Source organism: Serratia sp. CY38905 (assembly GCF_052168875.1).
GTDB lineage: Bacteria > Pseudomonadota > Gammaproteobacteria > Enterobacterales > Enterobacteriaceae > Serratia > Serratia sarumanii.
Map to the genome: position 1 here is coordinate 504,605 of NZ_JBJNLV010000002.1, position 97,346 is coordinate 601,950.

General features: G+C 59.7%; 92 protein-coding genes, 1 pseudogene and 1 riboswitch (1 of these 94 cut by a window edge). Of the genes and pseudogenes, 41 read left to right on the forward strand and 52 right to left on the reverse strand.

The annotated features are described in order from the left end of the window. The 11 genes and pseudogenes from nirB to ACJ8MK_RS09130 all read right to left on the reverse strand — a co-directional run. Positions 1 to 2,276 carry the 5' portion of a nitrite reductase large subunit NirB gene (gene nirB / locus ACJ8MK_RS09080; protein ID WP_442517668.1) on the reverse strand. 1,924 nt of this gene lie to the left of the window's left edge, so 2,276 of the gene's 4,200 nt are visible here — the first part of the coding sequence; the start codon lies at positions 2,274 to 2,276; its stop codon lies beyond the left edge, outside the window. 21 nt (positions 2,277 to 2,297) lie between these two features. Beyond that, positions 2,298 to 3,095 carry an ABC transporter ATP-binding protein gene (locus tag ACJ8MK_RS09085; RefSeq protein WP_442517669.1) on the reverse strand — a complete coding sequence of 266 codons (798 nt, stop codon included), beginning with the start codon at positions 3,093 to 3,095 and terminating at the stop codon, positions 2,298 to 2,300. Positions 3,096 to 3,104: 9 nt separating this feature from the next. Then, the gene (ntrB, locus tag ACJ8MK_RS09090) at positions 3,105 to 4,025 is read right to left on the reverse strand and encodes a nitrate ABC transporter permease (RefSeq protein WP_052133434.1); all 921 of its coding nucleotides are present in this window, start codon (positions 4,023 to 4,025) and stop codon (positions 3,105 to 3,107) included. A 12-nt stretch (positions 4,026 to 4,037) separates the two neighbouring features. Further along, positions 4,038 to 5,300, reverse strand: a complete 1,263-nt coding sequence (locus ACJ8MK_RS09095; protein ID WP_442517670.1) for a CmpA/NrtA family ABC transporter substrate-binding protein — start codon at positions 5,298 to 5,300, stop codon at positions 4,038 to 4,040. Positions 5,301 to 5,568: 268 nt separating this feature from the next. Then, on the reverse strand, positions 5,569 to 6,798 hold the full coding sequence (locus ACJ8MK_RS09100) for a nitrate regulatory protein (protein WP_033653155.1): 1,230 nt from the start codon (positions 6,796 to 6,798) through the stop codon (positions 5,569 to 5,571). Positions 6,799 to 6,883: 85 nt separating this feature from the next. Next, positions 6,884 to 8,419 carry a phospholipase D family protein gene (locus ACJ8MK_RS09105; protein ID WP_101426921.1) on the reverse strand — a complete coding sequence of 512 codons (1,536 nt, stop codon included), beginning with the start codon at positions 8,417 to 8,419 and terminating at the stop codon, positions 6,884 to 6,886. Positions 8,420 to 8,505: 86 nt separating this feature from the next. Next, complete coding sequence (locus ACJ8MK_RS09110) at positions 8,506 to 9,297, reverse strand: AraC family transcriptional regulator (RefSeq protein WP_442517671.1); 792 nt, start codon at positions 9,295 to 9,297, stop codon at positions 8,506 to 8,508. Between the two features lie 351 nt (positions 9,298 to 9,648). Then, complete coding sequence (locus tag ACJ8MK_RS09115; RefSeq protein ID WP_015377878.1) at positions 9,649 to 9,966, reverse strand: cupin domain-containing protein; 318 nt, start codon at positions 9,964 to 9,966, stop codon at positions 9,649 to 9,651. Between the two features lie 342 nt (positions 9,967 to 10,308). Beyond that, the gene (locus tag ACJ8MK_RS09120) at positions 10,309 to 10,716 is read right to left on the reverse strand and encodes a DUF2000 domain-containing protein (protein WP_033653160.1); all 408 of its coding nucleotides are present in this window, start codon (positions 10,714 to 10,716) and stop codon (positions 10,309 to 10,311) included. A gap of 52 nt (positions 10,717 to 10,768) precedes the next feature. Then, a complete protein-coding gene (locus tag ACJ8MK_RS09125; protein ID WP_047567479.1) occupies positions 10,769 to 11,617 on the reverse strand; it encodes an AraC family transcriptional regulator in 849 nt (282 codons plus the stop codon). Between the two features lie 71 nt (positions 11,618 to 11,688). Next, positions 11,689 to 13,570, reverse strand: a pseudogene (locus ACJ8MK_RS09130) (diguanylate cyclase domain-containing protein). A gap of 181 nt (positions 13,571 to 13,751) precedes the next feature. After that, positions 13,752 to 13,827, forward strand: a riboswitch (Fluoride riboswitch). 40 nt (positions 13,828 to 13,867) lie between these two features. Between ACJ8MK_RS09130 and ACJ8MK_RS09135 the strand changes: the two are divergent. The 3 genes from ACJ8MK_RS09135 to eno are packed head-to-tail and all read left to right on the forward strand — an operon-like array spanning position 13,868 to position 16,565. After that, positions 13,868 to 14,833, forward strand: a complete 966-nt coding sequence (locus tag ACJ8MK_RS09135) for a DHHA2 domain-containing protein (RefSeq protein WP_101426919.1) — start codon at positions 13,868 to 13,870, stop codon at positions 14,831 to 14,833. A 3-nt stretch (positions 14,834 to 14,836) separates the two neighbouring features. Continuing rightward, the gene (locus tag ACJ8MK_RS09140; RefSeq protein ID WP_033648314.1) at positions 14,837 to 15,265 is read left to right on the forward strand and encodes a universal stress protein; all 429 of its coding nucleotides are present in this window, start codon (positions 14,837 to 14,839) and stop codon (positions 15,263 to 15,265) included. A gap of 16 nt (positions 15,266 to 15,281) precedes the next feature. After that, complete coding sequence (gene eno / locus ACJ8MK_RS09145; RefSeq protein WP_060436315.1) at positions 15,282 to 16,565, forward strand: phosphopyruvate hydratase; 1,284 nt, start codon at positions 15,282 to 15,284, stop codon at positions 16,563 to 16,565. Here the strand turns inward: eno and ACJ8MK_RS09150 are convergent. Further along, entirely contained in the window at positions 16,552 to 16,974 is a 423-nt protein-coding gene (locus ACJ8MK_RS09150) for a MerR family transcriptional regulator (RefSeq protein ID WP_101426918.1), read from the reverse strand. The genes eno and ACJ8MK_RS09150 overlap by 14 nt on opposite strands. Positions 16,975 to 17,045: 71 nt before the next feature. Between ACJ8MK_RS09150 and ACJ8MK_RS09155 the strand changes: the two genes are divergently transcribed. The 3 genes from ACJ8MK_RS09155 to ACJ8MK_RS09165 all read left to right on the forward strand — a co-directional run bounded on the left by ACJ8MK_RS09155 (position 17,046) and on the right by ACJ8MK_RS09165 (position 21,643). Next, positions 17,046 to 18,266, forward strand: coding sequence for an NADH:flavin oxidoreductase/NADH oxidase family protein (locus tag ACJ8MK_RS09155; RefSeq protein ID WP_101426917.1), 1,221 nt, complete (start codon positions 17,046 to 17,048; stop codon positions 18,264 to 18,266). Positions 18,267 to 18,772: 506 nt separating this feature from the next. Further along, the gene (locus tag ACJ8MK_RS09160; protein ID WP_072010260.1) at positions 18,773 to 20,155 is read left to right on the forward strand and encodes a diaminobutyrate--2-oxoglutarate transaminase; all 1,383 of its coding nucleotides are present in this window, start codon (positions 18,773 to 18,775) and stop codon (positions 20,153 to 20,155) included. Between the two features lie 18 nt (positions 20,156 to 20,173). Next, positions 20,174 to 21,643 carry a pyridoxal phosphate-dependent decarboxylase family protein gene (locus tag ACJ8MK_RS09165; protein ID WP_033638493.1) on the forward strand — a complete coding sequence of 490 codons (1,470 nt, stop codon included), beginning with the start codon at positions 20,174 to 20,176 and terminating at the stop codon, positions 21,641 to 21,643. Between the two features lie 56 nt (positions 21,644 to 21,699). On the opposite strand, the gene ACJ8MK_RS09170 is transcribed toward ACJ8MK_RS09165, so the two are convergent. Genes ACJ8MK_RS09170 through ACJ8MK_RS09190 form a run of 5 tightly spaced genes read right to left on the reverse strand, consistent with a single transcriptional unit; the run spans position 21,700 to position 26,659 of the window. Beyond that, complete coding sequence (locus ACJ8MK_RS09170; RefSeq protein WP_442517672.1) at positions 21,700 to 22,701, reverse strand: VOC family protein; 1,002 nt, start codon at positions 22,699 to 22,701, stop codon at positions 21,700 to 21,702. 40 nt (positions 22,702 to 22,741) lie between these two features. Further along, positions 22,742 to 24,229, reverse strand: a complete 1,488-nt coding sequence (locus ACJ8MK_RS09175; protein ID WP_033653165.1) for an aldehyde dehydrogenase family protein — start codon at positions 24,227 to 24,229, stop codon at positions 22,742 to 22,744. Between the two features lie 38 nt (positions 24,230 to 24,267). Beyond that, a complete protein-coding gene (locus ACJ8MK_RS09180) occupies positions 24,268 to 25,119 on the reverse strand; it encodes a fumarylacetoacetate hydrolase family protein (RefSeq protein WP_308414142.1) in 852 nt (283 codons plus the stop codon). An 8-nt stretch (positions 25,120 to 25,127) separates the two neighbouring features. Further along, positions 25,128 to 25,856 carry a GntR family transcriptional regulator gene (locus ACJ8MK_RS09185; protein ID WP_101455603.1) on the reverse strand — a complete coding sequence of 243 codons (729 nt, stop codon included), beginning with the start codon at positions 25,854 to 25,856 and terminating at the stop codon, positions 25,128 to 25,130. A gap of 23 nt (positions 25,857 to 25,879) precedes the next feature. Continuing rightward, complete coding sequence (locus tag ACJ8MK_RS09190) at positions 25,880 to 26,659, reverse strand: SDR family oxidoreductase (RefSeq protein ID WP_033653167.1); 780 nt, start codon at positions 26,657 to 26,659, stop codon at positions 25,880 to 25,882. Positions 26,660 to 26,831: 172 nt separating this feature from the next. Between ACJ8MK_RS09190 and ACJ8MK_RS09195 the strand changes: the two genes are divergently transcribed. Genes ACJ8MK_RS09195 through ACJ8MK_RS09210 form a run of 4 tightly spaced genes read left to right on the forward strand, consistent with a single transcriptional unit; the run spans position 26,832 to position 31,061 of the window. After that, the gene (locus ACJ8MK_RS09195; RefSeq protein WP_033653168.1) at positions 26,832 to 28,454 is read left to right on the forward strand and encodes a GMC family oxidoreductase; all 1,623 of its coding nucleotides are present in this window, start codon (positions 26,832 to 26,834) and stop codon (positions 28,452 to 28,454) included. Further along, positions 28,447 to 29,103 (forward strand): polysaccharide deacetylase family protein, encoded by a 657-nt coding sequence (locus ACJ8MK_RS09200; RefSeq protein WP_033653169.1) that lies wholly within the window; start codon positions 28,447 to 28,449, stop codon positions 29,101 to 29,103. Before ACJ8MK_RS09195 ends, ACJ8MK_RS09200 begins: the two co-directional genes overlap by 8 nt. Positions 29,104 to 29,122: 19 nt before the next feature. Then, positions 29,123 to 30,847, forward strand: a complete 1,725-nt coding sequence (locus tag ACJ8MK_RS09205) for an FAD-dependent monooxygenase (RefSeq protein WP_207766358.1) — start codon at positions 29,123 to 29,125, stop codon at positions 30,845 to 30,847. Further along, on the forward strand, positions 30,837 to 31,061 hold the full coding sequence (locus tag ACJ8MK_RS09210) for a hypothetical protein (RefSeq protein ID WP_033653170.1): 225 nt from the start codon (positions 30,837 to 30,839) through the stop codon (positions 31,059 to 31,061). Before ACJ8MK_RS09205 ends, ACJ8MK_RS09210 begins: the two co-directional genes overlap by 11 nt. On the opposite strand, the gene ACJ8MK_RS09215 is transcribed toward ACJ8MK_RS09210, so the two are convergent. Next, positions 31,031 to 31,936: a LysR family transcriptional regulator gene (locus tag ACJ8MK_RS09215; protein WP_033653171.1), complete on the reverse strand. Its 906-nt coding sequence runs from the start codon at positions 31,934 to 31,936 to the stop codon at positions 31,031 to 31,033. The two genes, ACJ8MK_RS09210 and ACJ8MK_RS09215, sit on opposite strands and share 31 nt — an antisense overlap. Before the next feature lie 159 nt (positions 31,937 to 32,095). Here ACJ8MK_RS09215 and ACJ8MK_RS09220 point away from each other — a divergent pair, with 159 nt between their 5' ends. From ACJ8MK_RS09220 to pqqF, 10 genes are all read left to right on the forward strand, one after another. Continuing rightward, positions 32,096 to 33,613 (forward strand): aldehyde dehydrogenase family protein, encoded by a 1,518-nt coding sequence (locus tag ACJ8MK_RS09220; RefSeq protein WP_033653172.1) that lies wholly within the window; start codon positions 32,096 to 32,098, stop codon positions 33,611 to 33,613. Between the two features lie 19 nt (positions 33,614 to 33,632). Beyond that, entirely contained in the window at positions 33,633 to 35,258 is a 1,626-nt protein-coding gene (locus ACJ8MK_RS09225; RefSeq protein WP_442517673.1) for a GMC family oxidoreductase, read from the forward strand. A 166-nt stretch (positions 35,259 to 35,424) separates the two neighbouring features. After that, entirely contained in the window at positions 35,425 to 36,348 is a 924-nt protein-coding gene (locus ACJ8MK_RS09230; protein WP_442517674.1) for a LysR family transcriptional regulator, read from the forward strand. 136 nt (positions 36,349 to 36,484) lie between these two features. After that, positions 36,485 to 37,534 carry a dipeptidase gene (locus ACJ8MK_RS09235; protein ID WP_033653175.1) on the forward strand — a complete coding sequence of 350 codons (1,050 nt, stop codon included), beginning with the start codon at positions 36,485 to 36,487 and terminating at the stop codon, positions 37,532 to 37,534. A gap of 117 nt (positions 37,535 to 37,651) precedes the next feature. Next, the gene (gene pqqA, locus ACJ8MK_RS09240; protein WP_004937827.1) at positions 37,652 to 37,729 is read left to right on the forward strand and encodes a pyrroloquinoline quinone precursor peptide PqqA; all 78 of its coding nucleotides are present in this window, start codon (positions 37,652 to 37,654) and stop codon (positions 37,727 to 37,729) included. Positions 37,730 to 37,786: 57 nt separating this feature from the next. Further along, positions 37,787 to 38,698, forward strand: a complete 912-nt coding sequence (pqqB, locus tag ACJ8MK_RS09245) for a pyrroloquinoline quinone biosynthesis protein PqqB (protein WP_033653177.1) — start codon at positions 37,787 to 37,789, stop codon at positions 38,696 to 38,698. A 9-nt stretch (positions 38,699 to 38,707) separates the two neighbouring features. Then, positions 38,708 to 39,463: a pyrroloquinoline-quinone synthase PqqC gene (gene pqqC / locus ACJ8MK_RS09250; RefSeq protein WP_033634535.1), complete on the forward strand. Its 756-nt coding sequence runs from the start codon at positions 38,708 to 38,710 to the stop codon at positions 39,461 to 39,463. After that, on the forward strand, positions 39,463 to 39,741 hold the full coding sequence (pqqD, locus tag ACJ8MK_RS09255) for a pyrroloquinoline quinone biosynthesis peptide chaperone PqqD (RefSeq protein ID WP_039566152.1): 279 nt from the start codon (positions 39,463 to 39,465) through the stop codon (positions 39,739 to 39,741). The genes pqqC and pqqD overlap by 1 nt, the downstream gene beginning before the upstream one ends. Continuing rightward, positions 39,734 to 40,870 carry a pyrroloquinoline quinone biosynthesis protein PqqE gene (pqqE, locus tag ACJ8MK_RS09260; RefSeq protein ID WP_041035091.1) on the forward strand — a complete coding sequence of 379 codons (1,137 nt, stop codon included), beginning with the start codon at positions 39,734 to 39,736 and terminating at the stop codon, positions 40,868 to 40,870. The genes pqqD and pqqE overlap by 8 nt, the downstream gene beginning before the upstream one ends. 2 nt (positions 40,871 to 40,872) lie before the next feature. Further along, the gene (gene pqqF / locus ACJ8MK_RS09265) at positions 40,873 to 43,188 is read left to right on the forward strand and encodes a pyrroloquinoline quinone biosynthesis protein PqqF (protein ID WP_442517675.1); all 2,316 of its coding nucleotides are present in this window, start codon (positions 40,873 to 40,875) and stop codon (positions 43,186 to 43,188) included. 405 nt (positions 43,189 to 43,593) lie between these two features. Here the strand turns inward: pqqF and ACJ8MK_RS09270 are convergent, their stop codons facing one another. The 6 genes from ACJ8MK_RS09270 to ACJ8MK_RS09295 all read right to left on the reverse strand — a co-directional run bounded on the left by ACJ8MK_RS09270 (position 43,594) and on the right by ACJ8MK_RS09295 (position 49,994). Beyond that, entirely contained in the window at positions 43,594 to 44,979 is a 1,386-nt protein-coding gene (locus tag ACJ8MK_RS09270) for a purine-cytosine permease family protein (RefSeq protein WP_047567500.1), read from the reverse strand. A gap of 162 nt (positions 44,980 to 45,141) precedes the next feature. After that, entirely contained in the window at positions 45,142 to 46,608 is a 1,467-nt protein-coding gene (locus ACJ8MK_RS09275) for an aldehyde dehydrogenase (protein WP_033655043.1), read from the reverse strand. An 11-nt stretch (positions 46,609 to 46,619) separates the two neighbouring features. Continuing rightward, a complete protein-coding gene (locus ACJ8MK_RS09280; protein WP_442517676.1) occupies positions 46,620 to 47,657 on the reverse strand; it encodes an LLM class flavin-dependent oxidoreductase in 1,038 nt (345 codons plus the stop codon). Between the two features lie 19 nt (positions 47,658 to 47,676). Beyond that, positions 47,677 to 48,606 (reverse strand): flavin reductase family protein, encoded by a 930-nt coding sequence (locus ACJ8MK_RS09285; RefSeq protein WP_033655042.1) that lies wholly within the window; start codon positions 48,604 to 48,606, stop codon positions 47,677 to 47,679. Further along, positions 48,593 to 49,420, reverse strand: coding sequence for an alpha/beta fold hydrolase (locus ACJ8MK_RS09290; protein WP_442517677.1), 828 nt, complete (start codon positions 49,418 to 49,420; stop codon positions 48,593 to 48,595). Before ACJ8MK_RS09290 ends, ACJ8MK_RS09285 begins: the two co-directional genes overlap by 14 nt. Beyond that, on the reverse strand, positions 49,392 to 49,994 hold the full coding sequence (locus tag ACJ8MK_RS09295; RefSeq protein WP_442517678.1) for an amino acid synthesis family protein: 603 nt from the start codon (positions 49,992 to 49,994) through the stop codon (positions 49,392 to 49,394). The genes ACJ8MK_RS09290 and ACJ8MK_RS09295 overlap by 29 nt, the downstream gene beginning before the upstream one ends. Positions 49,995 to 50,452: 458 nt before the next feature. On the opposite strand from ACJ8MK_RS09295, the gene ACJ8MK_RS09300 reads away from it, so the two are divergent. Both ACJ8MK_RS09300 and ACJ8MK_RS09305 read left to right on the forward strand, forming a co-directional pair. Further along, positions 50,453 to 51,127, forward strand: coding sequence for a GntR family transcriptional regulator (locus ACJ8MK_RS09300; protein WP_033648296.1), 675 nt, complete (start codon positions 50,453 to 50,455; stop codon positions 51,125 to 51,127). A 1-nt stretch (position 51,128) separates the two neighbouring features. Further along, on the forward strand, positions 51,129 to 51,425 hold the full coding sequence (locus ACJ8MK_RS09305) for a DUF1330 domain-containing protein (RefSeq protein ID WP_049212328.1): 297 nt from the start codon (positions 51,129 to 51,131) through the stop codon (positions 51,423 to 51,425). Between the two features lie 85 nt (positions 51,426 to 51,510). Here the strand turns inward: ACJ8MK_RS09305 and ACJ8MK_RS09310 are convergent, their stop codons facing one another. Both ACJ8MK_RS09310 and ACJ8MK_RS09315 read right to left on the reverse strand, forming a co-directional pair. Continuing rightward, a complete protein-coding gene (locus tag ACJ8MK_RS09310) occupies positions 51,511 to 51,825 on the reverse strand; it encodes a protease inhibitor Inh/omp19 family protein (RefSeq protein WP_193146275.1) in 315 nt (104 codons plus the stop codon). A gap of 98 nt (positions 51,826 to 51,923) precedes the next feature. Continuing rightward, a complete protein-coding gene (locus tag ACJ8MK_RS09315) occupies positions 51,924 to 53,363 on the reverse strand; it encodes a serralysin family metalloprotease (RefSeq protein WP_060387747.1) in 1,440 nt (479 codons plus the stop codon). A gap of 933 nt (positions 53,364 to 54,296) precedes the next feature. Here ACJ8MK_RS09315 and ACJ8MK_RS09320 point away from each other — a divergent pair. After that, complete coding sequence (locus ACJ8MK_RS09320) at positions 54,297 to 56,390, forward strand: putative bifunctional diguanylate cyclase/phosphodiesterase (protein ID WP_442517679.1); 2,094 nt, start codon at positions 54,297 to 54,299, stop codon at positions 56,388 to 56,390. On the opposite strand, the gene ACJ8MK_RS09325 is transcribed toward ACJ8MK_RS09320, so the two are convergent. Then, positions 56,387 to 57,583 (reverse strand): MFS transporter, encoded by a 1,197-nt coding sequence (locus tag ACJ8MK_RS09325; protein ID WP_103829515.1) that lies wholly within the window; start codon positions 57,581 to 57,583, stop codon positions 56,387 to 56,389. The genes ACJ8MK_RS09320 and ACJ8MK_RS09325 overlap by 4 nt on opposite strands. A 149-nt stretch (positions 57,584 to 57,732) precedes the next feature. Between ACJ8MK_RS09325 and ACJ8MK_RS09330 the strand changes: the two genes are divergently transcribed. Beyond that, positions 57,733 to 58,650, forward strand: a complete 918-nt coding sequence (locus ACJ8MK_RS09330; RefSeq protein WP_094860074.1) for an ABC transporter substrate-binding protein — start codon at positions 57,733 to 57,735, stop codon at positions 58,648 to 58,650. 53 nt (positions 58,651 to 58,703) lie between these two features. Here the strand turns inward: ACJ8MK_RS09330 and ACJ8MK_RS09335 are convergent, their stop codons facing one another. After that, on the reverse strand, positions 58,704 to 60,467 hold the full coding sequence (locus ACJ8MK_RS09335; protein WP_060421019.1) for a sigma-54-dependent Fis family transcriptional regulator: 1,764 nt from the start codon (positions 60,465 to 60,467) through the stop codon (positions 58,704 to 58,706). Positions 60,468 to 60,742: 275 nt separating this feature from the next. On the opposite strand from ACJ8MK_RS09335, the gene exaC reads away from it, so the two are divergent. Continuing rightward, complete coding sequence (gene exaC, locus ACJ8MK_RS09340; protein ID WP_041035074.1) at positions 60,743 to 62,263, forward strand: acetaldehyde dehydrogenase ExaC; 1,521 nt, start codon at positions 60,743 to 60,745, stop codon at positions 62,261 to 62,263. A 67-nt stretch (positions 62,264 to 62,330) separates the two neighbouring features. Here exaC and adhP read toward each other — a convergent pair whose 3' ends face one another. The 3 genes from adhP to ACJ8MK_RS09355 form a co-directional block, all read right to left on the reverse strand. Then, complete coding sequence (adhP, locus tag ACJ8MK_RS09345; protein ID WP_033634519.1) at positions 62,331 to 63,347, reverse strand: alcohol dehydrogenase AdhP; 1,017 nt, start codon at positions 63,345 to 63,347, stop codon at positions 62,331 to 62,333. Between the two features lie 203 nt (positions 63,348 to 63,550). Next, a complete protein-coding gene (gene blh / locus ACJ8MK_RS09350) occupies positions 63,551 to 64,840 on the reverse strand; it encodes a bifunctional sulfur transferase/dioxygenase Blh (protein ID WP_101426904.1) in 1,290 nt (429 codons plus the stop codon). A gap of 17 nt (positions 64,841 to 64,857) precedes the next feature. Next, entirely contained in the window at positions 64,858 to 65,643 is a 786-nt protein-coding gene (locus ACJ8MK_RS09355; RefSeq protein WP_101426903.1) for a sulfite exporter TauE/SafE family protein, read from the reverse strand. Between the two features lie 191 nt (positions 65,644 to 65,834). Here ACJ8MK_RS09355 and ACJ8MK_RS09360 point away from each other — a divergent pair, with 191 nt between their 5' ends. Further along, on the forward strand, positions 65,835 to 67,073 hold the full coding sequence (locus ACJ8MK_RS09360) for an NAD(P)/FAD-dependent oxidoreductase (RefSeq protein WP_101426902.1): 1,239 nt from the start codon (positions 65,835 to 65,837) through the stop codon (positions 67,071 to 67,073). A 126-nt stretch (positions 67,074 to 67,199) separates the two neighbouring features. After that, the gene (locus ACJ8MK_RS09365; RefSeq protein ID WP_060421012.1) at positions 67,200 to 67,493 is read left to right on the forward strand and encodes a SelT/SelW/SelH family protein; all 294 of its coding nucleotides are present in this window, start codon (positions 67,200 to 67,202) and stop codon (positions 67,491 to 67,493) included. 22 nt (positions 67,494 to 67,515) lie between these two features. On the opposite strand, the gene ACJ8MK_RS09370 is transcribed toward ACJ8MK_RS09365, so the two are convergent. Next, positions 67,516 to 68,178 carry a CPBP family intramembrane glutamic endopeptidase gene (locus tag ACJ8MK_RS09370; RefSeq protein WP_442517680.1) on the reverse strand — a complete coding sequence of 221 codons (663 nt, stop codon included), beginning with the start codon at positions 68,176 to 68,178 and terminating at the stop codon, positions 67,516 to 67,518. A gap of 215 nt (positions 68,179 to 68,393) precedes the next feature. On the opposite strand from ACJ8MK_RS09370, the gene ACJ8MK_RS09375 reads away from it, so the two are divergent. From ACJ8MK_RS09375 to ACJ8MK_RS09400, 6 genes are all read left to right on the forward strand, one after another. Further along, positions 68,394 to 68,888 carry a TIGR00645 family protein gene (locus ACJ8MK_RS09375; RefSeq protein ID WP_060438817.1) on the forward strand — a complete coding sequence of 165 codons (495 nt, stop codon included), beginning with the start codon at positions 68,394 to 68,396 and terminating at the stop codon, positions 68,886 to 68,888. A 186-nt stretch (positions 68,889 to 69,074) separates the two neighbouring features. Further along, positions 69,075 to 69,530 carry a 3-hydroxyacyl-ACP dehydratase FabZ gene (fabZ, locus tag ACJ8MK_RS09380; RefSeq protein WP_442517681.1) on the forward strand — a complete coding sequence of 152 codons (456 nt, stop codon included), beginning with the start codon at positions 69,075 to 69,077 and terminating at the stop codon, positions 69,528 to 69,530. A gap of 30 nt (positions 69,531 to 69,560) precedes the next feature. Beyond that, a complete protein-coding gene (locus ACJ8MK_RS09385; protein WP_442517682.1) occupies positions 69,561 to 70,349 on the forward strand; it encodes a spermidine synthase in 789 nt (262 codons plus the stop codon). Between the two features lie 80 nt (positions 70,350 to 70,429). Then, a complete protein-coding gene (locus ACJ8MK_RS09390; RefSeq protein ID WP_004928567.1) occupies positions 70,430 to 70,624 on the forward strand; it encodes a ribbon-helix-helix protein, CopG family in 195 nt (64 codons plus the stop codon). Between the two features lie 144 nt (positions 70,625 to 70,768). Beyond that, a complete protein-coding gene (locus ACJ8MK_RS09395) occupies positions 70,769 to 71,170 on the forward strand; it encodes a VOC family protein (protein ID WP_033634513.1) in 402 nt (133 codons plus the stop codon). Further along, positions 71,170 to 71,337 (forward strand): hypothetical protein, encoded by a 168-nt coding sequence (locus tag ACJ8MK_RS09400; protein ID WP_432501593.1) that lies wholly within the window; start codon positions 71,170 to 71,172, stop codon positions 71,335 to 71,337. Before ACJ8MK_RS09395 ends, ACJ8MK_RS09400 begins: the two co-directional genes overlap by 1 nt. Here ACJ8MK_RS09400 and ACJ8MK_RS09405 read toward each other — a convergent pair. The 3 genes from ACJ8MK_RS09405 to ACJ8MK_RS09415 all read right to left on the reverse strand — a co-directional run bounded on the left by ACJ8MK_RS09405 (position 71,322) and on the right by ACJ8MK_RS09415 (position 74,659). Next, positions 71,322 to 72,716 (reverse strand): MFS transporter, encoded by a 1,395-nt coding sequence (locus ACJ8MK_RS09405; protein WP_197838797.1) that lies wholly within the window; start codon positions 72,714 to 72,716, stop codon positions 71,322 to 71,324. The two genes, ACJ8MK_RS09400 and ACJ8MK_RS09405, sit on opposite strands and share 16 nt — an antisense overlap. Before the next feature lie 113 nt (positions 72,717 to 72,829). Beyond that, complete coding sequence (locus tag ACJ8MK_RS09410; protein WP_033655029.1) at positions 72,830 to 73,897, reverse strand: oxidoreductase; 1,068 nt, start codon at positions 73,895 to 73,897, stop codon at positions 72,830 to 72,832. 12 nt (positions 73,898 to 73,909) lie between these two features. After that, a complete protein-coding gene (locus tag ACJ8MK_RS09415) occupies positions 73,910 to 74,659 on the reverse strand; it encodes a DeoR family transcriptional regulator (RefSeq protein WP_197838801.1) in 750 nt (249 codons plus the stop codon). A gap of 148 nt (positions 74,660 to 74,807) precedes the next feature. Here ACJ8MK_RS09415 and ACJ8MK_RS09420 point away from each other — a divergent pair, with 148 nt between their 5' ends. After that, entirely contained in the window at positions 74,808 to 75,683 is an 876-nt protein-coding gene (locus ACJ8MK_RS09420) for an alpha/beta hydrolase (RefSeq protein WP_442517684.1), read from the forward strand. Here ACJ8MK_RS09420 and ACJ8MK_RS09425 read toward each other — a convergent pair. Both ACJ8MK_RS09425 and ACJ8MK_RS09430 read right to left on the reverse strand, forming a co-directional pair. Continuing rightward, positions 75,610 to 76,827 carry an MFS transporter gene (locus ACJ8MK_RS09425; protein WP_033655026.1) on the reverse strand — a complete coding sequence of 406 codons (1,218 nt, stop codon included), beginning with the start codon at positions 76,825 to 76,827 and terminating at the stop codon, positions 75,610 to 75,612. The two genes, ACJ8MK_RS09420 and ACJ8MK_RS09425, sit on opposite strands and share 74 nt — an antisense overlap. After that, complete coding sequence (locus ACJ8MK_RS09430; protein ID WP_103829506.1) at positions 76,827 to 77,984, reverse strand: serine hydrolase domain-containing protein; 1,158 nt, start codon at positions 77,982 to 77,984, stop codon at positions 76,827 to 76,829. The genes ACJ8MK_RS09425 and ACJ8MK_RS09430 overlap by 1 nt, the downstream gene beginning before the upstream one ends. Positions 77,985 to 78,105: 121 nt before the next feature. On the opposite strand from ACJ8MK_RS09430, the gene ACJ8MK_RS09435 reads away from it, so the two are divergent. Further along, positions 78,106 to 78,993, forward strand: coding sequence for a LysR family transcriptional regulator (locus ACJ8MK_RS09435; RefSeq protein ID WP_060420991.1), 888 nt, complete (start codon positions 78,106 to 78,108; stop codon positions 78,991 to 78,993). A gap of 79 nt (positions 78,994 to 79,072) precedes the next feature. Here the strand turns inward: ACJ8MK_RS09435 and ACJ8MK_RS09440 are convergent, their stop codons facing one another. The 3 genes from ACJ8MK_RS09440 to ACJ8MK_RS09450 form a co-directional block, all read right to left on the reverse strand. Then, positions 79,073 to 79,207: an AcrZ family multidrug efflux pump-associated protein gene (locus ACJ8MK_RS09440; protein ID WP_033634505.1), complete on the reverse strand. Its 135-nt coding sequence runs from the start codon at positions 79,205 to 79,207 to the stop codon at positions 79,073 to 79,075. Between the two features lie 193 nt (positions 79,208 to 79,400). Next, the gene (locus tag ACJ8MK_RS09445) at positions 79,401 to 79,871 is read right to left on the reverse strand and encodes an Rrf2 family transcriptional regulator (protein ID WP_033648278.1); all 471 of its coding nucleotides are present in this window, start codon (positions 79,869 to 79,871) and stop codon (positions 79,401 to 79,403) included. A 130-nt stretch (positions 79,872 to 80,001) separates the two neighbouring features. Beyond that, positions 80,002 to 80,397, reverse strand: a complete 396-nt coding sequence (locus ACJ8MK_RS09450; RefSeq protein WP_103829504.1) for a DUF427 domain-containing protein — start codon at positions 80,395 to 80,397, stop codon at positions 80,002 to 80,004. 227 nt (positions 80,398 to 80,624) lie between these two features. On the opposite strand from ACJ8MK_RS09450, the gene osmB reads away from it, so the two are divergent. Further along, complete coding sequence (gene osmB, locus ACJ8MK_RS09455; protein WP_004940700.1) at positions 80,625 to 80,837, forward strand: osmotically-inducible lipoprotein OsmB; 213 nt, start codon at positions 80,625 to 80,627, stop codon at positions 80,835 to 80,837. 154 nt (positions 80,838 to 80,991) lie between these two features. Here osmB and ACJ8MK_RS09460 read toward each other — a convergent pair whose 3' ends face one another. Beyond that, entirely contained in the window at positions 80,992 to 82,614 is a 1,623-nt protein-coding gene (locus tag ACJ8MK_RS09460; protein ID WP_442517685.1) for a methyl-accepting chemotaxis protein, read from the reverse strand. A 335-nt stretch (positions 82,615 to 82,949) separates the two neighbouring features. Here ACJ8MK_RS09460 and ACJ8MK_RS09465 point away from each other — a divergent pair, with 335 nt between their 5' ends. Then, complete coding sequence (locus ACJ8MK_RS09465; protein ID WP_033655022.1) at positions 82,950 to 84,188, forward strand: hypothetical protein; 1,239 nt, start codon at positions 82,950 to 82,952, stop codon at positions 84,186 to 84,188. 118 nt (positions 84,189 to 84,306) lie between these two features. Here the strand turns inward: ACJ8MK_RS09465 and ACJ8MK_RS09470 are convergent, their stop codons facing one another. Further along, positions 84,307 to 86,025: a penicillin-binding transpeptidase domain-containing protein gene (locus ACJ8MK_RS09470; RefSeq protein WP_103829503.1), complete on the reverse strand. Its 1,719-nt coding sequence runs from the start codon at positions 86,023 to 86,025 to the stop codon at positions 84,307 to 84,309. A 107-nt stretch (positions 86,026 to 86,132) separates the two neighbouring features. After that, positions 86,133 to 88,058: a penicillin-binding protein 2 gene (mrdA, locus tag ACJ8MK_RS09475; protein ID WP_060446034.1), complete on the reverse strand. Its 1,926-nt coding sequence runs from the start codon at positions 88,056 to 88,058 to the stop codon at positions 86,133 to 86,135. A 294-nt stretch (positions 88,059 to 88,352) separates the two neighbouring features. Here mrdA and ACJ8MK_RS09480 point away from each other — a divergent pair, with 294 nt between their 5' ends. After that, positions 88,353 to 88,634 carry a YjcB family protein gene (locus ACJ8MK_RS09480; RefSeq protein WP_033634498.1) on the forward strand — a complete coding sequence of 94 codons (282 nt, stop codon included), beginning with the start codon at positions 88,353 to 88,355 and terminating at the stop codon, positions 88,632 to 88,634. Between the two features lie 37 nt (positions 88,635 to 88,671). Here the strand turns inward: ACJ8MK_RS09480 and ACJ8MK_RS09485 are convergent, their stop codons facing one another. After that, on the reverse strand, positions 88,672 to 89,121 hold the full coding sequence (locus tag ACJ8MK_RS09485; protein ID WP_033634497.1) for a MarR family winged helix-turn-helix transcriptional regulator: 450 nt from the start codon (positions 89,119 to 89,121) through the stop codon (positions 88,672 to 88,674). A 225-nt stretch (positions 89,122 to 89,346) separates the two neighbouring features. Between ACJ8MK_RS09485 and ACJ8MK_RS09490 the strand changes: the two genes are divergently transcribed. After that, the gene (locus ACJ8MK_RS09490; RefSeq protein WP_039566203.1) at positions 89,347 to 90,546 is read left to right on the forward strand and encodes a multidrug efflux MFS transporter; all 1,200 of its coding nucleotides are present in this window, start codon (positions 89,347 to 89,349) and stop codon (positions 90,544 to 90,546) included. Between the two features lie 171 nt (positions 90,547 to 90,717). Here the strand turns inward: ACJ8MK_RS09490 and ACJ8MK_RS09495 are convergent, their stop codons facing one another. From ACJ8MK_RS09495 to ACJ8MK_RS09510, 4 genes are all read right to left on the reverse strand, one after another. Then, complete coding sequence (locus ACJ8MK_RS09495) at positions 90,718 to 91,209, reverse strand: nuclear transport factor 2 family protein (RefSeq protein WP_033648272.1); 492 nt, start codon at positions 91,207 to 91,209, stop codon at positions 90,718 to 90,720. A 9-nt stretch (positions 91,210 to 91,218) separates the two neighbouring features. Beyond that, positions 91,219 to 91,671 carry a MoaF-related domain-containing protein gene (locus tag ACJ8MK_RS09500; protein WP_204275775.1) on the reverse strand — a complete coding sequence of 151 codons (453 nt, stop codon included), beginning with the start codon at positions 91,669 to 91,671 and terminating at the stop codon, positions 91,219 to 91,221. Positions 91,672 to 91,981: 310 nt separating this feature from the next. Then, a complete protein-coding gene (locus tag ACJ8MK_RS09505; protein WP_060420630.1) occupies positions 91,982 to 92,416 on the reverse strand; it encodes a glyoxalase/bleomycin resistance/dioxygenase family protein in 435 nt (144 codons plus the stop codon). A 17-nt stretch (positions 92,417 to 92,433) separates the two neighbouring features. Further along, positions 92,434 to 93,285: an AraC family transcriptional regulator gene (locus tag ACJ8MK_RS09510; RefSeq protein WP_442517686.1), complete on the reverse strand. Its 852-nt coding sequence runs from the start codon at positions 93,283 to 93,285 to the stop codon at positions 92,434 to 92,436. A gap of 181 nt (positions 93,286 to 93,466) precedes the next feature. Between ACJ8MK_RS09510 and ACJ8MK_RS09515 the strand changes: the two genes are divergently transcribed. Both ACJ8MK_RS09515 and ACJ8MK_RS09520 read left to right on the forward strand, forming a co-directional pair. Beyond that, entirely contained in the window at positions 93,467 to 94,384 is a 918-nt protein-coding gene (locus ACJ8MK_RS09515; RefSeq protein WP_440481620.1) for a DMT family transporter, read from the forward strand. Between the two features lie 54 nt (positions 94,385 to 94,438). Beyond that, entirely contained in the window at positions 94,439 to 95,335 is an 897-nt protein-coding gene (locus tag ACJ8MK_RS09520; RefSeq protein WP_440481621.1) for a PhzF family phenazine biosynthesis protein, read from the forward strand. Between the two features lie 66 nt (positions 95,336 to 95,401). Here the strand turns inward: ACJ8MK_RS09520 and ACJ8MK_RS09525 are convergent, their stop codons facing one another. The 4 genes from ACJ8MK_RS09525 to ACJ8MK_RS09540 form a co-directional block, all read right to left on the reverse strand. Beyond that, positions 95,402 to 95,782, reverse strand: a complete 381-nt coding sequence (locus ACJ8MK_RS09525) for a hypothetical protein (protein WP_033655011.1) — start codon at positions 95,780 to 95,782, stop codon at positions 95,402 to 95,404. Between the two features lie 91 nt (positions 95,783 to 95,873). Then, entirely contained in the window at positions 95,874 to 96,284 is a 411-nt protein-coding gene (locus ACJ8MK_RS09530) for a hypothetical protein (protein WP_033655010.1), read from the reverse strand. 3 nt (positions 96,285 to 96,287) lie between these two features. Beyond that, entirely contained in the window at positions 96,288 to 96,746 is a 459-nt protein-coding gene (locus ACJ8MK_RS09535; RefSeq protein ID WP_072008444.1) for a hypothetical protein, read from the reverse strand. 141 nt (positions 96,747 to 96,887) lie between these two features. After that, positions 96,888 to 97,226, reverse strand: a complete 339-nt coding sequence (locus ACJ8MK_RS09540; protein WP_442517687.1) for a hypothetical protein — start codon at positions 97,224 to 97,226, stop codon at positions 96,888 to 96,890. Between the last annotated feature and the right edge of the window lie 120 nt (positions 97,227 to 97,346).

Below are 97,346 nucleotides of genomic sequence, written 5' to 3' on the forward strand. Positions count from 1 at the left end.
GCGTCACCAATCGATGCCACCTCAACACCAAGAAGCTTAAGTTTGGTGCTCATGTCCGCGCCCTTAAAGACGGCGTCGCCGCCCGTCAGGGTATCCGCCAGCGCGCGGGCCATCTGATAACCCGGCGCCACCAGGCCGAAGATCTGCCCGTTCCACAGCGCACATTCGCCGATCGCATAAATAGCCGGGTCGGACGTCTGGCAGCGATCGTCAATCACAATGCCGCCGCGCGGCCCCACTTCAAGCCCGCACGCTCTCGCAAGCTGATCGCGTGGGCGGATCCCTGCGGAAAATAGCACCAGATCGGTTTCCAGATAGCTGCCATCGGCAAACACCATCCGGTAGTGGCTCTCCTCGCCAGCAGTAATGGCCTGGGTTTCTTTCCCGGTATGCACCTTCACGTCCAGCGCTTCAATTTTACGGCGCAGCATCGCGGCACCGCCGTCGTCGAGCTGAACCCCCATCAGCCGCGGGGCAAACTCCACCACGTGCGTATCCAGCCCGAGCTGTTTCAGCGCGTTGGCCGCCTCCAGCCCCAGTAATCCCCCGCCGACAACCACGCCCGTTTTGCCGTTTGCCGCGCAGGCCTGAATGGCCGCAAGATCGTCAAGCGTGCGGTAAACCAGGCAGCCCGGCGCATCATTGCCAGGGATCGGCGGCACAAACGGATAGGATCCTGTTGCCAGCACCAGTACATCGTAAGCCGTCTGCCGCCCCTGGTGATCGACCACAAAACGGTGTTTTGTATCAACGAGCCCGATGCTGTGCCCCAGACGCAGTTCAATCCCGGTCGATTCGAAAAATCCCTTTTCAACCATTGAGAGGGATTCCGCCGTGCGGCCAGAGAAGTATTCGGACAAATGCACACGGTCGTAGGCGGGCGAGGCCTCTTCGGCAAACACAATCACCTGGTATTGCAGATGCAGCTCACGCGCAACCAACTGCTCTAAAAAATGATGGCCCACCATGCCGTGTCCGGCCATAACCAATACGGGTTTCGACATTGAATGACTCCTCGCCACCTCGACGGGTAACGGTTCTGATTTAACAGGCTGTAAGCCAGAGGCATCCGGCTCATTACCGGGACTGAAGACGCTGAAGGGCAACGGTTGACCAGCGGGCGTGCCGATCCGCTGGAGGTATTGCGGGCCATCGCTGATATCGCCCCACAGCAACACCCCTTGCAGTTGGTTGTCGCAGAGCACCAGCCTTCGATAATGCCCGTCAAACGGGTCAAAGGTGGTATGGGTCTGAGCGCCATCGCGGCTGTGTAATTCACCGGCGCAGAACAAATTCAGGCCTGTGACCTTGAGGCGCAGCGGGACATTCTGCACCTCGAATGAAGTGGCTTTGTCGCCCCCCGCCAGCCGCGAGGCCAGCGTTTCAGCCTGCTGCCAGCACGGGGCCACCAGGCCAAAAGTGAGTTCGCCCCACTGGCAACATTCTCCAATTGCCGAGATGTGCGGGTCAGCGGTTTGCAGCTGCGGGTTCACCAGAATACCGCGATCGCACGGCAAGCCGGACCGTTGTGCCAGCGCGATGTTCGGCCGCACGCCCACAGAGAGCACGACCCGCTCCGCCGCTATTCCGCGCCCATCATTAAGATTCACCCTGCTGACGTTGCCAGCGGCATCAGCGCTGAATGACACCGTTTCAGCCTGCAAAATGACGTTGATGCCGCGTAATGAGAGCCCCTCGTGCAACAGTTTTCCGGCGTGTTCATCCAGCTGCTGATCCATCAGATGTGTGCCGCGATGTAGCAGGCTCACCCGCATTCCACGCCGCGCCAGGGCCGCCGCCGCCTCCACGCCCAGCACGCCGCCGCCGATCACCGCAACCGGTTGGCCTGCGTAGGTTCCCTGCAGAATATTTTCGACATCCTGCTGAGTGCGGAACCCGTAGATACCCGGCAATTCGACCCCAGGCAGGGGGGGCAGAAATGGCCGTGAGCCAGTGGCCAGAACCAAATGATCGTATGAATAGATCTGCCCGGCGGCCGTGACGGTGCAAGCGTGACGGTCGATTGCCGTCGCCGCCGTGCCTGCGATCAATGTGATGTTGTGATGCTCATACCACTGCGCGTCATGCGTGACTATCTGGCCAAAATCTTTCTCACCGGAAAGCACCGGCGTCAGCTGGATACGGTTGTACGCACTGTGCTTTTCATCGCCAATGATCATGATACGGTAACGATCTGGTGCGAGCTCACAGAGATGTTCCACCAGCCGCACGCCTGCCATACCATTGCCGATAACGATTAGAGTCGGTTTAGCCATTGCACAACTCCCCTCATGGAATCAGGCCGCTGCCCGGTGTTTTGCATAGAGAAAATGCAGCACCTGCTGGCGATACTGGTGGAACAGAGGATCGTTCGACAAAGCCAGTCGACTGCGGGGGCGTGACAGCTCAACCTGTAACACTTCACCGACTTTCGCCGCCGGACCATTAGTCATCATCATCACGCGGTCAGACAGCAGCACCGCTTCATCAACGTCGTGGGTGATCAGCAAAATGGTGGTTTTCAGACGCGCCTGAATGTCCATAACGGCGTCCTGAAGATGCGCCCGCGTCAGCGCATCCAGCGCCCCGAAAGGTTCATCCATCAGCAAAACTTTCGGTTTCATCGCCAAGGCACGGGCGATACCGACACGCTGCTTCATGCCGCCTGAAATGGCGCCCGGGCGCTTATCGGCCGCATGCTCCATGTGCACCAGTTCGAGATTGTGCAAAATCCAGTCGTGCATTTCGCTTTTGTTCATCTGGTCTTTAAAGACCTGCCGCACCGCCAGTTCGACATTCTCAAAAGCGGTTAACCATGGCAGCAGCGAATGGTTCTGGAAGACGACCCCGCGCTCTGGTCCCGGCCCGGTAATCTCTTTGTTGTCGCACAGCAGCACGCCTTCCGTCGGGCGACTCAGCCCGGCAATCAAATTCAGCAGGGTCGACTTTCCGCAACCTGAGTGGCCAATCAGGCTGACCGTTTCGCCTTCTGCGATATCAAAGCTGACGTTATCGAGCGCCAGAAAAGTGGTTTTCGCTGAAGGAAAACGTTGAGTGACGCTCTGGACGCTGATAATCGATTTTTCTTTTTTCATCGCGGGCTCCTAGTGATTGTCGTAACTTAAGCGACGGGCAACGGCCATCAGCCCCTGCTCCAGTAACATCCCCACGGCACCAATCAGCAGAATGGCGACGATAATGTTTTCCACGTTGAGGTTGTTCCATTCGTTCCAGATCCAAAAACCGATGCCCACGCCGCCGGTCAGCATTTCAGCCGCAACAATCACCAGCCAGGCGATACCGATGGACAACCGCACCCCGGTCAGAATGTACGGCAGCACGGCAGGAAACAGGATCTTGCGCATTACGGTGAATTCGCTGAGTTTCAGCACCCGCGCAACGTTGAGATAGTCCTGCGGAATGCGCATCACCCCTTCTGCGGTATTGAGGATCATCGGCCAGATAGAACAGATGAAAATGGTCCAGGACGAGGCGGGCTCCGCGCGCTGGAACAACAGCAATCCAATCGGCAACCACGCCAGCGGGCTGACCGGGCGCAGCAGCGAGATAATGGCGTTGAACATGCTGGCGATGAAGCTGAAGCGGCCAATCAGAAACCCGGCCGGGATGCCGACCAGCGCGGCAAGCCCGAAACCAATCGCAACTCGCTGTAGCGAGGCCAGGACATTCCAGCCAATGCCCATATCGTTTGGCCCGTTGATATAGAACGGATCGGCAAAAATCACCTTCGCCGCCTCCCAGGTCTGAGCGGGCGTCGGGAAGCCTTTACTGCTACTGGCGGCGATTTGCCACAGGAGCAGCAGCACGACGGCCCCGAGAATGGCGGGGATCATTTTCTGCATGAAGCGGCGAACGCTCGCGCGAAGCCGGACAATAAAGGTATCCGTTCTGGCTACCGGAGCGGCTCTCTCGATCGTGATCACTTCTGCGCTGGCGGGCGATTCAACGCTGACCGCGGCAGGCTCCGTCAACGTGACGACATTGGTTTTCAAATTTACGGACATCTGTGGCCTCACTTAGCGTTTCATTGCAAAACTGTTGGCGTAGTCAGCAGGGTTGCTGCCGTCCCAGACTTTGCCGTCAATCAACGTGCTGCTTCGCATGTCGCTGGATGGCAAATTGATCCCGCCAACCGCGGCGGCAGCTTGTTTGTAGACGTCAATACGGTTAATTTTTTGGGCGATACCGAGGTAGTCAGGCTCGCTGTCCAGCAATCCCCAGCGCTTCTGCTGAGTCAGGAACCACATGCCATCGGAGAGATACGGATAATTGACCGCGCCATCGTTGAAGAAGCGCATGCGGTGGGCATCTTTCCACGTTTTCCCCAGCCCATTTTCGTAGTCGCCGAGCATCCGCCCCTGAATCGTCTTGAGTGGCGTGTTGATGTACGCCCGCGCCGCAACGACCTGAGCGGTTTCACTACGATTGGCATCAGAGGTGTCTATCCAGCGGGAGGCATCCAGCACCGCGGCGGTCAGCGCGCGAGCCGCATTCGGGTTTTCAGTCACCCAGGCAGAGGTTGTGCCGAGCACTTTTTCCGGATGATCCGGCCAGATTTCCTGTGAGGTGACAGCAGTGAAACCAATGCCGTCCTGAATCGCGCGCTGGTTCCAGGGTTCCCCCACGCAAAAACCGCTCATATTGCCGATTTTCATGTTCATGACCATTTGCGGCGGAGGCACCACGACATTGCGCACGTCGTTAAAGGGATGGATACCGGCGTTTGCCAGCCAGTAGTAAAGCCACATCGCGTGCGTGCCGGTCGGGAACGTCTGCGCAAAGGTATAGGTCCCCTTCGCACTGGCCTGGACCACTTTTTGTAGCGATGCAGCATCCGTCACGCCCGCCTGCTTTAACTGCTCAGAGAGCGTAATGGCCTGCCCGTTCTGGTTGAGAGACATCAGCATCGCCATCTCATGCTGCGGGCCGGACACGCCAAGCTGCAGGCCATAGAGCATCCCATACAGAACATGCGCCGCATCCAGCTCACCAGACACCAGTTTGTCGCGTACTGACGCCCAGCTCGACTCCTTGCTCGGGATGATTTTAATGCCGTACTTCTCATCAAATTTCTTTACCGCCGCCATCACCACTGAGGAGCAGTCGGTCAGGGGAATGAACCCGACGCGAATCTCTTTCTTCTCTGGCGTGTCGGAACCGGCAGCCCAGACCCGGTTCATGAATCCTGACATCAACATGCTGCCGCCGAGCACCGCACTCCCCGCAAGAAAGCAGCGGCGGGAGAGTTGTCCCGGAGTCTTTTTGTCGTCTTGTGTCATCAGGGCTTCCCGTTAGGTTGAAAAATGGAAAAAAAAAGCGTCCAGTTAGCGCTCAGTTCCCTGAACGCTAACGGACGCCTTTATCCGTAATGCTGACTAAACCGCCATTGGTTTAGTGCTGTTGCTATTAAAAAGAATGCAGCTTGTGTGCCAACCTGCGGTATCAAAAAAAAATCAGAGGGTTAGCCTTATTCTGTCGCTTTGACGCCCTTTCTGGTGCACCGGAACTGCACATCCTGCACAGCGTAATTGCACACAGAAGGTGCAGTTATTGGCCTGGTTTGTGCCCGTTTTTGCCTAACAGCGCAGACACGGCAAGCATCGCGTCAGCAATTTCCGAAAGTTTCTTATTCTGATTCATTGCCATCTCAAGCAGTGCCTTATGCGCCTGGGGTTCCGTTAAGCCCTGATGCTGCATCAGCAGGCCCTTTGCCCGCTCAACCAGTTTGCGCTCGGTCAGCGTGACGCGAAGTTGAGAAAGTTCGGCATCGAGCGCCTGCAGCTGGCGGGACTGCTGTTCAACAAGCTCAAGAACCGAACGACTAAGCTGCGGCGAGAGTAGCGCGGAGTAATGGCTTTCAGACTGTGGGATTTGGTCAATATTCTGCTGCTGAAGCGCAAGGGCGGCCTGTGCTTCACGGATACGCTGGCGGCAGGAGGCCATCAGAGCAGCTTGCAGCTCATCCTCCACCACTTTCATTCCATCGATTCGCGCCGTCGCAACGTCAAACCAGCGTAATGCGGTATCCGTCGTCTCACCGCCAGGCCTGACGCGCGTGCAGGCAATTCGCCTGAAACGTTCAAATTCACTGCTGTCCTGGTTCATCTGCTGCCGCCACATTGCCAGACAGCGGGGAGCCGCGAATTCCATGAAGGTCTGAAAGCAGCGCTCCTGGCTCTCGATTAAGCCTGTGAATTGCTGTTGCGCGATGACATCAAAATGCCCTGCCGCAAAACCGGCGGCGGCCGTGGCCCGCTCTTGTGCGGCCAGCTCTTTTCCCTGCATAAAACTGAACATCGCCAGCAATGCCCGTGAAATTGACGGATCGCCGGAGATATCCGCCGTTTCGAAGACCAGTGACAAATGCGAGCGAATCACCTCGTTGTAGGCATTCATGGCATCAGGCTGACTGATAGACAGTCCAAGAACCTGCTGACGCAGTTGCGGTAACGTACTGAGGCTATGCAACACCGAGGCAATGCGGCTGAGTAATCGCGGTGCATTCGCCAGGTTGGGGCCGGTAAGATCCTGAGACGCAAGCCACTGACTGACGGCCTCCTCTGCCTTCCGGACCTCCAGTGCCCGCTCACTCAGTTGCTTTCCCCAGGTGTTCCCATGAGAACATAAGAAGATGTTCGAGGTGCCTCGTTCCCGTTGCAGTGCGTGGATCATCAGGCTGACCGCACCAACCAGTTCACCCAGCTGCAACAGCTGTTGCAAACCCGCGATTTCGCTTTTTTTCGACGCCTGTACAAAGCTCAGAGCAGAAAGGGCCATGGAGTAACCTGCTGATAAGAGGAGACTCCTGGATAAAGCAAGAAACGTGCCTGAGACAGGGGCGCTTTTCCCTACCGCCGCGCCGTTACAGCATCCATTCGATCGGCAGCCAGCCGGCCACGATGAGAACGATGCGTTTTACCCAGCCGGCGCCGGGCTCTTGCTGATGCACCTCGATGTGGCCGTCTTCGAAGGCTTCGTTCCAGACCATTTTGCCCGCGGGCGTCAGCGCCGGGCGGTAGGCGGCGTACTCGAGCGGGCCATCAAACAGCTGGCGGGTGTCGGCCGCCAGCGTCGGGCTGTCGATCAAGAAGCCCATTTCGCAGTTCAGGTGCGCCGATCGCGGATCGAAATTGAACGAGCCGATAAATACCCGTTTATCGTCGATGGCGAAGGTTTTCGCGTGCAGCGCCGCGCCGGACAGTCCCAGCGGTTTGAGTTCCTGCCGCCCCGTCGGCTGGCCGGCGCGCAGCTTCAGCTCAAACAGCTCGACGCCCGCCTGCAGTAGTTCACGCCGGTATTTGGCGTAGCCGGCATGCACCACCAGCACGTCGGTGGTGTTCATCGCGTTGGTCAGCACGCGAATGGATTTTCCCTGTTTGGCGAGCGATTCAAAAAAGCTCGCCCCTTCCCGGCCCGGCACGAAATAGGCGGAAACCAGATCCAGTTGCCGGCCGACGCCGCCGATAATCTTGCTCAGCTGCGTCACCATCAAACGATCGCGCGAAGCCTTGCCCAGCCCTTTCGCCGGATCGTCGGCCACCAGCTCTACCTGGGTGAATTCCGGCTGGACGACGCCATCGCGAAAGCGCACCGCGCTGGTTTCCAGCTGCACCGCCAGTTTGCGGGCCCGTTCGCTGCTTTCGGTCGCGGTGGCCTGTGCCAGGAAGGCGGAAAGGTCGCCTTTGCCCCGGATAATCTGCTCAACGCCAAACACCGACGCGCTGTTCCAGTAGCGATCGAAGACCTCGGCGGTCTCCGCCACCACGTTGCCGACGCTCAGCACGTCGAGATCGAGGAAATAGTTTTCGTCGCCGACCTGGAAATACTCGTCGCCGATATTGCGGCCGCCGATGATCGCCACGGCGCCGTCGACGATGTAAGACTTGTTATGCATGCGCCGGTTCATGCGCATAAAGTCAAAGGCGTAGCCGGACAGCTTCGGCGTGCGCACGGTTGACGGGTTAAACAGGCGGATCTCGACGTTTTCCTGGGCGTTCAGCGCCGCCAGGGTCTCGTCCATGGCGACGCCGTTATCGTCCAGCAACAGCCGCACGCGCACGCCGCGTTGAGCCGCGTCATACAGGGTTTTCAGCAGGATCTGCCCGGAGGTGTCGTTATGCCAGATGTAGTACTGGGCGTCGATCGACCTTTCCGCCATCCGCGCCAGCGCCAGGCGGCTGGCGAAGGCATCGTGACCGCTGGCCAGCGGTACCACGCCGCTCAGGCCCGGATGCGCCGCCATCAGTTCGGCGGCGCGCGCCGGCAGCTGGGCGGCAGGATCCGCCGGCAATGCCGCCTGCGGCAGACGCTGGGAGATATTCGGCAAACGAAAGATGACTCTGGCCGCAATAATGGCGATCGTCACGGCGAGAATCAGATACACGACAATTTTTATCACAGGAAGCGGCCTCGGAGGTTGACTGCTTTGCTTTATACGTCATTAGGTTGCTTCAATCTATAGGAGAAGCGCGCTATGCCATAAGGCTATAGCGTAAAGCGCGAAGGCGAAACACCAAACAGTTTTTTGAACGCCACCGAATAGGCGCTGTGGCTCTCGTAACCGCTTTCGAAGGCGGCGTGGATGATCGAGTGGCCGGCCAACAGCAGCGGAATGGACGACAGCAGCCGCAGGCGCTGTTTCCACTGGCCGAAGGTGATGCCGGTTTGTTGGCTGAAATGGCGTTGAAAGGTCTTTGCGCTGATCGACAGTGAATCGGCCCAGGCCTCAATGCCGCGATCGTCGGCCGGCGTGATGACCAACTGCCGGCAAATTTCGGCCATTCTCGCCTCTGCCGGCCAAGGCAGGTGCAGCGCCAGCTGCGGCTGCAGGCTCAACTCCTCAAGGAACAACGCTCTGAGCAGCGCATTGCGTTGGGTCTCCGCCCCTTCGGGCGCCAGCGTCGCCAGCTGAGCGATCAGCTCTCGCAGCAGCGGTGAGACCTGCAAGACGCCGTCGCGCAGCGGCAAACGCGCGGCGGTGATTTCATCGACCAAAATCCCGTAAACGCAGATGTTGCTCTGCATGACGATCTGATGCTCTACCCCCGGCCGCAGCCAGACTGCGGTGGTGGGCGGCACGATCCAGCGCCCGCTGCTCGCCTCGACCGCCATAACGCCCTGCTGCGAATAGAGCAAGTGGCAGCGCCTATGCGAGTGGTAAGGAATGACAAAGCCCGCCGGATAGTGTTTCACCAGCCCCGTCACCTCGAACGAGGAGTTTTCGTGGCTGCTGAGGTCGATGTGTTTCGTTTCGGCGTTGTCGACTTCGAATCCCATGGTCGTTTGTCCCTTTTGATAACGCGAATGTCTTTTATTTGATAGAGAGGCCGCATGATCCTCCATATAGTGACGCTGTCGCAAGCCACACCAGGGGCCTTATGCGAAGAAACTCACTATTTACACCAAAATTTCATCGTTCTGCGTAAAACGCAGGCGTTGCGCATGCGCTGCGCAATGGCGGCTCGTTGCGGGGGCGACGTGGCCGAAAGTGATGGATAGGGAAAGCGCGGTGGCATAATCAGGAGGTATACGCATCAATCAGCAGGCAGCTCAGCCCGGGGGGGCGGCTTAATGCTGAAGGGATAGGGAGAGCGCCTAGGCTCTCCTCCATCCAGAGTTGTTATTTCATCAACGGGCCAACTCGGCGCCGTCCAGCTCGGAAATCGCCAGACAAATCACTTCCGTAATGGCCTGTACCGTATAGGCGGTATTGGCAGGAATGATTAACATCTCATGGGGTTGCAACGTCTGATCGTCAACCTTCAGTTCACCGCTCAGCACCATCAGTTTCACCCAGCCCGGATGAAAACGCGCCGGTTGTCGGCTGCCCGCATCCAGCTTCAGCAACGCCGTATGGCCAGGCGTTTCCCGTTTCAAAATATGAAAGTGTACCCCATCGTAAGGCATGTTTTCGTAATGCAGTGACGCCAGTGTTCTCTTATGCATGGTAAGTGTCCTCGTGACCTGTGAGTAGCTGCTCCGCCTTCGGTCGCCGTAAAAACGATTGGCGGCTGTCCCTACCGAAAGCACAGGCTCGCAGCCTCTTGGCGAACGGATTAACTGTCGTACTTGCAGCGGCCCGACCGACCGCCGTTTCATGCCTAACCTGCCTCAGGCATGCTACTAAATATATAAGAGCCTCGCCGACGGCGCAAAAAACCGCGGTTCTTATCATTTAATGATGCCCGAACCTCATTTCAAGTGTTGCCGCCAAAGCCCCCATGCCGCCATTCAGACGGCATGGGACGGGCCCCCTGCTTTCGCCGCCGGGCTGCGCACTTTCCAGCCCTAGCCGTGGAGCGCCAGGCCTTTTATCGCCTTATCCACCGCTTTCTTCGGCCCGCGCAGCGCCAGGCCGACCAAATCCAGATTGTCCGCGTCTTCAGCGCGAAAAACCTGGCGGTTGGCTTCATCGTGCCCGGTCGCGAACATGGCGTGCACATAGGGGATCAGCGTTAATTCCCGCTCCAATCCTTTGCGATGCACATTTTGCAGGCCCGGCAGATCCGCGGCGAAAATCAGCATCGGCTGCCCGGAAATGGCGCCGTAGCGTCTGCCCTGCGCATCCACGTAACGCTCGCCGATGATTTCCGGGGCCGCGGCGGCGATGCCCGTCGCCAGAAAGGCCACCACGTTCAGCCGCTGCCAGGTTGGCAGATCGTCACGCACGATAAACGCTATCTTGGTATCAAACATATTTCGCTCTACTCCGTTGTGCTGTTAAACGCGCATCATCGGAGATGGCAAGTCAACGGTATAGAACGTTTGTGCACTGGCGTTGATAGGCCGCCGGCGATAATCGGTAGGCGCGCTGGAACCAGCGGCCCAAATGGCTCTGATCGGCAAAACCCACCTGCATGGCGACCTGCGCCGGTTCTTCCCCCTGCGCCAACAGCAAGCGTGCAGCCCGCAGCCTCAACCGAACCAAATAAGCGTGCGGCGACTGGCCGAAAGCCCGGGTGAACTGGCGAGTCAGGCGGAAACGATCCAGGCCGCACTGAAGAGCAAGTTCATCCAGGCTGGGATTATCCGCCATATGTGCATGCAAGTAGTCCCGCAAGCGATTCATCTCAATTAAAGCGTCATCGCTTTGGGAAGTTGGCCGAACGCGAATATGCCGTGCCAAAAGCGTCAGCAGTTGATCCAGGCTTTGATCGCGCGCCAGCCGGCCTTCCCCCTGATGCAACGCAAAAAACGCCTGGTGGATCGCGGTCGCCAGCATCGGATCGTCGGTCAACGTGCTGTGGAAGGCGCCTTCCAGCACCGAAGCGTCCCCCAATCCGCGGCGGCTCATCGCGTCGGAGACCCAGCGCTGCGGCAGATAAAGCATCGCATAGGTAAACCCCTCGGCCTGCGGCGCATGGCCATCGTGCACCGCGCCCGGCTCGATCAGCATGGCGCGCCCCGGCCGGCTGGTATGCAGCGAGCGGTGGCAATGGAAACGCTGCAAGCCCTGCTGCGTGACGCCCACCAGCATTTCATCATGATCGTGAGGATCGTAGGCATGCCCCTGAAAGTGAGCGTTGACGCTCTCAATACCGGTTTCGTCATCGCGTCGCAATTCGAGCCAGTCTTTATGTTGATGATTTGACGCCATGCAATCAGTCCGGAGTTCTGCTCACAGGAAAAGAAAAAACAGCTTACCCTGACACTGCCGCGGTTGCACGCTCACAGCTCGCAGATGGCGTAAGTGCCCTTTCCGGCCGATTTCGCCTGATACATCGCACCGTCGGCGCGGGTCAGCAGCATCTCCTCCGTCACATCGCCGCGTGGGGAAATGGCCGCGCCGATGCTGGCGGAAAGCCGTACCTTCTGCGGCCCGATCTGCGTAATTGTGGCCAGTTGCGCCAACACGTTTTCGCAAAACTCGCTGACCTCGCGCCGCGGATCCGTCAACGGCCACAGGATCACCGTGAACTCGTCACCGGCCAGACGCGAGACGCTGTGGCGCTCGCCGGCGCAGGCGCTGAGCAACGTGGCGAAGGTTTTCAGGATCGCGTCGCCGAAATCATGGCCATAGCTGTCGTTAAGGGTTTTTGAAGCCGTCGAGATCGATAAACAGCAGCGCCATCTGCCGCTGATGGCAACAGGCCTGCAGCGTGCCCGACAACCGGCACAGAAACGCGCGGCGGTTGGTCAATCCGGTCAGCATGTCGTGGGTCGCGTCATATTCCAGCCGCTGCTGCAGCCGCTTCAGTTCGGTGATGTCCATGGCGAGAATGTAAAAGCCCTGCGCTTCGCACGGCACCAGCGTGGTGTGGATCATCAGCAGCCCCTGCCGGGTCTGCAGCTCATTCTCAAAACTCACCATTTCGCCCGCGAGGGCCCGTTCGATCATCGGTTTTGCTATCCGATAAACGCTTTCCCCCATGAAATCGCGCACCGTCATCCCCCTGAGGCTGGACTCCTCCAGACCGAACCAGGTTTTGTAGGCGCTGTTGGCGAACAGGTAGCGTTCATTGCCGTCGATCTGGCTGATTAAGGCCGGCATGTTGTCGGTAATGGCGCGCAGACGCTCCTTCTCCGCACTGAGCTGATATTCGGCGAGCACGCGGGTTTCAATCTCTTCGTTGAGTTTTTTGACCACCACATTCAGCTCCCGCGTGCGGGTTTCGACGCGTTCCTCCAGCTCATGCTGCAACGCGAACAGATCGGCCTCGGCCGCCTTGCGCTCGCTGATATCGACGATAACCGAGATGAAATGGTCCGGTTTGCCGTTCGGCAAGCGATTGAGCGCCACCGTCAGCTGCACCCAAACGATCGAGCCGTCGGCGCGGAAATAGCGTTTTTCCATCGAGTAGGTGCTGATTTCATTTTTCAACAGCTGCTGCAGCTTTTCCAGGTCGGTATTGAGATCGAGCGGATAGGTAATGTCCTGGAAGGTGCGATCCATCAGTTCGCGCTCGGAATAGTGCAGCATTTCGCAGATGCGCGGGTTCACCCGCAGCCAATACCCCTGCAGCGAAACCAGCGCCATCCCTACCGCCGCCTGGGCGAAGGTCTGTTCGAACAGGGCCTCCGTGCGCTGCAGGTCGGACTTCAGGTTTTCGGTATAGACGTGGCGCTCAATACTTTGCAGATACTCCTCCACCACGGCGGCGAAATCATGCAGATCGGCCAGTTGTTCCGGGGAAAACGGCTGCGGGTGGCTGTCGATAATGCACAGGGTGCCGAGCGGCAGCCCGTCGAGCGACAGCAGCGGCTGCCCGACGTAGAAACCGATCCTCGGCCCGCCGATCACCAGCGGATTATCGAAAAAGCGCGGGTCGTTGGCGGTATCGGGCACCACCAGCGCTTCGCGTTGCAAGATCGCATGGCCGCAAAACGAGATATTGCGCGGCGTTTCCCGGGCATCCAGACCGTAGCGCGATAAAAACCATTGGCGATCCCGGTCGATCAGCGACACCAGCGCAATGGTCACGCCGAAGTATTTCGCCGCCAGCCGCGTGATGCGATCCAGTTTTTCCACCGAGTTTGAATCCAGCACGTTCAGCGAATTCAATACCGACAGGCGTTCGGCTTCGTTTTCGGGGAAGCAGGGTTCGAGCATGTTGTCTCCCATTGTGTCACCCACGGTTCCGGCGCAGCCAGCCGGCGTGAGTCCGTTCGCCCTATCCGTCGGTAGCGACAAATATCCTTGTCCATCATAGACTCACTCTCAGTATCAATCCGATTATGTATTCTCGCCAACTTTGCCGGACGTTGCGTTTACCCCCGCGCTGCGCTACAGTCGTTCACAAGGTGATGGTGTTCCACCTTTCCCAACCGCCGCGTTCACTCGAACCGGATGATGACGCCTGATATACAACTTCGCTTTATTTTTTAGGCAGGTATGTCAGGAGTCGCTATGAATGAAATCTCACGTCTTACCCCTTTTCCGTTCCAGCCCGATGCCGTCGCGCGGGAAATGCCCCTGTACGTTTTCGGCCATAAAAATCCCGACAGCGACAGCATCTGCAGCGCGCTGGTGGTCGCGGACTGGCTCAATCACCTCGGCAAACCGGCCGTGGCTTTCCGCCTCGGCGACCTGACGCCGGAAACCCGCTACATACTGGCCGCCGCCGGCGTGCAAGCGCCTGCACTCCTGAAAGGCGATCTTCGTGACCGTAAAGTCTGGCTGGTCGATTTTACCGATATCGAACAAGGGCCGGCATCATTGCCCGACAGCGACGTGGTCGGCGTTATCGACCATCACCGGCTGGGCACGTTAGTCACCCGCAACCCGCCCGATGTCTGGGTGCGCGCCGTCGGCTGTTGCGCCACCGTGATCCTGCAGATCCTGACGGCAGAAAGGCCGATGCCACTTAGCGCCGCGCAGGCCACTCTGCTGCTGGGAGCTATCCTGAGCGACACCGTCGCGCTCAGTGCGCCGACCACCACGGAACAGGATCGGCTGGCGGTCACCCGGTTGCGCGCAATCTCTCACGTCGACTATGACGCTTTCATCGCCGGGCTGCTGGCCGCCAAAACCGATCTCTCCGGGCAATCCGCCCCGCAGTTGCTGCAGCGCGACGCCAAGAATTACCGCATCCATACCGTTTCGCTGCTGCTGTCGCAGATAGAAGTGCGGGCCATGAGCGACATCGATCCGCTGTTGCCCGCACTGCAACAGGCGCTTGAACAAGCGAAGCAGGAAGCCGGGCTGGAGATGGCTGCACTATTGGTCACCGATATCACCCGCCGCCGCTCCACCCTGTATTTCTCGTCGAACCGGGTGCTCGGCATTCGTCAGGTATCGCTGCCCGATATGACGAGCCGAAAAAAAGAGGTTTTACCGTGGTTAACCCTCCAGATCGCTAACGCAGGGAGATAAGTCATGCCGCTCTATCAACACGCTTTACTGCTGGTACAGGATGAACGCGACGGCCGGCTGCTGTTGCGCCATGCCGAACGCCTCAATCAGCAGATGAATACGCGCATTACCGTGGCGCACATCAGCGCCGACTATGCCGAGTTGGACTACCTCAGCGATGCGCAAACCAAAGATCGCCAGTCCAGCGAGGTGATCGCCGCCAAAGCCATGCTCAGCCGCCTGGTGGAAGACTGCTCAATCCCCCTGGAGGTGCGCGCAATCGTCAGCATCCATCGCTTCAAAGACGTCGAAGCCCTGATTGCCCGTGAAGGTGTCGATCTTTTGTTGCTCGGCCATCAGAACCGTCCGTTTGGCGTCTTTGCCTCCTTCGGTTTCGAATTCATCAACCATTTATCCATCGACGTGCTGATAAAACACGTTCCCACTCCCTAGAACGAGGTGACTACCCATGAGCTATGAGATTGAAAGCGTAACCGCCAGAGAGATCCTGGATTCGCGCGGCAACCCGACCGTCGAAGTCGACATGAGCGCGGCGGGCGTCGTGGCCCGGGCTTCGGTGCCTTCGGGAGCCAGCACCGGGTCGCGCGAGGCGGTGGAGCACCGCGACGGCGATCCGCACCGTTTCGGCGGCAAAGGCGTACTGGAGGCGGTGCACAGCGTCAAAACGGCGATCAATGAGGCGCTACTCGGGGTGGATGTGCGCCAACAGGCGGAGATTGACCGCCGGCTGATCGCGCTGGACGGCAGCGAGAACAAGAGCCGATTGGGGGCCAACGCCCTGCTCGGCGTTTCTCTGGCCGCCGCCCGCCTCGCGGCGCAATTGTCGCAGCTGCCGCTGTATCGTTATCTGGGCGGCATCGGCGCCAACCTGCTGCCGGTGCCCTGCATGAATATCATCAACGGCGGCGTGCACGCCCGGTGGCAAGGGGCGGACTTTCAGGAGTTTATGATAGCTCCCCTGGGCGCGCCGTCGCTGCGCGAGGCCGTGCGCTGGGGTAGTGAAGTTTATCAGGCGCTACGCCAAATCCTGTTGGAAAAAGGCCTGTCGGTCGGCGTCGGTGACGAAGGCGGTTTCGCGCCGGCGGTCGCCTCAAATCGCCAGCCGCTCGAGCTGATCGTGCAGGCGATAGAAAAAGCCGGCTACCGGCCGGGAGAAGATATCGCGATCTGCATGGATCCGGCCTCGAGCGAATTCTACGCCGACGGCAAGTACCGTCTGCGCAGCGAGAACCTCGAGTTGGACGCAGCCCAGATGACGGCCTATTACCAACGGCTGGTGCAGGACTTCCCCATCGTGCTGATTGAAGACGGCTTGGCCGAAGACGATTGGGCCGGCTGGCGTATTCTGAGCGATGCCCTGGGCGACCAGGTGGAGCTGGTCGGCGACGATCTGTTCGTCACCAACGTGAAATACATCCAGCGCGGGATTGATGAACGGTTGGCCAATGCGGCGCTGATCAAGCTGAACCAGATCGGCACGCTGAGCGAAACCTTCGCCGCCGTACAGCTCTGCCAGGCGAACGGCTGGGGCACCTTTATCTCGCACCGCAGCGGTGAAACCGTCGACAGCTTTATCGCCGACATGACGATCGCGATGCGAGCCGGCCATCTGAAAACCGGCGCGCCGAGCCGCGGCGAGCGCATCGAAAAATACAATCAGCTGATGCGCATCGAAGACCAATTGGGCGCCGCGGCGGTGTATGCCGGGCGTTCCGCCTTTAAACGCCGCTAAGCTTTGCCGGCCGGGCCGGCGATGCGTCGGCCTGTTTTTCGCCCTTGGTTTGGCACAGCCCTGCCACACCGGACGCCAATAAGGTCAGCCGGGTCGTCAACAAGGTTTCTCGTTGTTCATTCAGCGTGGCCATCATCAGCTCGATCTCCGCCAGCCGTTCATCGACGCCACGTATCAACCCATCCTCATAAGCGCTGCCCTGCAGCGCCAGCACGCGTTGGATCGCCTGCAGCGAAAAACCCAGATTCTGGCCGATTTGGATCAGGTGCAAACGCTCCAGCGCGCTGTCGCCGTACACCCGATAGCCGTTGACGCCGCGCACCGGTTTCGGCAACAACCCCAACTGCTCGTAGTAGCGTATCGCCGAGGCGGCCATGCCGGCGCGCTGCGCCAATTCTCCGATCTTCATGCCCTATTGACCTTAAAGTTAACTTTAAACCTAGTATAGCGCCATTCCCCGTACGACAGGAGCGCAAACCGATGTTTACCCCACTGACACTGCCCAACGGCAGCCGTTTATCCAACCGTCTGGCCAAGGCGGCGATGGAAGAAAATCTGGCCGCCCCGGGCCAATTGCCCGGCCCGGCGCTGTGGCGCTTATACCGCTACTGGGCCGAAGGCGGCGCCGGCTTGATCATCACCGGCAACGTGATGATCGACGGCCGCGCCATGACCGGCCCCGGCGGCGTGGTGCTGGAACAGGACACGCCGCTCGCCCCGTTCGAAACCTGGGCCAAGGCCGCGCGCCAGGGCGGCGCGCAGGTGTGGATGCAGCTTAACCACCCGGGCCGGCAGGTGATGGCGAACATGGGCGGTAACGCGTGGGCGCCCTCCGCCATCCCGCTGGCTATGGGCAAGCACAGCAAGCTGTTCGCCCAGCCGCAGGCGATGGATGAAACGCAGATCGCCGAGGTGATCGCGCGCTTCGCCGCCAGCGCGCACGCCGCCGAACAGGCCGGTTTTACCGGCGTGGAGATCCACGCGGCGCACGGCTATCTGATTTCCCAGTTTCTCTCGCCGCTGACCAACCAGCGCAACGATCGCTGGGGCGGCGAGTTGGCGAACCGCGCCCGGTTGCTGCTGGAGGTAGTGCGTGCGGTGCGCGAGCGCGTCTCGCCGGAATTTTGCGTGGCGGTCAAACTGAACTCCGCCGATTTCCAGCGCGGCGGTTTTTCATCGGACGATGCCCGCCAGGTGGTGCTGATGTTGAACGAGTTGCCGGTCGATCTGATCGAACTGTCCGGCGGCAGCTACGAAAGCCCGGCGATGCAAGGCGACACGGCGGACGGCCGCACTCTGGCGCGCGAAGCCTATTTTCTGACCTTCGCCCGCGATCTTGCCGCCGTCGCGCGCATGCCGGTGATGACCACCGGCGGCATCGCCCGCCCGTCGGTGGCGCAGCGGGTGCTGGACAGCGGCGTCGCGGTCGTCGGCATCGCTACCGCCATGGCGGAAATGCCCGATCTGCCGCGGCGCTGGCAAACCGGCGCGGCCCCCCATGCGCTGCCTGCCCCGATCACCTGGCGCAGCAAGGTGATGGCGTCGCTCGCCCGCATGGCGTTGGTCAAGCGCCGGATGCGCGCGTTGAGTGACGATCGGCCGCGCAATGTGCGCTACTCGCCGCTGTTCACGCTGGTCGTCGATCAGTGGCGTACCCGCCGTATCCTGCAGCGTTACCACGCCTGGTTACGGCAACGTTAATGACCGCGGCGCCGGCAGACACGCCGGCGGCCGCACAAAAATCCCGCTTTTTTGATCGCGCTACGTAAAATCTGCAAGAAATCACCGCTCTGGATACTGCGCTTTTAACGCTCGGCTGCTTATATTCATCACAAATTTTGTGTATATAACCGCTTTAGGACTTAAGGTGGTGAATAGATGAAAATAAGCCGCTATTTTCTATTTATGTTATTAATCGGAAATTCACCTTAATAATAAATGCATTAAAGAAGCAGCTAAAGGAAAGCAGAAAAGCATTTTTACGCAATGTTAAAGAAATGTTGTTTTTTGCCGGCAAAACCAACGGTCAACAAATCAACAACATATTGATGAGCCTAAGAAAAAACTAAACAATTCAAAACAAAATCGGCTATTGAGTCCCAGGCGAAAAAGCCATATATTGGTCGCGCTTTTCACAAGGCAGTTACTTTTCTAATTCATTAATTCAATCGTTGCGTCTTGAGACCTTCGGTTGTAGGAGAGATATGATGACGGATAAAGTCCGTATTGATACTTTAGTTGCAAACTCATTAAACGGAAACAATGAAACCTATTTGGCGCGCCAAGCCGAATTTGAGTCGAATGTTAGGAGTTATCCGCGCAAATTGCCGTTGGCAATTGCGAAAGCCCAGGGCGTTTGGATCACTGATGTTGAGAATAATCAATATCTTGATTGCCTGGCCGGGGCGGGAACGTTGGCTCTTGGACATAATCACCCCGACGTCCTGCAAAGCATCCAAAATGTCATTACCAGCGGCTTGCCGTTACATACTCTCGATCTCACGACCCCGTTAAAAGATCGTTTCTCCGATTACCTGCTCTCTCTGTTGCCGGGCGAAGGCAAAGAATATTGCCTGCAGTTCTGCGGCCCGTCCGGCGCCGATGCGGTGGAAGCCGCGCTGAAGCTGGCGAAAAAGCACACCGGCCGTTCCGGCGTGATCAGCTTCTCCGGCGGCTATCACGGCATGACCCACGGCGCGCTGTCGGTCACCGGCAACCTGTCGCCGAAGGCGGCGATCAACGGCATGATGCCGGAAGTGCAGTTCATGCCTTACCCGCATGAATACCGCTGCCCGCTGGGCATCGGCGGCGAAGCCGGCGTCAAGGCGCTGACCTACTACTTCGACAACCTGATCAACGACGTGGAAAGCGGCGTGCGCAAACCGGCGGCGGTGATCCTGGAAGCCGTTCAGGGCGAAGGCGGCGTTAACCCGGCGCCGGCCGAGTGGCTGCAGCGCATCCGCAAAGTGACGCAGGAGCATGGCATTCTGCTGATCATCGACGAAGTTCAGGCCGGTTTCGCCCGTACGGGCAAGCTGTTCGCCTTCGAACACGCGGGCATCGAGCCGGACATCATCGTTATGTCGAAAGCGGTCGGCGGCGGCTTGCCGCTCGCGGTGCTGGGCATCAAGAAAGAGTTCGACGCCTGGGAACCGGGTCACCACACCGGCACCTTCCGCGGCAACCAGCTGGCGATGGCCACCGGCCTGACCACCCTGCAATACCTGAAAGAGCACCAGGTCGCCGACAAAGTGGCCGCGCAGGGCGAATGGCTGAAAGGCAAACTGGCCGAGCTGCAGAAACGGTATCCGGTGATCGGTCACGTCCGCGGTCTGGGCCTGATGATCGGCATCGAGATCGTCAAGCCGAACGAAGCGCAGGATCACATGGGCTGCTACCCGGCCGATGGCGAGCTGTCCGCGTTGCTGCAGAAAAAGTGCTTCGAATCCGGTTTGATCCTGGAGCGCGGCGGGCGCAATGGCTGCGTGCTGCGTCTGTTGCCTTCCCTGCTGATCACCAACGATGAGCTGGGTATTTTCCTGGATAAATTTGAGCAGGCGCTGTTGGCCGCCGGCGTCAAGCCAGTCTGATTGGAGCGAATGACCGCGATGTCCAAGTTAAACCCGATTCTGGCTTCCTCGGCGCACAGCGCCGAGGCTTACCGCCAGGCGATCGCGCAGAGCAGTGAAGCCGTCGTGCAGTGGCTGCAACAGCCCGAGATGTATCAGGGCAAAAGCGTGGCCGAACTGCGCGAGCGCATCAAGCTCGACTTCACCCCGCAAGGCCTGGGCAACCAGGCGGCGATCGATCGCGCCATCGAGTACTTTTTGAAAGACAGCCTGTCGGTGCACCACCCGCAGTGCGTGGCGCACCTGCACTGCCCGAGCCTGGTGATAAGCCAGGCCGCCGAAGTGCTGATCAACGCCACCAACCAGAGCATGGATTCCTGGGATCAGAGCCCGTCGGCCACGCTGATCGAAATGAAGCTGATCGAATGGCTGCGCGCCCAGGTTGGTTACCAGCCCGGCGACGCCGGGGTGTTCACCAGCGGCGGCACCCAGAGCAACCTGATGGGGCTGATGCTGGCGCGCGATGCATTCTTCGCGCGTCAGGGCCACTCCGTGCAGCAGGACGGCCTGGTGGGCGATCTGCGCAAGCTGAAGGTGTTCTGTTCTGAAAATGCCCACTTCTCGGTGCAGAAGAACATGGCGCTGATGGGCCTCGGCTATCAATCCGTCACCCTGGTGAAAACCGATCGCTTCGCCCGTATGGACGTGAACGATCTGGCGGAAAAACTGGCGCAGGCCAAGGCCAACGGCGAGCAGGTGATGGCGATTGTCGCCACCGCCGGCACCACCGACGCCGGCGCCATTGACCCGCTGCGCGACATCGCGCGGCTGGCGGCGCAGCAGCAGATTTGGGTGCACGTGGATGCGGCCTGGGGCGGCGCGCTGCTGCTTTCCGAGCAGTACCGCGACTACCTCGACGGCCTGGAACTGGTGGACTCCATTACCCTGGACTTCCACAAGCAGTTCTTCCAGACCATCAGCTGCGGCGCCTTCTTGCTGAAAGACGAGCGCCACTATGAGCTGATGCGCTATCAGGCGGCCTACCTGAACTCCGAGTTCGACGAAGCGCAAGGCGTGCCGAACCTGGTGTCCAAGTCGCTGCAGACCACCCGCCGCTTCGATGCGTTGAAGCTGTGGATGGGGCTGGAGGCGCTGGGGCAGAAGCAATACGCCGAGATCATCGATCATGGCGTGACGCTGGCGCAACAGGTAGCGCGTTACATCGCCGATCAGGAATCGCTGGAACTGGTGATGCAGCCGCAGCTGGCCAGCGTGCTGTTCCGCTACCGTCCGGCGCAGCTGGCGGCGAACGGCGACGCGGCCGTCGCCTTGTTCAACCAGCGCATCGGCGACGCCCTGCTGGAATCGGGCCGCGCCAACGTCGGCGTGACCGAGTTCGATGGCGTAACCTGCCTGAAGATGACGTTGCTGAACCCGATCGTGACGCTGGAAGACATCAAGCTGTTGCTGGCGCTGGTCGAGAAAACCGCGCAGCAGCTGCCGGCGTAACGTCGCGCAGTGTGCCACTCAAGCCGATAACTTGCGTTATCGGCTTTTTTATTCCCTCAAATACGCGACAGGTACTCTTCCAGCACCAGCGGATAGCCGCCGCCTGAAGGATGCTCGATCGCCGCGCCGGCAAACGTGCTGGCTTCCGCTACCCATTTGCGCTGCGGCGGCAGCCCCCAGGGCAACAGTTGCTGGCGTTGATCCGCCTCAAGCAGATTAGTCCCCAGCTCGATATCGATCATCTGATACGGCGTGTTATGCAGCTCGAGGCGGTGCCCGTCAGGATCGCGCAGATAGACGAACAGCACGTGCCCCATACCGTGTCGGCCCGGCCCACGCTCCACCGCGTCACCGAACCCCAGGTTGCCGGCGGTATCGCAGGCGCGCAGGATCTCCTGCGAATCGGGAATGGTATAGCCGAAGTGATGCAAACGCGGCCCCGGCCCATGCAGATACACCAAATCCTGCGTATTGCCCTTGCGTTGCAAAAAGGCGGCACCCATCCCTTGCTCGTTCATATAAATGTCCGAGGCGCGAAATCCCAACTGCGTCATATAAAATTCGGCCGCCCGCTGCACATAGGGTGTATGCAGCTGGAAATGGTCCAGCCGTTGGGCGCTGCCGCCGCGGTACAAATGCACCTGATGGTGCAAGCGCGGCATCACCGGCATACTGGCGCAAAGTTCAATCGGTGTGCCTACCGGATCGGTGAAATGCAGGGTGAGCCCCTGAAACGGCACCTCCGCCCAGTGATTATCAAGGCCTTGCTGATCCAAAAACCGCTTGGCCGCAGCCAGATCCTTTTCCTGAAACACCCGTAGGCCAATGCGCTCGCAGTGCGGCTCCGCTTTGCTGTAGGCGATCACCAAACTGTGATGACAGGCCTCTTCCAAACCGCGCAGATACAGATGGCGATCGTCCTTGTGAGTCAACACCATGCCTGCTACCTGGGTGTAAAACCGCTCGCTGGCGGCCAGGTCTTGCGAGGTCAACACCAGATGGCTTGCGCGTGTGATGGCGAATGGCGGATCATACTGGGTAACCGGTATTCGGCTCATTACCGTTCCTTAGGGGCACACGGCCCCGGTTCCGAGGAGCTCAGTAGCACATGATGACGGATTTCAGCTCGGTGTAGGACTCAATGAACGCGCTGCCGAATTCACGACCGATGCCGGAAGCCTTCCAGCCACCGAACGGTACGGCCGGATCCATGATGGTGTGCGAGTTGATCCACACCATGCCCGCCTCAATGCGCCGCATCAGGCGCAGTGCTTTGCTGAAATCATTGGTCCAGAGACTGGCGGACAGACCGTAGGCGCTGTCATTCATCCACTGCAGCAGTTGTTCTTCATCATCGAACGGCATGAAACTCAGCACGCCGGCAAAGGCCTCTTCTCGCATCAGCGGATCGTCATGCCCGTTGGCGCGGATCACCGTCGGCGTGACGTAAAACCCGTCCCCCACCAGCGCCTGCCCACCGCTCAACACCTGGCCGCCCTGCCGTGCCCGTTCGAACAGCGCCTGCATGCGGGCAAAATGCGGTTGGTTGGCCAGCGGCCCGTACTGCGTCGCTTCATCCAGCGGCGAACCGATGCGCAGCGTTTCGACGCGTGCGATTACCCGCTCGACGATTTCGTCGAAGCGCGATGCGTGGATATAAAAGCGCTCGGCGGACGAGCAAACCTGCCCCTGATGCACCAGCCCGGCGAGCATGATGCCGTCTACTGCCCGCTCGGCATCGACGTCGGCGAGAAATGCCGCCGGATTTTTGCCGCCCAGTTCCAGCGTCACGCGGGTCAGATCGGCTTTGAGCGCCGCCTGACCGATAGCGATACCGGCAGGCACGGAACCGGTGAAACTGACTTTGTTGACGCGCGGATGTTCTATCAGCCACTGCCCGACCTGACGTCCGCCGTTGACCACATTAAATACCCCTGCGGGCACGCCGGCCTGATGAGCCAGCTCAGCGAGACGCAGCAGCGTCAATGGTGCGAACTCACTCGGTTTGACCACAATGCAGCAGCCGGTGCAAAGCGCGGCGGCGATTTTCCAGATGGCGATCATCAACGGGAAGTTCCAGGGCACGATCGCCGCCACCACCCCGACTGGCTCCCGGTAGGTCATGGCGGTGTACTGCTCGCCAGCGAACGAAGGGATGGACGGCGCCAGCGTCTCGCCATGCAGCTTAGTGGCCCAGCCTGCGTAATAGCGGATAAAAACGCAGGTATGGTCAACCTCGAAGCGACGCGCGTCGCCGATCAGTTTGCCATTGGTTAAGGTCTCCAGTTGAGCAAACTCCTCGCGATGCGCCTCGAGTAGATCGGCAAGGCGCAGTAAAATTTGCTGGCGTTGCGCGGGAAGACAGCGGCCCCAGTCTCCCTGCAACGCACGCCCGGCGCTCTCCAGTGCCCGATCCACGTCGTCGGCAGAAGCCGCAGCCACATCGGCTATCGTCCTGCCGTTAGCCGGATTCACCACCGGCAAACGCTCTACGTTGGGCGTCGCTCGATACTGCCCATCAATAAATTGTCCATGATCCTGCGCCAAAAAGGCGGAAACCTGCGGCAGAATGTTAATATCAGCCATCGTACTCCTCCTGTTTCATCGGGGGCTAGCAAGCGCCGTCAGGCGCCGGTATCGTGCATGACCGGATTGCTGAGCGTGCCCAGGCCGGCGATCGCCACCTCGACCCGATCGCCGGCCTGTAGCCAGACAGGCGGCTGACGGAAAGCGCCTACGCCACCGGGCGTGCCGGTTACCAGAACGTCGCCTGGCGCCAGCGTGGTAAAGGTCGAACAGTATGCGATCAACGCCGGAATAGAGAAGATCAGTTCCGCCAGCGATGCCTGCTGCATAACCTCGCCGTTGACGCGGGTTTCCAACTGCAGCGCGCTCGGTTCAGGAATGCGATCGGCGCTCAGCAACCATGGGCCGAAGGCGCCGGTGCCGCTGAAGTTCTTGCCGGCGGTAAACTGCGAACTGTGGCGCTGCCAGTCGCGCACGCTGCCGTCGTTATAACAGGCATAACCGGCGACATGGCGCATGGCGTCGCGTTCGGCTATGCGGCGCCCGCCCTGGCCGATCACCACCGCCAACTCGCCTTCATAATCAAGCTGCGCCGATTCCGTCGGGATTAGCAGCGGCTGCCCCTGACCGACCTGCGAGGCGGGCAACCGCAGAAACAGCGTCGGATGGCCGGGTGCTTCGCGGCCCGTTTCCCGCAGATGTGGGCGATAGTTGAGGCCGACGCACAAGATCTTCTCCGGATTGACGATCGGCGGCAGCCAGCTCACCTCATCGGCCTTCAGGCTGGCCGGCGCGTCGCGCAGCGGTGCAAACGCCTCAATGCCACCGGCGGCCAGCGCATTGCGAACATCGGGGTAAGGCAGTATGGCGCTGCCGTCCACAATCTCATTTTCTCCGCGCAGCAGGCCGTAACCGGTGCGCCCATTGGCAATAAAACTGACGATTCGCATGGGATCTCCTAACGTGGGGAGCCACCGGTGAGAGCGGGGTTGTCCGTCTGTTCAATAATTCGCTGCGCGGTATCTTGATAGTGCCGGGCCAACAGTTCGATCGCTCGATCCGTGTCGCGCGCCAGCGTGGCGTCCATAATCGCCTGATGCTCGCCGTCCACATCCCGCTCCGGCACTGCGCCGGCCAGTTCATAGCCAAAACGCAAGCGGCGATAACGTTCAGACTGATCGAACAACAGATCGGAAAAACGCAGCATCCACGGTGAACCGCAGGCCATCAGCAGGCTGCGATGAAACGCATAGTGAAGCTGGCTCCAGGCGTGCGTTTGCCCCTCATTTTCCAGACGCGGGCTGCGTTTGAGGCGGTGAAACGCGGCGACGATCCCTGCCTCCCATTCGGCGTCGCCGTTGGCGATAGATAGCCGCAGCGCGTGAGTTTCGATCATTTGCCGGTTGGCGGTAATGTCCTGCAGCTCCTTCAACGACACCTCGCTGGCCCGGAATCCCCGCTGTTCATGGGCGATCACCAAGCCTTCGGTCACCAACCGCGACAGCGCTTCGCGCACCAGGCCGGGGCTGATGTCCAGTTCGGCGGAAATATTGCCGATCACCAGCTTGCTGCCGGGTTGATACTGCCCATCGATAATGCGGCGACGGATCAATGCCACCGCAGCGCCGCTCAGGCTCTTGAACTCCCCCTGTTGCTGCAGCGGGCTTTCCGTGGATTTCATGTTCATTGCCCTCTCTTTTGGTTGCTTCGCTATAACAGGGCGGGATAGGCACCGCCATCCAGGTGCATGTTTTGTCCGGTCATGTACCCGCTCATCTCGCTGCACAGGTAGACGCAGGCGGCGCCGAACTCCTGCGGCAATCCCATGCGCCCGGCAGGAATGGAGTCTATCTGGCTCTGCCGCGCCTGTTGAAAGGTGATACCGCGTTGTTCCATGGCGATATGCGCCATCTGCTGTTGACGCGGCGTATCGAAACGCTCGGGCAACAGATTGTTGATCGTGACATTATCGGCGACGAACTCGCGCGACAACCCCTTGCAGGCCGCCGTCAGGCCGGCGCGCGAGGCGGCAGACAGCGTCATGTGGGCACGCGGCGTGCTGACCATCGCCGACGTAATATTGATGATGCGGCCGAATTTACGCGCCCGCATTCCCGGCGCCAGCGCGCGGATCAACATCAGCGCAGCAAGCAGATTTCCTTGCAGCGCGTCAAGCCACGCGTGTTCATCGAAATCGAAGAAGTTGCCCGGCTCTGGACCAGCATTGTTATTGACCAGAATATCGGCGTCCGGACAGGCGGCCAGCAGGGCCGCACGGCCTTCTTGCGTGGTGATATCGGCGACCACCGCCTGCACTTGCCCGCCGATTTCGGCCTGGAGTCGTTGCCGTGCCGCCTCCAGCCGCTGCGCATTGCGCCCATTGATCCAGACGCTCGCCCCTTCTTTTAACAGCGCGGCGGCGCAAGCATACCCCAAACCGCTGCTGGACGCGCAAACCAGAGCGTGTTTATCCGCCAGCTTCATATCCATAACCGCTCTCTCCTGTCGCCAGATAAGCCCATCGCTGAGCATGGTGATGTTGCTTAAATGTCATGCTAGCGATAAAAAATATAGACATCAACAAAAAATATTCTTTATTATAAAAAATATATTTTTTCGTATTTCTGGCATTTTCACTATCACCCCACTTCAGGGAGAGCGCATGCAAGAGAACGAACGATATGACTATATTGTGGTGGGCGGCGGTTCCGCCGGTTGCGTAATCGCCGGTTTGCTGGCGGAAAAAACCTCCGCGCGCATTCTGCTGCTAGAGGCCGGGCAGGAAGACAAAAACCTGTTCATCCGAATGCCGGCCGGTTTTCCGGAGATCGTCGGCAAGCTGATTTGGCCCTACCAAAGCGACGATGAACCCTATATGAACCATCGGGCAATGGGCATACCGCAAGGGCGCGTATTAGGCGGCGGCAGCTCGGTGAACGGACAGCTGTATGTGCGCGGCCATGCGCAGGACTACGATGACTGGGAGCAGCTCGATGGCTGCACCGGCTGGGGGTACCGCGATGTACTGCCCTATTTTATCAAAGCGGAGTGCAACCAGAGCCTGCACGATGAATACCACGGCGATCGCGGCCATCTCAAAGTCAGCGACTCCGGTTACCGCCACCCGCTGAGCTATGCCATCGTCAAAGCAGGACAAGAGCTGGGCTATCCCTATTCCCTGGATTTCAACGGTAAGCAGCAACAGGGCATCGGTTTTTATCAAACGACCACCTTTCAGGGGCAACGCTGCAGCACCGCCACGGCCTATCTGACGCCGATGCGCCGCCGGCCCCATCTTCACGTAATGACCGGCGTTCAGGTGGAGCGCCTGCTGTTAGAGCGCGATCGCGCCGTGGGCGTTGCCTACGTCGATGCTGACGGCAAACACCGGCAGGCAATGGCGGCTCGCGAGATCGTGCTGTGCGCCGGCGCCATCGGCACGCCAAAGCTGTTGATGCAGTCCGGCATCGGCCCGGCAGAGCATTTGCGCGAGGTCGGCATAAAACCCACACTCGACAGCCCCCTGGTCGGCCAACGCTTGCAGGATCACCTGCACTTCTCCGTCATCGCCACCTTGAAACAGCCCATCAGCCTGCTCGGACAAGACAAGGGCGTCAAAGCGCTGGCGAACGGCCTGGAATGGCTGCTGTTCAAACGCGGCATTTGCGCCTCCAATCTGCTGGAGTGCGGTGGCTTTTTCGCCACCGGCGATGATGAACGTCCTGACGTGCAACTCATGGGGCTGGCGGCGGCAGACAACGTGGACGACAAAGGCCGACAGGCTCAGTGCCAGCATGCAGTCTCGCTGAAGCTGGCCCACCTGCGGCCACTCGCACGTGGTGAAGTACGGCTGCGGGACAGCAACCCGCGTTCGTTGCCGGATATTCGTCTTAATTATCTGGCCGAGGAAGCGGACGTCGCCGCGCAAATCAGGGCGGTGCATTTGGGATTACGGCTCTTTCAGGCGCCTGCATTAGCCAATGTGATCGACCGTGTGCTGCTGCCGACGCCGGATCAGCGCAGCGATGAACAGTTGGCAGAGTTCGTGCGCCAACACGGGAAAACCGAGTACCACCCCATCGGCACGTGTCGTATGGGTGCCGAACCGGCGGATTCAGTCGTGGATTTAAAACTGTGTTTGCGCGGCATTAGCGGCGTTCGCATCGCGGATGCCTCGGTGTTCCCACGCATTCCGGCAGGCAATACCAATGCGCCAACCATCATGGTGGCGGAACGCGCGGTCGATATGATGCTGGCAAGCCTCGAGGAGCGAAATAATGCATAAAAAACTGACGCTGACGTTTGACAACGGCCCCCATCCGGTGGGCACCCCGCTGGTACTGAAAACGCTGGCAGAACGTCGAATTCTGGCTAACTTCTTCCCCATCGGCGAGAAGATCGCCGCAGAAGGCGGCGAGGCGCTAGTCGCCGCCGTCAAACAGGCCGGACACCGCGTCGGCATTCATACCCTGACTCACTCGCTGCCTTTGGGGTTGGGCGCCCCGGGCTTCGCTCGCTATGAGATTGTCGAAGGACAAGCCCGGCTCGGCGCCTACGGCGAATCGCCCCCGCTGTTTCGCCCCTATGCCGGCAAAGGCATTCTCGGGCCTCACGTGCTGAACCAAGAAGCCATCGAGGTTCTGCAGCAGCAGGGTTTTACCCTGGTACTGTGGAATTCAGTGCCGCGCGACTGGGAACTGCCGACCCACGCCTGGGTAGCGCGTGCGCTGGAGGACGTCGCCAGCCAAGCCTGGACGGTGATGGTGTTGCACGACGCGCGTCCGGAGGCGATGGAGCATCTCGGCGATTTCCTCGATCAACTGGTGCTGAGAGACGTAGAGATCACCCAACAATTACCCGACTGGGTGATGCCGATCCAGGCCGGCGTAGCGCGCCATTCTTTCAGCTCGCTGGTAGCGCCGGCAAACGAGTGACAGTGCGATAAGGAGACAGATGATGCAACCCGATAACGTGATTGGCGAATTTCATTATCAACAATACCCGGCTCGGTTACCGCCGCGGGAGGGCGATCGCGAGACGCATCGCCATCAGGTAACGATTGTCGGCGGTGGGCCGGTCGGTCTGGCCACCGCATTGGCGCTGGCGCGGCAAGGCGTCGCCTCGCTGATCCTGGAAAACGACACTCAGGTATGCATCGGCAGCCGGGCGGCCTGTATCTCACGGCGCAGCCTCGAGATCCTCGATAAACTTGGCGTGGCCGACGCCTTTATCGACAAAGGGTTAGCCTGGACGCGCGGCCGCAGCTTTTATCAGGGTGAACAGGTGATGCAGTTCGACATGCTGCTGGATGACAACCAGCAATTTCCGGCAATGATCAATTTGCAGCAGTACTACATCGAGCAGTTCCTGCTGGATGAAGCGATGCGCAATGACGATTTGATCGAAATTCGCTGGGGCTCGGAGGTGCAACGCATCGTCTCGTCACACGATGGGGTCAGCGTGTCGGTGCAGGCGGCGGGCGTTGATTATCGACTCGAAACCGAATGGCTGCTCGCCTGCGATGGCGGCCGCAGCCGTATGCGGGAACAACTGGGATTGCATATGCAAGGCCGGGCGCACAAAGGCCGTTTCGCCATCATTGATATCGAACTGGAAAGCGAAACGCCGGCAGAGCGCCGGGTCTGGTTCGAAACGCCGCTCCGCCCCGGACCGATGTGGATGCATCGCCAGCCCGACAACATTTGGCGCATCGACTACCTGCTGGAGGACAACGTCAGCGACGAAGAGGGGCTGAAACCGGAAAACGTGCTGCCGGTCGTGGAAGACTTTCTGAAGATGGTCGGCGAAACGGGAAAATGGCGACCGATCTGGATCAGCATGTACAACGCCAAGGCGCTGTCGTTGGATGAGTACCGCCACGGTCGGGTGTTATTCGTTGGCGATGCGGCACACGTTGTGCCGATCTTCGGCGTGCGCGGTCTCAACGGCGGCCTGGACGACGCCTACAACCTGGGGTGGAAGTTGGCCTATGTTCTGCAAGGGCGTGCGCCGGAACATCTTCTGGACAGCTACTCCCACGAACGCCGCGGCGCCTGGCGCGAAAATGCCGATAGCGCAAGCCGCAGCGCGGAGTTCATGTGCCCCTCTACGCCCGGCGGCGCCACGCTACGCAACGCAGTGCTGTCGCTGGCGGCCCGTCATCCGCAATTTTCGTCGCTGATCAATCCGCGCCAGACCCACAGCATCCGTTATGCGGACTCATCGCTAAATACCCCGACGAACGGTGATTTGCCTGGGCCGGCAGTGGGTGCGGTGCTGACCGAGTATCCGCTGTTACGGGATGAGCGCCCTCAGGCCTTGACTGGGCTACTCGATGCGCGCTGCTTCACCCTGCTGCGCTTCCCGGCGCAAGAGGAATATGGTGAAACAACACCACCGGCACAGGCGTTGCAGGCGCGTTATCCACTGCGCATCGTCACCGTCGGTTTGCCGGGGCATCCACGTCACGGCGATGCCGGTGACGTGGAGGATCCACACGGGCGGCTGCATACCGCTTACAGCACGGCGCAAGGCGCCCTGTATTTGATTCGGCCGGATGGCCACGTGTGTTGGCGTTGGGGGCGAGACGAAACGGCCATGACCCAACAGATTGAGCAGGCATTGCTGCGCGCCTGTGGTAACCCAAGTGGCTACGAGGAGAATACCGATGAACGCTGAGCTGAACGACCGTCAACGCGATGAGATCTATCGCCATTTCGAACAGACTGCCGGTCGTTTCACCGGTGAAGCGCTGGCGCTGTTTCTGGCGCGGCTCAATCTGTTGCTGTTGGAGATGCTCGCGGATGAACATGCGGCTCGGGCTTTGATTACCGAGGCCGCTCAGTGTTCCCCCGAAAGCGATCAGCCTCCGGGGGAGAACGCCGCACGCTGATAATATTCTGCCAGGAAGTCCACGAAACTGCGTATGTTAACCGGCAGGTAGCGCCGGTTAACATACAGCACATACAGTGAACGACTGGTCCAGACGTATTCTGCCATCACCCTGACCAGCGCGCCGGCGGCCAGCGCTTCCCTGACCACGAACTCCGGTTCAAGGATAATGCCCCGGCCTTCAAGCGCGCTGGCTAGCAGCGCATCGCCGCTGTTGGCGCGCAGCGTGCCGAACACCGGTACTTCTACCGCTCGGCCCTGCGCATCTAGATATTCCCATTGTTCCGTACGCGGCAACAATGAATACATCAGGCAGTTGTGGTCGCGCAACGTTTGCGGTGAGGTGGGTGCGCCATGTTTCGCCAAATAGTCGGGCGAGGCGCAGAGAATCCGCGGAATGTCGCACAACCGGCGCGCCACCAGAGTGGAGTCTGACAAATTGGCCACGCGGATCGCCACGTCGATGCCCTGCTCAATGAGGTTGACCAACTGATCGCTGAGGCAAAACTCAACCGCGACACGCGGATAGCGACGTTGATAAGCCGCCACGATGGTCGCCAGCTCGGCGCGGCAGTATGGGTGCGGCGCGCTGATACGCAACGTGCCGCCCGGTTGCCCTTGATTACCCATATACTCCTCCAGCGCCTGGCATTCGGCGGTGATGCGCTGACTGAAGGCATAGCATTCACGCCCTGCCTCGGTCAGCGTCATCGAGCGCGTCGTGCGCTGCAGCAAGCGCACGCCGAAATGCTGTTCCAGTTCGGCGATGTGTTTGCTAACCCGCGGGCGTGAGAGATCGAGCATCTCAGCAGCGGTGGTGAAACTGCCACCGCTCACGACGGCGTTAAACACGCGCAATGCGCTGATCATATCCATTTTGCTTCCCGTTAATTCAGCGCGTTATTAGCACACTATAAGCCATCTATTGGTGCTTGTCCGTTACCAGTGTGGTGCCGTTTGCCCACTCGTCGCAATGCCGTCGTCCCGCTAGTTTAATGGCTCACCCGCTAAGCGGTGTCCACTAAGGGAACCGAGATGAGTAGCCAAAACAAAACTTTCGCCCAATGGCGGCAACAGGCCGCCGGGCTGCAAATTGAAGGCCGAGCCTATATCGCCGGTCAGTATCAGGATTCAGCCGATGGCATGACCTTCGTCGATGCCAGCCCAATCGACGGGCGCCCGCTGGCCAACATCGCCGATTGTGATGAAGCCACGGTCAATCACGCGGTGGCTGCCGCGGAACAGGCTTTCCAAGCCGGTGACTGGGCGCGGCGCACGCCAGCGCAACGTAAGGCAACACTGCTGCGACTGGCCGATCTGGTAGCCCAGCATCAGGAAGAGTTGGCACTCTTGGAAAGCCTGGATACCGGTAAAACCATCCACGAATCGCTGGATATGGACATGCAGGATGTACAGACCGCCATCCGTTATTACGCCGAAGCGATCGACAAGATCGCCGGTGAAATCGCCCCGACTGGCGACGCGTTCCATGGCATGATCACGCTGGCGCCGCTCGGCGTGGTGGCGGTGATGACGCCCTGGAATAACCCGCTGATGATCGCATGCTGGAAGATAGCTCCGGCGCTGGCGATGGGCAACTCGGTGGTATTCAAACCGTCGGAGAAAGCGCCGTTGACCGGTATCCGCTTCGCCGAGCTGACCCGTCAGGCCGGTATCCCCGACGGAGTATTCAACGTGGTAACCGGAGGCGCGCAGGTAGGCAAAACGCTGGCGCTGCACCCCCGGGTGCGCGCAATGGCGTTTACCGGCTCCACGCAAGTCGCCAAACAGCTGCTGATTTACGCCGGGCAGTCAAACATGAAACGCACCTTCCTTGAAGGCGGCGGTAAAAATGCGCACATCATTTTTGCCGACACGCCGGATCTGGCACGCGCGGCGCGCTTCGCCGCGCTGGGGTTCTGCGCCAATCAGGGGGCTGTGTGCGCTTCCGGCACTCGACTGCTGGTGCAATCTTCCATCAAAGCTCAGTTCCTGGCCTTGCTGTTGGAAGAGTTGAAGAAATGGCAGCCGGGCCATCCGCTGGATCCGGCCACCGCAATGGGGCCGTTGATCGATGTTCAACATCAGGCCAACGTGTTGCGCTATATCGAATCGGCACGCGCTGAAGGCGCAAGCATCCTCAGCGGCGGCCAGGCCGACAATACCCTGCTGCCGGGAGGGTATGTACTGCCGCCTACGCTGATCGACAACGCCACGCCGGAGATGACCGCCTCACAAAACGAGATCTTCGGACCGGTCGCCTCGTTGATGACTTTTGAAGACGAGGAGCAAGCCATTCAACTGGCGAATGACAGCGAATACGGCCTGACCGTCGGCTTCTGGACGCCAGACATCGCCAAGGTGCACCGCGTCGCGCGGCAACTCGAGGCCGGTACCGTGTGGGTCAACCATTTCCTGACGCGCGACATTCTTTCGCCGTTCGGCGGTTTCAAGCAATCCGGCATCGGTCGCGATCTGTCGCTGCACGCCTTGCCGCAGTACGGCGAAATGAAGGCCACATGGATTGCGCTGCAAGATATCGCCGCCCATTGATCGGCCGCGAGGAGACATCATGAAACAAGATAAAATCACCGCTAACGTCGGGCGCCGCAAGTTCATTGCCGCCAGCCTGGCGATGGGGGCAGCGGCGGCGCTGCCGTTTTCCGGCTATACGCGTACCACCACTCGCGCCAACGATCCCAAATACGATTTTATCGTGATCGGCGCCGGCTCCGCCGGCTCGGTCGTGACTCGTCGGCTGGTGGACGCCGGCCTGCGCGTGCTGCTGCTCGAGGCGGGCCCGCGCGACGACATGCCGGCGATCCATAATCCGCCGGAAGCGATGGCGCTGTGGCACTCCGCCGTTGACTGGGGTTTTTCAACTCAGCCGCAGACCTTCGCAGGTAAACAGGAAATCTATTGGCCACGCGGAAAAACGCTGGGCGGATCCAGCGCCATCAACGGCATGATGTACGTGCGCGGCCTGCCAGAGGATTATGACAATTGGGCCGCGCTGGGCGCCGCCGGTTGGGCCTGGCGGGATGTACTGCCTTATTTCCGCAAAGCGGAAAATTGCAATATCGCCGGCCTTTCCGCACAGCACGCCACCGGTGGCCTACTGCAGGTTTCTCGTCCGGCGATGACCCCGCTGGCCCATGCTTTTGTCGAAGCGGGTCAACAGGCAGGCTTGCGCTGGGTAGGGGATTACAACGACGGCAACGATCCCAGCGGCGTCAGCTTCCCGCAATACACCATGACGCCGGACGGCAAACGGGCCAGCGCCTGGGTATGCTATTGCGATGCCATTAGCCAGGCACCGAACCTGTCGGTCATGACGGAAGCCCGGGTACTTAAATTGTTGAACCAGGGCGATCGCATTACCGGGGTGCACTTCCTGCATCGCGGTATCGATTATCGCATCGAAGCCAAACATGAAGTGCTGCTGTGCGCCGGGTCGCTCATGAGCCCTTCCATTCTGCTGCACTCCGGCATCGGCCCGGCGGAACAGTTGGAAAAACTGGGCATGACTGCGTTGGTCAACCTGCCCGGCGTTGGCGAAAACCTTCACGACCACCTGGTCTGCCCGATGGTGTGGTCTTCTCCGCAGCCGGTCGCGGTCGGCTTGGCCTCCGGTATCGAAGCGCAGATCTTCCATAAATCGGCACCGCAGTTAAGCGGGCCGGATACCCAGTCGCTGTTGTTCACCATGCCGTTCCTGCCCGGCGTCAACCAGGGGTATACCGTTACGCCGGGTTTGGTGCGGCCGAAAAGCCGCGGGCGTCTGTGGCTTGGTTCGAACGATCCCCTCCAACCTCCGTTGATGGATCCGCAGGTGTATGCCGAGAACGAGGATTTGGAGATCATGACCGACAAAGCGCTGTTGATGCGCGACGTGATGCACCAGAGCGCCATGGCGCCGTGGCGCGGTCGAGAGCAAGGCATGGATGGCGTGAACAGCCGCGCGCAAATGCGCGACTATATTCGCCGCACTACCGGCTCCTATCACCATCAGGTAGGCACTGCACGCATGGGTGTCGATGACATGGCGGTGGTCGATCCGCAGCTGCAGGTGCGCGGCTTATCGGGGCTGCGAGTGATCGACGCCTCGGTGATGCCGGTCATTCCCAGCGGCAACACCAATGCGCCCAGCATCATGATCGGTGAAAAAGCCGCCGATATGATCCTCTCCAGCCGTTAAAATCTTTGCCGCCCGCTCGCGGGTGGCACTCTTCACATTCTCAACCGGATAAATCATAGCGTGCGAAAAAGATAACCATGCATAATGGCAGACAACGGATGTACATGGGCGGTTTTCACCTGCACCAAATGCTTCCTTTCCTTGCCAGCCCACAGGATACGCACGCATGACCGACCCTGATTTCAACCTGTTGATCGCGCTCGATGCGCTGATGACGGCGGGCAGCGTCGTCGGCGCGGCGCGGCGTCTCGGTTTAAGCGCTTCGGCGATGAGCCGCACCCTCAACCGGCTGCGCGCGGCCACCGGCGATCCCCTGCTCGTGCGCGCCGGCCGTCATATGGTGCTTACGCCCTATGCCGAAACGCTGCGCGAGCGGACGCGAAATACGGCATTCGAAGCCCGTGCGCTGCTGCGCCCGGCGCAGGGAGCATTAGATCCCGCCGAGCTGGATCGTACCTTCACGCTGCGCGCCAACGACGGCTTCGTCGAAGCCTTCGGCCCGGCGCTGATCGCCGCCGCTGCCGAACAGGCGCCGCGGGTGCGGCTGCGCTTTGCGCCCAAGCCGGAGAAAAGCGACCGCCCGCTGCGTGAAGGGCTGGTCGATCTGGAGATAGGCGTGCTGGGTGACATGGGCCCGGAAATCCGCCTGCAGGCGCTGTTTCGCGATCGCTTCGTCGGGGTGATGAGAAGCGCGCATCCCTTGGCGCCGCAGCGGGAAATCGGCGCCGCCGACTACGCCGCCTGCGGCCACGTGGTGGCCTCGCGCAGCGGGCGCATTCTCGGGCCGGTAGACGCCGCGCTGGCGGAGCTGGGGCTGACGCGCCAGATTGCCGCCGTGGTGCCGAGTTTTCCGGCCGCGCTGGCGGTGGCGCAAGCCTCGAACCTGCTGGCGCTGTTGCCCGCCTCCTTCCTGCACGCTCAACCGGCCGACGGCCCGCTGCGCGTCTTTGAGCTGCCGGTGAAAACGCCGCCCATTACCGTGTCGCAAATGTGGCACCCGCGCCTGGACGCCGAGGCGGATCACCGCTGGCTGCGGCAATTGGTGCTGTCGGTCTGTCGCCAGCGCGTGCAGGAACCGTTTCGCGAATAGTGACAATGTCACTATATTTTGCATTACTGACGTCGAGTGATCCAGCCAACGGCAAAGCCCCCATACCCTGAGGGTTGTTCCCCCTCGCGCGATGGGAGAACATAGCGTTCACGATGCCTGACTCAGTGAAACGCTCATGACGCTTCCCCCTCTCTGGCCGGTATTCGACGGCCATAACGACCTGCTGCTCAACCTGTGGCTGCAGCACGACGACGATCCGGCCGCCGCCTTCTATTCCCGCGTCACGCCGGGCCACCTCGATTTCTCCCGCATGCGGCGCGGCGGATTTTTCGGCGGACTGTTCGCGGTATTTATTCCCCCGGTCAGCTATATCGCCCAGATGCGCAACCAAACGCAGGACGAGGCGCAGGCCGCCTTCGATCCGCTGGCGATCGCCGAACGGCAGATCGCCATCCTGCAGCAGTTGGAGCAGGCTTCTCAGGGGCGGCTGCGCATCTGCCGCACCGCCACCGAGATAGAACAGTGCCGCCTCAACCGGCAAATTGCCGCGGTGCTGCATATCGAAGGTGCCGGCATGATCGACGCGGAGCTGACGCAGCTGGAGGCCTTCTACCGGCTGGGCGTGCGCAGCATCGGGCCATTCTGGAATCTGCCGAACGCCTTCGGCACCGGCGTCAGCGGGCCGTTCCCGGGCTCACCCGATACCGGCCCCGGCCTGACGCCGGCCGGCGAGGCGCTGATCCGCGCCTGCAACCGCCGCCGCATCATGATCGACGTCTCGCACATGAACGAGAAAACCTTCTGGCAAACCGCCGCGCTGAGCAACGCGCCGCTGGTCGCCACCCACTCCAACGCCCACGCCCTCTGCCCCCAGCCGCGCAACCTGACCGACGCACAGCTGGGCGCCATCGCCCAGAGCGGCGGGATGGTCGGCGTCAATTTCGGCACCGCCTTCCTGCGTGCGGACGGTAAACGTGACAGTGCAACAACCGGCTTAACAGAAATTGTTAAACACGTTGAGTATTTGATCGCTAAACTTGGTGAAGATCGCGTGGGATTTGGCTCTGATTTTGACGGGGTCAACGTACCGCAACCGCTGGAGGACGCCGCTGGCCTGCCGCGCCTGACGCAAGCGCTGGCGCAGGCCGGGTTCGATAACCGGTTGCTGGAGAAGCTGACCTGGCGCAACTGGCTGAACGCGCTCACCGCCGCCTGGGGTGAATAACCCGGTTACGCTTTAAAGGTTGCGATCTCCGTCACATTTCGCCAACATTGGGCCGGCCGAATGCGAACGTTTCTCATTGGGTTCGACTTATTACGATGCATGCAAAGGAGCACCGCTATGACTACCTGGACTAAACCTGAGTTTGTTGATCTGCGTCTGGGGCTGGAAGTGACGCTGTACATTTCCAACCGTTAATCGCCCGTCTGCCCGCCTTTCGCGCGGGCATTTCTTTCCTTCTTTTCTGGTTTAGACATGCAGATAAAAGTTCTCGGCTCGGCGGCGGGCGGCGGCTTTCCCCAGTGGAATTGCAACTGCGACAACTGTCGGGGCGTTCGCGACCACAGCATCAGCGCCACGCGCCGCACGCAGTCCTCCATCGCCGTCAGCGACGACGGTAAAAACTGGGTGCTGTGCAACGTTTCCCCGGACATTTGCCATCAGCTGCTGGCCTCGCCCGAATTGAATAATCCCGAGGTGCTGCGCGGCACCGGCATCGGCGCGATCGTGTTGACCGACAGCCAGATCGATCACAGCGCGGGCTTGCTCAATTTGCGCGAGGGCTGCCCGCATCACGTCTGGTGCACCCCTGAAGTGCATGACGATCTCAGCACCGGTTTCCCGGTATTTCCCATGCTCTCACACTGGAACGGCGGCCTGATTCACCACCCGGTGACGCCCGGCGAGCCGTTCCGCACGATGGTCTGCCCGAACGTGCGCTTTACCGCCATTCCGCTGCTCAGCAACGCGCCGCCCTATTCGCCGTTCCGCGATCGCCCGATGCCGGGCCACAACGTGGCGCTGTTTATCGAAGATACCGCGCGCGGGGTGGCGCTGCTGTACGCGCCGGGCCTGGGTGAGCCGGACGAGGCGCTGCTGCCGTGGCTGCGCCGCGCGGACTGCCTGCTGATCGACGGCACGCTGTGGCGCGACAACGAGCTGGCCAACGCCGGCGTGGGCCGCAATACCGGCAAGGACATGGGGCATCTGGCGCTGGCGGAAGAACACGGGCTGGCGGCCCTGCTCGCCACCTTGCCCGCCAGGCGTAAGATCCTGATCCACATAAACAATACCAACCCTATCCTCAATGAAGACTCGGTAGAGCGGCAAAGCCTGACCGCCGCCGGCATTGAAGTGAGCTGGGACGGCATGAATATCGAACTGTAGGGAACCGCCATGACGCAACCACTGCCCCTGACTCCGCCGGCATTTGAAGCGGCGCTGCGCGCCAAAGGCGCTTATTACCATATTCACCACCCGTACCACATCGCGATGCACAACGGCGAAGCGACCCGCGAACAGATCCAGGGCTGGGTGGCCAACCGGTTCTACTACCAGACCAGCATTCCGATCAAAGACGCGGCGATCATGGCCAACTGCCCACAGCCGGAAACCCGTCGCAAATGGGTGCAGCGCATCCTGGATCACGATGGCTACGGCGGCAGCGAAGGCGGCATCGAAGCCTGGCTGCGCCTGGGCGAAGCCGTCGGGCTGCAGCGCGACGCCCTGCTCTCTGAAGAATTGGTGCTGCCGGGCGTGCGCTTCGCGGTGGACGCCTACGTCAATTTCGCGCGCCGCGCCTGCTGGCAGGAAGCGGCCTGCAGCTCGCTGACCGAACTGTTCGCGCCGCAAATCCACCAATCGCGCCTCGACAGCTGGCCGCAGCACTACCCGTGGATCGACGCCGCCGGCTACGACTATTTCCGCAGCCGCCTCGGCCAGGCCAACCGCGATGTGGAACACGGCCTGGCGCTGGCGCTGGACTATTGCGACACCGTAGAAAAACAGCAGCGCATGCTGGAGATCCTGCAGTTCAAGCTGGACATTCTGTGGAGCATGCTGGACGCCATGAGCATGGCCTATACCCTGAACCGCCCGCCTTACCACAGCGTGACCGCCGCGCGGGTATGGCACAACCAGAGGCTGGTGTAATGACGCTGAACCCTGAACATACCCCCGTCTTCCGTCGCGGCTACCGCCTGCAATGGGAGCAAGTGCAAAACAGCCACGTGATCCTCTACCCGGAAGGCATGGCCAAGCTGAATGACAGCGCCGCCGCCATCTTGCAACTGGTCGACGGCCACACCACGCTGAACGGCATCATCGCCCAGTTGAACGCCCGCTTCCCCGGCGCCGAAGGGCTGGCGGAAGACGTGCTGGAGTTTTTCCAGCGCGCCTACGAACAAAAATGGGTGACCTTCCGTGACTGAAGCGCGCGCGCCGGCGGTGAACCCGCCGCTCTGGCTGCTGGCGGAGCTGACCTACCGCTGCCCGCTGCAGTGTCCGTATTGCTCCAACCCGCTCGATTTCGCCGCGCAGGAAAAAGAGCTGACCACCGCGCAGTGGATCGAGGTGTTTCGCCAGGCGCGGGCGATGGGCAGCGTGCAGCTCGGTTTTTCCGGCGGCGAGCCGCTGGTGCGTAAAGACCTGCCCGAGCTGATCGCCGCCGCGCGCGAGCTCGGCTTTTACACCAACCTGATCACCTCCGGCATCGGCCTGACCGAGAAGAAGCTGCAGACCTTCGCCGACGCCGGGCTGGATCATATCCAGATCAGTTTTCAGGCCAGCGATGAAACGCTGAACGCCGCGCTGGCGGGCTCCGCCAAGGCGTTTCAGCAGAAGCTGGCCATGGCCAGGGCGGTCAAGGCGCTCGGCTATCCGATGGTGCTCAACTTCGTGCTGCATCGCCATAATATCGGCCAGATCGACCGCATTATCGAACTGGCTATCCAGCTGGACGCCGACGACGTCGAGCTGGCGACCTGCCAGTTCTACGGCTGGGCGCACCTCAACCGCGAGGGCCTGCTGCCGACCCGCGAGCAGATCGCCGACGCGGAAGCGGTGGTGAAACGCTACCGCGAACGCATGGCCACCGACGGCAAGCTGGCCAACCTGCTGTTCGTCACGCCGGACTACTACGAGGAGCGCCCCAAAGGCTGCATGGGCGGCTGGGGCGCCATCTTCATGAGCGTAACGCCGGAAGGCATGGCGTTACCCTGTCACAGCGCCCGTCAGTTACCGATCGCCTTCCCGTCGGTGCTGGAGCACGATCTGCAGCATATCTGGTACCACTCGTTCGGGTTTAACCGCTATCGCGGCTATGACTGGATGCCGGAGCCGTGCCGTTCCTGCTCGGAGAAAGAGCAAGACTACGGCGGCTGCCGCTGCCAGGCGTTCATGCTGACCGGCAACGCCGACAACGCCGATCCGGTGTGCGGCAAATCGCCCCACCACGGCACCATTCTGGCGGCGCGGGAAGCGGCGAATCGCTCGCAGATCGGTATCGATCAGCTGCGTTTTCGCAATCAGGCCAACTCTCGTCTGATTTTCAAGGGTTGACGATGACACCCGCCGCCGCCTCGTGGCAGCTCGACAACGGTTTGGCCGTCAAGGCGATAAGCGATCCTGCCGCCGCGGGCGCCGCCGCGCTGGTGCGCATTGAAGCGGGCAGTTTTCAGGCGCCCGTCGCCTGGCCGGGCCTGGCGCATCTGCTGGAGCATATGTTGTTTCGCGGCAGCGCGAACTACGGCGTGCAAGATGGTCTGATGGCCTGGGTCGCCTCGGTGGGAGGCCGGCTGAACGCCACCACCCAGGCCTCGCAAACCGCCTTCTTCTTCGAGGTGAGCGCAGACCATTTGGCGCCGGGGCTGGCGCGGCTGAGCGATATGCTCGCCGCCCCGCAGCTGGCGGCCGAGGCGATCGCTCAGGAGATTGAGGTCATCGACGCTGAATATCGCCTGCTGCGCGCCGATGTGGAAACCCGCTGCGAAGCCGCGCAGCGACAGATGTTCAGCGGCCTTGACGCAATGCATCGCTTTCATATCGGCAGCCGCGCCGCCTTCGGCAGCGATATTTCCGCGTTGCAGCTGGCGCTGCGGCAGTTTTATCAGCGCTATTTTCGCGCGCCAAACCTGACGCTGTGGCTGCAAGGCCCGCAATCGCTGGCGCAGCTGCATGCGCTGGCCCAGCGCTACGGCAGCCGGCTGCCGGCGGGCAACGGCTCACCGCACGAGAGCTCACCGCCGCTGACCGCTGCGGAAGATTACACCCTGACGCTGCCCGGCACGCCGCAGCTGAGACTGGTGTTTGCCCTGCCGCGCTCCCATTCGCGCGGCTGGCTGCGGCGGCTGGAGCGCCTGCTGCTGGACGAAGCCCCCGGCGGGCTGCTGGCCCGGCTGCGCGCTCAGGCGTGGTGCGATGCCGTTCGGCTCGATTATTCGCGCTGCAGCGAGAACAACGCGCTGCTGAGTTTTACCTTTACCGTCAATCACGGTTCAGCCGCTGAGGCTGCCTGCATCGAAAGCGCCCTGCTGGCGTGGCTGCAGGCGCTGCAGGTGCTGACACCGGCCCAGCTTGCGCATTACGAGCGGCTGGCAAATCGCGATTTCCACCGTTTGGCGCCGCTCGACCAGCTGCGTGCCAGAGCGTTTGGGCTGCCGCCAGCGGAGCCGAACGACGATTGGCCACGGCATATTGCGGCGTTGATTAGCGCGCCGCGCCGTCGCCTGGCCGTGCGACCCGAAGGCGGCGGTGAAACCCGTGAAATTCAAGGGCTGCCGCTGGCGCTTGGCCTCTTCGCCGGCGCCGCGCTGACGGCTACGACTGAACCCTTCCGCTTTTTCTCCTCCTCGGCGGCGCTGCCGCCCCCGACATTGCCTGCCGGCCTGGCGCCGGTGCGGCATCTGCGCCCCGACGAAGCGCAGCCGGTGCTGCTGCTGCGGCCGACGCCGTCCAGCCCCTTCAGTGATGCACAGGCCTACGGCTTACAGGCGGCGCTGCGCGCCGGGGCGGCCGAACTGGCGCATCGGGAAGGACATTTAAGCTTCGAACGCCACCAGGGTGCGTGGCTGCTGCAGCTGGCGGGCAGCCCCGCGCTGCTTTGCCACGGGCTGAGCGAGGTGAACCGAGCGCTGGCGGCGTTGCCGTCGGCCATTCTCAACGAGGCGGCGAGAAACCTGCGCCATACGCAGTTGCAAGAGCAAAACGACATCGCCATTCGTCGCCTGCTGGCCCAATTGCCCGCGGCGCTCAGCGCGCCGACAGCAACAACGGTGCAGTGGCATGCCACCTTAGTCGGCGGCGATGGCGAGTTAAAACGGCAGCTCTCGCACCTGCTGTACGACTTCCCCTATCCCGTGGCCGCCGAGCCGCCGCTGCCGATATATCAGCATCATCGCCCCGTCACGCTGACGGAAAGCGGCGCCGAAAGCGCCTTGCTGCAGTTTTACCCGCTGCCGAACGGCGAAGCGGCAGGCCGTTGGGCGCTGCGCGTGCTGGCCCAGCTTTACGCGCCGCGCTATTTTCAGCGGTTGCGCGTGGACCGCAACGTGGGCTACGTGGTGCAATGCGCCTTCCACCGCTGCGCCGATGCCGAAGGCCTGCTGTTCGCGCTGCAATCCCCAACGTTCAACGTTGAACAGCTGCGGCAGTTAACCGACGAATTCTTACTGCAAATGCGCCATGAGCTTGCGCACGTGGGCGCAAACGAGCTGGCGCAAACGCAACAGGCGCTGCGGCAAAGCGTGCAGCGCCTCAGCGCCGAGCCATTGCAACGCGCACGCGAAATCGCCCTGGAAAATCACGCAATCATTGCCGCCGAGCCCATGACATTGACGCAACTGGCCTATTGGCAGCAGCGGCTATTCACCGCAGGCTGATGTTGCGTCGGAGCCAACCCGACGCAATATAAACGTAGCGAAACAACTAATAACCAGAGGGAGATATATCTCAATAATCGTGTTCCCTCCTGTAAGAACTACTTCGGGAAATTACTTGAATAACAGCATGTTGATTAATCGCCTAACCGACGCCCTCCTTTTCCTTTTATGGCAGGCATATATTCTTCGCTTTTTCATTCTTTTAAACTCATAAGCTAGCGATATATAAAACACCATGAGCAGCAACATTAATATAACAATCATAAGTTAGCCCAAATCCATTTAGCCATTTCATACGATTATTATCTAATTTAATAAATTAAAAAATTAGAAACATCCTGTTCTAAAAATTACTTTATCATATCACTCAAACCGGTCTTTTATGCTGGCCGGGATGCAGGAGAATTATAATTGCACCGCCCAGTTAGCCCGTCGCGAACAACACAATGGGTAGGCGATACCGGTCAACACCATGCTGATCACCCAGGAAATGTCTGCGCCCGGGATCAGATTGGCGTAAGGGCCGGAGAAGAATGCGTTCTCGACGAAAGGCACCTGCACCGCAATACCGCCGAAATAAACGCCGAGCGCGCGGGTGTTTAGCAGGCCGTAGCGCCCGCCGTCGGCGCTGAAAATGGCCGAAATGTCATAGCGTTGGCGGTTAAGCAGGTAAAAATCAATCAGGTTGATCATGCACCAGGGGATCAGCACCGAAATCAAGGCAAAAATCAGGTTCAGGAACAGATGAACGAAGTTGGCCGAGGCAACCAGCGCCACCCACACAGCCCCCAGCAAAATCAGCGCCGAGAACAGCGTGCGTATACGCGCATTCGGCATCCACTGCGGTAAGAAGGTTTGTACCGCAGTGATGAGTGAAAGCACCGCGCCGTACAAATTCATCGAGTTATGGCAGATGATGTTGATCAGAAACAGCACCATCAGCACCGGCCCCAGCCCTCCCGTCGCCTGGCGCACCGCCTCCATGGCATCGTCGCTGCCGGCGACCAGATTGACCGCCACCACGCCGAACACGAAGGCCAAAATGGTGCCGCTGCAGGCGCCCAGGTAGGTATACAGGAAGGGTTTGGCAATGCCGACTTCCGCCGGCAGGTAACGCGAATAGTCTGACGTGTAGGGCGAGAAGCTGATTTGCCAGACGGCGCCGATGCAGAACGTGGCGAACCAACCGGCAATGCTGAACGATCCCCGCTGCCAAAAATCCGCCGGCAGCGGTTGAGAAAACATCAATACCAATCCGAGAATCAGCGCGCTGCCCATCACCCAGGCGCCGATTTTGTTGATCTTGTGGATGAAACGGTAGCCCACCACCCCGATCAGCGTTGCCAACACCGCGCCAATCACCGTCGCCACGCCCATGTTCAATGACGGGATGACGTTATGGATGACCTTGCCGGAAAGCGTGATGTTAGAAATAAAGAACCCCAGATAGATCACCGTGGCGAACACGATCACCAACAGCGAGCCGTAGCGGCCAAACTGCGCCCGGCTCTGCACCATTTGCGGTATTCCGACCTGTGGCCCCTGAGCAGAGGTCAGCGCCAGAAAAATACCGCCGAACAGGTGGCCGGCGATAATCGCGCTCAGCGCCGAGAGAATATCGAGATGAAACGTTTGTGTGGAGATGGCCCCGGTCACCACCGCCAGCGGCGCAATATTGGTGCAAAACCACAGGGTAAACAGGCTGCGGGCATGGCCATGACGCTCCCCGGCGGGAACAAAATCTATCGACTTGTCTTCAATAAACGCGGTCTGCTCTGGCTGAGAGTTCATATATCCCCCGGTTAACGTGGATTATTATTTTTTACAGCGTGTTAGCGTGCGAATAGGTCGAAAAAAGCGTGCGTCTGCCCCGGCGACATTGCGGTCGCCTGTATCAATGCGATGAAAACGGGGCTGCCGGCGCGATCTGAAATCGCGCCTGATTGCGCTGACTCAGCGCATGACAAAGGGATCGTCTATCGGATCGTCGCTGGTGCGCAGCCACACCGTTTTGCTGGTGGTGTATTCCAGCGCGGCGTCAATCCCGCCCTCGCGGCCAAACCCCGACTGGCCGTAGCCGCCAAACGGCGCCAGCGGCGATACCGCTCGATAGGTATTCAGCCACACCACCCCCACCCGCAGGCGACGGGTCACCCGATGCGCGCGCGTCAGGTTCTGCGTGAAAATGCCGGCCGCCAGGCCATAGGCAGAATCATTGGCAAGCTGAATGGCCTCCGCTTCGTCCCTGAAGGTCAACACCGACAGCACCGGGCCGAACAGCTCTTGCTTCACGCACTCGGCGTCGGGTTGCGCGCTGCAATCGACAATCGTCGGCGGGTAGTAAAAGCCCGGTGAGTCGATCGCCGCGTGGCCAATCACCAGTTTTGCCCCCTGCTCCAGCGAACGGCTGACGATGGCGGCGATCCGCTCTTGCTGCTGCCTGGTGCAAAGCGGCCCGAACTGGGTGTCCGGGCGATCCGGCGGCCCGATGCGGATGCTGCGCACCTTCTCCGTCAGCCGGGCCAAAAACGCGTCCTTGATGCTTTCCGCCACCAGCAGGCGCGAGCCGGCTACGCAGCTCTGGCCCGACGCGGCGAAAATGGCGGCCACCTGCGCATTCGCCGCGCTGGTCAGATCCGCATCATCGAAAACGATAAACGGCGATTTTCCGCCCAGCTCCAGCGAGGTGCTGGCGAGGTTTTCCGCACTGCCGCGAACGATGTGCTTCGCGGTTTCCGCGCCGCCGGTAAAGGCGATGTGGTCTACCTGCGGATGCGCCGTCAGCACCGCACCGCATTCGGCGGCAAAGCCGGTGATCACATTGCATACGCCGCGTGGAAAACCGGCCTCGTCTATCAGTCTGGCGAACGCCAGCAGCGGCGCCGGCGCGGTTTCCGCCGCTTTGACCACCAGCGTGCAGCCGGCGGCGATCGCCGGGCCGATTTTCACCGCCGCAAGAAACAGCTGGCTGTTCCAGGGCACGATCGCCGCCACCACCCCAATCGGTTCGCGACGCACCCAGGTTTCCATGTCGGCTTTGTCGATCGCCAGCACGCTGCCTTCCATCTTGTCGGCCAGGCCGGCGTAGTACCGGTAGTATTCCGCCACATAAGCGATCTGCGCCTGGGTTTCCCGGATGATCTTGCCGGTATCCAGCGTTTCCAGCCGCGCCAGCTCGGGGGCGTGCTGCTCCAGCAAGTCGGCCAGCCGCAACAACAGCTTGCCGCGCGCGCCGGCGGTCATATCGCGCCACTCGGCCCCCTGGAAAGCCCGGTGCGCCGCCGCAACGGCACGATCCACATCCTGCGCGCGGGCTTCCGCCACCTGCGCCCAGGGTTCGCCGCTCGCCGGGTTGATCGAGTCGAAGGTGGCCGAACCGGCGTCAAACCGGCCGTCGATGTAGAGTTTGAACGATTCCATCAGCGCCTCCGTCAGTGAAATTCCGGCATCACGCAGCGAATGAACCGCTCCAGAGAGGCCTTTTTACGCGCAAAGCTCATGCCGCTGTCGATCCACAACGCAAACTCGTCATACCCCAGCGCCTCATATTTTTTCAGCCGCGTAATGACCTCATTGGCGGTGCCGATAGCCAGGTTGGTGCGCATCATCTCGGCGGAGTAATAGGTATTGGCGGCGATCTCTTCGTCGCTCAGCGGCTGAATCAGCCCTTGCCGCACCGGCCGCTGGTTCTTGAACCAGGCGCCGAAGTAGTGGTAGAAACGGTTGAGCGCTTCCGCCGCCAGGCGGGCGTCCGCCTCATCTTCCGCTACGTAGCCATGCTGCAATAGCATGATCTTCAGCGGCTGCTCGGCGGCGAAGCGTGCACGCGCCTCGTTGAAACAGGTCACCAGCCGCACGATCTCCTCTTCCCCTTGATGCAGTGGCGTAACCTGAACGTTGCAGCCGTTTTGCACCGCAAATTCGTGGCTGTTGGGATCGCGCGCCGCCACCCAAATCGGCGGATGCGGCTGCTGTTTCGGCAGCGGCGACGAGGTGGTCGCCGGGAACGACCAGTATTCCCCCTGATGGGCATAGTCGCCCTGCCACAGTTTTTTCACCGCCGGGATCAGCTCGCGCATGCGCTGCCCGGCATCCCAGGCGGTCAAACCGGGCATCAGCCGTTCGTATTCATAGGAATAGGCGCCGCGCGCGATGCCCAGCTCCAGCCTGCCGCCGGTGATGATGTCGGTCATCGCCGCCTCGCCCGCCAGACGGATCGGGTGATTGAACGGCGCAATGATGGTGCCGGTGCCGAGCCGCACCCGCGAGGTGCGCCGGGCAATGTCCGCCAGATTGATGAACGGATTCGGCGCAATGGTGAAATTCATGCCGTGGTGCTCGCCGGTCCAGATGGCGTGCATGCCGCCGCGATCGGCGATTTCACACAGTTCGATCATCTCCTGGTAGAGCTTTTCCTGCGGTTCGTCGGGTAACGTTCGTTCCATATGCACGAATAAAGACAGTTTCATCACACTCTCCCGTTCAGCCTTAACCGGCGAATTGCTTGATGGCACCGCTGTGCTCATCGCCATAATAGATACCGTAATTGCCCACGGCGTTTTCTTTGACGAACCGGCCCAGCATCGATCGCAGCGCCGGATCCTTGATCGGCAGCCGCGCCAGCGTCGGCATGTCGAACCATTCCGCCGCGCTCAGCTGCGGCGTCAGGCTGCCGGCGTCGGTCGGCAGCGCGCACAGGAAAACGATGTGTTGCTGGTGCTTTTGGCGGTCGTCATAGACGGAATAGACGAAGCCCGGATGGGCATTAATGCCCAGCTGTTGCAGCAGCTCCCCCAACGTTTCGCTGACGCTGCGTTTCTCCACCGCGCTGGACGGCAGTTGATAGCCGCCGTCATTTTGCCGCACCATCACGGCGTGCCCTTCAAACTCGATCAACGCGCTTACCACCACCTGCGGCCCACCAATCAGCGACTGCGCGTTTTGATAAGGCGTGAAATAAGCGCCGCGGTAATACCCCAGACCGGCGGTGGCGTTGGACTCGAACCCTTCGACCTTGCCGATCAGAATGGCATGGTCGCCGGCGTCCACCACCTGATGCAGCGAGCAGTCGAACCACGCCGAACTGTTATCGATAAGCGGCACCCGTGACGCGCTCCAGCGCCAATCGATCTGCGCAAAGCGGTCTTCGTTCTTTTGCGCAAAAATGGTTGAAGCCTCTTTTTGCTGTTCCGCCAGAATATTGATGGCGAAATGGCTGCACTGGGTAAAATGCGCCAGATTCGCCGAACGTTTATCGATGCTCACCAACAGCAGCGCCGGATCCAGCGACACCGACGAAAACGAATTGGCGGTGAAGCCAATCGGCTTCCCCTGCTTGTCTACCGAGGTCACAATGGTGACGCCGGTCATAAAGGCACCGAAAGCGTCGCGCAACTGCCTGCGTTTATCCGCGTCCATTTGCCGCTCCTAAAGTCAAAGGTTTCTCTGAGGTCAGAAAATCGAGCATCAGCGCGTTGACGCGTTGCGCATCGGTCAGACTGACCATGTGTTTGGCGTTCTCAATGATTACCGCGCGCCCGTTCGGTGCGGCCTGCGCCATTTGCCGCGCCATCTCCGGGCTGGAGTTGGCGTCGTGCTCGCCGGTCAGCACCAACACCGGGCAGCGGATAAGGTGCCAACGCTGGGCATACACCCGATCGCCGGTAGCAAACGCCTGATAGGCGCGGGCGTAGCCCGATATGTCCACCTGTTGCAACCAGCCGCCCACCTGCCGGCGCAGACGCTGTTCGGCGGGATCGGCGCCAAACCACCGGCTCAGCGGCGAGTCGAGCTGCGTCTGGCCGCTGGCCAACGCGCTGGCGCGTTGCGCGACCGCGGCGCTGGCCTTTGCTGAGCGCTGAAACACGCCGCTCATCACCACCGCGCGATTGACCCGCTCCGGATAATCGATCGCCAGACCGGCGGTGATCAACGCCCCCATCGAGTGCCCCGCCACCGCAGCGCTCGGCGCGCCCAGGGTGTTTAAGAAGGCTGCCATCCAGCGCACGTAATCCTCCAGCGTCGCGGCGTGGGCGAAGCCTTCGCTTTCTCCGTGGCCCGGCATATCGACGGCGATGACCCGAAAGTGCGCGCTGAGCGCATCGAGCTGGGGATACCAGGCCTCCGCGTTCATGCCTACGCCGTGGATCAATACCAGCGGCTCGCCACGCCCGGCCTCCAAATACCCCACCCGCAAAGCGGGTTCAGACAGCTGCCGGATTGTTCTGATCATGGCCCAGCTCTTTCAGATCCAGATAACGGTTGCCGATGCGGTGGTGCGGCCGCCCCCCCAGCGCCGCGCCCAGTGCGATGACGATTTCATCGTCGAAGGGCGCGTCGTTGATGTTGAACTGAAATGTCAGGTAGTGCTCGCGGCTGCCTTCGTCGTTTTTCCCCATCATCGGGATCAGGATCGGCGCGTTGGCCGGCCCGCGGGTATTGTTGAACGCGAGATAGCTCTTGCCATTGACCGCCGAACGGTAGTGGTTGCCGAAATGCAGCGTGTGGATCAGCGCCGAGGCATGTTCCAACTCGCCGCCCAGCCCCACCACCGCGCTTTTGCCGAAGGCTTCCACCCGCTCGCCGGAGCCGGCTTCTTTGAGGATCAAACCGGTCAGCAGCTCGCCCAGCATCGGCGCCATTTCTCGAATCTTTGGCGCCAGATCCTCGACAAAGCCTTGCCCGGCCCAGGGGTTTTTAATCACCGCCGCCGCCGCGATCATCACCAGCGGTTTACCCGCCGGTTTGCCGCCGTCGGCGTAGAGGGTTTCTGTGGAAACCAGGGTCTTGCGGATGTCTTGATGCATAAGGGACCTCGAAAAGTAAATCAAATGTTAATCAGATGTCGCGAGTCGAGGGTATAGCATCGGGCAGATTGGTATGTCAAAATTTGGTATACCATAATACGGTATTCTTATTTTCACTTGAGGCGGTAGAGCACATTTGAAAATAACAGCGGTTATTCAATGCATTAGTAAATTTTCGTGGACTTTGGCAGGGAATGAAACGCCGGCCACGACCGCGTCCGCTCAGCACCCTGTGCCCGTGCCGCAGCCGTTGAGCCAGCGGGTATCGGCAACGAAAAGCGGTTTTTTTAGGCTATCTTTCGATTTTGTGAGCTGCTGCAACATTCGCCGTTTTGGCGATGCGGCGCGAAATCGACCGCCGTTGCTTTGCGGGTTGGAAAGATGTTAATAGTACCGGGCAAACGGGAATTCGCGTCGTTATCCGGATTAATGATGATCCACAAAAAATAGAGACAATTATGGTTCAGGCGTCATTGAAAATTGAGAATGCACCGGTCACCTTGCGCGAATTGGCATTGGCGAAAATTAGGCAGGCGATTATCTCAGGGTATTTTCAGGCCGGCGATCGTTTGGTGGAACGCAGCCTGTGCGAGGAGCTGGGCGTCAGCCGCAGCGTGGTGCGCGAGGTGATCCGTTATCTCGAAGCGGAGGGGCTCATTGAAACGCTCGGCAAGAAAGGGCCGATTGTCGCTATTCTGACCTGGGAAATTGCCGAGCAGATTTATACTATTCGCCTGCTGCTTGAACAGGATGCCGCTCACGACTGCGCCCTGAAAGCCGGGCCGGAAGATAAAAAGAAACTGCATGAAAAATTAATTGCGATTAATCAGGCGTCGGCCGGGCAGGACGATATTCAGCGCGTTGAAGCCTCGCAGGCCTTTTATGAAACCATTTTCCAGGTGGCCCATCACGCCATCGCCTGGGAAATCGTTCAACGCCTGAACAGCCGCATCAGCCGCCTGCGCGCCCTGACCCTGAAAACCCCGGAGCGCCAGCTGGCCGGTTTCGAGCGCATGACGCGCATTTATCACGCCATCGAACAAAACAATCCGACGCAGGCCAGGCAAGAAGTCATCGATCACCTGACCGAGGCCGCCGCGCTGGCCAAGCGCATTCTGCAACAGGAGTCCTGAGATGCCCGCTTACTGGATCGCCCATGTTACCGTGAAAGATCCGCAGCAATATCAGCATTACATGGATTTGGCGCCCCAGGCGTTTCGCCAGTTCAACGCCCGTTTTCTCGCCCGCGGCGAACAGGCGCAAACGCTGGAAGGCCCATCGTTTGTGAAACATGTGCTGATCGAATTCGACGACTACGCCACCGCATTGGCCTGCTACCATTCGCCGGCCTATCAGTTGGCGAAACAACAGCGGCGCCACGTGGCGGAAGCCATGATTACCATCGTCGACGGCTTGCCGCCCGCCCATTAAAAAGCCCCCGCCGTTACGCGGAGGCTGGGTGATGTGAGGCGTGATAACCGCGTTCAGAAGCGCCGGGTCAAGCCGGCGTTTTCCGCTAGTTATTTCTCTTCAGGATCTTCCCAGTTTCAGCCCAGATCTGGCTGCGATAATGATCGTCTTCCTGAGAGAAGAAAAGTACGGTCAGCCCATCCTTGTCCAACAGCGCAATGCCATCGGGAGCAGGACGCCACGCCACAGGCTCTTGCGGCAAGACGTCGGGCGTGCAATCAGATAAAAATTTCAGGCTATAGCCGCCGGCCGATTCCACATTCTCCGCGTTGAGCTGCACAACACAAGACTTTGATTTATCACTGACCGTCCACTGCCCGGATAGCGTTTCGGCGGAAGGTAACACCAGACTGCTTGCCATAGAGGCTCCTGAAAACAAGAAAATTATTCCGACAAGAATAAATTTGCACATAGCTGGCCCATGCGAAACGGTGGGCATCATCGCCCACCGTTGCCGTTTTACACGATAAAGTCAACAGCGACGTCGGCCTGCCCGACGATGTGCACCAGGAAGTCTGGATTTGCACCGCCATGGATATTGAAGGCCAATTCACTCAGATTGCTCTGGGTATCATAGGATACCAGCGCCTCACCGGCCTGCCCGCTGAAATGATCGACAAACTGAATGAAATCACTGCCTTTAGCGCCCTGGTTGAAGAAGGACAGATCGATCTTGTCCTTGCCTGACTCAAAGTCCCAAATGGTATCAGGAGCCCGAACAGGCGAGTCATTCACATCAGAGAAGACAAAAATGTCGTTGCCTTGCCCTCCCCATAATTGATCCTGGCCCGCTCCACCGTAAATGACATCGTTGCCGGCGCCGCCTTTGAGCGTATTGTCTGCGTGATTCCCAACAATGACGTCATTACCTGAGCCCCCTATCGCGTTTTCGATGGTGACGCCAGCGGCGATGGAAACATTCCCTTTTAATCCCCCGACGTCGGAGAAAGCGCCTTCGTTCAAGTTGATACGTTGATTTTGGCTATACCCCGAGAAATCAAGGGTATCATTACCGCCTGCATCCCAAACAGACATCACCAGTTTGTCGTGGCTGTCATTGAGCGTATAGAAGTCTCGGCCTGTATTTGAATTAAACCCGTAAACGGTGTCGCCGGTTCGGGTGGTCATATTGGCGCCGTAAAGATGCTGGATGGCCGCGATATCATCAACCAGCGGCGCAGCGGCATAGTAATGGCCATGATCCGCATTGGTAATGGATTCATTCCAGTAACTCATTACGCTAAATTGCCGGGTATCTTCGGCGTAAACTGCCTTGGTATAATTTGGGCTGCCTTGCCCCGCATTATAAGTGCCCGGGTGATCTAACCCGAGAGTATGGCCAACTTCATGGGTAATGGTTAAGCGGCCGTAATTACCTAGCTCAGGATGCAAATTTTCGGAGTGATTCTTAATGTTGTACCAACTTTGCCCATCAGAATTGAACCCCCTGTAATCATTGCCATTATATGAGAACGGTTTCAAAGCATACGCTTGTCCTGTCCCCTCATAATTGCCAAAGGTAATATTGGAGGGTTGGCCTGTGGCAACTTCGACAAATTTGATGTTGGCAACATCGGCCCAGGATTGCAAAGACAGCTTCGCCTGTTCTTGTTGCTGTTGCGTGAACGCGCTCAGCCCCGTATCACGTTCCGGGGAGCGGTGGCCCAGGTTCAGTTCGTTATAATCCCAATCCGGGAAGGAATAGGTCACCGTCGCCTCTTTTCCCGTGACGTGTACGCCATTCCAGGTTTTATCGCCGCGCGCGATCTGCAACCCCGCCTGATTTATGTCATAAGACGGTTTGTTATTTATCGTCAGACCATTTCCGCGCTCATGGTAGTGAATAAGATCGTTAACGCTGTCCCAACCCGTTTCGTTTCCATTCATGGTATTACCCATAACTTTCTCCACAAAGTAGCTAGTATTGCTATGACATCCGAAATGTCCCTTGGGGATAATCAAGATCCTGAGAATAGCGATCACCCGATACGCCCCACTCTTTTTGCCTATCCCTTTACAATTGACTTTTAACTACCCGATGCCTCCTTACCCATGATTGAGAACTGATGCAACTGCGTGAGATCGCGATATGTCCGTGCAAAATGCACGGAAATAATAGGCGCATTGATCCGGCAAGGGTTGGATTCCAGAGTTTGCGCGTTGAGGCTAAGTTGAGATGCCGCTCAAAGGGGCGGATGACAACGGCCGTTCGATACCTTGTCTCGTTGCCAGAGACCACAGCAGACGTGGTCTCGTGTTGTGACCGTTGCCGGTTATCCGAACCGTTACCCGAAGAAAATTACGTGAATGCATTTGCGCCACCATCCAGTTTTGCTAATGATTATCATTCGCGAGGCTATCTCACACGTAAGCAAAGTGTCAACAGATGAAACAAAACATTTCTTGATTTGCATCATGATTTTTTCGCTAAGCCCCAGTGAACGGGCGATGACGGGCGTTGCAGAGTGCATAAAATGGCGTTTATCACCGTCTGGACTGGGGTTTTTGTCAGTGTTACCGCATAGAGCAGGCAGAATACCGTTCGGAAGTACATCATGGCGACTGAACATTTGGCCACAGAGAAACATCAGGAATGATTAATTTTCACGGCAATAACGCGGCGTGGTCCGATTACTTATTTTTCGCTGCAATATAAGGGATGCTTATAAATAACAGGAGTATTCCTAATGCGTTCACGCGGGATGTATTCCATGCTGGCGGGCCGATTTTTAGCCGCGCCCGCTGGCTATTCCCATTTTAATTGGCAAGACTATATTGAAAGAAGCTCTGCCCTAGAGCGAGAATATGGGTAATTTTCCGAGGAAATACCGCATGACCCTGTTGCCCAAGCAGAGCAATAACAAAAATCCGATTGATCTCTATGGCGAAATCGTAGACGACTTGCCCGGCCTGATTTGCTTCGGCAACCGCCTTGGCGGTTACTTCAATAAACAGTGGCGCGACTATACCGGCGCCATCGCCGGTGAACACGGCGCCGCCGACTGGCTCGATGCCCTGCACCCCGACGATCGCGAGCGGCTGGCCGCGCAATGGCGCCAGGCGATCGTGGCCCTTTCCTCGTTCGCCGGCGAAGCCCGCCTGTGCGATCGCAGCGGCGCCTACCGTTGGTTTATGCTGGCGTTCAACGCCCGGCAGGACGGTATGGCGCTGGAGCTCAGCTGGTACCTCACGGCGACCGACATCCATCCGCAAATGCTGCAGCGCCAGCAAAACGTTCAGGCGCTCTCTATCCAGCAAGACATGCTGGACGCCAGCGTCGACTGCATCAAAGTGATCAATCACGACGGCACGCTGCGCCACATGAACCGCTCCGGCAGCCTGGCCCTTGGCCTTGATCCGGCGCAAAAAGAGTTTGGCATGCCCTGGCTGGGGCTGCTGTCGCCCGAGATCCGGCGCCGCGGCAGTAAGGCGCTGCGCAGCGTCAGAGCCGGAAAGAATGCGCGCTTCACCGGATTGAGCGTGACGCCGCAGGGTAAAAAACAGCACTGGGACAACATTCTCACGCCGGTCAGCGACGAACACGGCGCCGTGGTCGAGATCTTGTGCGTCTCGCGCGACGTGACTTCACAGCGCGTGATGGAACAACGTCTGTTGCTCGCCAGCGAATATGACGAATTGACCGGCCTGCCCAACCGGCGCCTCTTCAAGAAAAAGCTGAAGCAAGAGATGAAGCGCGCCCTGCACGGCAACAAGTCCCTCGGGCTGATGCTGTTGGATCTTGACCACTTCAAGCTGGTGAACGACACGCTGGGCCACGCGGCGGGCGACCATCTGCTGCGGATCTTGGGTAAAAGACTCAGCGCCTGCATGAATGCGCACTCGTTCGTCTCCCGCCTCGGCGGCGACGAGTTTGCCGTGGTGATCAGCGACGTCGAAAACGAGCAGGATATTTTCCGCATCGCCAACAAGTTTCTGCTGCAGCTGGAGACGCCGATCACCCACGGCGGCAAGACGCTGCATTGCGGCATGAGCCTTGGCGGCGCCATCTATCCCAAAGACGCGCGCGACGCTTCAGAGCTGATGAAATGCGCCGATACCGCGCTGTATGAGCTGAAAGACGGCGGCCGTGGCGGCGTCTATATGTTCGACCGCAAAATGATGGACAAAGCGCGCGCCCGCGCCAGCCAGCTCAACTACGCACGCCAGATCGTGCGCGACAACTGCATCCGTCCCAGCTACCAGCCGAAGGTCTGCCTGACCGACGGCAGCATCGTCGGCTTTGAAGCGCTGCTGCGCTGGCACTGCCCGATCAACGGCGTGCAGCTGCCGGCAACGGTAAGCGAGGCGTTCAACGACTACGAGCTGGCGACCAAGATCAGCGAGGCCATGCAGCTGAAGGTCTTCGCCGATATCGCCCGCTGGCGCGCGGCCGGCGTGGCGGTGCGGCCCATCTCGCTGAACGTGTCGCCGATCGAGTTTTTACGCGACAACTACGCCGAAACCTTCCTGCAGCGCCTGCTGAAGTTCCACATTCCCCACCCTCTGATCGAACTGGAAGTGACCGAACACGCGTTCAACAAGCACGGCTCGAAGTACGTGCTGCGCGCGCTGCAAATGCTCAAGGAGATGGGCATCCGCATCGCGCTGGACGATTTCGGCACCGGCCACTCCTCCTTCAGCCATATCATGGATTACCCGCTGGACTGCATTAAGCTGGACTGCGACTTCGTTCAACGGATGAATACCGAACCGGCGATCCTGGCGATCGTGGAAAGCATCGGCATCCTCGGCCAAAAACTGTCGATCGATATCATCGCCGAGGGCGTGGAAACCGAGCAGCAGCGGCAAACGCTGTGCGAAGCCGGTTTCCATATCGGCCAGGGTTATTTGTTCAGCCGGGCTGTGGAATCCCAGCGGGTGCCCGAGCTGCTGCAGGCGATGCCGCAACTTGTCGACGGCCGTTAAGCGCCCCGCCGTTCGCCGAACGGCGCCAGCTGCATGCCGACCAGCGTCACCACGCAGATGAACGCCCCGGCGTAGAAGGTGGAGGCGGAACCGAACAGCTCCCACAGGATTCCGGCTCCGAGACTCGCCAGCAGCAGCGCCACGCCGCTGATCAGATTGAACATGCCGAACGCGGTGCCGCGCAGGTGCGCCGGCGCGGTATGCGCCACCATCGCCGCCAACAGTCCCTGCGTCATGCCCATGTGCACGCCCCACAGCGCCACGCCAAACAGCACCCCACCCCAATGATCGCTCAGCGCCAACACCACATCGGCGGCGATCAGCACCAGCAGCCCGGCTTTCAGCAATCCTTCATGGCTCATGCGATCGGACAGTTTACCGAACGGATAGGCCGAGCAGGCGTAGACCAGATTCATGGCGACCATCACCAGCGGGATCAACGCCAGCGGCGTGCCGCCCTGCTGCGCCTTCAGCACCAGGAACGCTTCGCTGAAGCGCGCCAGCGTGAAGACGGCGCCGATACCCACCACCCACCAATAGCCGCGCCCCAGCAGCCGCAGATTGGCGCGGGTGATCGGGTTGGTGCGCTTGTGGGTTATCGCGGCGGCCGGCTCTTTCAGGCCAAAAAACAGCAGCGCAATCGCCAGCGCCGCCGGGATCGCCGCCACCCAAAAGATGGCGCGAAAATCGTTGTGCCACAGCAGCATCAGGCCGACGGCCAGCAGCGGCCCTAAAAAGGCACCGACGGTATCCAGCGACTGGCGCAGCCCGAAGGCCGCACCGCGAATCTCCGGCGGCGTCACGTCGGCCACCAGGGCATCGCGCGGCGCCCCGCGGATGCCTTTGCCCACGCGATCCAGCAGGCGCGCGCTCATCACCATGCCGGACGACGACGCGATGGCGAAAAACGGTTTGCTGATGGCGCCCAGCCCGTAGCCCAGCAGCGCCAACCCTTTGCGCTTGCCGAGGTAATCGCTCAGCACGCCGGAGAACACCTTGACGATCAATGCCGTCGCCTCCGCCAGCCCTTCGATCAGCCCGATGACGATGACGCTGGCGCCGAGCGTCGTCGCCATAAACAGCGGCAGCAGGCTGTGGATCATTTCCGAGGAGACGTCCATCAGCAGGCTCACCCCACCCAACACCCACACGCCGCGCGGTATGCGGCCCAACGTAGCGAAACGCGACAGCATGGTTCATCCTCGAGAGATTCAGCGCCACCGGCGGCGCTTCATGACATTTCCAAGATTGGATAGTTGATTTTGTTCGTTCACAGATCTGCCGCCTTTAGAGATAGTGCAACGACCTTGTGACACCCATAATAATGAAGGTAATTAACATAATGATATATAGCAAAAAGATGATTGTGATGGCGGCGCTGCTGAGCTTTTCCGCCGCGGCCGCGCCAGGGGTGGATCTCGTCGCCAACGAAACGCCGATCCACACGGTGAAGAGCGCCGAAGCCGTGGCCAAAATCCCCGCCGATTTCAAGTTCGTGGAGCCCGGCACGCTGACGGTGGCCATTTCCCTGCTGGGCAGCGGCCCGCCGTTCGGCCTGTACGCCCGCGACAATAAAACGGTGATCGGCAGCGAGGCGGACATCGCGCGCCTGGTGGCCGACGGCTTGGGATTGAAACTCAAGCTGGTGCCCACCTCGTGGGAAGACTGGCCGCTGGGAGTGGCCTCCGGCAAATATGACGCCGCGGTTTACAACATCACCGTGACCAACGAACGCAAGACCAAATTCGATTTCGCCACCTATCGCCAGGATACGCTGGGTTTCTACGTCAAATCCGACAGTAAAATCACCCAGATCAACACCGCGCCGGATATCGCCGGTAAAAAGATCATCGTCGATTCCGGCACCAATCAGGAAGCGGTGCTGCTGGCCTGGGACAAGGAGAACCGCGCCAAGGGGCTGGCACCGCTGCAGCCAGTGTACGTCACCGACAAGGCCGCCTCCACGCTGGCCATTCAGTCCGGCCGCGCCGACGCCACCTTCGGCCCCAACGTCTCCGGCGCTTATCAGGCGCGGCTGACCGGCAAAACCCGGCTGGTAGGCATCGTGCCCGGCGGCTGGCCGAAGACCGCCAACATCGCCGTCACGCTGAAGAAAGGCAATGGCCTGGTGGATGCGGTGCAGGCATCGCTCAACAGCGCCATCGCCAACGGCAGCTATCTGCAGGTGCTGGATCGCTGGGCGGAGAGCGACGAGAAGATCGCCCATTCGGAGATTAACCCGCCGGGGCTGGGGGACTAAAGCGTGAACCGGCCCCGCTCGGGGGCCGGCTATTGATGATCAATCACGACGTTTCATTCCGCCGCCGCTTTCTGCCTTCCCAGCTTGCGGTACAGCGTGCTGCGCGAAACGCCGAGCGCCTTGGCCGCCCGGCTGAGGTTGCCGCCCGCCCTGTCGATCGCCGCCTGCAGCGCCTCCAGGCCGGTATCGGCGCTCTCCTGGCGCGGCGCCAGCACCGCGATGGACTGCGGCAGATCGTCCAGAGTGAGCACCGCATGATCGTCCGCCAGCGCCAGCAGCACCTTGAGCGTACTCAACAGCTGCCGCACGTTGCCGGGCCACGGGTAGCGCGCCAGCATCGCCAGCGCTTCCGGCAGCAGGCGAATGTCGCGCCGCTCACCGCCCAACTCTCGCCACAGCTGCATAATAAAGGCCTCCAGCTGCGCCCGCTCTCGGAGCGGCGGAATGCGCAGGCTGTATTCCTGTATGCGGTACAGCAAATCCTCGCGAAACGCCCCCGCCTCAACCTGCCGATGCAGATCGTGGTGCGTGGCGCAGACCAGCGCAAAATCGACCGCAAAGGCGCTGCGGCTGCCGAGCGGCGTGACCGTTTTTTCCTGTAACACCCGCAGCAGCCGCGTCTGCAGGCCCGCCGGCATGTCGCCGATTTCATCGAGGAACAGCACGCCGCCGTCCGCCTCGCGGATCTTGCCGATATAGCCTTTCGGGTTGGCGCCGGTAAACGCCCCCGGCGCATAGCCGAACAGCTCGGATTCGATCAGCGGCTCGGGCAGCGCCGCACAGTTGATCGCCACGAAGTTGCCGTTGCGCCAGCGGCTCTCTTGAAACAGGCGTCGGCTGAAGTGCTCTTTACCGCAGCCGGTTTCGCCGGTCACGCACAGCGAAAGGCCGGCGTTGAGGATCCGCAGCGCTTTCTGATGCTGCTCGTCATGCCGTTCCGCCGGCGGCGTGGAACGCAGGGCGCTAACGCGGCGCTGCGGCGCCTCGAGCAGAGAATAATAGTGCCGTTGATTGCCGGCCAGCGTCTGACGCGGCGCGCCGGAGGGCTGTCGCAACAGATCGGGGAACAGCTGGGCGAACTCGACGGAGCCGAATGCGGCCGGCGAGAGCTGAAACTCCATCATCGCCAGCCGATTGGCGGCGACCAGCACTTCGTCGTGAAACACCAGCAGCAGCTCCTGCGCGCTGCCCAGACGACCGGCATCGGCGTGCAGGCGCAGCGTCCAGTGACGATCGGCGATCGCGCTTCTGACCCAGCGGTGTTCAATATGCCGCACCGCCTGCATGATCAGGCGCTGCGCATCGCGATACGGCCGCTGCGCGGGGGCGGAGAGATCCAGTATGCCGGCAATGCGGCCATCCGGCCGATAGATCGGCGCGGCGGTGCAGTTCAACCCGGCGTTTTGGTTGAGGAAATGCTGGCCGCCGCGCACTTCGCAGAACGCGCCCAGCGCCAGCGCGGTGCCGATGGCGTTGGTGCCCCGCTCCGCTTCTCCCCACTGGTTGCCCGGCGCCAGCGCAAAGCGCGACGCCTTGTGCAAAAAGTCGGTATTGCCGCGGGTTTCCAGCACCAGCCCGTCGGCGTCGGCGATCACCACAATGGCGGGCTGGCGCGTAATTTGCGCGCCCAGCTGCTCGATCAGCGGCTGTACCCGCTGCGGCACCCAGTCGTTGCGGCTACGCAGCTCTTCGAGCAGTCCGGCTTTGATAAACGGGATATGGCGATCGGCGCGCGTCAGGCCGTAGCCCCGGCTGCGCTGCCAGGATTCCGCCAGCGGACTGGCGCCCTCGGTGGGCAAGCGGTCGTCAGGCAACATGCGTTTCTCCCCCGTTCGCGAGTGTTGCAAATATGTATCACAGATGTGTATCAAGCGTTGCGACACGGGACACAAAAAAACACCGACGGCGGCGGAATCGCCCGATTTGCCAAGTCATATCATTTTTTAACACGCTAATAAATAAGCCATTTTTATCATCACCCTCGCCTTTCGTTAATCTGGCACGCGCCGTGCTTCTCTGTGCTGCGGCGGCATGCCGCATTCACAGGCGCAGCCCAATAGCGCTGATTTTCATCTGCAGAGAGGTGCTTAACATGAAATATGTCCACCCCGGTTTGCCTGGCTCGCTGGTTTCGTTCCGCAAACGCTATGGCAACTACATTGGCGGCAAATTCGTCGAACCGGTATCCGGCAACTACTTCACCAACACCTCGCCGGTGACCGGCCAGCCGATCGCCGAATTCCCGCGTTCCGACGCCAAGGACATCGAGCTGGCGCTCGACGCGGCGCACGCGGCGGCGGACGCCTGGGGCAAAACCAGCGTGCAGGCGCGTTCCAACGTGCTGTTGGCGATCGCTGATCGCATCGAATCGCGGCTGGAGATGCTGGCGCTGACCGAAACCTGGGACAACGGCAAACCGATCCGCGAAACCCTGAATGCCGATCTGCCGCTGGCGGTCGACCATTTCCGTTACTTCGCCGGCTGCCTGCGCGCGCAGGAAGGCACCGCGGCGGAGATCGACCAGAACACCGTGGCCTACCATATCTATGAACCGCTGGGCGTGGTCGGCCAGATCATCCCGTGGAATTTCCCGCTGCTGATGGCCGCCTGGAAACTGGCGCCGGCGCTGGCGGGCGGTAACTGCGTGGTGCTGAAACCGGCGGAACAGACCCCGCTCGGCATCAGCGTGCTGATGGAAGAGATCGGCGATCTGCTGCCGCCGGGCGTGCTCAACGTGGTGCAAGGCTTCGGCGCCGAGGCCGGCGAAGCGCTGGCTCGCAGCAAACGCATCGAGAAGATCGCGTTCACCGGCTCCACGCCGATCGGCCGCCACATCCTCGCCTGCGCGGCGGAAAACATCATCCCCAGCACCGTCGAGCTGGGCGGTAAATCGCCCAACATCTATTTCGCCGACATCATGCAGGCGGAGCCGGAGTTCATCGACAAGGCGGTTGAGGGGCTGGTGCTCGGTTTCTTCAACCAGGGGGAGGTCTGCACCTGCCCTTCACGCGCGCTGATTGAAGAATCTATCTATCCGCAGTTTATGGAGAAAGTGCTGGCGCGCATCGCCACCATCCGCCAGGGCGATCCCTTCGACACCGACACCATGCTCGGCGCGCAGGCGTCGCAAGAACAGTACGATAAGATCCTGTCCTACATCGACATCGCCAAGAATGAGGGCGGCAACATCCTCGCCGGCGGCAAACGCACGCAGCATGGAGATGAATTGCAAAACGGTTTCTACCTGCAGCCGACGTTGATTACCGGCAACAACAGCATGCGCTTCTTCCGCGAGGAGATCTTCGGGCCGGTGATCGGCGTCGCCACCTTTAAAGATGAAGCCGAAGCGCTGGCGCTGGCCAACGACACCGAGTTCGGGCTGGGCGCCGGGTTGTGGACCCGCGACATCAACCGCGCCTATCGCATGGGCCGCGCGATCAAGGCCGGGCGCGTGTGGACCAACTGTTACCACCTGTATCCGGCGCACGCCGCGTTCGGCGGCTACAAGAACTCCGGCATCGGGCGCGAGACCCACAAGGCGGCGCTGTCGCACTATCAACAGGTGAAAAACCTGCTGGTCAGCTACGACGCCAAACCGCTGGGCCTGTTCTGAGCCGGGCGTAACAACCAGAAGGCCACCCGCAGGTGGCCTTCTTATTTGGCATGGTTAGTGGCGTGATTTATTTCGCCATGCCGAGATCGATCACCATGCGACCGCGAATGGTGCCCGCCTTCATCTCGTCGAAGATGGCGTTGATGTCGCCCAATGGCCGTTTGGTCACTTTCGGCGTCACTTTGCCTTCGGCGGCGAACTGGAACGCCTCTTTCAGATCTTCGCGCGTGCCCACCAGCGAACCCACCACCTGAATGCCGTCCAGCACCAGGCGCGGAATACTCAGATCCATGCTCTCCGGCGGCAGCCCCACCGCCACCACTTTACCGCCGGCGCGCACCGCATTGACCGCCGAGTTGAAGGCCGCTTTCGCCACAGCCGTCACCACCGCCGCGTGAGCGCCGCCGGTTTGCTGCTGAATGATCTCCTCGGCGTTTTGCGTTTTGGAATTGATGGCCAGATCGGCGCCGATCTGTTTGGCGAACTCCAACTGGCCGTCGTTGACGTCGATGGCGATCACCTTGGCGTTAAACACGTTCTTGGCGTACTGCAGCGCCAGGTTGCCCAGCCCGCCCAGGCCATAGATGGCGATCCACTGCCCCGGCTTGATATCGGAAATTTTCACCGCCTTGTAGGTGGTGACGCCGGCGCAGGTGATGCTGCTGGCGGCGAAAGAATCGAGCCCGTCCGGCACTTTCACCGCGTAGTCCGCCACCACGATGCACTCTTCCGCCATGCCGCCGTCAACGCTGTAGCCGGCGTTTTTCACCGAACGGCACAGGGTTTCGTTGCCGCTGACGCAGTATTCGCAATGGCCGCAACCCTGGTAAAACCAGGCGACGCTGGCGCGGTCACCCACTTTTAGCGAGGTGACGCCCTCACCGACGGCGGAGACCACGCCGATGCCCTCATGCCCCAACGTAATGCCCGGCACCTCGCCGAAATCGCCGTTTTTCACGTGCAAATCGGTGTGGCACACCCCGCAACACTCCATTTTCAACGCCGCTTCGCCGTGCTTCAGCGGACGCAGCACTTTATCCTGAATGTCTACGGTATGGTTTTTCGTCACTACGGCAGCTTTCATGGTGTTTTCCTTAGCAGAGTGGGAAGTACAGTTGTTAATGTAGTGACTGTATTCGGTGAGGGCAAGCGCCGCATGATTTGTGTAAAAACAAATAATTAAATATGAACCAGCATGATTATTTCATAAAAAACAATTAACAGACGGCGCGATCTCATTCGCATTGACCGCAGCGGCGGCGAACGATCTCGCACCTCTGGCTTGATTCACCGCTTAAATCGATTCACGGGAATTTTCAGGTAGCGTTGCCCATCGTCTTCGCAGTCAGGCAACACGCCACCGCGAATATTGACCTGCAGCGCCATCAGCATGAGTTCCGGGTGCGGCAGCGTGGCGTCCCGCTGCTTTCTTTGCGCAATAAAGCGGGATTTATCCATGTTGACCACCCAGGGATTGTTCTCGCGCTGCTCTCTCACGGTGCTTTCCCAGCGGGCCTCACGCCCCGCCGGGCGGTAATCATGGCCGGTAAACAGGCGGGTATCCGCCGGCAGGCTCAAGATCCGCTGCAATGACTCCCACAAGGCTTCCGCATTGCCGCCAGGAAAATCGGCCCTTGCGGTACCGCTGTCCGGCATGAAGAACGTATCGTGGATAAACGCCGCATCCGCAATGTAATAAGTGACGGACGCCAGCGTGTGCCCGGGAGACAGCAGGACTTCAGCGCGCAGGTTGCCGATAAAAAAGACGTCGCCGTCCGCGAACAGCGCATCCCAGACGGTATTGGCCGCAGGCAGGTCTTTTAAGTTATAGATCTCTTCCCACAGCCCCTGAACGGCGGTAATTTTTTCACCGATGCCGGTGAAGGCGCCGGTTTTCTGCGCCAGCCAGGTGGCGGCCGAAAAATGATCGGCGTGCGGGTGCGTATCCAGCACCCAGGCCACTCCCCACCCCCGTTGATGGATAAAATTCAGGATATCGTTGGCCTGTTGATGCGAGACCGTGCCCGATCGGCGGTCAAAATCCAGCACCGGGTCGATAATCGCACAGCGGCGCGCCTCGGGATCGGCAACCACATACTGCAGGCTGCCGCTTTCCGGCTCATAAAACGCGTGAACTTCCGCCGTGGCCCGCACGGATCGATGCTTGTAGTACCAGCTGAGCGCCTTATCGGCGTCCGCGCCGTATTCGTCGCATTGGCGGCGAAACTGCGCTTCATCTATCTGACCTTCGCGCAATGCATACAGCAGGGAAAGGCAGGCAGAGCGAGCTCCGCTTCTGCAGTGCGCCAGGGTTTTCTTGCCTTGCCGCAACAGAAACTGGAAGGTGTAAACGGTCTCCCAGGTCAGCGTATCGAACGTATAAGGGAGATAGACGTAGCGCATCCCCCCTTGTTCAGCCAACGCTTTCTCTTGCTGATGGTCAAGATACTCCCCCGGCTCCTCATCCGGCCGATTGTTGACGATAAGGCGGTAGCCCTGTTGAGACAGCGCCTTGAAATCACTCGCTTCGGGCGCGCCCGAAAAGGAGAGCTGAGGGTGGTAAGTGCGGATGCGCATGTTTTTTTCCTTCCGTTTCATAGGCTTTTAAATAACATATACAGGGCCAGCGCCAGGAGCATGAGGGCATAGAGCACGTTGATAATGCCCTCGCGTTTTTTCAGGCGCTCGGCGAGCGCCACCCCCACCACGCCCCCCAGAACGCCGCCGACGATGAGCCAACACGTAATGGCGAGCGACACCTTTCCGGACATGGCGTAGCTGGCGCTGGTCGACAGCCCCATGGCCGCCACGACCACCAGTGAGGTTGCCACCGCCTCAACCATCGTGAAGCGAAAAAACCAGACCAGCGCCGGCACAACCAAAAATCCGCCGCCAATACCCAGAAAGCCCGCCAGCCCGCCCAGCGCGAGAACGCTGGGCCATACGATGGCGGGATGAACGGCAGAATGGGAGGACGGCAAGGGGGGGCCGGCAAGGGGATTTCTTTTCAGCGTCAATCCGGCGACCACCAGCATCAACAGGGAGAAAGGCAGGGTTATGTAGTGTCCGTCCGTGATTTTTCCCATCTGAGAGCCGGCCAGAGCCCCCATGACGGCGATCAGCGAAACGACAAGCCCGGTCTGCCACCTGACGTTGCCTTTGGAGGCGTGCGCGGCCAGGTTGATCAGCGCGTTAATGGCCACAGACATGGCGCTGGTCCCTATAATCAAATGCGTATCCGGCACTTTCACCATATACAGCAATAATGGCACGCAGACGATTGAGCCGCCGCCGCCGGTCAGAGCCAGGAGAAATCCCACAATTCCCCCGGTGACCACTAACAGCATCACGATATAAAAACTGAAATGGAAAAAATCCACTGCGTTAATCCCTTAATGATGCTCATGCCATTTATTAACGATCAGTTCACCGGCAATGTCAAATAACTTATTTCGATTTGTTATTACATATAGCTAAATGGAATATGTGATTTTTTATATAACCACAAGTTCTATGAATTCGCTTTTAATCTGGACGGCAACCCCCTACTTTCTTATGAAAGGAGGCCTGCATGAAACCAGAAAAAATAACCCCCCAGAAAAGCGTCGTTATTATTGGCGGCGGCTCATCCGGAATAGGTATCGCGGCAAGCATAAGGAAGCGAGTTAAAGACATCGATATAACGATAGTGGAGCCTAACGATTGTCATTATTATCAACCGGCATGGACTCTGGTGGGCGGCGGGCTCTTTGATATCACGAAAACACGGCGCTCCATGCATGCCGTTCTGCCCTCAGGCACCGCATGGATACAGGATAGCGTGGTCAGGGTTGAGCCCAGTCAAAAATACATCGAGACCCGTCAGGGGCAGAAAATAAACTATGACTTTCTTATTGTTGCATGCGGACTGATTTTACGCTGGGATAAAATAGAGGGCCTTGAAGAAACCCTGGGATTAAATGGCGTCACCTCTAATTATCGCTTTGATCTTGCCGAATATACCTGGCAACTGGTCCGCGAAATGAAAGGCGGCCAGGCGATATTTTCTCAGCCGCCGCTCCCCATCAAGTGCGCCGGTGCACCGCAAAAAGCCTTGTATCTGTCATGCGATTACTGGCATCGCCAAGGCATCCTGAATAATATTAACGTCAATTTCTGCCTTGCGGGCGCGGCGGTTTTCGGCATTCCGCAATTTGTTCCCCCGCTGACCGAGTATTTGGGAAAATACCGAGCACAGGTCAATTTCAATCATCATTTAATCCGCGTTGATGGCGAGAAGCGGCAAGCGACATTTGCCGTAGAGACAAATGAAGAAGGAAAACGCGAGTTAACTCTGCCCTTCGATATGCTCCACGTGGTGCCGCCCCAATCGGCTCCGGCGTTTATTTCGCAAAGCGGCCTCGCTGATGGTGCCGGCTGGTGCGATGTGGATAAATCGACGCTGCAGCATAAGCATTGGCCGGATATTTTTGCGGTAGGCGACTGTTGCTCGACGCCAAATGCCAAAACCCTGGCGGCAGCCCGCAAGCAGGTGGTGGTGGCGGCTGAAAACGTCGCGGCGCTGATTCAGGGCGCGCCTCTCACTGCCCATTATGATGGTTATGGTTCCTGTCCATTGACGGTTGAGAAAGGCAAAGTTGTGCTGGCGGAGTTTGGCTATGACGGTAAATTGCTGCCCACGTTTCCGCTGCTCGACGCCACCCAGCCCAGCCGTCTGGCCTGGTGGCTGAAAGCCTGGTTTTTACCCCGGTTTTATTGGGCGGGCATGCTGCGTGGGGTTGAATGGTTTGCCGGCAGCAAGCGGCCGTGACGCGCGCTCGGCCCCCCTCTCGTTCCTGCCGCTGCAGACGCTTGACTATTTGGCGAGACGAGGCCACCATCGTTTGCAGGTTCCTCAGGCTGATTGCAAGCCGTTACCACTACCGGTCGATCATCGATGAAAAATGCCCCCGCCGTTACGATCCACTACTGTTCACAATGCAACTGGCTGCTGCGCGCCGGCTGGATGGCGCAAGAGCTGCTGAACACCTTCGGCGACGATCTCGCCTCCGTCACCCTGATGCCGGGCACCGGCGGGATCTATCAAATCAGCGTCGATGGCGTAATGATTTGGGATCGCAAGATTGACGGCGGTTTCCCCGATGCGGCGCAGTTAAAGCAACGGCTGCGCGATCACAGCTTCCCCGATCGCTCTCTCGGCCACAGCGACGGTAAAAAAGCCCGGCACTGAAAATCGGGCGGTAAGCACGGCTTCAGCTTAACGCATAGCTGGCCGCCATCACGACGCCGTTCATGGTCATATGCAGCCCGATGGGCAAATAGATCCCTTTGGATTTGACTCGTGCGGCCGTCAACACCAGCGAGATGAGCAACAGGGCTGCCAATGTGCGCCAATCGGTGTACTGGGTATGCAAAACGGCAAAGATGACAGACACCGTTAACGCAACCCAAAGCACCTTGTCGTTAAACCAATACATCAGCGCATTAAACAGACAGCCGCGAAATACGATCTCTTCATAGATGGGGACCACGAAAACCAACAAAGCGGCATTGAGCGCCAAAATCTCGCCGGGCAATGCCACCTGCTCCGTCACCCAGGTTTCCGTTTTCTCCACGCCCATCAAACGCGGGAAAATAAACTGAATCACCAACAGCGCGAACAGCAGCAGCGCAAAATCGCTGCGTTTAACCTCGCCTTTGCCCAATCCTTCTCTGCGGCGGAAAAAGAGCAGGTATAACGAAAAGATAGCGACGAATTCCATTCCATACAGCAGCGGCAGCAATAGCCCTTGTCGCATCAAGGCGGCTCTGTTCTCAAGGAGCAGCGGAATAAACGTAATCAGGAACATCAGCAAAAACATGGAAAAGCAGCCGTTGACGGCTCGCGTTCTCGCGATAAACGCATTGTCGACCATATAACCATCCTTAGTTTTGAGCAGCGATTGACGGAACAGTAGCAAGGCAAGAGACCGCGGCAGTTTATCCCCATGCGATATCATTGTCATGAACCCGTTCGAAGCGAACGTCCATTCGCAAATTTCTCCAAGCCATTGGCACGCGGTTGATTTCGCCCGGGTCTCCTGAGTTATACTGAGCGCTCTTTTAGCCACGTAATTAATAAATTTTTATGATTGAACGCTTGCTCGAAAACACGATGTACGCCTCCCGTTGGCTGCTCGCACCGGTCTATGTCGGCCTTTCACTGGCTCTGATCGCCCTGTCGATCAAATTTTTTCAGGAAATCCTGCACGTCCTGCCCAACATCTTTTCTGTCGCCGAAGCCGATCTGATCCTGACCCTGCTGTCGCTGGTCGACATGGCGCTGGTGGGCGGGCTGTTGGTGATGGTGATGTTCTCCGGGTATGAAAACTTCGTCTCGCAGTTGGATATCACCGAAGGGAAAGAAAAGCTGAGCTGGCTGGGCAAAATGGATGCCACCTCGCTGAAAAACAAAGTTGCTGCGTCTATCGTCGCCATCTCCTCCATTCATCTGCTGCGGGTGTTTATGGACGCCAAGAACGTGCCGGACAACAAGCTGATGTGGTATGTGATCATCCACCTTACCTTTGTGCTGTCCGCCTTCGTGATGGGCTACCTGGATAAAGTGACCCGCTCCAAGCACTAAACGCGCTGCCACACCCGATCGCCAGGATCGGGTGCCTCCCTCACGCTCCCTTCTTCGCCTGTTTCTGCACCGTCGTTTTTTCACCTGGCACATCTGATGATAATTTTATTATAATGCTATTACACTCATCATGGACTGAACGCCGGCCAGCGCACCGGTTTCGCCGCAGACAGGATCACGCCCCCCATGCCATTGACTGGTCACCCCCTGCAATTCGACGATATTCAGGCCATTTTGCCTCATCGTTATCCCTGCCTGCTGGTCGATCGCGTGCTGCCCGCCGGCACCTGCATTGCCGAAGGGCGGCTGAGCGCCATCAAGAACATCACCGCCAATGAGCCGACGTTCTGGAACGGCCACGCGCACTTCGCCGGATTTCCCGGCGTGCTGTTGGTGGAAGCGCTGGCGCAAAGCACCGGTCTGCTGGCCCACTACTATCTCGGGGCGCTGAATGAGGGGGAGCATTGCTATTTCGCCGCCATTCAGCGCGCGCGGTTTTATCGCGCCGCCCGCCCCGGGGACCAGGTGCTGATGGAGGTCGCTTTTGTTCGTCGGCGCGGGGCGATCGCCCGCTTTACCGGCCGCGCCAGCATCGATGGCCGGCGCATTTGCACCGCCGATTTCATGTGCGCCCGTAAATAGGCCGCTTGCCAAAGGAGCCCTGCGATTACCATGTCTCTGGTTGACAGCTTACTCAGAACCCTCGATTTCTCTCCGCGCGGCCAGGTGATCGCTCGCGAAGCCGACGCCTGGGGCGAAATCATCGTTTCCGATCACAAGGACTACCGCACGCTGCGGTTTGACGGCATCTGCGAACAGAGCAAGATGAGCCTCAGCAACCCCGCGCAGCCGATCCACAACTACATCAAAGCGATGCTGATGGCGGTGGCCTGGCAACCGCCGAGCTCGGCGTTGATTTTGGGGTTGGGCGGCGGCAGTCTGCTGCGCGCGTTGCACGCGCTCGATCCGGCGATGCGCCTCGACGTCGTCGAGCTGCGCGCTGCGGTGATCGCCGTCGCGCGCCGCTATTTTACGCTGCCGGCCACCGGCACCATCAGCCTGCGCACCGCCGACGCCATAGACTTCGTGCGCCCGCCCGTCGAGACGCGTTACGATCTGATCTTCTCCGATCTCTATTCGGCGTTCGCCATGGATCCGCAGCAAGGCACCCAGACCTTCCTGGAAAACTGCGCCGCGCGGCTGAACGACGGGGGCTGGCTGGTGCTCAATTACCACGATCTGCCTGACGAAAACAGCCTGCTGTACCACAGCCTGCAGCGAATATTCGGCACCGTACTGTTTTGCGTCGCCCCCAGCGGCAACGTGATCATTTACGCCACGCCGGCCCAGGTGACGCTGCCGCTGAGCGCGCTGCGCAGCCTGGCCGCCGGCAGCGGCGAGCTGTTCAACTGCGAACTCGGCTACCTGTCACGCAAAATAGAGCGGTTGCATTTCCGCTAAAGACGGGCGGCGACGCGGTCTGGCTGGCCGCTTCGCCCACATGGTATTATCATTCAGTTATCATTCTCTGGAGGATCCTGATGGAAAAGAAAACGGCGCGGCTAACGGTGCTGATTGACCCGGACAAGAAGAAAGCCTTGGAGGAACTGTGCCTGCAGCAGGACGTCACCCCTTCCCAGGTGGTGCGCCAGCTGATCCGCGATTACCTGCATAAGCATCAGGTGGACTATCCCAGCCAACCGACTCACGCCAATCCGCGCGTCGAAAGCAATTGAGCGGCGGCCTGCCCCGCACACCGTGAAGCGCGCTTTGCCCCTGCGTGCGTCTCTAATCCGAATCCTCCGTTGCGGTCTGTCCATTCGGCAATATCGCTGCTACTGTTTTATGCGTTCATACTCTCTCTTCGGAAAGGAAGCGCCATGTTCAGCCATATTACCGTCGGCGTCAGCGATCTGGACGCCGCCGCCGCCTTCTACGACGCCATCCTGTTGCCGCTGGGATTACAGCGGCGGGAAGTGACGCCGGACGGCGGCCCCGCCGCCCGCTGCTGGGTGATGCCGGGCCAAACGCTGCCGCGTTTCTATGCTTACCAACCCTTCGACGGGCAACCCGCCAGCGCCGGCAACGGCAGCATGCTGGCGTTTCTCGCCGCCGATGAGCTGGAGGTCAAACGCGCTTACGCCGCCGGCCTGCTGGCGGGCGGCAGCGGTGAAGGCGAGCCCGGCGAACGCGCGCATTACGGCAAGGGCTATTTCGGCGCTTACCTGCGCGATCCCGACGGCAACAAGGTCCATGTGGTGTACCGGGGCGATCTCGCCTGATGAAATGTTCGGTTCATATCGCCACCGGCGTAGACGGATTCATCGCCAACGCGGGCGGCGGCATACCCTTGTTCGGCGCCGCTGGCCCCGAGCAGCGCCTGCTCGCCGTCACCCCATCGGACAACGGCTTCGCGCAAGCACGTTACGCGGTTCAGCGCGAATCGTAACGCAGCATCAGGCGGCGGCCGCCGAAGGCGATGAGCAGCGCCGCCAACGCCAACAGCGCCGCCACGCCGTAGGTCACCTGCATGCCGTAAGCCGCGGCGGCGGCGGCGCCCGCCACCCGCTGCGAAGCCAGATAAAACAGCGCCCCCAGCGCCGAAGCGCCAGTAATCGCCCCAAGATTGCGCGCCAGGTTCACCATGCCGGCGACCAGCCCGCGCCGTTCGGGAAACAGATCCTTCATCAGCATGGTGTTGTTGGCCACCTGAAACAGCGCATAGCCGGCGGTCAGCAGCGCGATGGGGCCAACATAGCCGAGCACGCCCCAGCGGTTAAGCAACGACAGCAACGCCGCCCCGGCGGCCACTGCCGCCAGCCCAAACTGGCCAATGCGCTGCGATCCAAAACGATCCACCAGATAACCGGCCGGAATGCCGGTCAGGATCGCCACCGCCGGCCCCGCCGACATCACCAGCCCGACCTGCTCGGCGCTTAACCCCAGCGCGCGCGACAGGTAGAACGGCCCGACCACCAGCGTGGCGGTCATGACCGTCATCACCAGCGCGCTGGCCGCCAGCCCCGCCGTCAGGGCCGGATGGCGAAACATCGCCGGCGCCAACAGCGGCGATGCGGCGCGGCGTTCCACGCCGATAAACAGCGCCCCCGCCAACAGCGCCCCCAGCATCAACGCCAGGTTGAGCGCGCCGAAGTTGCCGCGCCCAAGGGTCATCGCCAGCGAATAGCAGAGCAATGCGCCGCCCAGCAGCAGCGTACCGGCGCGATCGAACGGTTCCTGGCGCGCTGCCGGGCGTGCCCCATCCGGCAAGTATCGCCAGGCGAGCCACAGCGCCAGCAGCCCCAGCGGCAGATTGATAAGAAACATCGCCCGCCAGCCGAAACCGGCGATCAGCGCGCCGCCCAACGACGGCCCCAGCGCGGTGCCCACCGCCGACAGGGTGCCGAGCAGCCCCATCGCGCGGCCGATTTTATCCGTGCCCAGCGCCTCGCCCGCCAGCGCCATGGCGATCGACATCATGGCCGCGCCCCCCAGCCCCTGCGCCATGCGCGTCGCCAGCAGCAGCCAAAGCTGCGGGGCCAGCGCACAAGCGAGCGAAGCGGCGGTAAACAGCGCGATGCCCGCCAGCAGCAGGCGGCGGCGATTAAGGCTGTCGCCGAGGCGGCCGATGCCGATGATGCAGGTGGTGACGGCCAGTAAATAACAGAGCAATACCCACTGCACCGCCTGGAACGAAGCATGGAACGCGGCGGCGAGCGCCGGTAGCCCAACGTTGGCGATGCTGATGCCGAGCGATGACAGCAACATGCTCAGAGACAGTGCGGCCAGTATGCCGCGGACGCCCTGCGGCGAAGGATGGGATAACATGGTAAACACTCCTGACATAGACTGAGGATTAGCCTATGTCAGAGGTTGGAATGGCGGAAGACGCACGGCATGCACTGTATCCATGCGTCTGACGCCTTATCTGACGCGAACCGTTACCAGGCGGCGATCTCCGCCTCGGTGAGCGGCAACGGCTGAGTCACTCCGGTTTCCGCCGCCAGGGTGGCCGCCTCCAGCACCGCCATCACCGCCAGCGCCTGCGCAGCGGTAACCGGATTGCTGCCGGCGCCGCGCAGGGCGTCGCGTACCTGGAAGTAATACTGGCGCTGATCGCCATTCGGCGTCGGCAGCGTGCGCACCGGCTCCGTGCCGATAAACAGGCTCATCGCGTCGTCGTCTTTGCCCCACTCTGCCGAGCCCGGCGTCACGCCGGCCAGCAGTTGGCTCTCCTGCCCGTCGGCGCGCGTTTTGACCACGCTGCCTTTCTCGCCGTGCACGGTAAAGCGCGACACGCCGCCCGCCACCAGCATGCTGCCATGCAGGATCACGCGGTGCGTCGGGTAGTTGAGCACCACGTGGGCCCAGTCGTTAACCTGCGCGTTGGGGCGCAGCGTGGCGATGTTGGCCTGCACGCTGTGCGGCAAACCGAACAGCTGCAGCGCCTGATCGACCATGTGCGGCCCCAGATCAAACCACAGCCCGCTGCCCGGCAGGTTCTGCTCGCGCCAGCGCACCCGCACTTCGGGGCGGTAACGATCGATGTGCGACTCAAAGTGCGTCACCTTGCCGATCAGCCCCTGTTCGATCACCTGCTTTACCCCCAGGTAGTCGCTGTCCCAGCGGCGGTTCTGGAACACCGACAGCAGGCGATCGTGTTTTTCCGCCGCCGCAATCAGCGTGCGCGCCTGCGCCAAGTCCAGCGTAAAGGGCTTATCCACCACCACGTGCTTGCCCGCCTCCAGCGCGGCCAGCGCCAGCGGCGCATGGGTGTCATTCGGCGACGCGATCACCACCAAATCCACCTCCGGCCGGCGGATGGCCTCCAGCGGATCGGCTATCACCTGCGCGTGCGGCAGATCGGCATGCACCTTGGCGGCATCGCGCGAAGCCACCACGCTCAGTTCCAGCCCCGGCACCGCGTTAATCAGCGGCGCGTGAAACGCCTTGCCGACAAAGCCGTAGCCAATCAGCGCCACCTGCAACGGTCGAGCGGTATCGTTCATCAGTGTTCTCCTCTAGCGGTCGTCGGCGACGACACAAAGTTCAATCAGTGACTGTTCGTCCAGGTTGTCCCACGGGCGATCGGTAAACAGCCGTTGGATCTGCGCCAGATCCGCAACGTGATGCGGTTCGCAGCGATCCAGCTTCATATGGTCGGCCACCAGCCAGCGCTCGCCGCTGTTGGCCAGCATGGCGCGTTTGACCTCTGCATCGGCCTCGTCGCCGGCGCTCAGCCCCAGCTGCGCATGCACCGCACAGGCGCCCAGCAAGGCGATATCCGCGCGGTAGCGTTCCAGCAACGCCAGGGTGGCGCTGCCGGCGAACAGCCGCTGGCGCGCATCCCACTGGCCGCCGAGCAGAATCAGGTTGATCTCCGGCCTGTCGCTCAGGCACTGCGCGATATCCAGCGAAGCGGTGATCACCGTGGCCGGCCCGCGCAGCGCCTGCGCCACCGCCAGCAGCGTGCTGCCCGCATCCAGAATCAGGGTGCTGCCGGGCGGGATCTGCGCGGCCACCGCGCGGCCGAGCCGCTGCTTGACCTGCGGCAACAGCGCCGCGCGCGCCTGGCGCGGCATGCCGGACGGTTCGAGCGCGATCGCCCCGCCGTGATGTTTCTGCGCCAACCCTTGCCGCTCGAGATCGGCCAGATCGCGGCGCACGGTATCGACCGAAACGCCGATGGCGCCGGCCAATTCCGCCACCGCCGCCTGCCCGCGTTCGCTGAGCAAATCCAGTAAATGGCGCTGTCGTGCCGCTTTGTGCATGGGTTTATTCCGCAGTAAAAAGCATAAAACAGCAATATACAGCAGAAAGCAGCATCAGAGAAGCCGCAATGATGCGCACCGAAGATCAAACATCTTTTCGCCTGCGGGACGACGATGAGGGCATAACGCATAACAATCAGGAGAGGTGATGAGCATCGATCTGACGTTTACAGACCTGAGCGTGCGCGCCGTGCAATACAACGCCCGCGCTTCGGTGGAAGATTTTGACGCCTGCATGGCGGAATACGCCGCGCTGGCCCAGCGTGCCAGGGCGCAGACGCCGGGCATTTACGATCTGCGCTACGGCATGAGCGCCGCCGAGCGCCTCGACCTGTTCCCGGCCAGCGCACAGCCCGCCCCGCTGCTGGTCTTTATTCATGGCGGCTACTGGCATTCACAGCGCAAAGAGGAAGCCTGCTCGATGGCCGCCGCGTTTGCCCGCCGCGGCGTGGCGGTCGCCACGCTGGAATATACGCTGGCGCCGGAAGCGACGCTGGCGGAGATCGTGCACGAGGTGCGCAGCGCCGTCGCCTGGCTCTATCATCACGGGGCGCCCTTCGGCATCGATCCGGCGCGCATTTTCGTCAGCGGCAGTTCGGCCGGCGGCCACCTGTGCGGCATGCTGATCGCCGACGGCTGGCAGCAACGCTATCGCCTGCCGCCCGACGCGATCAAAGGCGCGCTGGCGCTGAGCGGCCTCTACGATCTGCGGCCGCTGTGCGATATCTATATCAACGACTGGCTGCACCTGACGCCCGAACAGGCGCAAGCCCTCATCCCGCTGTTTTTGCTGCCGGCGAAAGAACATGCGCCGCAGATCCTGCTCGACGTCGGCCAGCGGGAAACCCAAGCCTTCAAAAACCAGACGCAGGCCTATTATGACGCCTGCCTGGCGCGCGGCCTCGACGTCCAGCTGCTGGCAGATCGCCACTGCAATCACTTTACGCTGGTCAACGAACTGGCCGATGCGGAAAGCGCGATGTTTCGGCAGGTGATGGCGATGATTGACGCAACGCAACCGTAGCCTGCCGTTGCAGCCACAGCCTGGCGGCGATCGCGATCGCCGCCAGTGCGGCAAACATGGCCCCGCACAGCAGGCTGCCCGGCAGCCCCCAGGCAGCGATAAACCAGCCGCCCACCAGCGACCCCACCGCCACGCCCAGATTGATAAAGGCGATATACAGCCCGGTGGCGAACGCCGGCGCCTGCGGCGCTTCGGAGGTCAGCCAGATCTGCGTCACGATCAAACCGCTGGTGTGCGCCGCTCCCCAGTACAGACAAAGCGCCGTCATTGAACCGATATTCGCGCTGCCGTAGCAATACAGCAGCGCATAGGCCGCCATCAAGGCCATCGGGTGCAGCAACACCGTCACCGCACGATGACGGCTCAACCACTTGCCGGCCAACAGGTTGCCCGCGACACCGCCCACACCGAACGCCACCAGAAGCAAGCCGATGGCGCCGCCGCTGAGGCCGATTTCACGGCTGAGGTACTCGGCCGCGTAAGCGTAGACGGCAAACATGGCGGCAAAGATCAGCACGCAGGTGGTGATATTCAGCCACAGCGTGCCGCTGCGCAGGATGGCCAACTGCTTGCCATAGCTGAGGCGCTGCACGGCCGCATCAGGCAAGCGCCACAGCAATCCCAGCGCCGCCAGCAGGTTGACCAGCGCGCAAAATCGGAACGACGCCTCGTAGCTGAACTGCCCGGCGATCCATTGCGTCAACGGTATCCCCAACACCATGCCCATGCTGGTGCCGATAAACGCATAAGCGGTTGCTTTGGTGGCCAGATGCGGCGGATAAAGCGCCGCGGCCGCCACCATCGCCAGTGAAAAGTAGATCGGGTGAAACAACGCCGGCAAAATGCGCAGCAGCATGAGCATGGCAAAGCTGTCCGCCTGAGCGGCCAGCGCGCTGGCTGCCGCAAACACGGCCAACGCGATCAACAGCATGCGTTTGCGATTAAACCGCGACGCCAGCAGCACCAACAGCGGCCCGAACAGCGCAATGGTCAGGGCGAAGACCCCGACCAGCCAGCCGGCCTGCGCCGTGGAGATGCCATAGCGCGCGATGATCTGCGGCAAGATACCCACTACGCCAAACTCGATGCAGTAAACGCCGAACAGCCCCAGCGCGATGAAGAAAATCGGTGGCAACAGGCCCATCACATCGCTCCCGTCGCGGCATAAACCGCCTGACAAATCTCGCCGACAAAGGCGCCGGACATCCCCTCCAGCGCCGTGTTGGTAAACGCCACCACGCTGAGCTGCCGGGCCGGATCGACAAACCACGAGTGGCCATAGGTGCCGCCCATCCGCCAGCTGCCAACGGACTCCGGCGTTTGCGCGGCGACGGGATCTTTCAGCACGGTGATGCCCAGGCCAAACCCGCGCCCTGGCCAAAACGGCATCGGCAGATCGCCGATTTGGTTGGTGGTCAGCGCCGCCACCCAATCAGCCGGCAGCACCTGCCCGCCCCCCTGGCGCAACGTTTCCAGCAGGCGCAGGAAATCCTCCGCCGAACCGACCATGCCGGCGCCGCCGGAGGCGTACGCCTGCGGATCCAGCGCACGCGCCGGCGACAGATGAAAACCGGCGCTGCCGTCGATGAACGGTAAACGATCCGGCTGGCGCAGGCGGCGTGGCTCGCCGGCATGATCGGCGTATGCGGCCGCCAAACGCGCGGCGTCCACCGCCAGGAAATCGGTATCCGTCATCGCCAGCGGCCCGGTCACCCATTTTTTGACCGCCTGCGCCAGCGGCAGGCCGCTCGCCTGTTCAATAACCGCGCCCAACACATCGGTGGCGATGGAATAACGCCACGCCGCGCCGGGCGGAGCCAGCAACGGCGCGGAAGCGATACGCCGCACATTTTCCTGCAGGCTTACCGCCGCCTCATCCATGCCGTCGGAGACCGCCGACTGAGCGTAGAATCCCCCTTCCGGCTGGAAAAAACGGTAGCTTAATCCGGCGGTGTGGGTCATCAAATGCCATAGCGTCATCAACGGTTGGGTGCCGTCCGCCAGCCGCGGGCGAAAATTCGGCAGCCAACGCGTGATCGGATCGTCTAACCGCATGCCGCCTTGCGCCATCAGCGCCAACGCCGCCGTGGACACGATCGGTTTGGACACCGAAGCCAGCCGAAACAGCGTATTGCACGCCATCGGCTTGCCCGCTTCGCGATCCGCCATGCCCGCCGCGCGTCGATAAACGATCTTACCGCCCTGCGCCACCAAAACGACCGCGCCAACCAAGCGTTTTTCGCGCAAAGCTTTCTCTAGCGCGCCGTCGATCGCGTTGGTGGAGGATCCGTATTCACTCATCTTTATTGCTCCAGGTAGTCAGCCCATGCTGTCGCCACCGAGCATAGAGCGTGGTGATTAACGGAAAAACAGGCTAGATTTCCTTTCATAGCGGACATTCACGTCCGCAATGGGGTAAGCAATGGATAATCTGTCTGGGGTAAGCGTCTTTGTGCAGGCCGCGGAGACGCTGAGTTTCGTTGAGGCCGGGCGTGTGCTCGGCATTTCCGCTTCCGCGGTGGGGAAAAGCATCGCCCGCCTGGAAAACCGGCTGGGCGCGCGCCTGTTTCACCGCAGCACGCGCAGCATGACGCTGACCGCCGAAGGCCGGCTGTTTCTGCACCGCTGTCAGCGCATTCTCGGGGAATTGGCGGCGGCGGAACGGGAAATCAGCGATACGCACAGCGCGCCGCGCGGCAAGCTGCGTGTCAGTTTGCCGCTGGTGGGCGGCCTGTTGAATCCGGTGCTGGCGGAATTTGTTCGGCGTTACCCGGAAATTGAGCTGGAAACCGATTTTTCCGACCGTCGGGTCGATGTCATCGAAGAAGGCTTTGATGCCGTGGTTCGCGTCGGCGAGACCGAAGACTCACGGCTGATGAGCCGCCAGCTGGGCACGTTTCATCTGCAGCTGGTGGCCTCGCCGGATTATTTGCGCCAGATGGGGATCCCGCGTCAACCGGCGGAACTGCAAGGCCATGCCTGCCTGCTGTACAAATTTCCCTCTACCGGCAGAGTGGAGCCCTGGCCGATCGCCGGATGGGAAAAGCTGCTCGCCGAGGGGATCAACACCCGGCTGGTCTGCAATACCGTCGATACCCTGATTTACCTGGCGGAAAGCGGCCAGGGCATCGCCTGTTTGCCGGATTTTGCCGTGAAGCGCGCACGGGAACAGGGGCGATTGCAACCGATCTTGTCTGAGCATTGCCACCACACCGGCAGCTTTAAAGTCCTCTGGCCTTCCAGCAAACACCTGACGCCAAAACTCAGGGTGTTTATCGATACGCTGAGCGCCCGGCTTTTTCGGGATTAGAGACGGTATACGCGATGGAGTAATGATGGGAAGGAAAATGCGGGGGCCGGAGGACGAGAGCCGCCCCCTGGCGTGCCGATCAGCCTTTTTTGCGGCCGATAGCGGAAAAGACGTTGAACACTTCACCCAGGCCGTAAATCGCGCCGAGCAAAACGGCCACCATTACCGGCACCAGGACCACCACGGTGGCCAAGCTTTCAATCATTTCTAACATCGTTCTCTCCTGGTTTATAAGCACAGCGAATCTGTGCCGGAAGAAAAGGTTTCCGGCCAATCGGTTGAGTATCGTGGGGAGGCAGTCTAAAACGTGAGCTACATCACACTTGATGCGAGCTAATGTAACTTACACAATTACATTAACGCAATGCAAAAAATGCTCTGCGCGAAGAAGGAATTGGCGCGGGTTTTTATTGCGTATCCGCTTGATATTGCGGCGAACAAGGGACAAAAGGATAGCCTGCGCGCCGCTCGACCTGCCCGGCCATTTCGGCGATGCTGGTTTGCGCCAGGCTGGCTTCCAGCGCGAGACCGACGCGCGCAAACTCTTGCTCCAGCACCGGGGTAATGGCGTGGCCGATATAGCACGCATCATTAGGCCGTGTACGGTGCAGCATGAAATACGGTTGATCTTCCACCGCGCGATACACGTCCAGCAACGAGATCGCTTCCGCCGGCCGCGCCAGCAGCGCCCCGCCGCCTTGCCCCATCTGTGAATAGGTCAGCCCCGCCTCCGCCAGCGCGCCGAGGATGCGCCGCACCACCGTCGGGTTGGTATTGACGCTGCGCGCGATATCTTCGGAACGCACCGTCTGGCCACGGCACAGCGTGATATTGGTCAGAATATGGATGGCAACGGCAAATCGCGTAGAGGTAGACACCTTGGCACCTGCTCAGAGTTTCGTTTATGTCGGACTAAAACATAAGGAAAACGTATCAATTTCCAGTAATACACATAATGAGTAGGGATAAGAAGAATGTCAACCTGCCCACGCCCGGATGCGGCGGGGCTCAGGCTTCGGCACGGATTTCCGCCACTTTGTCGGGATAAAATGCCAGATGATCCTTGATCGCCACCACGGCGTTATAGGGCATTTCATAACTCCAGGCCACATTGGCCTCCTGCTCGCCGTTAAGCACAAGGGAAAAATAACTGCAGTCGCCCTTATAAGGGCAGTAGCTGACGTGCTCGTTTTTCTGCAACAGCGCCATATTCACGTCCTCACGCGGAAAGTAAAACACCGGCGGATAGGTGGCTTCCTGCAGAATGAGCGCGTTGTGGCTGTCGGCCAGGGTCTGACCGCCGGCACGCACCACGACCCGCGCCGGATGACGGGTCAAGGCGATCGGGTGGTCCGGGCCGGGGATTTTCACCGGTTTGCCGGATGCGGAAACGAGATCGGACATGGCGGCCTCCAGAGTGTGCGCCCCTCCGCGAGGCGTCTTCCCAGTATAGACCCACGATTTTACCCGCGGCCGCGCATTCGGCGAGCAATCGCTTTTCAGCGCCGCAAAATTAAGAATTTTTACCTGTTCGATTTTCTTACGGAGGAATACATTCATCTCAACTTCTACCGGCGGATTAATCGGATTATTTTTAATCCATTAATCAGCCAATTTACCAGGAACTCATTATGAATATTAAACGTGCCGCAGGTGTGTTGGTGGTGGTCATGGCAACGCTTTCCGTTACCGCATGCGGGCATATGTCCAATCGCGATCGCAACACGGCGATCGGCGCGGGCGTGGGCGCCGTCGGCGGCGCGGTGCTGACCGACGGCAGTACGCTGGGCACCCTTGGCGGCGCAGCGCTGGGCGGCATTATCGGCCACCAGACCAGCCGTTAATCATCCGGTTAAAATAATCTCTGCAGGCCGGCGCTTTTTTAACCCATAAGCGCCGGCCTGTTCTTTTATTTAACCGCTGAACTTTCTCAGGACACGAAAATAATAAATAACGTTAAGCGCAGCTTTATTATTCATTAATCTGCGGCGGGGTTATTTATTGCGTCGGCAGCCTGAAACGCGCCATCGCTTTTTCTAACCGTTCCGATTCGCCCTGCAACCGCTGAGAAGCCTCGGTCACCGCGTTCACCACCGTGCCGGTTTGCCGCGCCACCTGATTCAGCGCCGCGATGCGCGCCGTCACGTCCTGAATGCTCTCCCCCTGATTGAGCGACGCCAGGGAGATTTCTCCCATCAACGCACTGCATTTGTTCACCAGATCGATAATCTGGCGCAGGTTGCCCGTCAGTAGATCCACCGCCTGCGAGCCTTGATCGATTTGCAGCAGCGAACGGTTGATCAACTGCTGAATATCGCGCGTCGAATGGCTGCTCTTTTGCGCCAACAGGCCCACCTCTTTGGCCACGATGGCAAAGCCGCGGCCGTGTCCCCCGGCGTGCGCGGCCTCGATCGCCGCATTCAGCGCCAGAATATTGGTCTGGAACGCCACGCTGTCGATCAGCGCGACGATGCCGCGCATTTCGGCCGATTGGTTGACGATCCCTTGCATCGAAACATTGACGGTTTGCATCATCCGCTCACCGGCGCCGGCGCACTGCCGGGCCTGTTCGGTTCGTTGGCTGGCCTGCTGCGCATATTGGCCGTTTTCTTCCACCCGCGCCGCCAGTTGCCGCACGTACTCGGTCGCCAACTGCAATTCGCCGTCCTGCTTCGCCGACTGCGCCGTCAACTGTCGATTGCCGTCCGCCAGCCGCCCGACGCCGTTCAGGATCCCGCCCGCCGCATCGCGCACCTCGCTCACCAGGCGTTGCAGGCCGCCCTGCATATGGCCAATGCTGGTCTGCAGCTGACGCATCTCGCGGTTGAACGCGCGCCCAGGCGGCAGCGGCCGCGAAAGGTCGCCGGCGGCCAGTACGTTGAGGTGCGCGATCGCCTGCCGCAGCGGTGCGATCACCCAGCGAGAGACGCCGAACCAAACGCCCACGGCGATCAGCGCCAGCGCGGCCAACGCGCCGAGCGCAAAGGTTTTGGCCTGCTCCAGCGCCGCCAACTGCCGCACGTTGACGTCATCGCCACGCCGTTCATTCAGCGCCTGGTAAGCGAGATACTTCTCGTTGAAATCCGCCTGAAACGCCTGGATCGGCACGGCGAAAAACGCATCGATGCTGTTGCCCTGCAATCCTTGCGCCTGCTCTTTCAGGCCGTCATAGAACAGGCGATAGCTGTCTTGCAGGGCACCCGGCGCTTCCGGCGCATCCGCGCTCAAGCGCTCGAACCGGGCAAAGGCCTGCTCTGAAGCCTGCAGCGCCGCCAACGACTCATCCAGCAGGCTGTGCCAGCTGCCGTCGGAGCCGGTGGCTTTGTCCTGCAGATAATAGATGCCCGCACGGTTCAGGGTGTCGCTGGCCGTCAGTAGCGACAGCCTGGCACGATCCATCGTCGCCTGCTGGCGATGCAAGGCGTCGCCCGTCACCAGGTTAACCTTGGCGTCGCGCAGAATATTGGAAATAAATACGGTGGAAAACAATTGCAGCAGAGAAAATAGCGCGATAACGCAAATTACGCCGCTTAATAAGCCCATGCTCTTGCCGAAGCCAAACGCGCGCGGCAGCGCTGCCGCAGATTTTACCCTGCGGCCCAGTGTCCGTTTTATGTTCATGATTTTTAGTCAGTAATACCAGGATGCCGCGAGTCTAACGGGCATTGATGACACTAATATTTCAGCCTGCTTTGCGTCGCCCCCGCAGGCCAAGGCGCCCAATAATCGGTATTGCCCGTCAACTCTCATTTTTATTTCTTGACTTGTTTAATACCGGATTTATAGTTTTTCCATTAAACAAGAAACAAAGTTTCATATATTAACCGACGCTGAATTTAATATATGAAACGCACAATAAAATCGTCTCAAATATAAAACCAATGAGCGTAAATGCCCTGTTCACAGGTGAAACTCGCTCGCCTTAATAAACAGTCTACTTTCATCAGGGGCCAGGCATGCGCACGATCACGCTTTGTTTTTTCCTTGTTTCACCAGTGAGTTATGCGGCCACCGCCGCATTGCCCAACGACGCTGCCGCCACCGCGGCACCGGTAAAAAAAAGCCGTCCGGCATTGCCGCATATTCATTGGCAAAGCGAGGATAATAAAAAGAATATTGATATCGGCGGCGCGCTGCGCGCCAATTATCGCTATGAAGACTGGCACAGCAGCAATTATCGGAATCCGCCGCATTTACGCTTTGACGCCTTTCGCATCGATGCCGCCGGCCAGATAAACAACGCGTTTTTCGATAGCGGATTCTGGTTTCAGGATCGACGCAAATACGCCATCGACCGCGCCTATGTCGGTTACCACCTGTCTGAACGTTCCGCCGTGCAGCTTGGCGCGCCGTTCAAACCGTTCGGCCTGATGCCCTACCCGCAGTTCGGCTGGTCGTACGGCATTCCGTTTTACCTCGGCTTTGGCGTCAACACCGGGCTGGGTGCCAAATACCAATATCAGCATGACGATTGGGCCTTCGACGCCGCCTACTACCCGCGCATGATGCCGACCGGCGTGCGTTACGCCCCCGACGTCGCCAGCTACGACGATCTGAAAAACACCAACTATGCGTCACAGCACCTGCAGCGCAACGAAAAACGCGATCAGGTAAACCTGCGGCTGACGCGCGCTTTCCATCAGGGCGGCTGGGACAATGAGCTCGGCGGTTCGCTGGCGGCTTCGCGGCTCTATAACCAGGCGACCGGCGATAACGGCAGCTTCTGGGCGGCGGGTTTACATACGCTGGTGAATTACGATCCCTGGCATCTGTCCGGCCAGGTGATCCGCTACGGTTACGACGCCAAAGGCCCGGCCGGGGCCAACAATTCGGTGATCCTGATGGGGGGCAACGGCCTGACACCGGCCTATCTGATCCCGTCGCAGGCCACCACCGCCGCCATCAACCTGGCGCGCGACGTCGACGTGCCCTGGGGGCCGGTGAAAAAGCTGCGGTTCTACAACGACTACAGCGTGCTATGGAAAGACAGGCACGGCGGCTCAGATTCCAAAATGAACACGCTGGGGGTTCAGGTGTTCGCCATGCCGGTGATGCTGTGGGTGGATCTGACCTGGGCGCAGAACGCCAACCCGTGGGGCGGCGTGGAAAACGCCACCGGCTGGACCGGCACCCAATCCTCCGGCAGCAATAAATGGTATTTCCGCACCAACGTGAACATCGGTTACTACTTCTGAACGCGTCGGGATCTACACTGAAGCATCGCCGCCAGCCGGGCATGGTCGACGCGCTGTTCGCCCGCGACGCCGGGCTGGTGAACGCCGATCTGCAGGCGCTGAAGCGCCTGCAGATCGGTTACCCCTTGACCGACGACACCACGTTAAGCGGCTGGGCGTCCGGCAGAATATTCATGTGCTCCAGCACCTGGGCCATGATCTTGCCGAACACCGGCCCGGCCACCGAACCGCCGAAGTGCTTGCCGGCTTTCGGGTTGTTGACCATCACCACCAGCGCCACCTGCGGATCGCTGGCCGGCGCCACGCCGGCGGTGTAGTTGATGTAGCCGCCGTCGTATTTGCCGCTCGGGCCCATTTTCTCGGCGGTACCGGTTTTGATCGCCAGCCGGTAGCCCGGCACCGCGGCGCTCACCCCGCTGCCGCCCGGTAAGGCGTCGCTCTCCATCATATGCACCACGGAGCGTACCGTATCCGCCGGCAAAATGCGTTGTCCCATCACCGGCGGCGTCACCTTGGTGATCGACAGCGGCCGATAAATGCCGAAGGAACCGATCGCGGCGTACTCGCGCGCCATCTGCAGCGGCGTCACGCGCAGCCCATAGCCGAAGGAGAAGGTAGCGCGTTCGATATCGGCCCAGCGTTCACGATGCTGCGGCAGATAGCCGCTGCTCTCGTTGCCGATGCCGAGCTCGGTCGGCCGCCCCAGGCCAAAGCTGCGGTAGACCGCCGGCAGCACCGTGGCCGGCAGCGCCAGCGCAATGTGCGATACCGCGATGTCGCTCGATTTTTGCAGCACGCCGGTGATGGTCAGCTTCGACCAGTGGCCGACGTCTTTAATCAGGTGACCGTTCACCCGATACGGCGTGGTGTCCAGCACCGTATCCGGCCGGATCAGCTTATGCTCCAGCCCCACCATCACCACCACCGGTTTCACCGTCGAGCCTGGTTCGAAGCTGTCGCTGCTGCACACGTTGCGAATGTCTTTCGCCGGGGTGCCGGCATAGTTGTTGGGGTTGAACGACGGGTAGCTGGCCATGCCGAGGATCTCGCCGGTGTCGATCTTGACCAGCACCGCACAGCCGGAGTCGGCCTGGTTGGCCACCACGCCGTCGCGGATCTGCGCATAGAGTACGTACTGGATAAATTTGTCGATGCTGAGCGTCACGTTCGGCGGCGGCACCGGATCCACGCTTTTAAGCACGCCGATCACCGCGCCGCTGCCGTCCTTCTGATAGACCCGCAGGCCGTTTTTGCCCTGCAACAACGGGTTGAAGCCCAGCTCGATGCCCTCCAGCCCCTGGTTGTCCTGGCCGACGATGCCGATCAGCCCGGCGGCGTCCTGGCCCATCGGATAAAAGCGGCTGAAATCCTGCTCGGTGCTGACGCCGGTCAGGTGCAGTTTGCTGATGTAGGCAGCGTTGTCGTCCTCCACCTTGCGTGCCAGATAGACGAAACGCTTGTGCGCGTTGCTCTGGATCAGATGCTGCACGTCCGCCAGCGGGATCTTCAGCACGTTGGCCATGCTCTGCCAGCGCTCGTTGCCGGTGTCGGTCTGGGAATCGAGAATATGCTTCGGATCCAGCACGATGTCTTTGGACGACACGCTGACCGCCAGCGCCTCATCGTTGCGATCGGTGATCATGGCGCGGTTGGTCGGCACCACCTGGGTGCGGATCGAACGCTGGTCGGCCTGATCCGCCAACTGCTGGTGCTCCAGCAGCTGCAGGTAACCGACCCTGAACGCCAACAGAAAAAAACAGACCAGCATGCCGGCGCAAATCCAGCCGAAACGAACTGTGGAATAGGTTTTACCGCTTTTTTTGGTCGATCGCGCCACTGTTGTGTTAACCCTGCGTTTTTATTCGGTTTATGGTGTTATTTCAGTCTACCTTGCCGGAAATGGTCAGGAGATTGCAGTTTGTAAGAAAGTAAAAACAAACCGCCTCACCGTTGCACATCGGCACTGTCGTTTAACTGCGGTTTACTTTGCCCCGCATCGCCGGGCTGCGGCGCGTTGGCCGGGTCAAAAATATGGTCGAGGATGGCGCGCGCGGTCGGCCCCGCCACCACGCCGTTACCGCCGCCGTTTTCCAGGATCAGCGCCATCGCCACCCGTGGGTTTTTGTAAGGCGCGAACAGCGTATAGAAGATGTGATCGCGCAGCCGCACCGGGATCATTTTGGCGTTGTAGGTCTGGTTTTGCTTCAGGCTGAACACCTGCGAAGTGCCGGATTTGGCGGCGATCTGATACGGCGCGGTGTGGAACAGCTTGTACCCGGTGCCGTTCGGCAGATTGGCCATGCCGTACATGCCATTGCGCACGATGCCCCAGTAAGGCGAATGGGGATCGCCGATCTGCGCCGTTTTCGCCGGCGGCGGGTAGCGCGTCACCCGGTTGCCCTGCTGCAGCGAATACAGCAGGTGCGGCGTTTTCACCTGGCCGTTGTTGATCAGCGTGGTCAGCGCTTTCACCATCTGGATCGGCGTCGCCACCCAATACCCTTGGCCGATGCCCACCGAAACCGTATCCCCCTGATACCACCCTTTTTTGTGCACCTTCAGCTTCCAGTCGCGGCTCGGCAGCACGCCGCGGTACTCTTCGTTCAGATCGATGCCGGTGGACTGGCCGTAGCCGAACTGGCTCAGCCAGTGGTGGATACGATCGATGCCCATCTCATACGCCACCTGATAAAAGAAGGTGTCGGCGGATTCCTCGATCGCTTTGGTGACGTTGAGCATGCCGTGGCCGGTTTTCAGCCAGTCGCGGTAGCGGCGCTCGGTGCCGGGCAGCGTCCAGGTCGGCGCGCCGAAAAAGGTGGTGGTGGGCGTGATCACCCCGGCGAACAGCGCCGAAACGGCCATGTAGGGCTTCACCGTCGACGCCGGCGGGTATAAGCCCTGGGTGACGCGGTTGATCAGCGGCAAATCCGGGTTGGTCAGCAGCGCCTTATAGGCCTGATAGCCGATGCCTTTGACGAAAGGATTGGGATCGTAGCTGGGGCTGGAAACCATCGCCAGGATGCCGCCGTCGCGCGGATCTTCCACCACCACCGCGGCGCGCTGCCCCTTCAGCACCGATTCAATGTACTGCTGCAGCGGCAGATCCAGCGTCAGGTAGATGTTCTTGCCGGCCTTCGGCGGCTGCTCTTTCAGCAGGCGGATCACGCGACCGTGATTATCCACCTCCACCTCCTGATAGCCGGTGGTGCCGTGCAGTTCGGCCTCGTAATAAGCCTCGATGCCCTGTTTGCCGATGTTGCGGTCGGCGGCATAGTTCTCGCTCAGCCCGGCCTTGTCCAGGCGTTTGAGATCGCTGTCGTTGATCTTCGACACATAGCCCAGCACGTGCGCCAGCTGGGCGCCGTAAGGATATTCACGCTGTTGATAGGTATCGATCGTCACCCCGTCGAAACGGTATTGATTGACGGCAAAGCGCGCCACCTCGGTGTCGCTCAGCCCGGCTTTGAGCGTCACCGGTTTGTAGCGGCTGTTGTGGTGCATGTCGTCGCGAAACGCGCTGATGTCTTCCGGCGTCAGGTCGACGATCGGCGTTAGCGCCTGCAGCAGCGCCGCCATGTCGCTGATTTTGCTGGGCGTGATCTCGATACGATACAGTGTCACGTTTCGCACTAAAGGCGTGCCGTTGCGATCGAAGATCAGCCCCCGGCTGGGGGCGATCGGCAGCATTTTGATGTCGTTCTGGTTGGAGCGCGTCTGGTAAAAGCCGTGCTGGCGGATTTGCAGCCGGTAGAGGTTGACGATCAGCGCGCCGAAACAGACCACCACCAGCGCCAGCGCCACGCCTGCCCGGCGGATAAACAGCCTCTCTTCCGCAGAGTGGTCGCGAATTGTTTCTTTTAACAGGGCCATGCGGTGCCGATACCTTTTGCGTCACATTTCCCCGCAAAATCAGGGAACTGAAAAGCCGGCAAGCATAGCGTTATCGGGCGCACCGCCCCATGAAAAGGTTGCTAATGAAATGGCATAACTGTTTCAGCATATTGGAATGTTACCGGCGGCGTTTTTTTCACCGCGCTTCCCATTGAGCCGCCGTTCGCCCCAATGCTACAATGTGATCTGAATCACAATATTCCCGATATTTCCCCGCATTTCCCTGTCGGCGCCCTGCCGGATGCGGATTTTTGTTACATAGGATCGAGTTCGATGAGTACCATTGCCACCGGTTTAGTCATGATGCGCTGGGAGTTGCTGAGCGCCGTGATGATGTTCTTCGCCAGCCAGTTAAACGTCGTTTGCCGTAAAACCAGCCGCAACGGCATGGCGTTCATGTTCAGCAGCCTGGGCCTGTTTACCGCCTGCTGGTTCGTGATGGGCCTGATGGGCATCCACCTCACCCTGGAAGCTTTCACCCAATTCTGGTCATCGGCCTGGGATCGCTACGTGGACGTGGTCAGTACCATGCCGGTCGATTGGCCGATGCCGTAACCTCGTCGCGGGGGCGGCGCACCGGCCGCCCCGCCGACTATTCCGTTTCCGCTGACGGCGCCGCCGCCAGCCGCGCCATCAAGGCCCCCGCCTCAATCAACAGCGCCTGCTCCCGCTCCGTTAAACAGTTTTCCATCGCCGCCAGCAACCACGCCTCGCGCCGGGTACGGCTCTCCTGCAGCAGGCCAAGCCCGGCGGGCGTCAGGCGCACCCGCACCCGGCGTTTGTCTTCGGCATCCGGCGTGCGCACCAGCAGCCCATCGGCCTCCAGCTCACGCAACGCGGCCGCCAGGTTTGAGGAACGCATGCGCTCCGATTCCGCCAGCAGCGACGGCGTCGCCTCGCCGCCGTGGCGATCGATAGCCCCCAACAGCATCAGCTGGGCCCAGGATTTCTCGTCGCTGCGCGATTCGCGCCGCATACGGCGCACCAGCGACATTAACTGCGTGCGCAGCAGCGTCACGTCTTCAGGGTGATCTTTTTTCATTGGCATCAATCTAGCGTTCAGTTTATCTCTGCTTTCACACCGCCGGATCGCGCGGCTCTGGCTTAACCCAATTACCTATGATAATATAGCTATTAATATATAGCAAAAAGACACTGCGTCGGCAGGGTTACGTTTGCTCACGCATTGCCTCTCGCCGATTAATTAGCAGTGTTATTATTATTTGCTAAATAAATCGCTCCTTATTCAACGTGGTACGGTAAGCCGATGGAAGCGTGGAAAGTCAATCTGATCTCGGTCTGGCTCGGGTGTTTCTTCACCGGGCTGGCGATGAGCCAAATCCTCCCTTTTCTGCCGCTGTACGTCGAACAGCTCGGCGTCAGCGATCACCAATCCCTCAGCCTGTGGTCCGGGCTGGTGTTCAGCGGCACCTTTTTGGTCTCGGCGGTGGTGTCGCCGCTGTGGGGCAGCCTGGCCGACCGCAAAGGCCGCAAGCTGATGCTGCTGCGCGCCTCGCTGGGCATGGCGATCGTCATCGCGCTGCAGGGGCTGGCCACCAACGTCTGGCAGCTGTTCGCGCTGCGCGCCCTGATGGGGCTGACGTCCGGCTATATTCCCAACGCCATGGCGCTGGTCGCCTCGCAGGTGCCGCGCGATAAAAGCGGCTGGGCGCTTGGCACGCTTTCTACCGGGCAGATCTCCGGCGTGATCGCCGGGCCGCTGCTGGGCGGGCTGATGGCCGACCATCTGGGGCTGCGGGTAGTGTTTTTCGTCACCGCCGGGCTGATGTTCGTCAGCTTCCTGGTGACGCTGTTCCTGATTAAAGAGCGGCGCATCACGGTGAAAAAAGCGGATCAGCTGAGCGGCAAGGCAGTGTTCCGTTCGCTGCCCTATCCGACGCTGATCCTCACCCTGTTCGTTTGCACCCTGATGATCCAGCTGGCCAACTCGTCCATCAGCCCGATCCTGACGTTGTTCATTCGCGAGCTGTCCGGCGACGTCAGCAATATCGCCTTTGTCAGCGGCATGATCGCCGCCGTACCCGGCATTGCAGCGCTGATCTCGGCGCCGCGCCTCGGGCGGCTCGGCGATCGCATCGGCACCGCGCGCATCCTGATCGCCGCGCTGCTGTTCACCACCGGCCTGTTCGCCGTGATGGCCTGGGTAAATACGCCGCTGCAGCTGGGCATTCTGCGTTTCCTGCTCGGCTTCGCCGACGGCGCGCTGATGCCGGCGGTGCAGGCGCTGCTGCTGAAGTATTCCTCCGATCAGGTGACCGGGCGCATCTTCGGCTATAACCAATCCTTTATGTATCTGGGCAACGTGGTTGGCCCGCTGCTGGGATCGGGCATTTCGGCGATGATGGGATTCCGCTGGGTGTTCGCGGTGACGGCGGTGTTGGTGCTTTGCAATGCGCTGCAGCTGCGCCATCAGTTCAAAAAAGTGGAGAGCCAACGCGCGGGATAACGGGGAATGCGGGGAAACGCCTCAAGCAGTGGTGGGACAATGACGCCCATCAACCGTGCCACCACTGCCAAAGGCGGCCGTAGCCTACTCGACGCGGCGATCGTTTGGTATTTATGTAAGTAAATAAAGTGTTGCGGGCGTGTTGAGGGCCGCCGCAGCGGCCCTTGCGGATCAGAACATGGTATTGTCGTTGGCCGATTTTTCCGGCACATCCTGATTGACGTCCCAATGCTCGGTGATTTTCCCCTGATCGTTCACCCGGTAAATATCCACGCTGGCAGTGCCGCGATCCTGCGGGTTATTTTGGTATTTGACGTGAACGTAGACCAAATCGCCGTTGACCGCGCTGCGGTATATTTTGGCGCTGTACTGCGGATTGTCTTTAAAGGTCTGGCTGAAGAAATCCAGGAACGGCTTGATGCCGTCGCCGACGAACGGGTTATGCTGCTTGTAGTTTTCCACAATCAGCTTCTGCGCCACGCCGATGTCGTGGCGATTGAAAAAGCCCGCGTACAGGTCTTCCACCACCTTCAGCTTCTGCTGAGCATGATGATAACCGCCTTTGCCGGCCGATTTGTCAGACGCCGCCTGATCCGTCGACAGCGCCGGGTAACTCGCCAGCAAGCCGCCGACGATCGCACAGGTGATCAATGCCTTTTTCATAACTGCTCCTTATTTTCCTGAGTGACCTACGATTTTCAGCTGCCCTTTCAGATGGGTGAAGCTGCCATCCTTGGCGGCGATGTTGGTGTACACCTCGCCGCGCTCAAAGTCCTCGATATGCGTCACGTTGTCGCCGGACTGCGGCTCATGCCAATAGACCATATAGACCTTTGGCCGGATCTCCACCGCGGTGTACTGCACGGTGTCGGTGATGCCCTGCGACGCCTCGCCGATACCGGTGAACGTCATGGTCTTGTCATCGGTAAAATCCAGCTTGAAGGCGAAATCGCCGAAGGTCACCTGCACCACTTTACCGACCGCAATGAACTGCCCGTGTTTTTCCGTCATCGTTGCCGCCTTACTGTTAGTCAGGGAGGGTTGCGCCGCCGTAGCGGCGGGTAATGCGAGGGGGAAAGTCAGGGCTATCGCCAGCGCGATGCCCGTTCTCTTCACTGTTTTCATCGTTCCTTCTCCTTTCCGTGGTTGAAAACGAGAATCATTATCATCACTTGGCAATGGGCAGAAATATAAGAATAATCTCTATTCCTATCAGGCACCTGGCGGCGAAAAAAGACGGCGAAAAATCGCCGCGGAATGGCATGGCAATAGCGCGTTCTGGCCATTGGTTTTTACGCAATGAACGGAATTTCTGCTTTCAGGAAGGGAAACTGCTCGGAGATTTGATGGGTCTATAGCGCAGATCGCTTTAAGCTAATGCGTATTTGTTCTTAAGCCGCCCACCCCCGAAAGGCGGCGGCGAACGGCGTCGCGTTTAACGCAGCCAGGGCGTATAGGTGACGCCGACCAGCAATCCTTCCGGGCTGAGCAAACGGGTAACGCTCTGCCCCCACGGCTCTTCGCGGTTGGCGACCAACAGCCGATAACCGCGATCGACCAGCCCCTGGGTGGCGGCCGCCATGTCGGCCACGTCGAACTCGATCCACGCCTGCGGCAGCGCGAGATCCGCCGGCCAGCGATCGTCGCCAAAGCAGGACTGCGCCGCCTGCGCCAGCGGCCACAGGGCGAAATGCTTCACGCCGTCCAGCGCGCCTTGCTCCGACAGCAGATAGGTTTCGTTGCCCGGCATCGGCTTGAGCGGCAGCCCCAGCGCCTCGACATAAAACGCCTTGCTCTCGTCGCTCTCACGCGTGATGGGCCCGAATCCGGCGACAAACAACACGCCCAGCCCGGCAAACTGTTGATCCATGCTGCACTCCCTTTCGGTTAGCGCCCCTGCCGCACCTGCAGCGGAGCAAATCCATAGGCCACCTTGAAGCGGTTGCTGAAGTGGCTGGCGGAGCTGAAGCCGCACGCCAGCGCGATCTCGGTGATCGGCTGTTGGCTGTGCCGCAGCAGCCGTGCACGCATCACAAACTGGTGCGGCGCCAGCCCGGTGGCGTGCTTGAACATGCGGGCGAAATGGTATTCGCTCAACCCGGCCTGCGCCGCCAGATCCGCCAACAGCAAAGGCCGATCGAGGTGGTTTTCGATATATTCCCGCACCCGCCTGGCCACCGCAGGCGCCAGGCCGCCGCGCGCCTGCGGCAGCTTCCACTGCAACTGACTGTAACGCTGGATCAGATGCGACATCAGCAGGTTCGACGCGCTGCTGAGCGCCAGCAGATTGGCGCTGTCCCGCCAGTCGCAGTTGAGCAAAAACTGGCGATACAGCAGCGTGATCTGCGGATCTTCGCCGAAGCTGCGCGGCTCTACGTTGATCGCCGCCGGGCTGCGATCCCAGGTCTGCTCCGCCAGCTGCCGCAGATGCCCGTCGGTGCAATACAGGTGCACGAACGACAGATCGCTGCGCACGTCCCAGGTGGAGGCGTATTGGCGCGGCATGATGCAGAACCGATCCGGCCCGCCGCCGTTGCGCCAGCCGCCCGGCACCTGCTGGTAGCACTCATAGCCGTCGGCGACGTACAGGCTCAGGGTATGGTGGTCGGCGCTTTCCTGCGTGACGCGATCGTTGCAGTTGGACCAGGCGGCCAGCTCCACGCCGGTGCCCAGCAGCACGCTGCCGTGCAGCCGCGCCTTGTGCTCACGCAGTGTTTCAAACGCCTGATAGTTGGACATCGCCGGCCCCGTTGTTCGACATGCCGACAGTGTAAAGAGTGGCGCCGCCGCATACCAGCCGCCGCCCCGCGCTTTTGGCAAAAAAAGCGCAAGAATATGCAACTGGCCGCAAAGCGCTGCAAGCGCCGCCGCGCGCCAAAGCGGATACTGCGCCATCGGTTTTTTCGGAGTAACAAATAGAATGAATGCGCTGTTGTACCTCGCCGTGGTGCTGATTTGGGGCACCACCTGGATTGCGATCACCCTGCAACAGGAAGGCCCGGTGGCCATTCCCGTCTCGATCGCTTACCGCTTCGCCATTTCCGCCGCGGTGATGTTCGCCGTGCTGCTGCTAACGCGCCGCCTGCGCCGCCTCGCCCCGCGCGATCATCTGTTCTGCGTGCTGCAGGGCTGCTGCGTGTTCGGCTTCAACTTCTTCTGCTTCTACCACGCGGCCGCCTACATCAGCAGCGGGCTGGAATCGGTGATCTTCTCGATGGCGGTACTGTTCAACGCCCTCAACAGCCTGCTGTTTTTCCGCCAGCGCCCCAGCCCCAACCTGCTGCCGGCGGCGCTGCTGGGGTTGACCGGCATCGTGGCGCTGTTTTGGCAAGATCTGGCCGCCACCCGCATGGCGCCGGAGCTGCTCAAAGGCATCGGCCTGAGCGCGCTCGGCACCTACGGCTTCTCGCTGGGCAACATGATCAGCACGCGCCATCAGCGCCGCGGGCTGGATATCTTTTCCACCAACACCTACGCCATGACCTACGGCGCGCTGTTGATGGCGCTGATCGCCCTGGCGCAGGGCGCATCGTTCCAGATCGAATTCAGCAGCCGCTATATCGGCTCCCTGCTGTACCTGGCGATTTTCGGATCGGTGATCGCCTTCGCCGCCTACTTCAGCCTGCTCGGCCGCATCGGCGCCGGCGCGGCGGCTTACAGCACCCTGCTGTTCCCGCTGGTGGCGCTGACCATCTCGACGATCTACGAAGGCTACCAGTGGCACTTCAACGCCGTGCTGGGGCTGTGCCTGATTCTGCTGGGCAACCTGGTGATGTTCGCCAAGCCGGGGCTGAGATGGCGACGGGCAGGTATGCCAAAACAAAATTCAACCCTTTGAAGCCATTGGCGAATATCGTTATCATCAGGTTTTGTTGATAACGGATGATGGCCAATGCTCAGAAGCGATGATGTGACACCCCGTGCCTACAAACAGGTGGACGTTTTCACCGCCACGCCGCTGCTCGGCAATCCCGTGGCGGTGGTGCTGGAAGCCGAAGGGCTGAACGACGCGCAGATGCTGGCATTGGCCCGTTGGACCAACCTTTCGGAAACCACCTTTGTGCTTAAACCGGCGCACCCGGCGGCGGATTATAAGGTGCGCATCTTCACTACCGAAAAGGAGCTGCCCTTCGCCGGCCACCCAACGCTCGGCACCGCCCACGCCCTGCTGGAAGCCGGATTGGCGCCTAAACGCCCCAGAACGGTGATGCAGGAATGCGGCGTCGGCCTGGTGGCGATCAACATCCTGCCGGAAGGCGCATTGGCGTTCGCCGCGCCCGAAGTCAGTTTTCGTGCGATGGCGGTTGAGGAAACAGAACGGCTGATGGCCGCTTTACAGCCGGCGGTGATTGAAGCCGATACCCTGCCGGTTATTGTCGAGATGGGCATCCGCTGGCTGATGGTGCGCCTGCCGGATGCGCAATCTTGCCTGGCGGTGATGCCGGATCAGGCCATGATCGAACGGTTGCAAACCGCCTGTGATGTGGATGGCGTAGTGATTTATGGCGCCTGTTCTGCGGCCGAACCGGCAGATTACGAAATGCGCGCATTTATGGTGGAATGCGGCGCCTTGATCGAAGATCCGGTAACGGGCAGCGCCAACGCCTGCCTGGCGCGCTTGCTGAAGGCCAACCGCTTCCCCGACGGCGACCGAACCGCGCAGGGCTACCTGGTGCGCCAGGGCACCCAACTGAAGCGAGATGGCCGCGTGAGCGTGCGCTTTATTGACGGCGAGCCCTGGATCGGCGGGCAGTGCTGCACCCTGATTAACGGCACATTGGGTATTTAGTTTGGAGATGTAGGATAAGGAAGGCGTTGGACATTTGGAGGGGTGTTTACCCTATCGGATCGCGATTCATGAATTGCTAAAAACAAAGCTTTCCTCTGCTAAGTTATGTTCTTTCCTATGTTGCACATCCCAGTCAAAGTAGCCATAAGGCTGTTTGGATTCTACGCCTTTCAGCCAATACTGTTCACCATAAGCTATCAGCATTGCCCAATGATATTCAATTTCATGGCTCCTGAGACAGACAGCCGTATAACTGTTGATAGGCTTGCACACTAAGCTCGATGATAAAACCAATAACTCCGCGTCACTTTCAGACTTTTGCGCATATTTAACAATGACCGCTTTAAGCATTTCCACCCAAGTATAAAAATTGAAAACTACAGTTTCATTCGAGCCATTCTCATCTCGAAAAAGGATACCATCAACCAGACTAGATTTGTTAATCATTGGTAATCTCCATCCTTAATATTAGTTTTAAAGCAATCAATGTCAATTAGATAAATACTACTCATTTAACTCCTGATGATCCCAGGTTTTTCTATGAAATCAAAAAACCAAAGAAATTCTTTGGCTCTAAATGCAGTGAACTTTCATGGTCACCATCTTTATATCTTACAATGAATACTGAGAACGGCTTTTCACTATAATCCACTGCAACTATTTTAACTTCCCGTTCAGTTTTAAACGCTTGTGAATAGATTGACATCATAGAAAATTGATCATCCACATCTACCTCAAACCACGGAGCGATGTTTTCAACCAAATGTGAATTAACAACCCCATCATCATCAATGTAAAATTCAAATATAACCTCACCAGATATAAAGTAAACCCTGTCATACATCGGGTGAAAAACCGGCGGCATATCCGAATCTATGTAGCCAGTGACAACTATATCACTGACCCCAAATTTAATCACATGCTCACTAAACTTACTCACATACTCCATAAGCTATCGCCAGAATGAAAAATCAGATACGAAAATTTCGTTTATTGTCAATCCACTAGGAATATGGCTTATCGCATCGGCGATTTCATCATATGGAGGTGGGAGTATAAACGAAACGCCAAAGTCATCATTAATAATGATTGAACCATTGTATATTTTCTGTGAAACCGTCAGCTTGATTACATCTGTTATTTCCATTCCGGGGGATATGATTTCGTTGTAACTCCCATTATAATAAGAATTACATCCAAGTGATAAAATAATACCGTCTTTATCAGTTACGACGGTCAAAGTATTGTCGACTATATATGACTTTCGCTCACTCCCGTCAGGTAGGAAGTGGGTTTTAATCTTAACGCTAAATCTGGAGTGCATCTCATTAATATATAATGAAATATTTTCATTTAGAACGACATTCCCTATAGAAGCACCCGAAACAATTCTAGCGTTAAAATCAATCATGTTAGATACCGTAATATTAAATTATTTATCAATGTGTACGGATGGATATTTGAAAATTATCAAATCTGCTCGTTTAGATACTTTTCATTCTAAACATTCAGAACCGACTGAGAATTGTCGGCTCTAGCAACATCACTTATTTTAATCATTAAAAACTAGAGTGTTTCTCTCAAGATTGTGATCTTTTATATAGCTATCCTCCCATTCAAAATAATCATCCGGTGCTGTACGAGGAAAACCCTTCTCAAAATATCTATCACCATGTGACATTACCATACCCCAATAATATTCATCCTCATGACCTAACATACAGGCCTCCATGAAATTCTTGGGTGGTGTCGTAAACATAGGTGTATTGTTAATTATGTAACTTGCTTCCTCTTCACTTTTTCTTCCATAAAAAACAATTACTCCATAAATAATATGGACCCAAGAATAAAAATTCATAATGACACTTTCATTTTTATTGGATTCATTCACAAACACCAATCCATCTTTTAGTTCATTTCGTTCAATCTTGTTTGCAAATATTTACATTTATTTGATTATTGAAGAATTTTTTAGCTTTTATCCCTTAAATACTCATTGCGCTTTGGTATA

Coding starts and splice junctions, on each gene's coding strand:
- ACJ8MK_RS09085 (WP_442517669.1), bottom strand. CDS start 3,095: ATGAAAAAAGAAAAATCGATTATCAGCGTCCAGAGCGTCACTCAACGT.
- ntrB (WP_052133434.1), bottom strand. CDS start 4,025: ATGTCCGTAAATTTGAAAACCAATGTCGTCACGTTGACGGAGCCTGCC.
- ACJ8MK_RS09095 (WP_442517670.1), bottom strand. CDS start 5,300: ATGACACAAGACGACAAAAAGACTCCGGGACAACTCTCCCGCCGCTGC.
- ACJ8MK_RS09100 (WP_033653155.1), bottom strand. CDS start 6,798: ATGGCCCTTTCTGCTCTGAGCTTTGTACAGGCGTCGAAAAAAAGCGAA.
- ACJ8MK_RS09110 (WP_442517671.1), bottom strand. CDS start 9,297: ATGGGATTCGAAGTCGACAACGCCGAAACGAAACACATCGACCTCAGC.
- ACJ8MK_RS09115 (WP_015377878.1), bottom strand. CDS start 9,966: ATGCATAAGAGAACACTGGCGTCACTGCATTACGAAAACATGCCTTAC.
- ACJ8MK_RS09120 (WP_033653160.1), bottom strand. CDS start 10,716: ATGTTTGATACCAAGATAGCGTTTATCGTGCGTGACGATCTGCCAACC.
- ACJ8MK_RS09125 (WP_047567479.1), bottom strand. CDS start 11,617: ATGGCGTCAAATCATCAACATAAAGACTGGCTCGAATTGCGACGCGAT.
- ACJ8MK_RS09135 (WP_101426919.1), top strand. CDS start 13,868: ATGAATGAAATCTCACGTCTTACCCCTTTTCCGTTCCAGCCCGATGCC.
- ACJ8MK_RS09140 (WP_033648314.1), top strand. CDS start 14,837: ATGCCGCTCTATCAACACGCTTTACTGCTGGTACAGGATGAACGCGAC.
- eno (WP_060436315.1), top strand. CDS start 15,282: ATGAGCTATGAGATTGAAAGCGTAACCGCCAGAGAGATCCTGGATTCG.
- ACJ8MK_RS09150 (WP_101426918.1), bottom strand. CDS start 16,974: ATGAAGATCGGAGAATTGGCGCAGCGCGCCGGCATGGCCGCCTCGGCG.
- ACJ8MK_RS09155 (WP_101426917.1), top strand. CDS start 17,046: ATGTTTACCCCACTGACACTGCCCAACGGCAGCCGTTTATCCAACCGT.
- ACJ8MK_RS09160 (WP_072010260.1), top strand. CDS start 18,773: ATGACGGATAAAGTCCGTATTGATACTTTAGTTGCAAACTCATTAAAC.
- ACJ8MK_RS09165 (WP_033638493.1), top strand. CDS start 20,174: ATGTCCAAGTTAAACCCGATTCTGGCTTCCTCGGCGCACAGCGCCGAG.
- ACJ8MK_RS09170 (WP_442517672.1), bottom strand. CDS start 22,701: ATGAGCCGAATACCGGTTACCCAGTATGATCCGCCATTCGCCATCACA.
- ACJ8MK_RS09175 (WP_033653165.1), bottom strand. CDS start 24,229: ATGGCTGATATTAACATTCTGCCGCAGGTTTCCGCCTTTTTGGCGCAG.
- ACJ8MK_RS09180 (WP_308414142.1), bottom strand. CDS start 25,119: ATGCGAATCGTCAGTTTTATTGCCAATGGGCGCACCGGTTACGGCCTG.
- ACJ8MK_RS09185 (WP_101455603.1), bottom strand. CDS start 25,856: ATGAACATGAAATCCACGGAAAGCCCGCTGCAGCAACAGGGGGAGTTC.
- ACJ8MK_RS09190 (WP_033653167.1), bottom strand. CDS start 26,659: ATGGATATGAAGCTGGCGGATAAACACGCTCTGGTTTGCGCGTCCAGC.
- ACJ8MK_RS09195 (WP_033653168.1), top strand. CDS start 26,832: ATGCAAGAGAACGAACGATATGACTATATTGTGGTGGGCGGCGGTTCC.
- ACJ8MK_RS09200 (WP_033653169.1), top strand. CDS start 28,447: ATGCATAAAAAACTGACGCTGACGTTTGACAACGGCCCCCATCCGGTG.
- ACJ8MK_RS09205 (WP_207766358.1), top strand. CDS start 29,123: ATGATGCAACCCGATAACGTGATTGGCGAATTTCATTATCAACAATAC.
- ACJ8MK_RS09210 (WP_033653170.1), top strand. CDS start 30,837: ATGAACGCTGAGCTGAACGACCGTCAACGCGATGAGATCTATCGCCAT.
- ACJ8MK_RS09215 (WP_033653171.1), bottom strand. CDS start 31,936: ATGGATATGATCAGCGCATTGCGCGTGTTTAACGCCGTCGTGAGCGGT.
- ACJ8MK_RS09220 (WP_033653172.1), top strand. CDS start 32,096: ATGAGTAGCCAAAACAAAACTTTCGCCCAATGGCGGCAACAGGCCGCC.
- ACJ8MK_RS09225 (WP_442517673.1), top strand. CDS start 33,633: ATGAAACAAGATAAAATCACCGCTAACGTCGGGCGCCGCAAGTTCATT.
- ACJ8MK_RS09230 (WP_442517674.1), top strand. CDS start 35,425: ATGACCGACCCTGATTTCAACCTGTTGATCGCGCTCGATGCGCTGATG.
- ACJ8MK_RS09235 (WP_033653175.1), top strand. CDS start 36,485: ATGACGCTTCCCCCTCTCTGGCCGGTATTCGACGGCCATAACGACCTG.
- pqqA (WP_004937827.1), top strand. CDS start 37,652: ATGACTACCTGGACTAAACCTGAGTTTGTTGATCTGCGTCTGGGGCTG.
- pqqB (WP_033653177.1), top strand. CDS start 37,787: ATGCAGATAAAAGTTCTCGGCTCGGCGGCGGGCGGCGGCTTTCCCCAG.
- pqqC (WP_033634535.1), top strand. CDS start 38,708: ATGACGCAACCACTGCCCCTGACTCCGCCGGCATTTGAAGCGGCGCTG.
- pqqD (WP_039566152.1), top strand. CDS start 39,463: ATGACGCTGAACCCTGAACATACCCCCGTCTTCCGTCGCGGCTACCGC.
- pqqF (WP_442517675.1), top strand. CDS start 40,873: ATGACACCCGCCGCCGCCTCGTGGCAGCTCGACAACGGTTTGGCCGTC.
- ACJ8MK_RS09270 (WP_047567500.1), bottom strand. CDS start 44,979: ATGAACTCTCAGCCAGAGCAGACCGCGTTTATTGAAGACAAGTCGATA.
- ACJ8MK_RS09275 (WP_033655043.1), bottom strand. CDS start 46,608: ATGGAATCGTTCAAACTCTACATCGACGGCCGGTTTGACGCCGGTTCG.
- ACJ8MK_RS09280 (WP_442517676.1), bottom strand. CDS start 47,657: ATGAAACTGTCTTTATTCGTGCATATGGAACGAACGTTACCCGACGAA.
- ACJ8MK_RS09285 (WP_033655042.1), bottom strand. CDS start 48,606: ATGGACGCGGATAAACGCAGGCAGTTGCGCGACGCTTTCGGTGCCTTT.
- ACJ8MK_RS09290 (WP_442517677.1), bottom strand. CDS start 49,420: ATGATCAGAACAATCCGGCAGCTGTCTGAACCCGCTTTGCGGGTGGGG.
- ACJ8MK_RS09295 (WP_442517678.1), bottom strand. CDS start 49,994: ATGCATCAAGACATCCGCAAGACCCTGGTTTCCACAGAAACCCTCTAC.
- ACJ8MK_RS09300 (WP_033648296.1), top strand. CDS start 50,453: ATGGTTCAGGCGTCATTGAAAATTGAGAATGCACCGGTCACCTTGCGC.
- ACJ8MK_RS09305 (WP_049212328.1), top strand. CDS start 51,129: ATGCCCGCTTACTGGATCGCCCATGTTACCGTGAAAGATCCGCAGCAA.
- ACJ8MK_RS09310 (WP_193146275.1), bottom strand. CDS start 51,825: ATGGCAAGCAGTCTGGTGTTACCTTCCGCCGAAACGCTATCCGGGCAG.
- ACJ8MK_RS09315 (WP_060387747.1), bottom strand. CDS start 53,363: ATGGGTAATACCATGAATGGAAACGAAACGGGTTGGGACAGCGTTAAC.
- ACJ8MK_RS09320 (WP_442517679.1), top strand. CDS start 54,297: ATGACCCTGTTGCCCAAGCAGAGCAATAACAAAAATCCGATTGATCTC.
- ACJ8MK_RS09325 (WP_103829515.1), bottom strand. CDS start 57,583: ATGCTGTCGCGTTTCGCTACGTTGGGCCGCATACCGCGCGGCGTGTGG.
- ACJ8MK_RS09330 (WP_094860074.1), top strand. CDS start 57,733: ATGATATATAGCAAAAAGATGATTGTGATGGCGGCGCTGCTGAGCTTT.
- ACJ8MK_RS09335 (WP_060421019.1), bottom strand. CDS start 60,467: ATGTTGCCTGACGACCGCTTGCCCACCGAGGGCGCCAGTCCGCTGGCG.
- exaC (WP_041035074.1), top strand. CDS start 60,743: ATGAAATATGTCCACCCCGGTTTGCCTGGCTCGCTGGTTTCGTTCCGC.
- adhP (WP_033634519.1), bottom strand. CDS start 63,347: ATGAAAGCTGCCGTAGTGACGAAAAACCATACCGTAGACATTCAGGAT.
- blh (WP_101426904.1), bottom strand. CDS start 64,840: ATGCGCATCCGCACTTACCACCCTCAGCTCTCCTTTTCGGGCGCGCCC.
- ACJ8MK_RS09360 (WP_101426902.1), top strand. CDS start 65,835: ATGAAACCAGAAAAAATAACCCCCCAGAAAAGCGTCGTTATTATTGGC.
- ACJ8MK_RS09365 (WP_060421012.1), top strand. CDS start 67,200: ATGAAAAATGCCCCCGCCGTTACGATCCACTACTGTTCACAATGCAAC.
- ACJ8MK_RS09370 (WP_442517680.1), bottom strand. CDS start 68,178: ATGGTCGACAATGCGTTTATCGCGAGAACGCGAGCCGTCAACGGCTGC.
- fabZ (WP_442517681.1), top strand. CDS start 69,075: ATGCCATTGACTGGTCACCCCCTGCAATTCGACGATATTCAGGCCATT.
- ACJ8MK_RS09385 (WP_442517682.1), top strand. CDS start 69,561: ATGTCTCTGGTTGACAGCTTACTCAGAACCCTCGATTTCTCTCCGCGC.
- ACJ8MK_RS09390 (WP_004928567.1), top strand. CDS start 70,430: ATGGAAAAGAAAACGGCGCGGCTAACGGTGCTGATTGACCCGGACAAG.
- ACJ8MK_RS09395 (WP_033634513.1), top strand. CDS start 70,769: ATGTTCAGCCATATTACCGTCGGCGTCAGCGATCTGGACGCCGCCGCC.
- ACJ8MK_RS09400 (WP_432501593.1), top strand. CDS start 71,170: ATGAAATGTTCGGTTCATATCGCCACCGGCGTAGACGGATTCATCGCC.
- ACJ8MK_RS09405 (WP_197838797.1), bottom strand. CDS start 72,716: ATGTTATCCCATCCTTCGCCGCAGGGCGTCCGCGGCATACTGGCCGCA.
- ACJ8MK_RS09410 (WP_033655029.1), bottom strand. CDS start 73,897: ATGAACGATACCGCTCGACCGTTGCAGGTGGCGCTGATTGGCTACGGC.
- ACJ8MK_RS09415 (WP_197838801.1), bottom strand. CDS start 74,659: ATGCACAAAGCGGCACGACAGCGCCATTTACTGGATTTGCTCAGCGAA.
- ACJ8MK_RS09420 (WP_442517684.1), top strand. CDS start 74,808: ATGAGCATCGATCTGACGTTTACAGACCTGAGCGTGCGCGCCGTGCAA.
- ACJ8MK_RS09425 (WP_033655026.1), bottom strand. CDS start 76,827: ATGGGCCTGTTGCCACCGATTTTCTTCATCGCGCTGGGGCTGTTCGGC.
- ACJ8MK_RS09430 (WP_103829506.1), bottom strand. CDS start 77,984: ATGAGTGAATACGGATCCTCCACCAACGCGATCGACGGCGCGCTAGAG.
- ACJ8MK_RS09435 (WP_060420991.1), top strand. CDS start 78,106: ATGGATAATCTGTCTGGGGTAAGCGTCTTTGTGCAGGCCGCGGAGACG.
- ACJ8MK_RS09440 (WP_033634505.1), bottom strand. CDS start 79,207: ATGTTAGAAATGATTGAAAGCTTGGCCACCGTGGTGGTCCTGGTGCCG.
- ACJ8MK_RS09450 (WP_103829504.1), bottom strand. CDS start 80,397: ATGTCCGATCTCGTTTCCGCATCCGGCAAACCGGTGAAAATCCCCGGC.
- osmB (WP_004940700.1), top strand. CDS start 80,625: ATGAATATTAAACGTGCCGCAGGTGTGTTGGTGGTGGTCATGGCAACG.
- ACJ8MK_RS09460 (WP_442517685.1), bottom strand. CDS start 82,614: ATGAACATAAAACGGACACTGGGCCGCAGGGTAAAATCTGCGGCAGCG.
- ACJ8MK_RS09465 (WP_033655022.1), top strand. CDS start 82,950: ATGCGCACGATCACGCTTTGTTTTTTCCTTGTTTCACCAGTGAGTTAT.
- mrdA (WP_060446034.1), bottom strand. CDS start 88,058: ATGGCCCTGTTAAAAGAAACAATTCGCGACCACTCTGCGGAAGAGAGG.
- ACJ8MK_RS09480 (WP_033634498.1), top strand. CDS start 88,353: ATGAGTACCATTGCCACCGGTTTAGTCATGATGCGCTGGGAGTTGCTG.
- ACJ8MK_RS09485 (WP_033634497.1), bottom strand. CDS start 89,121: ATGAAAAAAGATCACCCTGAAGACGTGACGCTGCTGCGCACGCAGTTA.
- ACJ8MK_RS09490 (WP_039566203.1), top strand. CDS start 89,347: ATGGAAGCGTGGAAAGTCAATCTGATCTCGGTCTGGCTCGGGTGTTTC.
- ACJ8MK_RS09495 (WP_033648272.1), bottom strand. CDS start 91,209: ATGAAAAAGGCATTGATCACCTGTGCGATCGTCGGCGGCTTGCTGGCG.
- ACJ8MK_RS09500 (WP_204275775.1), bottom strand. CDS start 91,671: ATGAAAACAGTGAAGAGAACGGGCATCGCGCTGGCGATAGCCCTGACT.
- ACJ8MK_RS09505 (WP_060420630.1), bottom strand. CDS start 92,416: ATGGATCAACAGTTTGCCGGGCTGGGCGTGTTGTTTGTCGCCGGATTC.
- ACJ8MK_RS09510 (WP_442517686.1), bottom strand. CDS start 93,285: ATGTCCAACTATCAGGCGTTTGAAACACTGCGTGAGCACAAGGCGCGG.
- ACJ8MK_RS09515 (WP_440481620.1), top strand. CDS start 93,467: ATGAATGCGCTGTTGTACCTCGCCGTGGTGCTGATTTGGGGCACCACC.
- ACJ8MK_RS09520 (WP_440481621.1), top strand. CDS start 94,439: ATGCTCAGAAGCGATGATGTGACACCCCGTGCCTACAAACAGGTGGAC.
- ACJ8MK_RS09525 (WP_033655011.1), bottom strand. CDS start 95,782: ATGATTAACAAATCTAGTCTGGTTGATGGTATCCTTTTTCGAGATGAG.
- ACJ8MK_RS09530 (WP_033655010.1), bottom strand. CDS start 96,284: ATGGAGTATGTGAGTAAGTTTAGTGAGCATGTGATTAAATTTGGGGTC.
- ACJ8MK_RS09535 (WP_072008444.1), bottom strand. CDS start 96,746: ATGATTGATTTTAACGCTAGAATTGTTTCGGGTGCTTCTATAGGGAAT.